The following is a 109,967-nucleotide window of genomic DNA, read 5'->3' as shown; positions in this document are numbered from 1 at the left end:
CGATCGCCGGGTGGGTGATCAGCGCGTCCGCATTGTCGGTGACGACGGTGCGGCCACGCTTGAGCGCGTCGTCGATCGAGGTTGCCGCATATTGCGCCTCCGGCCAGCAACCGAGCTTGAGCTGCGCGCGGGCACGGGCGGTGTTCAGGTCGGCGACGCCGACGAGATGCATGCCGTCGGTCTGGCGCACCTGCGACAGGAACATCAGGCCGAATTTTCCGGCCCCGATCAGGCCGATAGTAACAGGTTTGCCGGCCGCCTTGCGCTCCAGCAGCATGCGATGGAGATTCATCTGGATTTCCTTAAGCGTTCCTCGAATGACGGCGTTGTTGCAGCCGTGAAGTCCGACCGCGTTCGCCTTGTACGGAAACGTTAGGCAGCGGCGAATCCGGGGGCAATTCAGATTATCTGCCGCGACGATGTAGGCGCGCTAAACAATCGACACGGTCTGCTGCCCGCTCCAGGCCTCGCGTTCCCCGCGCAACCAGTCGAGGAAGGTGCGGGTCTTGCGATGGCGCAGATGGCCGTGCGGACAGACGATCCACTGCGTGGTCAGCGCGACCTCCGGCGGGTTTTTCACGGGGCAAACCAGGCGGCCGTCGCGCAATTCGCGCCAGGCCAGCAGTTCGCTTTCCAGCCCAATGCCGAGGCCGTCGACGGCCGCGTCGATCGCCATGTGGCTGCGGTCGAACAGCACGCGCTTCCAGCGTTCCGCAGGCTCGATGCCGGCCTCCGTGAACCAGCGCGGCCATTGCATCTGCGATTTCACCGAATGGATCAGCCGGTGCTTGAGCAGGTCTTGGGCTACGAGGCTCCCCGCAGCAAACGAGGAAGGCGAACACAGCGGAAAGAAGCGCTCCTTGCCGAGACTTTCCACGAACAGACCAGGCCAGCTGCCTTCGCCATGGCGAATCTCGAGGTCGACATTCTCCTTGCGGAAATCGGTCGGCTCATTGGTGCCGTCGAGCCGCAATTCGATGTCCGGATTGGCGTTGACGAAGCTTGCCAGTCGCGGCAGCAGCCATTTGCTCGATACGCTCGGCGCGGCGCGCACCGTCAATGTGGTGGCGGAGCGGATGCCGCGGACATGCTGCGTGACGTCGGTGACGTGCTCGATCTCGCGGCTGATCATCTCGAAATAGCGTTCGCCGGCCTCGGTCAGGGTAATGTTACGCCCCACCCGAGAGGTCAGCGCCGTGCCGAGATGCAGCTCCAGCGCCTGGATCTGCTGGCTGACCGCCGACGGGGTGACCCGCAATTCATCCGCCGCACGGGAAATGCTGCCCGCGCGCGCCACCGCGTGGAAGACGATGATGGCGCGAAACGGTATCTGCATCAGGAAACCTTTTAGGCCAGCTAAAGTGACGGCGAATATAATTCAATTGTCGCCCATGGCCAGCGATCTAGGCTTCAGGCTCAAGGCAACCCGCGGCAGACGGGTGCTGATCGAGGAAACAGGGCGGCGCGGAGCGCCGGTTCGCCCGGGGGAAGGACGCAAGGCTAAGCCCTTTCACCAGACAAGCGATTTTGAGAACACCGGCGCAGGGTTTGCGCGCGGCAACGAACACGTGCGCCGACAAGACAAGGCGCGGCACAACAGCATCAGGGGAGGACGAACGATGTCGGGTCAGCGCCACACCATCTCACGCCGCAATTTCATGGCTGCCGCTGCCGCGGCTGTACCTCTGGTCGCCATTCGCACCAGGCCGGCGCAAGCGGCCGAGTTCGAGTACAAGCTCGCCACCGGCCAATCGCTGACGCAACCGATCAACACCCGGCTCGACCAAGCCGTGAAGCGGATCAAGGAGGCGAGCGGCGGGCGCCTCGAGATCAAGTTCTTTCCGGCCTCGCAGCTCGGCTCGGACACCGATCTGTTGACCCAGATCCGCAGCGGCGGCGTCGACTTCCTCAACATCGCCGGCTCCGTGCTGTCGACCGTATCGCCTGTGGCCGGAATCGCCAATGTCGGCTTTGCCTTCTCCGACTACAGCCAGGTCTGGAATGCGATGGATGGCGATCTCGGCAGGCTGATCGCAACCCAGATCGAGAAGACCGGCGCGCTTGTCATGGCCAAACCGGCCGACAACACGTTTCGGCAGATCTCGTCGTTTACCAAGCCGATCAAGACCCCGGGCGATCTCGCCGGCTACCGGATCCGCGTGCCTGTTTCGCCGATCTTCACCTCCCTGTTCAAGTCGCTGGGTGCCAACCCGACTTCGATCAACTTCAACGAATTGTACACGGCGCTGCAGACGCATCTGGTCGATGGGCAGGAGAACGGCCTCGTCACCATCGAGGCAGGCAAGATCTATGAGGTGCAGAAGTACATCTCCGAGACCAATCACATCTGGGATCCGTTCTTCATCCTCGGCAACCGCCGTTCGGTGAAGGCGCTGCCCGACGAACTGCAGGTGATCGTCCGCAAAGAATTCGACCAGGCCGCGATGGAGCAGCGCGCCGATACCGCGAAGCTCAACACGACCCTGAAGGATCAACTGGTCGCCAAGGGCATCAGCTTCGAGGTGTCCGATAAGGAGGCCTTCCGCAAGGGATTGTCGAGCGCCGGCTTCTACAAGGAATGGCGCGGCAAGTTCGGTGAGGACAACTGGAAAACGCTCGAGGCCGCCGTCGGGGCGCTCGCATGAGCGCGGTCGTCGACATGCCCGAGGCGGTAACGCTCGGTGACGCGCGGGCGATCCGGGGACGCTGGCCGGAGCAGGTGCTGCGCTGGCTGGTGGAGATCCCGGCGGCGATCGCCGTGGTCGCCGAGGTGATCATCCTGTTCGCCGGCATCGTCGCACGCGGGGTCTTCCATCGGCCGATCGTCTGGTCGGACGAGCTCGCCTCGATCCTGTTCCTCTGGCTCGCCATGCTCGGCAGCGCCATCGCGGTGCAGCGCTCGGCGCATATGCGCCTGACTTTCTTCACCTCCCATTTGTCGCCACGCGCGGAGGCCTGGGCCTCGACGCTCGCAGCCGGCTCCGTCGCGCTGTTCCTGGCGATCATCCTGCATCCGGCGCTGGACTATGTGGAAGATCAGGCGTTCGTGGAGACGCCGGCGCTCGGCTGGTCGGGCGTGGTCCGCGCCGCGGCGATTCCGGTCGGCTGCATCGTCGCGCTGGCCAGCATCTGCCTCACGCTGGTCAAGCGATCGGCGAAGGACCTGTTGGCCGTTGGAATGCTGTTTGCCGCGATCGCCGGAGCACTCTATTTCGCCGGGCCTTGGCTGAAGTCGCTCGGCAACTGGAACCTGCTGATCTTCTTCGTCGGGCTGCTCGGCTGCGCCGTGATGGCGGGCGTGCCGATCGCCTTTTCCTTTTGCCTTGCGACCGTCGCTTTCCTGCTGACCACGACGCGCACCCCGTTGCTGGTCGTGGTCGGGCGGATCGACGAAGGCATGAGCTCGCTGATCCTGCTCGCAGTGCCGCTGTTCGTGCTGCTGGGCCAATTGGTCGAGCAGACCGGCATGGCGCGGGTCATGGTCGCCTTCCTCGCCTCAGTGCTCGGCCATGTCCGAGGCGGGCTGTCCTATGTGATGCTCGGCGCCATGCTACTGGTCTCGGGCATCTCCGGCTCCAAGACCGCCGACATGGCGGCGATCGCACCGGTGCTGTTCCCCGAGATGCGCAAGCGCGGCATGAAGGATGGGGAATTGGTGTCGTTGCTCGCGGCATCGGGCGCGATGAGCGAGACCATTCCGCCATCGATCGTGCTGATCGCGATCGCCTCCGTCACCGGCGTGTCGATCGCGGCTCTCTTCACCGCCGGCATCCTGCCGGGGATCGTGCTGGCGATCGTGCTTGCTTTCGTTGCGCGCTATCGGGCGGGCGCGGAGGAGAATGGCGCCGCCAAGGTCGCTCGCGCGCCGCTATCCGTGGTCGCAAGAACGTTCTGGGTGGCGCTGCCGGCGCTCGCCCTGCCGTTCCTGATCCGCAGCGCCGTGGTCGAGGGCGTTGCGACCGCGACCGAAGTCTCGACGATCGGCATCGCCTACTGCCTCGTGCTCGGCCTGATCATCTATCGCGGCAGTCTGACATGGAAGAATGTGCTGCCGATGCTGGTCCAGACCGCATCGCTCTCCGGCTCGATCTTGTTCATCGTGGGCGCCGCGAGCGCGATGGCCTGGGCGTTGGCGCAATCCGGCTTCTCGCATGATCTCGCCGCGCGCATGGCGGGCGTACCAGGCGGCGCCTACGGCTTCCTGCTGATCTCGGTGCTGGCTTTCATCGTGCTTGGCAGCGTGCTGGAGGGCATCCCGGCCATCGTGCTGTTCGGCCCCCTGCTTTTTCCAGTGGCGGCGCAGTTCGGCATCCACGAGGTGCACTATGCGATGGTGGTGATCCTCGCCATGGGCCTCGGCCTGTTCGCGCCGCCGTTCGGCCTTTGCTACTACGCCGCCTGCATCATCGGCAACGTGCCGCCGGATGCCGGCATGCGCCGGATCTGGATCTATCTCGCCTGGCTGTTCCTGGGCCTGTTGCTGATCACTTTCGTACCCTGGATATCCCTAGCATTTCTATGAGATTGGCACGCCCCCTTCAGGTCGAAAGCTGCTTCTCCGCGATCGACAGCCATTCGGCCTGCGCCTTGCGCAGATATTTCGGCGCGCGCCGCATCTGGATCAGGAGCTCGTCGAAGACCATGCGCGCTTCGCGCGGTACGGCCGACCATCTGCAGCAGCATGCCGTAACGCACCCGCGCTTCGGCACCGGGAAGTAGCCGGCAAGTGCGTGATATTCCTCGAGCGCTTCGTCGATGCGGCCACTCTCCGCGAGCGCGCGGGCGTAGAGCAGATGCGTGTCGGCGGAATCGAAGTCCGGCCATTGCTTCTGGAGATCGTCCAGCGTCGCGACGAGGGTCAGTCGTCTCAAACGCGATGCAAGTTCATGAAATCGCAGCCGAATGCCGCTATTACTTGGCGTCGTCCGCCAGCATCTTCCGGTACTTCTCGACGTCACGCGTCACGAGCTTTTGCAGCACCTCCGGCGTGTGCTCGTCGGGGTCGGGCGCAACGGTCGAGAGGTCGGCGAAGCGCTTCTTCACCGCGTCGGTTTCCACCGCCGTGCGCGCGGCGGCATTGAGCTTGGCGATGACGGCCGGTGGGGTGCCCTTGGGCGCGAACAGGCCGTTCCAGCCCTGCGCCTCGAACTCGGGCAGGCCGGCTTCGGCCGACGTCGGCAGATCCGGCAGCGTCGCGAGCCGCACGGTCGAGCCGACCACGACGCCCTTCACCAGCTTCTCGTTGATCGCCTGCGAGACGGACGCCGCCGCATCGCAGACGCCGTCGATCTGACTGCCGACCGCATCGGTCAGCGCGGGCGCGGCGCCGCGATAGCCGACCAGCGTCGCGTCGATCCCGGCGGCGGTGACGAAGCTCTTGCAGATCAAATAGTTCGACGAGCCGACGCCGGCATGGCCGAGATTGATCTTGCCCGGATTGGCCTTGGCATAGGCGATGAACTCCTTCAGGTCCTTCGCCGGAAAATCCTTGCGCACGGCGACGATGCCGAACGTCTTCGCCACCATGGCGATCGGCACGAACGAGTCCGGCGTGAACGGCAGTTTTGGATAGATGGTGTAGGTCGCGGCATTGGTGCCGGCATTGCCGATCGCGATGGTGTAGCCGTCAGGCTCGGCACGAGAGGCGCGTGCCAGCGCGGTCGAACCGCCGGCGCCGGCGACGTTCTCGATCACGATGGTCTGGCCGAGCGCGATGCCCATCTGCTCGGCGACGGTCCGCGCGATCACGTCCGAGGTGCCGCCGGCCGCGAACGGCACGATCATGGTAACAGGACGCTTGGGATAATCCTGCGCGAACGCAGCGGTCGCGAACGACAACGCCGCGAGCGCGGCGAGCGACCGCTTCAGCACGAACGAAATCACGCGGCTTTTTCCAGTTGCTGGACGAGGCCGGCGAACAGGCCGCGGCCGTCGGTGCAGCCCATGATGTCTTCGACGTGGTTTTCCGGATGCGGCATCATGCCGAGCACGTTGCCCTTGTCGTTGACGATGCCGGCGATGGAATGCGCCGCGCCGTTGATGTTGCTGTTATCGTCAACGACACCGTCGGCCGAGCAGTAGCGATAGAGCACCCGCCCCTCACCTTCGAGCCGCTTGATGGTCTCTTCGTCCGCCTCGTAATTGCCCTCGCCGTGGGCGACCGGCACGCGGATCACCTGCCCGGCATTGTAGCCGCGGGTGAACGGCGTGTCGGAACGCTCGACCCGCAGATGCACGTCGTGGCAGATGAATTTCAGCCGCGCATTGCGCATCAGGACGCCCGGCAACAGGCCCGACTCGCAGAGGATCTGGAAACCGTTGCAGACGCCGAGCACGAGGCCGCCCTTGGCCGCATAGTCGCGCACCGCGTCCATCACCGGCGCCCGTGCCGCAATCGCGCCACAGCGCAAGTAATCGCCGTAGGAGAAGCCGCCCGGCACCACCACGAGGTCGGTGCCCGCAGGCAGCGAGGTCTCGGCGTGCCACACCATTGCGGGCTCGCTGCCGGAGATCAGCCTCAAGGCACGCGCCATGTCGCGCTCGCGATTGATTCCGGGAAAGACGAGGATGGCGGCTTTCATGGCTTAAGTTCCGACGGTGGCTGGAATCGGGGTGGCACGGAGGGGCCAATTCGCCAAGAGACATAACCATTTGACGGGGATTTTACCAGTGCTAGCCTCGGCAAAGGGCCTTGTACACAGGCTCTGGTCGCACGCAGTCTGACCGCTCGATTTGCCCGGGATTGAAGCCATGAATATCCCGTCGCTGCCCGCATCCCCCTCCGAGCCGGTGCCCACCGAGGGCGTCGTCGCTGCCGGCGCTTATGTCGACGGCCGGCGCGTCGCCAATATCGCCATCAGCGAGGCCTCGAGCTGGCGGGCCAAGCCCGGCCATGTGGTCTGGATCGGCCTGCACGAGCCGGACATGGCGCTGCTCCGCGCGGTGCAGAAGCAGTTCGATTTGCACGATCTCGCGATCGAGGACGCCAACCACGCCCATCAGCGGCCCAAGATCGAGCAGTACGGCGAGGCTCTGTTCATCGTCGCGCGCACCGCGCAACTGGTCGAAGGCCGGATCGCCTTCGGCGAGACGCACATTTTCGTTGGCGATGGCTATCTGGTCTCGGTGCGCCACGGTGCTTCGACCTCCTACACACCGGTGCGCGAACGCTGCGAAAGCTGCCCGCGGGCGCTCGCCCGCGGCGAGGACTACATCCTCTATGCCATTCTCGATTTCATCGTGGACAACTATTCCCCCGTGCTCGAAAGCATTCACGAAGAGATCGAGGAGATCGAGGACGACGTGCTCGCGCACGCGATCACCAAAGCGCAGATCGAGCGGCTCTATATGCTGCGCCGCGACCTCCTGCGGCTCCGCAACGCAATCGGACCGCTGGTGGAGGTCTGCCGCCGGCTGGAGCATGACGAGCTGTCGATGGTGCGGCAGGCCATGCAGCCACTCTTCCGCGACGTCACCGACCACGTCCGCAACATCCAGGAGCGGATCGATTCCATGCGCGAGGTGCTGGCCTTCGCCTTCGAGGCGAGCCTGCTGGTCGGCCAGGCCCAGGAAACGGCGGTGTCCAAGAAGCTCGCTTCCTGGCTCGCGATCATCGCGATCCCGACCGCGCTCGCCGGCATCTACGGCATGAACTTCAAGCACATGCCGGAGCTGGAATGGGAGTACGGCTATTACATGCTGCTCGGCGTGATGCTGACGGCGTGCGGCGCGCTGTACTGGCGATTCCGTCGTGCAGGGTGGCTGTAAGCCGCCCGCGCGTTAGACGATCTCGACCCGATAATTCTCGATCACGGTATTCGCCAGCAGCTTGTCGGCGGCTTCCTTCAGCACGGCTTCCGCCTTGGTCTTGTCGGCGCCGGCGAGCTCGATGTCGAACACCTTGCCCTGGCGGACGCTGGCGACGCCGTCGACGCCGAGCGACTTCAGCGCGCCTTCGATGGCCTTGCCTTGCGGATCGAGGATGCCCGTCTTCAGGGTAACGGTGACACGTGCCTTCACGTCAAAGATCCTCTCTCAGCTCTTCACCAACACCGGGCCGGAGCCCTGCGGACGCTCGTTCTCCATGAGGATGCCGAGGCGCTTTGCGACTTCGGTATAGGCCTCGAGCAGGCCACCGAGATCCCTGCGGAAGCGGTCCTTGTCGAGCTTCTCGTTCGACTTGATGTCCCACAGACGGCAGGAGTCCGGCGAGATCTCGTCGGCGACGATGATCCGCATCATCTCGTTCTCGAACAGGCGGCCGCACTCCATCTTGAAATCGACGAGACGGATGCCGATGCCGAGGAAGAGGCCGGTGAGGAAGTCGTTGACGCGGATGGCGAGCGCCATGATGTCATCGATCTCCTGCGGCGTCGCCCAGCCGAAGGCGGTGATGTGCTCTTCCGACACCATGGGGTCGTTGAGCTGGTCATTCTTGTAGTAGAATTCGATGATCGAACGGGGCAGCTGGGTGCCCTCCTCGATGCCGAGGCGCTGCGACAGCGAGCCGGCGGCAACGTTCCGCACCACCACCTCCAGCGGCACGATCTCGACCTCGCGAATCAACTGCTCGCGCATGTTGAGGCGGCGGATGAAATGGGTCGGCACCCCGATGTCATTGAGGTGCTGAAACAGGTACTCCGAGATCCGGTTGTTGAGGACGCCCTTGCCCTCGATCACCTGATGCTTTTTCGCATTGAATGCGGTGGCGTCGTCCTTGAAGTGCTGGATCAGGGTACCGGGCTCCGGGCCTTCATAGAGAACCTTTGCCTTGCCTTCATAAATGCGACGCCGACGGCTCATTGGGATGTACCGTGTTTTGTTGAAATCCATGAATTTGGTGTGCTCCGGTTGACTAGGATTAGGACCCACAGCGGAGCTGCCGTGAACGGCTGGGAACCCGTCTCGAATCCTTGGAAACAGAACGGGAACCAAGCCTTAGGCAACCTATCCGATTGGCTGTCCAAGCACAATCGATCCGGCCGTCCGGCACCAACTTATACCGTCTTGCCTGCGGCTTAACGGCCCGTTGTTTTGCCTATTTCTGCTCTCTATGTAGGCATGCAGCCGGGTCGCCGCAACCGAAGGCCCCCGCTCCATTCAGAGGGATTTGGAACAAAGCATGAGCGAGTTCGACAAGCGCGAGGAAGGTTTCGAGAAGAAGTTCGCCCTCGACGAGGAGCAGAAATTCAAGGCGGAGGCCCGCCGCAACCGGCTGCTCGGCCTGTGGGCGGCCGAACAGCTCGGCATCACCGGTGACGCCGCCACCGCCTATGCCAAGGAGGTGGTCGCGGCCGATTTCGAGGAGGCCGGCGATGGCGACGTCCTGCGCAAGGTCATGGCCGATTTCGCCGCCAAGAAGGTCGCCGTCACCGAGCAGGCGATTCGCGCCAAGATGAGCGAGCTGATCGCGGTGGCGGCCGCCGAGGTGAAGGCGGGGAAATAACTGATTCAGGCGAGGCGCCGGCGCGCAATACCCTTGCGCGCCGCCGACCGCTTTCTGGCGTCCCGCGTGGTCGAGACATCCGGCCCGGCATAGTTGCGGCGGATGGTCTCGAGCAGGCGATCGGCGGCCGCGCTCAGAAAGCCGCCACGACGCGTGACAAGGACGATGTCCTGGTTCGCGGCAAGATCGCCCACGGCGATCGTCGCGATCGAGGCCGCACGCAGCTCCTCCGCGACGTGGCTTCCCGCCAGGAGTGCAAGGCCAAAGCTCGATTCCACGAGCCGCTTCTGCGCGGTGAGGCTATCCACTGCCGTCCACTCGATTTCGCCAAGTCCCCTGCGTCAGAAACAGCGCGAACACGTGAGCCGCGGCGATCTCGCGACGCCCGCGAGTCTCCGGGAATGCGATCCAGCGCTCGCCGCGCAGCTCGGCGAGGCGCTTCACGCGCTTTCCGGCCAGAGGATGGTCGGGCGCACAGACGACCTGCAACGCCTCGCTCAGCACCTGCTCGCAGGCGAGATCGCCGGAGCGGTCGGTGTTGTAGCGCAGGCCGATCGTGGCCTCGCCGCGCCGGATGAGATCGCTGACCTCCGCGCTGGTCGCTGTCTGCAGCGCCAGCGTGACGGCGGGATTTTCCCTGGCAAACCGCTTCATGATGGTCGAGAGGCGGCCATCGGCCAGCGTGCCTGTGACGGCCAGCGAAACCGGCCCCGAATTCTGCTTGGTCAACGCCCGTATGGCCTGTTCGGCGTCCTGCGCCGCGGCAACCGCGCGCTTGGCATAGGGGATCAGCACGCGCCCGGCATCGCTGAGCCGGGTGCGGCCTGCCACCCGTTCGAACAGGGGCACGCCGAGCTCCTGCTCCAAGAGGGCGATACGGCGCGAAATCGCCGGCTGCGAACGGTGCAGGAATTTTGCGGCATTCGAGATCCCGCCCCTGCGATGCACCGCCAGGAAGGTGTTGAGGGCGTCACTATCCATCGCGACCTCATGCAAAAAACTGATGATCTCCGAAGAAATAACAAATTTGGCGGATGACGGAAATGCTCCTAAGGCTGCTTGCACGAACAACACGGAGACGAGCCATGACGAGCCAGCTGGACAAGGCGACGGCGTTTCGCGCGCTGCACGAGCGGCCCGGAGCCTTCATCATTCCCAATCCGTGGGACGCCGGTACGGCCAAGCTGCTCGCGGCGATGGGCTTCGAGGCCCTGGCGACCACGAGCCTCGGGGTGGCCAACATGCTCGGCAGCGGCGGCGTCAGTCTCGACGTCATCCTCGCCAACGCGCGCGCGATCGTCGAAGCCACCGACTTGCCGGTCAGCGTCGACCTCGAGAATTGCGGCGCAGATGAGCCGAAGCGTGCCGCCCAAGCGATTCAGCGCGCCGCCGAGGCTGGCGCGGTCGGGGGTTCGATCGAGGATTTCAGCGGCGACCGCGATCGCCCGATCTACGACTTTTCTCACGCCGTCGAGCGCGTCCAGGCCGCGGTCGAAATGGCGCGCGCGCTGCCGATTCCGTTCACGCTGACCGCGCGGGCCGAGAACTTCCTGCATGGCCGCAAGGACATCGACGACACAATTCGCCGCCTGCAGGCCTTCGAGGCCGCGGGCGCCGATGTCCTGTATGCGCCGGGCCTCTACGATCTCGCCACGATCCGGACCGTCGTCGCCTCGCTCGGCAAGCCGTTCAACCACGTGATGGGCTTTGCCGACCCGACGCTGACGGCTGCGCAATTGTCTGCCGCCGGCGTCAAGCGCATCAGCGTCGGCGGGGCCATGTCGCGCTACGCGCTCGCCGCGTTCCTGAACTGCGCGCGCGAGATGAAGGACAAGGGATCCTTCACCTATGTTCGCGACATGGCGGCGGTCGGCGAGCTGCGCGCCGCCTTCGCCGCGGTCACCCCTCCTTAAAGCCGTACTCCGGCACGTTGCCGCTGGCGCCGTAATATTTGTACGGCAGGAACTTGCCGCTCATGGTGATCTTGACGCGGTCGCCCTTCGGATTGGCGACGCGCTCGATGCCCATATCGAAGTCGATCGCCGACATGATGCCGTCGCCGAACTCTTCCTCGATCAGCGCCTTCCAGGCCGGGCCGTTCACCATCACCATCTCGTAGAAGCGGTAGATCAGCGGATCGGTCGGCGGCATCGGCGTACCGGTGCCGCGCATCGGCACTTCGTTCAGCATGGCAACTTCCGCCTTCGACAGGCCGAACAGCTCGCCGGCATTGGCGGCCTGCGGCTTGGTCAATTTCATCTGACCGAGGATCGCGCCAACGATCAGCACCTCGGAATAGCCGCCGATCTTGTCGCAGATGTGCTTCCAGCTCCAGCCCTTCTCGCGCTTGATGTCGAGCAGCTTCTCGGTGAGGTCTTCGCGTTTCATGTCAGGGTCTCCTCTTCAAAAGCATGATCCGGAAAAGTGTGAAGCGGTTTTCCGCAGATCATGCGTCTATAAAATCACGCAGTCAGTCCGGGGCTGGGCCCGGCTATCCATGGCTGTCGTTGCTCTTCGCCATTCGACGCGATCGTCAGTCCGGGCTTGCCGATCTGAACCACCGGCACGTTGCGCGGATCGTGACTGGGCGTCTCGGCGGCAAAGGTCTTGCTGCGCGTCACCAGGAAATCGATGATGTGGTTGCGCAACGCGTAGTACAGCGGATGGCGGTGCAGATCGGTGCGGCCGCGATCCCTCGGCAGCGGGTTCTCGACGACTTCGGCGAGCACCGCCCCTGGACCGTTGGTCATCAGAAAAATCTTGTCGGCGAGGTAGATCGCCTCGTCCACATCATGGGTGATCATGAACGCGGTCTGCCCAGTCTCGAGGCAAATGCGCCGCACCTCGTCCTGGAGCGTGCCGCGTGTCAGCGCGTCGAGCGCCGAGAACGGCTCGTCCATCAGCATCATCTTCGGCGTGATCGAGAGCGCGCGGGCGATGCCGACGCGCTGCTTCATGCCGCCCGACAGCTCGGAGGGATGCTTGTGCTCGGAGCCGGTGAGGCCGACGAGATCGATGAAACTCTGCGCGTGCGCCCTGACCTTGGCGCGATCCCAGCTCCGCCATTTCGAGCTGACGGCATAGGCGACGTTGCCGAGCACGGTGCGCCAGGGCAAAAGCGCGTGGCTCTGGAAGATCACGGCGCGATCGAGGCTGGTGCCGGAAATCGCCTGCCCGTCGACGATGACGGCGCCTTCGCTCGGCGCATCGAGGCCGGCAAGGATGTTGAGCACTGTGGTTTTGCCGCAGCCGGAATGGCCGATCACGCAACAGAAATCGCCGCGGGCCATCGACAGCCACAGATTCTCGAACACGGTCGTCGTTGCGGCGCCCGCGCCCGGATAGCGCTTCGCGATGCCTTCGATGGAGATGAATTTATCGGTCACTGCCCTACTCCGGAAACGTAACCATGCGCGTGAATCGCGCCAGGATCTGGTCAAGCAGCATGCCGACGATCCCGATCAGGAGGATCGCGATGATGACATTGGTGATCGACAGGTTGTTCCACTCGTTCCAGACGAAATAGCCGATGCCGGTGCCGCCGACGAGCATTTCGGCGGCGACGATCACGAGCCAGGCAATGCCGATCGAGATGCGCATCCCGGTCAAGATCGTCGGCGCCGCCGCCGGCAGGATCACGGTGAAGGCGCGCCTGACGGTGCCGACCTCCAGCGTGCGCGCGACGTTGATCCACTCCCTACGCACCCCGGCAACGCCGAAGACGGTGTTGAGCAGCATCGGCCAGATCGAGCAGATGAAGATGACGAAGATCGCCGAGACCGAGGAATCCTTGATGGTGTAGAGCGCGAGCGGCATCCAGGCCAGCGGTGAGATCGGCTTGAGCACCTGGATAAAGGGATCGAGTGCCTTGCTGAGCAGCGGCGACATGCCGATGAGGAAGCCGAGCGGGATGGCGACCATCACCGCCAGCAGATAGCCGGTGCCAACGCGCGTGATCGAATAGGCAAGCTGGATGCCGAGCCCCTTGTCGTTCGGCCCGTTGTCATAGAACGGCTGCCTCAGGTGCTCCCAGAGCTTTGCGCCGACATCGAGCGGCCCGGGCATCGCGGATTTGCCCTGCGTCGCGGTCAGGCCCATCAGCTTGGCGTATTCCGGGCTCATCGTCGTCGTTGCGCCGGTCGAGCGCGTGGCGAGATGCCAGATGCCGAGGAATGCGGCGAGTAGCGCTATGGAGACGAGGCCGGCGCGGAGGCGGAGGGAGGAGTTCATCGCGCGAGACCTCTCCACATGTCGTCCCGGCGAAGGCCGGGACCCATACCGCGGAATCTATCGATCGCGATCGGCAGCGGTACCGAACGACGAGTCTTCGCCAAACATCTCCCTGGGGTTATGGGTCCCGGCCTTCGCCGGGACGACGGTAGCGAGAGAAGTTTACTCACGACGCCTTCCTGATCTTGAAGCTGGCCAAATAGTCCTCCGGCTTGGCCGGATCGAATGTCTTGCCCATCACCGCGAACGACTTGTAGCTGCTCGTGGGCGGGGACAGCCCCATCTCGGTCATCAGCTTCTTCGTATCGGTCGCCAGGTACACCTGCTCGGCGACCGTCTTATAATCGACGTCGCCCTTGATCTGGCCCCAGCGCTTCATCTGCGTCAGCATCCACACCGCAAAGGACTGCCAAGGGAACGGATCGAAATCGACCCGCTTGGCGTCGGTCTTCACCCCGCCGAGGCCGTCGGCGTAGGTGCCGGTCAAAACTTGCTCCAGCACCGTGACCGGCGCGTTGATGTAGTTCGCCGGCGCGATCGCCTCCGCGATCTGCTTGCGGTTCTCCGCCTTCGACGCATAGGCCGTCGCATCGACGATGGCCCGCGTCAGTGCCGCAAAGCTGTTCGGCGCCGTCGTGATGAACTCGCGGCTCGCAGCAAAGCTGCAGCAGGGATGGCCGTCCCAGATCTCCTTGGACAAGAGATGCATGAAACCGACGCCGTCATAGATCGCGCGCTGGCAGATGTTGTCGGGCGCGAGGAAGCCGTCGATGTTGTCGGCGCGCAAATTCGCGACCATCTCTGGCGGCGGTACCGAGCGGAGCTGCACGTCGGTATCGGGGTCGAGACCGGCTTCCGCGAGATAATAGCGCAGCAAATAGTTGTGCATGGAATAGTCGAAGGGAATGGCGAACTTCAGCCCCTTCCAGTCCTTGGGATCGCGCCTGTCCTTGTGCTTGGCCGCCAGCACGATGCCCTGCCCGTTGATGTTCTCGATCGCCGGCACGGCAAAGGGAATGGCGTTCGCACCGAGCCCCAGCGAGATCGCGATCGGCATCGGCGCCAGCATGTGTGCCGCGTCGTATTCCTTGTTGATGGTCTTGTCGCGGATCACAGCCCAGCCGGCGGTCTTGACCACTTCGACGTTGAGGCCGTGCTTGGCATAGAAACCGAGCGGGGCCGCCATGATGATCGGCGTCGCGCAGGTGATCGGGATGAAGCCGACCTTGAGGTCCTTCTTCTCGGGCGCGCCAGTCTCGGCAAACACCTCGGTTGCGGTCTGAAGCGGGAAGAACTGCGACAGCGCGGCCAGCGCCGTCGAGGCCCCGACCGATTTCAGAAACGCGCGCCGCGCCATATCTTGCGGAAACATCGCGCGCATCACCGCGGAGGCAACGACGCCCGCGTAACGCGTCTCCTCGCTGCAGCGCAGGGCCGCGCTCGCCTGCTCGTGCTCCGCCGCCGATCGGTGCTGGCCACAGACACAACCGGCTCGAAGGTTTCGATCGGGATCAAACGGATTGTCGAATGTGGACATCGGACCTCCTGCGCGTCATTGCAGAAGGAATTACGCAAGGAGCATGCCATCGCCGGATCGCGAGGCAGTGCGTTGATGACGCAGCACTTTCCGTCGCGCTTGGTCGCTACGAAAAGTCGTGATAAACGAAAATTCGTAATCAAATGACGAGATTTCGTAATGGCAATGACGCCAATGCCCGGCCGCGACGATGCGGCCGAAACCATCGATCCGCGCACCGCGGCGTTTGAGTCCTCAGTGGAAGCGACGCTGCTGGTCGATCCCTCCCGCGATCAGATCATCGACGCCAATCCGGCGGCCTGCACCCTGCTCGGCTACGACCGCACGCTGTTGCGGCAGACCAGAGCCAGCACCCTCCACGTCGGCCAGCTCCCGGCGCTGACCGTGTTCACCCAGGCCGTGCTGCACAAGGGCGCCTACTGGACCACGGCGCTCACCCCGCGCCATGCCGCCGGGCAAAATCTCAGGCTCGAATATGCCGGCTGCATCCTGCCCCATGACGGCCGCACGCTGGTGCTGCTCACCCTCACCGATCTCGAAGCGCGCCGTCGGCGCAACGTCGACGCCGCTGCCGAAGACCACATGCGCGGCGGCATCTCGACCTGGCAACGGGTCGAACGCGTATTCCAGGACATCGAGCGCGAGAACCAGCTGATCCTGCGCGCGGCCGGCGAAGGCATCTATGGCGTCAACGCCGAGGGCAAGACCACCTTCGTCAACCCGGCGGCGGAGCGGATGCTCGGCTGGACCGCCGAGGAGCTGGTCGGCAAGGAAATCCATCCGATCGTGCACCATACCCACCATGATGGCCGGCACTATCACAACCACGACTGCCCGATCTATGCGGCGTTCCGCGACGGTGCCGTGCATCAGGTCGACGGCGAGGTGTTTTGGCGCAAGGACGGCTCGCCGGCCTGGGTCGAATACACCTCCACTCCGATCCGCGACCGCGGCGTGGTGGTCGGCGCGGTCGTGGTGTTTCGCGATGTCAGCCAGCGCCGCGAGGCCGACGAGAAGCTGCATGCCGCGCTTGCCGAGGTCGACCGCCTGCGCGAGCGTCTCGAGCTCGAAAACGCCTATCTCCAGGAAGAAATCCGCATCGAGACCAATCCCCGCGGCATCATCGGCCAGAGCGAGGCGATCCAGAAGACGCTGCGCCAGGTCAAGCTGGTGGCCCCGACCACCGCGGCGGTGATGATCACCGGGGCATCAGGCACCGGCAAGGAGCTGATCGCCCGCGCCATCCACGAAGCCTCGGGTCGCAGCGACCGGCCGCTGATCCGCGTCAACTGCGCCGCGATCCCGCGCGAATTGTTCGAGAGCGAGTTCTTCGGTCACGTCCGCGGCGCCTTCACCGGCGCAACGCGCGACCGCATCGGCCGATTCGAGCTTGCCGACGGCGGCACGTTGTTTCTGGACGAGGTCGGCGAGATCCCGCTCGAACTCCAGGGCAAGCTGCTGCGCGTCTTGCAGGAAGGCAATTTCGAACGCGTCGGCCAGGAGCGCACGCGCGCGGTCGACGTGCGCGTCATTGCGGCGACCAATCGCGATCTCAAGCAGGAGGTGCAACGCGGACGCTTTCGCGAGGACCTCTATTTCCGTCTCAACGTATTCCCGATCGAGACCGTCCCCTTGCGCGAGCGACGCGAGGACATTCCGCTGCTCGCCCAGCATTTCCTGACGCGTGAGAGCAAGGCGTTGAAGTCGAACCTGCGTCTGTCCGAAGGCGATGCGCGGCGGCTGACCCGCTACGACTGGCCCGGCAATGTCCGCGAATTGCAGAACGTGATCGAGCGCGCCGCAATTCTGTCTCAGAACGGGCGGCTGCGCATCGATCTGCCCGACCCCTCCGGCACGCAAGCTCCGAGCGGCGCTGCACGCCCGAAAGCCGATGTGCGCCCCGCAGTCATGACGTCATCGGAAATGCGCGATCACGAGCGCGCCAACATTTTGGCGGCGCTCGAAGCCTGCGCAGGGAAAGTCTTCGGCCCCGGCGGCGCGGCCGAGATGCTCGATATCAAGCCGACCACGCTGGCCTCGCGGATCAAGGCGCTTGGTATTGCGCCTCGTCCGCGGGCGGGTCTCAACGGCTAGAATTTGGCGAGGCACGGTCGCGCGCCTCGGTTCACCTCTCCCGTAGGGAGAGGTCGGATCGCATCGAGAGATGCGATCCGGGTGAGGGCTTACGGTCTCACCAAACGCAACGCCCCCTCACCCGGATTGCGCTGGACGATGCTTCGCATCGCCAGGAGCAATCCGACCTCTCCCCGTCGGGGAGAGGTGGACCGAGCCCTACGGCAGCGGCACGCTATCACGCCGCCTTGGTCGTGACACCCGTCGCAACCGGCAATCCCTGCTCGATGGGCAGCGACGGATCGCGCGACCATTCGTTCCAGGAGCCAAAGTACATCCGCACGTCCTTCACGCCGGCGTTCTTCAGCGCCAGGAACGTGTTCGAGGCCCGCGCGCCCTTGAAGCAGTAGAGATAAACCGGCGTCGTCTGCGAGATGCCGACAGTGGCGCATTCGGCCAGAATCTCGTCCTTGGACTTGAAGCGCGGGCCCTCGGCGGTCGGCTTCATCATGCGGTACCATTCCAGCCACACCGCGCCGGGAATGCGGCCCTTGCGCGGGCAGAAATCTTTGCCGTATGGGGACGAGCTGTCGCCGATCCACTCATCGACGTCGCGCACGTCGAGGATGGCGATGCCGGGCTTGCCGACGGCCCCAAGCATGGTCTTGGCGTCGATCAGGATCTCGCCCGCCTCGGGCACGATCGTGAACGAGGCCTTCGCCGGCGTCGGCACGTCCTTGGTGACCGGCAATCCGGCTGCTGCCCAGGCATCGAAACCGCCATGCAGCACCTTCACCTTGGGATAGCCGAGCATGGTGAGGAGATAGTAGCCGCGGCAGGACTGGCCGAAACCGGAGTTCATCGACTGCTCATAGACCACCGCTGTCTCCGTTCCGGAGAGACCGGCGGCACCAAAGGCGTCGGCAAATTTGGACTTGAGCTCGTTGATGCCCTCGGGCGTCGAGGTCGCAAGATAGGTGAAGATGTCGTGCACATTCACGGCATTGGGGAGGTGCCCGGCGCCGTAGGCGTCGGGATTGCGGGTGTCGATGACGACACAGGGCTCGGTCTTCAAGAGATCGGCAAGTTCGCTGGCAGAGATCAGAACGTCCGTCATTGGCAGCCTCTCCGTTGAGGTTGATGGTGGTCTTAACAGTCGTCTTGGCAGTCGTCTTGGCAGTGGTCTTCGTGTGGACTCGTGAAGATCAGGAATCGGCGAGCATCTTGCGTAATTGCTTGGTGGCAGGCGTGACGATCGCGACGAAATAGGCCTCGCGCAGTCGCCGCTGCGCGCGGTGGCTTTTGAGATAACCGCGCGCGCCACAATGCAGCATCGCCGAATGCGCCGCCGCGACGCTGGCGTCGCCGGCACGAAGCCTGAGTGCGATCACCTTGCGCCAGTAGGTCTCCTCCTCGTTGTAGGGATCACGCGCCAGCGCCATCGTTTCGGTCTCGAGCTCGGCGGCGAGATCACGAAAATGCACCGGCTGCTGCGGCAGATAGCGGTTGATATGGCCAAGGGGGCTGTCGACTTCGTCCATGATGTTGATGCAGTCCCTGATCACGCCGAGCGCCATGCCGGCCTGGAGCAGGATGAAGCCGGCGCGGATCTTCCTGACGAAGGGACCGGCGGGATCGGCCAGGATCAGCTCGTCCGGCACGAAGACGTCGCGGAACTGGACGCCATAAGTGCCGGTGCCGTCCATGGCGAGGAACGGCTTGCACGGCGTCAGCGTGATCGCTGGGTCCGAGCAATCGGCCAGAAACATCACCGTGCCAGGCTCGCCTTTTGCGATGCCCTGATCGTCCTCGCGTTCGAAGATCGTGCCGAAATAATGGTCGGGACCGAGATTGGAGACCCAGGGCAGCGCGCCTCGCACGATGTAGCCGCCGTCGACCTTGCGCCCCCTCAGCTTGAGCTTCTCGATGCCGAAGAAGCTCTTCATTGGGTTGGAGAGGCCGGTGCCGCCGAGCACCCGCCCGGTGGAGAAAGCGTCGCCGAAGCGTTTTGCCAGCTTCAGATTTGTTGAGTTCGCGGCGTACCAGACCAGCGTGTTCTGGCACCAGGCCATGAAGGCGGTGGCGCCGCAGACCTCGCCGATAGCAGCCATCGCCTGGATCGCGCAGCGCAGATCCGCGGGGCCTTCGTGCGGGACGTGACTGCCCCAGGCGCCGACCGCGCCGAACTTGCGCAGCGCCTCGGCCGGATAGACCGTGCCGGCATCGATGCCGGCAGCGAGCGGCGCGAGCTGCTCCCGCGCGATCCGCGCCACCTCTCCTGCAATGGACGGTGCGGGATGATCCAAAACGTCGACCCGCGATAAAGCCAGTGAACCCATGATCGTCTCCCGCACCCCAGTTGCTGATTGCTGTCTTCTAAATGCCAACCTCGAGATTGACCGGACGGGTGAAGGTGTTGGCGACCGGCGACCACTTCTTCACATGGGCGACCAGAGCGTTGATCTCGTCCGGCGCGATGCCCTCGCACTCCATGTCGACCTTGACGCGGACGTCAGTGAAGCCGACCGGCTTGTCGGAGGTGTCGCCGGTGCCCCAGACCGCAGTGATGTTGAGGTCGCCCTCGAGCTCCAGCTCGAGCTTGTTGACGATCCAGCCGCGATGCACGGCGTTGGCGTGCAGACCGACGGCGAGGCAGGAGCCGAGCGCGGCGAGCGAGGCTTCCGACGGATTGGGCGCGGTATCGTCGCCCAGAAGCCCCGGGGGCTCGTCGACGATGTAGGGCGGCAAATTGCGGATGTAATTGGCGTGGCGGAATTTTCCCTCCGCGACCGTCTTGCACTTCAAGGTCTTGACGACCTTCGGATTGGCCTTGCCGCTCGCGATCAGTTGCTCGAGGCCATTCTTGTCGATGGGCGCGAGGCACCCCGTCAGCACTGTCTTCTGAACGACGGCAGTCATCATTTTCTCCCCTGGCAGAAGTGGAAATCGGCAGGATACCGAACGGTCTGTTTCCTTGCATGGAGCGTGCCACAGCAAGCCGAAAACAAAACGCGAAGCATTGGAGCCGCTTAGGTGTCCCTGCCTGCGGATTGATCAGCCGCAGCTTGCTTAAAGGCGAAGCAGATGCGCTTGCGCATGCGAATCTTTTCGGCGCCGAACAGATGCGGCTTGCTGATGCGGCGCAGCTGCGGGTAAGTTCGAGTCCATGGCTAAGACGTCATCGAAGAAAAAATCGAATTCGCCGTACGCCGGTGCTGGCGCAGGCGACGACGAGTCCGCGCGCGGGCGTTTGCTGAGCGCCGCGACCCATCTGTTCTGCAAGAACGGCATCAATGCCACCGGCATCGATGCGATCATCGAGGAAGCCGGCACCGCGAAGACCACGCTCTATAAATTGTTCGGCTCCAAGACCAACCTCGTCAACGCGGTGCTGGAGAGCGAAGGCAAGCAGTGGCGCGAATGGTTCATTGGCGCGATGGAGCAAGGCGGCGGCGACCCGCTGGCGAAACTGACGCGCATCTTCCCCGCGCTGAAGAGCTGGTTCGCCGAAGAACGCTTCTACGGCTGCCCCTTCATCAACGCCGTCGGCGAGCACGACAAGGATCAGAAGCTGTTCCGCAACATCGCGTTGAAGCACAAGAAAATCGTGCTCGGCCACATCGAGAAGCTCGCCAGCGAGCTGGGCTCCAGCGAGCCCACCGTGCTCGCGCACCAACTCGGGCTCATCATCGACGGCGCCATCGTCGCAGCCATGATCTCGCGCGATCCAGGCGTCGCGGATACGGCCGCGCTCGCGGCAAGTCCCCTGCTCAGCCAGTCGAAGACGAAGAAGAAACGCGGAGCGGAGCAGCTCGAGGCGGTGTGATCGGTCTCATCCGTAGCCCGCATGAGCGCAGCGACATGCGGGAACACCGTCCCGGATATCGCTCCGCTCATCCGGGCTACGAAGATTCAGGGGGTGGGCAAAGGCGCGCAGCGCCGTGCCCACGACTTCTGTCTCAACATTGCCAATCGACATCGGTGGGCACGCTTCGCTGTGCCTGACAACCGTCAGCGGCTCGCTCGCAGCGCGCCAAGCTCAATGTCGGCGGCCTGCTTCTCGATAAACGTCTTCGGGCAATCGGCTGCAGCCTGCTCGAACAGCTTCAAGGCCTCTTCTTTCGAGCCGCTCTGCAGTGCGCGCTCAGCAATATAGAAATTCGCCTCGCAGACCTGCGCCTTCTTCTTCGTGGGGTCGGCATCGTCCGCCGCGCTGAGCACTTGCTCCGGCGTCATTGTGCCAAGAAAGAGATTGACGATCGGCGCGGGCCATTTCGCCGCGTCCAGCTGCTTTGCAGCCTCGCTCAGCTGGCTCGGTTGGTCACTGCGCCTTGCAACAATTTCGCGCCATACGACCGGATAGGCATCCTTTGGATTGAGCAGGATCGCCTGATCCAGGTCGGCCAACGATTTGGTGAATGAAGCACTCTGCCAATAGACCCTCGCGCGATGAAAGTAGGCGCGCGCATCCTTGGCATCGAGTTGCACGACTTGATCGTAGTCCGCGATCGCACGGCTGAAGTCCCCCTTGGTTTTGTACGCGTTGCCGCGAGACGATATTGCATCCTTGTCCTTGGGATTGAGGCGGATCGCCTCATCATAGTCTGCGATAGCGCGGTCAAGGTCCCCTTTTGCGTAGTAGGCCACACCGCGGGCGCGGAGCGCAGGTCCATCCCCCGCAGCGAGTACAATTGACTCACCAACGACGGATGCAGAAATGGGGTCGGCGCCCTGACCTTGAATCTGAGGCTGCCGATCGCCAGGGAATCCTTGATCCTGATGTGCCAGCTGGATTGCCTGGTTGTAATCGGCAATCGCGTGATCATAATCGCCTTTTCGAGCGTAGGTGACGCCCCGACAGCCGTAGGCAGATCGGCTTTGTGGATTCAACTCGATGATCCGGTCATAGTCGGCGATAGCGCGGTCGAGTTCGCCCAGCTGAGAAAAGGATTCGGCTCGGAAGTAGTAGAAATACTCGTTCCTTGGCTTGATAAGCATTGTTTGATCGAGTTCGGCCAATGCACGCTCTCTGTTGCCCTTGGCGAAGTAAACCCGGCCGCGGCACAATTGACCGCCGCCGGTTTGGGGGCTGATCTCGACCGCTCGATCACAGTCGGCCATGGCCCGATCCGGATCCCCCTTGCGGACGTAAGCGAGGCCCCGTTCGACATGCGCTATGACATTGTCCGGATGGATCAGGAGGGCCTGATCATAGTCGGTGATGGCGCGGACGAAGTCGCGTCTCGCCGAATAGACGTGAGCACGTCCGAGATATGCGTAGGTATTCTTCGGATCAAGCTCGATCACCTTGGCATAGTCTGGCAGCGCGGCCTCGGGCTCTCGCTTTTGGAGAAACGCAGAAGCTCTCGCGATACGGGCGTTCAGATTGGCCGGATCGCGCTCGATGATCTGGTTGTAGTCCGCGATCGCAAGATCGATCTCGCCCTTCTGGCGGTAGAACATGGCGCGGCGGAAGTACGCCATGATCACGCCTTGCTGCATGCCCGTCGCCGCCTGAATGATGGCGGAGCAGCCCGCGATGCGGTCATCAACGCTGAAATTTCCGACCGCGTTGCACTTGGCGGTCAAGGGCATTTCCGCGCGAGCGCCTGATATTTCGAGCAAGGCCGTCAGCGCCAAAACACTGAAGCTTGCTACCGCACAAATGAGTGCGCGGCCGATCATTCCCAACATACAGTCCCCAACTCAATTCCCGAGGACTGTCATAGCAACCGATGGCGAGTTTGCACAGCCCTCGGTTGCGTCGTTGGCAAATGGAGCTCCAGCTGGCCGAAAGCTTGGAGCAGGCTAGTGCCGTAGGGTGGGCAAAGGCGCGCAGCGCCGTGCCCACAAATTCTGTCTCAACATTGCCGATCGACATGGTGGGCACGCTACGCTTTGCCCACCCTACAAGACCGATGCGCGACGAGACCTACGCGCTCTGCGCCATCATCCCGGCAAGCCGCACCAGCTCCGTCTCCAGATCGCGCTCCACATCCGCCGCGCGGATCTCCAGCACACGATAATCCCGCGCTTCGAGCCACACACGCCGCGACGCACGGTCGGCGGCGATGGTCTCGCCCTCGCCCGGGTTGACCAGCTCGATCGCGATCCGGTGCGGGAATGAGACGAAATCCGGGATATGCCGCCCCACCGGGGTCTGGCGCTTGAACTGGCCGGCGAAACGACGATCACGGGTCAGGGCATGCCAGAGCAGGCGCTCGGCATCGGTCGGATTGCGGCGGAGCAGGCGGGCGAGGCCGCGCACGGTCGAGCCGCTGTCGGGCACGCCGCCGCCCTGCCCGTGCTCAGCCAAGAGCGCGCGCAGGCGCGTGGCCTGCTCGCCGTCCAGCACGCCGCCCTTGGCCGGGCCCTTGCGCCCTTCCGCGATCGCCATCACCACGCCGTGGAGCGTGTGCATATCCTGCTTGGTCGGCTCCATCCGGCTGAAGATGTTGCGCAGGTTGACCAGCATGGTGTCGCGCTTCTCGGCGGGGCGCAGGAATTCGACCTTGTCGAGCTCGCGCACGAGGTTGTCGAAGAAGGCCTGCATCTGGTGCTGCGAAGCGCGCTCGGACCGCTCCGGCATGGCGTGCGGCAGCTCGCCGGATGTGGCTCGTTTGAACCATTCATAGCCGACCAGCAGCACGGCCTGCGCGAGGTTGAGCGAGGCAAAGCCCGGATTGACCGGGAAGGTGATGATACGGTTGGAGAGCCCGACCTCCTCGTTGGTCAGGCCCCAGCGCTCGCGGCCGAACAGGATACCGGCCTTGCCCCCGGTGGCGATGTGCCCCGAGATCTCGGCGACGGCGGCTTCCGGCCCGACCACCGGCTTGGCCTGGTCGTGCGCGCGGGCGGTGGCGGCGAACAACAGGTCGAGATCGGCGACCGCCTGCTCGACCGTCTCGAACAATTCGACCTTTTCCAGAATCTGATCGGCGCCGGCGGCGGCGCGCTGGGCCGCGATGTTGGGCCAGCCGTCGCGGGGATTGACGATGCGAAGCCGGCTCAGGGCAAAATTGCCCATGGCGCGCGCGGCCATGCCGATGTTTTCCCCGAGCTGCGGCTCGACCAGGATCACGATGGGACCATCGAGAGAAAGCCCCGCCTTGCTCTTGTCAGTCCCCGACATCTCGCTTCGCTTTCACGCTGTCTCTCAAGGCCTTGCAGAGGCCACTTCAGGAGTTGATTCAAGCCGGCCCACCGGGCGGGCCGCCCCGTCCGCCTGTCGTTTGCCTGTCCTGACAAAATTCTCAAGGGAAATAACGGGTTGGATTCGACTTTTGAATCTCGCCTGGAACATGACCCGGGTCCGGCCGAGGGCGGGCTGCCGCTGCCCGTCTGCGCAAGCTGGATGAGCTAAAAGTGCATAATCCCTTGGCTTTCGCCCGCCGCGCGGCGGTGCTAAGAGGCGCCGGATATTCCCATGGCGCACCACAAGCGCCGTTCCCAAGAGGCTTCCCCGATCATGGCAAAAATCAAGGTATCCAATCCCGTCGTCGAACTCGATGGCGACGAGATGACCCGGATCATCTGGCAGTACATCAAGGACAAGCTGATCACTCCGTTCCTGGATGTCGAGCTGCTCTATTTCGACCTGGGCATGGAGCACCGCGACCACACCAACGATCAGGTCACCATCGACGCCGCCGAGGCCATCAAGAAGGTCGGCGTCGGCGTCAAGTGCGCCACCATCACCCCGGATGAAGCCCGGGTGAAGGAGTTCAACCTCAAGCAGATGTGGAAGTCGCCGAACGGCACCATCCGCAACATCCTCGGCGGCTGCATCTTCCGCGAGCCGATCATCTGCAAGAACGTGCCGCGCCTCGTTCCCGGCTGGACCAAGCCGATCATCATCGGCCGCCACGCCTATGGCGACCAGTACCGCGCCACCGATTTCAAGTTCCCCGGCAAGGGCACCCTGTCGATGAAGTTCGTCGGCGAGGACGGCACCGTGATCGAGAAGGAAGTGTTCAAGGCCCCCGATGCCGGCGTCGCGATGGGAATGTACAATCTCGACGACTCCATCATCGACTTCGCCCGCGCCTCCTTCAATTACGGCCTGCTGCGCGGCTATCCGGTCTATCTGTCGACCAAGAACACGATCCTGAAGGTCTATGACGGCCGCTTCAAGGACATCTTCCAGGACATCTTCGACCGCGAGTTCAAGAAGGAGTTCGACGCCAAGGGCCTGACCTACGAGCACCGCCTGATCGACGACATGGTGGCCTCGGCGCTGAAATGGTCCGGCGGCTATGTCTGGGCCTGTAAGAACTACGACGGCGACGTGCAGTCCGACACGGTCGCGCAGGGCTACGGCTCGCTCGGCCTGATGACTTCGGTGCTGCTCACCCCCGACGGCAAGACGGTGGAAGCCGAGGCTGCCCACGGCACGGTGACCCGCCACTACCGCGAGCACCAGAAGGGCAAGGAGACCTCGACCAACTCGATCGCGTCGATCTTCGCCTGGACCCGTGGCCTGTCGCATCGCGCCAAGCTCGACAACAATGCCGAGCTCGCCAAGTTCGCGAACACGCTGGAGAAGGTCTGCGTCGACACCGTCGAGGCCGGCTACATGACCAAGGATCTCGCGCTCCTGGTCGGCGCCGACCAGCGCTGGCTCTCGACCACCGGCTTCCTCGACAAGGTCGCTGAGAACCTGACAAAGGCGCTGGCGGCGTAAGCTGCCAACTCCACGCGTCATTGCGAGCGTAGCGAAGCAATCCAGAATCCCTCCGGGGAAACAGTCTGGATTGCTTCGTCGCATCAGCGCAAAATTGCTCTGCAATTTTGTCGCGAGCTCCTCGCAATGACGAGAGTTCTCATCCGGGGAAGTGCCATGCCGACATCGAAGAGCCTTGCATTCGCGGCCTTCGCGCTGGCCAGCACGCCCGCATTCGCCGCCGACCCGCTCCCCGAGGCCATCGCCGCGCCGGGCGAGAGCGTTGTGCTCAGCGTGCACGCCGAGGGCGCGCAGGTCTATGAGTGCAAGGCCGGCACTGACGGTAAGCACGCCTGGACCTTCCGCGAGCCGATCGCGACGCTTCTCTCGGATGGCAAGACCATCGGCCGCCACTATGCCGGCCCGAACTGGAAGCACGCCGACGGCAGCGCCGTGGTCGGCAAGGCCATCGGCAATGCGCCCGGCGCAACGGCGAGCGATATCCCCTGGCTGAAGCTGGAAGTGACCGCTCACCGCGGCAGCGGCGTGCTGACGCCCGTGACCACGGTCCAGCGCATCAACACCCGTGGCGGCAAGCTCGACGGCGCTTGCGACAGGGCTGGCGAGTTCAGGAGCGTGCCCTACTCCGCCGAGTATGTTTTCCTGAAGAAGGGCTAACCCGCGGCGGACCTCGTCAGCGCGCCTTGCCCCCATCTTCCTTCTCCGCCTGCGCCAGCTCCGCCGCAGCGAGATCGCCGGTGTCGGCGAGCCTCGCTTTCGCAGTGTTGTGGACGTGGGCGGCCAGCGTCGGCATGCGCGCGATCAGCGCGTGGAAATCCTGGGCGTCGAGCACGAGCAGCCGGGTCTTGCGCGTCGCCGTCACCGTGCCGCTGCGTTTTGTTTTGTGCAAGAGCGCGATCTCGCCAAAGAAGGTGCCGTCCGCAAGCCGCACCTGCTGGCTCGGCAGCGCGATCTCGACCTCGCCGGCGGTGATGAAATACATCGAGGAGGCGACATCGCCCCGCCGCACCAGGATCTCGCCCTGTTCGATGGTGCGTGCCCTGAGCAGCCGCATGATGTCGGCGATCTCGGCCGCCGACAAATGCGAGAATAGCGGCACCCGCGCCAGCATGCCCCAGGTGACGATGAAATCGCGCCGCTTCACCTCTTCGGCAAAGGCGGTGGAGATGATCGCGACCGGCAGCGCGATCATGGCGAAGCCGCTGACGATGGCGAAGGTGGAGACGAACTTGCCGAGCGGCGTCACCGGCACGACATCGCCATAGCCGACGGTGCCGAGCGTCACGATCGCCCACCACATCGCCTGCGGGATGGTGCCGAGCTTCTCCGGCTGCACGTCGCGCTCGATGGCGTAGAGCAGCGAAGCAAAGGTCAAGACCACGCCGATCAGGATGACGATGCAGCCGATCAGCGCGCGCCGCTCGGCATGCACGGCCGCAAGCAGCGAGCGCATCGCCGGCGAATAGCGGATCAGCTTGAAGAACGGCAGTACGCCGAGAGCTGCCAGCGTCGCATGCCGGCCCGTGGCCAGCACGATCGCTGCGGGGAGGAACGCCATGAGGTCGATGATGCCGAGCGCGGAGAAGGCGTAGCCGAGCCGGTCGGACAGCGCGGACGCCTTGCGCTGCGTGTGGCCGGCCACGGTCCACAGCCGCGCCGCATATTCCAGCGCGAACACGATCACGGACAGGATGGTGATGCCTGCGAACAGCGTGCCGAATTGCGCGTCCAGCTCAGGCACCGAGGCGAGGATCATCGCCGCCACGTTGATCACGATGACGCCGATGATCGCCTGGATGAAGCGCGACCCGACCGAGTAGGCCAGCGGATCGTGCTCCAGCAATTCGAAGAGGCGATCCCTCAAATCGGGATCGCGAAGCCCACGTCCTCGCGGAACGGGGGACATAGGGCTTTAAGCGCCTGCCATCGCTTTTTCGATCGCCGAGAGCGCCGCGGCCGCATTGGCGCCGTCAGGGCCGCCGGCCTGCGCCATGTCGGGCCGGCCGCCGCCGCCCTTGCCGCCGAGCGCTTCGGAGGCGATGCGGACGAGGTTCACGGCGTTGAAGCGCGCGGTGAGATCCTGCGTGACGCCGACCACGACGCCGGCCTTGCCGTCCTCGGTGACGCCGACGATGGCGACGACGCCGGAGCCGATCTGCTTCTTGCCGTCGTCGGCGAGGCTCTTGAGATCCTTCATCTCAATGCCCTCGACCGCGCGCGCCATCAGCTTGACGCCGCCGGCTTCGCGCACGCCTGCCGCCGCGCCGTTACTGGACGACGCGCCGCCGCCCATCGCCAGCTTCTTGCGCGCGTCGGAGAGCTCGCGCTCGAGCTTCTTGCGCTCCTCCATCAGTGCTGTGATGCGCGCCGGCACGTCGTCGATGGACGTGCGCAGCTCGTTCGCCGCGGTCTTCGCCAGCGCCATGGTGTCATTGGCGTGCTTGCGCGCATAATTGCCGGTGAGCGCCTCGATGCGGCGCACGCCGGAGGCGACCGCGCTCTCGCTCGTGAGCGTGATCAGGCCGATGTCGCCGGTGCGCCTCACATGGGTGCCGCCGCAGAGCTCGACCGACCAGCCGAGCGCGTTGGCGCCGCGCTCGCGCGCGGTCCTGCCCATGGAAACGACGCGGACCTCGTCGCCATATTTCTCGCCGAACAGGGCGCGCGCGCCGGCCTCACGGGCTTCATCGACACCCATGATACGCGTGGTGACCTCGTCGTTCTCCAGCACCACGTCGTTGGCGATGTCCTCGATGCGGGACAGCTCCTCCGCCGTGATCGGCTTCGGATGCACGAAGTCGAAGCGCAGGCGGTCGGGCGCGACCAGCGAGCCGCGCTGGGCGATGTGATCGCCGAGCACCTGACGCAGCGCCTCGTGAATGAGATGCGTCGCCGAGTGATGGGCGCGGATCGAGGAGCGACGCCCATGATCGACCTCGAGCTGCAGCGCGGTGCCGAGCTTCACTTCGCCGCTCTCGACCGTGCCGATGTGGACGAAGAGATCGCCGAGCTTCTTCTGCGTGTCGGTGATGCGGACCTTGATGCCGCCCTCCCCGAGCAGCACGCCGGTGTCGCCGACCTGGCCGCCGGATTCCGCGTAGAACGGAGTCTGGTTCAGCACCAGCGCACCGGTCTCGCCGGCCTTGAGGCTGTCCGCCTCCTTGCCGTCCTTGACCAGCGCGGAAACCACGCCTTCGGCGCTTTCGGTCTCGTAGCCCAGGAATTCGGTTGCACCCAGCTTCTCGCGCAGCGGGAACCAGATCGCCTCGGAAGCCGCTTCGCCCGAGCCCTTCCACGACTCGCGCGCCTTGGCTTTTTGGCGCTCCATCGCATCGGAGAAGGCCGCCTGGTCGACGCCGATGCCGCGCGACTTCAGCGCGTCCTGCGTCAGGTCCAGCGGGAAGCCGTAGGTGTCGTAGAGTGTGAAGGCGACGTCGCCATCGAACATGTCGCCCTTCTTCAAGGACGCGCTCTTTTCGTCGAGGATGGCGAGGCCGCGCGCGAGAGTCTTGCGGAAGCGGGTCTCTTCCAGCCGCAGCGTTTCCTCGATCAGATTCTCCGCGCGCATCAGCTCGGGGTAAGCCTGGCCCATCTCGCGCACCAGCGCCCAGACCAGCCGGTGCATCAGCGGCTCTTTCGCGCCAAGCAGCTGCGCATGGCGCATCGCGCGGCGCATGATCCGGCGCAGCACATAGCCGCGGCCCTCGTTCGAGGGCAGCACGCCGTCGGCGACGAGGAAGGCGGAGGAGCGCAAATGGTCGGCGATGACGCGGAACGACGCCACTGTCTGCTCGCTCGGCCCGGCGCCGAGCGCGGAGGCCGTCGCATCGATCAGATTGCGGAACAGGTCGGTCTCGAACACGCTCTCGACGCCCTGGAGGATGCAGGCCATGCGCTCCAGGCCCATGCCGGTGTCGATCGAGGGACGCGGCAAGCCTACGCGCTCCTCCTTCGTCACCTGCTCGTACTGCATGAACACGAGATTCCAGAATTCGAGGAAGCGGTCGCCATCCTCTTCCGGAGAGCCTGGAGGCCCGCCCCAGATGTGCTCGCCGCGGTCGATGAAGATCTCCGAGCACGGGCCGCACGGGCCGGTGTCGCCCATCGCCCAGAAATTGTCCGAGGTCGGGATTCGGATGATGCGGTCATCGGAGAAGCCGGCGATCTTCTTCCACAGGCCGGCCGCCTCGTCGTCGGTGTGATAGACGGTGACGAGCAGCTTGTCCTTCTTCAGCCCGAACTCGGCAGTGATCAGCTTCCAGGCGAGCTCGATCGCGCGCTCCTTGAAATAGTCGCCGAACGAGAAGTTGCCGAGCATCTCGAAGAAGGTGAGATGGCGCGCGGTGTAGCCGACATTGTCGAGATCGTTGTGCTTGCCGCCGGCGCGCACGCATTTCTGCGACGTGGTGGCGCGCTGATAGAGCCGCTTCTCGACGCCGGTGAAGACGTTCTTGAATTGCACCATGCCGGCATTGGTGAACATCAGCGTCGGGTCGTTGCGCGGCACCAGTGGCGAGGACGGCACGATCTCGTGGCCGTTCTCGGCAAAGAAGTTCAGAAAGGTCGACCTGATCTCGTTGACGCCGCTCATGTTCATCCAATCGAGTGTGCCTGGACCCGCGCTTCCCGCCATAAAAACCGGACGTTAAGGCTGATATCTGCGGGCCAAAGCGCTTTTAGACAAGGCCAGCTTCGCTGTCCAGAAACTGTGCAAGCAGATCAGTGGGTTGCCGCAGGCGCGCAATCCCGTAGCAATCCCGGTTGAAAGGCGAAGCCGCCGCGTTGACAGGCTTGGCCGCCCTGTGGTCTTTACCTATCTATATCGTACGGCCACGTCGGGAGAGACCGGCACTGGTGCCGGCGCCGAAGGAGCAACCGCCCCGGAAACTCTCAGGCAAAAGGACCGCGTGGCTTTGACGACATCTGGAAAGAGGCGCCGACGGGCAATTACCTTTTAAAAGGGGGTGGCCCGGACCAGCGTCCGCCGACGGGATAATACTCTCAGGCACAGCGACAGATGGGGCTTCGACTGGTTGCTCCCGGGGAATCGTCCCCGGGGAACCGCCGAGGGCCCCTGTGATGCTTCCACCCGACGACCACGCCCCCCTCAGACGAACGCCCCTTTACGACCTTCATGTGTCGCTTGGCGGCAAGATGGTGCCGTTCGCGGGCTATGACATGCCCGTGCAATACCCCGCGGGCGTCCTGAAGGAACATCTCCATACCCGCGCCTCTGCCGGCCTGTTCGACGTCTCCCACATGGGCCAGATCGCACTTCGGCCAAAGTCCGGCAGGGTCGAGGACGCCGCCCGCGCGCTGGAGCGGCTGGTGCCGCAGGATATCGTGGCGATTGCACCAGGACGGCAGCGCTACGCCCAGTTCACCAATGCGGATGGCGGCATCCTCGACGATCTGATGGTCGCCAATTTCGGCGATCACCTGTTCCTGGTCGTCAATGCCGCCTGCAAGGACGCGGACGAGGCGCATCTGCGCGCGCATCTCTCCGGCGACTGTGTCGTCGATTCGCTTGCCGACCGCGCGCTGATCGCGCTCCAGGGCCCGAAGGCGGAATCGGCGCTGGCGAAAATGTGTGCAGTGGCGCCCTCCATGACATTCATGGACGCCGGTCCTCACGAGGTCGCCGGCCTGCCCTGTTTCGTCTCGCGCTCGGGCTATACCGGCGAGGACGGGTTCGAGATTTCCGTTCCCGCTGGCGATGCCGAGCGTCTCGCCAAGACGCTGCTCGAAAACCCCGACGTGATGCCGATCGGCCTTGGCGCCCGCGACAGCTTGCGGCTGGAAGCCGGCCTCTGCCTCTACGGCCACGACATCGACACCACCACCACGCCCGTCGAGGCCGCGCTGGAATGGTCGGTGCAGAAGAGCCGCCGCACTGGCGGCGCGCGCGCCGGCGGCTTCCCCGGCGCCGAGAAGATTCTCGCTCATTTCAACCACGGTGCGTCCCGCCGCCGGGTCGGCCTGCGCGCCGAAGGGCGCGCGCCGGTGCGCGAGGGCGCGCTGCTGTTTGCGGATGCGACGGTGGGCGAGCCGATCGGCAAGGTCACATCGGGCGGCTTCGGCCCGAGCCTGAATGCACCGGTGGCGATGGGCTATGTGCCCACGAGCCAGAGCGCGCTCGGCACCAAGCTGTTCGCCGAGGTGCGCGGCCAGCGCCTGCCCCTGCAGGTCGCCGCCATGCCCTTCGTCAAAAACACCTACAAACGCTGAGGATTCGACAATGACCACGATGCTGTACACCTCCGACCATGAATGGCTCGCCATCGAGGGCGACGTCGCCACCGTCGGGATCACCGACTACGCGCAGCAGCAGCTCGGCGACGTCGTGTTCGTCGAACTGCCCAAGCTCGGCCGCGTGCTGAAGAAGGCGGAAGCTGCCGCCGTCGTGGAATCCGTCAAGGCCGCCTCCGACGTCTATGCCCCGGTCTCGGGCGAAGTGCTCGAGATCAATCCCGCACTCGCCGCCGAGCCGGCGCTGGTGAACTCGGATGCGCAAGGCGCCGCCTGGTTCTTCAAGATCAAGATCGCCGACAAAAGCGAGCTCGGCGGCCTCATGGATGAAGCTGCGTACAAGGCACATACGGCGTGAGATGAAGCGAACTGTAACCTCATTCTCGATGTCATCGTCCGCGAAGGCGGACGATCCAGTACGCCGCGGCTTCTCGGGTCAAGCACGAACGGCCGCGTTTACTGGATGCCCCGCCCCAGTGCGCAAGCGCGCACAAGGCGGGCATGACAGCGAAATTTAAAGCGAGGACCCAATGATGACCGCGCACCGCAAATCCAATGGCGAGGCCGCCGCCAGCTTCGTTCGCCGCCACATCGGCCCCTCGGCAGGCGACATCACCGCGATGCTCGAGGCCGTCAGCGCCAAGAGCGTCGACGCGCTGATGGCGGAGACGCTGCCGGCCTCGATCCGGCAGGCCGCCCCGCTCGATCTCGGCAAGCCGCTGAGTGAAACCGAGGCGATTGCGCATATGGCCGAGCTGGCGCGGCAGAACCAGGTCTTCACCTCGCTGATCGGCCAAGGCTATTCCGGCACGATCCTGCCCGCTGTGATCCAGCGCAACATCCTCGAAAATCCGGCCTGGTACACGGCGTATACGCCCTATCAGCCCGAGATCAGCCAGGGCCGCCTGGAAGCGCTGCTCAACTTCCAGACCATGATCTGCGATCTCACCGGTCTCGACGTCGCCAACGCTTCGCTGCTGGATGAGGCGACGGCGGCGGCCGAGGCCATGGCGCTCGCCGAGCGGCACTCGCAGGTGAAGGCAAAGGCGTTCTTCGTCGACAAGGACGTGCATCCGCAGACGCTCGCGGTGATGCGCACCCGCGCCGAGCCGCTGGGCTGGAGCCTGATCGTCGGCGACCCCCTCACCGATCTCGACAAGAGTGACGTGCTTGGTGCGCTGCTGCAATATCCGGGCTCTTCGGGCGCGGTGCGGAACTTGCGGCCCGCGATTGCGGCGCTGAACGCCAAGGGCGCACTGGCGATCGTTGCCGCTGATCTGCTGGCACTGACGCTGCTGGCCTCGCCCGGCGAGCTGGGTGCCGACATCGCGATCGGCTCGGCGCAGCGCTTTGGCGTTCCCATGGGCTATGGCGGACCGCACGCGGCCTATATGGCGGTGCGCGATGCGCTGAAGCGCTTGCTGCCCGGCCGCATCGTCGGCCTCTCCGTGGATTCGCGTGGGATGCCTGCCTATCGCCTCGCGCTGCAGACCCGCGAGCAGCACATCCGCCGCGAGAAGGCGACCTCCAACATCTGCACCGCGCAGGTGTTGCTAGCCGTGATCGCCTCGATGTATGCGGTCTATCACGGCCCCGAGGGCCTGACGCAGATCGCACGCAACGTCCACCGCCGCGCCGCGGTGCTCGCCGCGGGCCTGCGCAAGCTCGGCTTTGCGCTCCAGTCGGACAGCTTCTTCGACACGCTCAGCGTCGATGCCGGCGCCAAGCGCGTCGAGATCGTCGCGCGCGCCGCTGCCGAGAAGATCAATCTTGGAATCGGTGATAGCGGCTTGCGCATCGCGCTCGACGAGACCACGACGCCCGCGACGGTGGAAGCGGTCTGGCGCGCCTTCGGCGGCACACTCGCCTACGCCGAGATCGACGCCGAGACGCGCGAGGCGCTGCCGGACGAGTTGAAGCGCACCACCGCGTTCCTCACCCATCCGGTGTTCCACGCGCATCGCTCGGAGACCGAGATGCTGCGCTACATGCGCAAGCTCAGTGATCGCGACCTCGCGCTCGACCGCGCCATGATTCCGCTCGGCTCCTGCACTATGAAGCTGAATGCGACCACCGAGATGATGCCGCTGACTTGGCCGGAGTTTGCGACGCTGCATCCGTTCGCTCCGCGCGAGCAGGCCGCCGGCTATCACGCGCTGTTCGCGCGACTGGAAAAGTGGCTGTGCGACATCACCGGCTATGACGCGATCTCGCTGCAGCCGAACTCGGGCGCGCAGGGCGAATACGCCGGGCTGCTCGCAATCCGTGGCTATCACGCGTCGCGCGGACAGAGCCAGCGCAAGATCTGCCTGATCCCCTCCTCCGCCCATGGCACCAACCCGGCTTCGGCCGCGATGGTCGGCATGGACGTGGTGGTGGTCGCCTGCGAGAAGAATGGCGACGTCGACGTCAATGATCTCCGCGCCAAGGCGGAGAAGCATTCCAACGATCTCGCCGCGGTCATGATCACCTATCCCTCGACCCACGGCGTGTTCGAGGAGCATATCCGTGAGATCTGCGACATCGTGCACGGCCATGGCGGCCAAGTGTACCTCGACGGCGCCAACCTCAACGCACAGGTCGGCCTTAGCAGGCCCGGCGAATACGGCGCCGACGTCAGCCACCTCAATTTGCACAAGACCTTCTGCATCCCGCATGGCGGCGGCGGCCCCGGCATGGGCCCGATCGGCGTTAGAGCGCATCTCGCCCCGTTCCTCCCCGGCCATCCCGCAACAAAGGCGGACGCCCCGGTCGGTCCCGTGTCGGCCGCGCCGTTCGGCTCGGCCTCGATCCTCACCATCTCCTACATCTACATCTTGATGATGGGCGGTGAAGGATTGAAGCGTGCGACCGAAATCGCGATCCTCAACGCGAACTACATTGCGGCCCGTCTCGACCCGCATTTCGCGGTGCTCTACAAGAATGCGAAGGGCCGCGTTGCGCATGAATGCATCGTCGACCCCCGTCCGCTGAAGACGACGAGCGGCGTCACCGTTGATGACATCGCCAAGCGCCTGATCGACTACGGCTTCCATGCGCCCACCATGAGCTTCCCGGTGCCGGGAACTCTGATGATCGAACCGACCGAGTCGGAATCGAAGGCCGAGCTGGACCGGTTCTGCGACGCCATGATCGCGATCCGGAAAGAAATCGCCGAGGTCGAAGCCGGCCGCTTCAAGATCGAGGCCTCGCCCTTGCGCCACGCTCCGCACACCGTGCACGACATCGCGGATGATGCGTGGAATCGTGCCTACACCCGCGCCGAAGGCTGCTTCCCCGACGGCGTCTCGCGTACCGACAAATATTGGAGCCCGGTCGGCCGTGTCGACAATGTCTATGGCGATCGTAACCTGGTGTGCTCCTGCCCGCCGGTGAGCGATTACGCCGAAGCCGCGGAGTAAGACGCGACGGAGGTCTCGTAGGGTGGGCAAAGCGGCTTGTCCGCCGTAGCTCGAAGAGCGAAGGCGGAAGCGTGCCCACCACCTTGCCTTTATTGAAATATGGTGGGCACGGCGCTTGCGCGCCTTTGCCCACCCTACGGCACTGAACGCGACCTCTAAGGCCCAACCAACAATCGGCTTTCGCGATCCCAACGCCAGAGACGTTCATTGGTCAGTTCAGTACCGCCCCACCAACGTTTGATCGTGTTGTGACGCCACATGTCGTCTTCGCGCGCGAGAAGTGAACGCCCGAGTTCAGTCAGCGTGACTTTCCACTCACTCTTGCCGAAATAGCGGGCCTCGTTGTCGAACGCCGGATCGCCCAACAAGACCGGCGGCGCCGAATGTTCCGCCAGTTCGAGCAAGGCATAGCGCGCGTCGTTTCCGTCGAATACATCGCGAAGGCACCTGGCATCGCAGACGCGCCTCGGGTCGGTGTGCCCTTCGTTCACAAAATCCAGCAGATCCATTTCAGTTGCACCGAGTCCCGTCACGCTGTCCGGAAGCTCTTCAAGCATCGCAATGAGCGCCGATCGAAGTCTCGGCAGGACCATCAGATCCGTCATCAGCAGATCGAAACAGGGTGCCGGCGTCGACGCCCGATAGGCCCGCCAGGCGCGGCTTGCCGTCATCAAATGATTGTCGACCACCTTGAAGGCCGGCAGCTTCCATTTTGCGACCGATTGCGGAGCATAGTTCGCAACAATGTCATCCGTATGCACCAAGCTCAGCTTCGTCGTGATCTCCTTGTAGGGGCGAAGAAGGTCGAGCAGCCAGACGAGCACAAGCTGATCATTGGGCAGGGGATCGACCCATACTTCGATTGAGTCGAACTTCGCACACAGCTCGAAGAAACCGATATCGCGCGTGCCGAAACCTTCCAGCGAGCCGCGACAAACGTCGTCGAGCCAATGATCGCCTGGATTACGGTGCTTTTCCGATCGCCGCTCCAGCCCCATCAAAAGTTGCTCCTCGGAAGGTAATTTCCCCGAGACGAAGCGTAGACAGAATCCGAGCGCGATGTTCGCAGCACCCGATTGGCGAAGCGTGTTTGCCGCAAGATCGTTCGTGGCCAGGATCAGATGTGACACGGTCGCCTCTCAAATTGATACGTAATACAGGGGCACTTTTGAGCAACACGCACGCGTTACACCGGCGCAACCAACAAGCGGGTTTGCGAATCCCAGCGCCACAATCGTTCATTGGTGAGAAGCGTACCGCCCCACCAGCGCCGAATCGGGTTGTCGCGGCGGAAATCCTCGCCTGCCAGCACCGCCTTCCCCAGATCTGTAAGCGACAAGCGGGATTGCTTGTATCGTGCGTGACGGAGAGCATCGTCATGCATGTCGAGCGAGAATGGCCCCTCGTCCAGCCCGGACACAGCCGGCACTGGACATCGCGCGAGCCCATCAAGCAGCGCGCCCACTTCCCAGTAGTCGAATATGCGACGCTCGTTGGGCTTCTGATGGCCTGGGAAGACATCGAAGGGCTGCACGTTGCCTGGTGCGATCAACTCAAGAATCCGCATCTCAGTGGCTCCGAGACCAGTGGCAACGCTCGGAAGCTCTTCGAGCAGGTCAACGGCGCCCCACTCAAGCTGCGGAAGCAAACTCAAATCCGTTTTGAGAAGGCCGAACCAGTCCTGCGGCGTCGGCGCACGATAAGCCCGCCACGCACGAGCTGCCAGTTCAAGGTGATCAGGCGTGAGCTCAACAATCGGCGGGTTCAGCTTGGCAAGCCGCTCCAGATCGACACAACCAACGGCAATGTCCAGCTGACGCATCACGAGTTTGGAAACCGCCGCTCTTTCATTGCCGCAATGGTCGAGCAGCCAGAGCAGAATCAATTGCGCATTCGGCTCTGGCCCCATCCACAATTCGGCCGAGTCGCATTCCGATAGCAGTTCGATCAGTCCACGGTCTTTCACTCCCGACCCTTCGAGACGCCAGGACGGCGTGTCGTCCAACCAATGAAGACCGCAAGGCTGCGTCGTGCGCGGCGCAAAGAAAGCACCCAATTCCTCCTCGGATGGCAGCGGCCCCCAGATGAGCCGACGCTCGATCGCGATGACGAGATCGGCAAGATCCGCGCGTAGCAGAGCGCCGGCAGCGGACGAGTCTGTTGTCACGATGAGCCGCGTCATGCTCGCAGCCTCACGGCTTCGCCAAGCCAGGGCCGTAGCGCCACAGCCGATCGTTGGTCAGATGCGTGCCGCCCCACCAGCGATCAATCGGATTGTATCGGCTAAAATCTTCCTGATGGGCCAGGACAGCTTTACCGAACTCGGTCAGCGAAAGGCGGCTGCGTAGATAGACTTCATGCCGAGCCCTCAAATTCTTAAGGTCGATTGTGCGCAGTTCGTCGCCCAAACCGGCCACTGCTGGCCTCGGGCCGAGCGCGAGCCCCTCAAGCAACGAGCCCAACTCAAATTCTCCGAACACGAACGTGCGCCGATGCGAGCGCAGGTGAAACAACCCATTCGGGTTCGCAAATCCTCTGGAAAGAAGCTCCAGAAATCGCATCTCCGTCGCACCAAGCCCTGTCGAAGGTGACGGCAGTTCTGCCACCAGATTGAGCAAAGCCGGCCGCAGCATCAACAAAGCGCTCAGATCGCTGTGAAGAAGATCGATGCATGGCTCCGGCGTCGGTGCACGATAGGCCTGCCATGTCATTCTGGCAGTTTCAAACTCCCTTGAGGTGACCGCGAAGGCTGGAATATGCGATGCGGACTTTCCCAATTCTTCGCCCCTCATCATGATCAGATCATCCGTCACCAAGCGCAGTTTGAGCTTTCGCGCCGGCCAGGCATGAGAGCTGAGGTAATCCAGCAACCAAATCAGCTGCAGCTGATCTACCGGACTCGGGTCGAACCAGAGTTCGATCACGTCGTACAGTTCGCAAAGATCGACAAAGGACAGATCTTTTTGGTCCCTGACGGCGTGAGGCCAATGGATGCCCCAATCTGACCAGTGGTCACCTCGCGGAAGAGCCTCCGAACGCGCCGCAAAATAGGCGGCAAGCATTTCGGGTGAAGGCAAGGGTCCCCACTGAAAGCGAAAAGCGAACATTACGACGATGTCGGCCAGCTCCGATTTCCCGAGACCGAAGCCGGACGAACTGGTCAGGATCAGCCGCTTCATCGCACCACCTGATCAACGCAACACCAAACGAAACGGGCACCGAAGACGTCGGCAACTCAACGTCCTCAGCGCCCGCTCCTCGCGAAAACTCTACTGCTTTAAGGCTTACTCCGCCGGCTCCTCGCCGTCGGCGTCGCGCTCCGGTGTGCCGGCGAGAATCTGCTCGGCGATCAGGCCGGAGTTCTGGCGGATCGAGGTCTCGATCTTGGCGGTGATGTCGGGGTTGGCCTTCAGGAAAGCTTTCGAGTTCTCGCGGCCCTGGCCGAGGCGCTGGCTGTCATAGGAGAACCAGGCGCCGGACTTCTCGACGATGCCGGCCTTGACGCCGAGATCGAGGATCTCGCCCATCTTGGAGACGCCCTCGCCATACATGATATCGAACTCGACCTGCTTGAAGGGCGGCGCCAGCTTGTTCTTCACCACCTTCACGCGCGTGGTGTTGCCGACGACCTCGTCGCGCTCTTTGATCGCGCCGATGCGGCGGATGTCGAGGCGGACGGAGGCGTAGAATTTCAGCGCGTTGCCGCCGGTCGTGGTCTCGGGCGAGCCGTACATCACACCGATCTTCATGCGGATCTGGTTGATGAAGATCACCATGGTGTTGGACTTGTTGATCGAGGCCGTGAGCTTGCGCAGCGCCTGGCTCATCAGGCGGGCTTGCAGACCTGGCAGCGCATCGCCCATCTCGCCCTCGAGCTCGGCCTTCGGCACCAGCGCCGCAACCGAATCGACCACCAGCACGTCGACCGCGCCGGAGCGCACCAAGGTGTCGCAGATTTCCAGCGCCTGCTCGCCGGTGTCGGGCTGCGAGATCAGCAACTCGTCGATGTTGACGCCGAGCTTGCGGGCATAGACCGGGTCGAGCGCGTGCTCGGCATCGATGAAGGCGCAGATGCCGCCCTTCTTCTGCGCTTCCGCCACCGTATGCAGCGCCAGCGTGGTCTTGCCCGACGATTCCGGCCCGTAGATCTCGACAATGCGTCCCTTGGGCAGGCCGCCGATGCCGAGCGCGATATCGAGCCCGAGCGAGCCCGAGGACACCGCCTCGATGTCCATGGAGCGGTCGCTCTTGCCGAGCTTCATCACCGATCCCTTGCCGAACTGGCGCTCGATCTGAGAGAGCGCGGCAGCCAGGGCTTTACTCTTGTCCATGGAAGATCCTTCGACGATACGCAGGGCAGTGGCGGACATTGGGTCGTGCTCCTTATGGCGAGGATTCGCTAGGGGGACAAACGATTGAGAGGGCGTGCCGGCGATAAAAGTAATGTACCCTATTTGTTCCAGGTTCGCAATATGTTCTTTGCGGCTGTCCCAATCCCCTGCTCGTGCCTGAATCGAAAAGGGGCCGCCCTTCAGCGACCCCTTTGCCGGTTGCAATCTCGTTTCGGGATGAAATCCAGCCCCGGCGGGAGGCACCGTACCGGTGTCCAGATGCCAAGTGGATTCCGGGCAACTACTGTTCGTAGCACTGTCCTAATTTGCGTTTCGCTGGATCTCTTGCGCTTGAGCGCTACACTATGTAACGCTAATATATGTAGCGTTATCTTTCGTACCCTTGAATCCAGGAGGCGTGATGAAATCGGTTCTCAAGATCGTTGTAGCGCTGGCCATCTTCGTCGGCTCGGCCTCGACGCAAGCGCAGACATCGAACACTCCGATCTCATCGGGCGCTCCGAAAGTCGGTGCAAAAATTACGAAGAAATCGCAATTGCACGACGGCTGCCACAGCCGGCACGCGCAGATGCTTGGTAAGCCCTGCCACTAAAGCGCGATGACGAAGAATCGTCATCGCGCTTTAGTCTATTGTTTGAGCATGATCTCCGCGCAAACGCGTTCGGCGTTTGTCGCGAGGAAAAATCGCACACTTTGCGCTAATGGGATCTTCGTCCGAAGCTGACGCGCATCAAAGACGCACGGGCCTTGGCGCCGTCATAAATCCTTAATCCTGAGGCACCGAACCTTTTCGCGGTCTGTGGCCTTCTTCGGGATGGGACCGCAACTCTGGGGACCCCTGTCATGACTGAAGACACACACCACGGCGCCATCAGGCGCAACCACCTCCTGGAGGCCGCGCAGGAGGAGATGATCAAGTTCGAGCGCAAGGAGAACGAGTTTCGCAAGAAGGACCGTGACGAGCGCGCCGCCGAGCTGCGGTTGCCTCTCGGCGAGATCAAGGTTCACTAAAGCCCACGACGGCGAGCGGCAGCGCCTGGGCACACGTTGCAGAACCTGACCGCCGCGAGCGGCCGCTGTTGACCTCGCGGGAATCCAGCATCGCGCTCCGGGATGCGCTTGGCTTAGCATCCCGCACGATTATGGTATCTAAATACTTCCAGTAAGCCATTGATGGAAAGACGAAATCACCCCACAGCCTACTGTGCATGGGGTTGTTTTCCACCTTTTTGAAAGATTGGTGCCCATTCACCATCGGCGAAGCGCGCCGGCGCGGACCCCGACCGCCTCCCCCATACCTGCGCTGACGCCTTGCTACAGCAACGCCAGCAGGACGAGGCCGATCACCAGCACGACGAAGCCAGCCGCCGTCGCGGCGGCGAAAGACCGCTCTACGTTATCCATGATGCCACCCCGTTGCCGCCGCGCCACGTTTCCCCCATGGCTGCGCCGGACGGTGTGGAATCTTGCCGACCCGTGTGTCGCCAGTTGTGCGGACGGATGTCGAAATTGGGACGGGCGCGAGGCCAGTCTGCGGCCCGCGCGATCGCGACTAGCACAGACACCGTCAGGCGCGTGTAAGCCTGATCGCCTAGTCTCGACGTGTCCGGTGGACCAACACCGGGTCTCCATACCCAGCCGACGACCCCGCTCCCCGCGAGCGGGGTTTTCTGTTTGCGGGCATGGACGAAAGCGGCGCGACGAACGTGACGCCGGCCCCCGCTCCGCTTTGGCCCCCTGTCAGGCTGACGTAAGTCGAACCAGTTAGGGTCTCTTGGCTATGGTGTTGCAGCCCAGCACCTCAGCCTCCAACAACTCTTTGCCCCGCTTGGCTCTCCCCAGGCGGGGTTTTTTCATGGCTGCTTGCTGGTTCGCAGCTCCCGCTCCTCCCGCGTCAGCCGCAGCGAGACGGCGCGGATCGCGGGCGCAGCCAGCAGCACGATCGGCAGCATCGCGGCCCAAGCGATCAGCCACGACACCATCCAGTGCCCGAGGAAGACCCTCGCGCTGCCTGCGGGAAGGCTGGCGATGCCTGCCGCGATCAGTGAGGTCAGCCCGGACTGGATGATGCCGAAGACGAAATGAGAATAGCGGCGGGGAATGCCGAGCATGAGGCGCCCATGGTTGCTTGCCGTCATCGGGCCAAGCAAGGCCCATGCCGTCGCGCGCGGATTGCTCCGTGGTTCTCCGACCATGAACAGAGTTCCGGGGCGGCGCGCAAGCGGCGCCGAATCCGACCTCGTTTGCTTCGGAGTGCGCGCCCTCGCGGTTTCCGTCAACGGTCCGCGACTTATCGACAGATTTCACTTGTCGCGGGCATATGATGACGCCCAACATGTTACGGGCATGGAAGGTGAATCGTGGGAGGTGACCATGAATCACAGGGGCGTCGAGTTCACCGTCGCCAAGACGGCAGTTCCCGGAATCTGGCAGTGGCAGTTCCGAATCGGCGACCAAATCAAGACCGGCAGAACTGAGACGAAGATCGACCTCTTGGCGATCCGGCGGGTGCAGTTGCGCATCGACCGAGAACTGAAGGCCATCGAGCGCAAGACGGCCTGAGCAAGACGGCCTGAACCGGCCGGTCTGGGTGAGATCAGCGGCCGGCGCGGCGCCCCGCAGGGTATATCCCGTAGCCGCCCGGAATTGATCTGACCGGGGTTTGGGATTGCACTGCGCGCCCGTGGCCTTGGGGTTGGGCCGTCACGCGTTGATCGGTGCCAGCCATGCCGCTCTACTTCTTTCGAATCCGGAACGGCCGTTATTCCGGCTGCGCGGACCAGGCGAGCGAATTTGCCGATCGCGATTCGGCCTGGAAGGAGATGACCAGCGTCTGCGCTGACATGGCCGCCGGCATCGCCCGCAAGCTCCAGCAAAATTCCGAATGGCACATGGAGCTGCTGGACGAGGCGAAAGAGCCCGTATTCCGGATCCGCATCGTCGCAGAGACGATCGAAAAGGTGAGCCCCTAAAGCGCGATGCGATTAGGATGAATCGCCATCGCGCTTTACGCTCTTGTTTGAGCATGATCTTTTGTTTGAGCATGATCTTTCCGGAAAACCGCTGCACACTTTTCCGGATCATGCTCTAATCCGCGCTGGGCAGCCGCCGCATGGTGAATTCGATGTCGCCGCCGGGCAATTCGCGCCAGGTCTCGACCGCGCTCATATAGCCGGCCTTGGGGTAGCGGGCGAAGAAGGCCTCCGCCCTTGCCCGTGCCGCTGCGCGCGGCAGCGTGAAGGTCTCGCGCAGATAGCCGTCGCCGGTCGGATGGCCCGGCTTGCCGCCCATCTTGCGCCGGCGTGCCATCCGTTCGGCGAGATCCCGCGGACGATCGGCCATGTCCCGTCCTCCTCTACGCAATACTCTACTCTCTTGCGAGATGTAGGAGGCCGGCAGGGCAAAGAGGAGTCCCGGCCGGAGGCGTCACCGCCCCCGAGCGGCGGCAGGTTAATTGGCGGCCGTGCCGGATTTCTTCTTCGGCGCGCTGGTCGCGGCCGAGGCCTTCGGCGCCGCCGACTGCTTCGGCGGATCGGCGCGCATGCCGCCCCAGGGATCGTTGGACGCCTTGGAGTCCGGAATCTTCTTCAGCGTTTCCTTGTAGGCCTTTTCACGCTCGGCGTCCGCGGCCTTCTCCTCGGGGGTCTTGCCCGGGCCTTCCTGCAGCAAATTGAGATTGGGCATTTGCGCATAGGCCGGTCCCGCCAGCACGGCCAGCACCGCGGCCAAACGGAAAAGCTTCATCATCCACTCCTTGATCATCCATGAAGCGCGGATCGCCCGCGCCTTGTCATCCTTGTCGCGGCCGACCGCGACCTCAGGGCCGCTAGAGCCGGTCCGATCTGCACGATTTCGGCGCATGCAGCCAGTCGTCCCAGATCGGGCCGCATTTGGTGCACCCGTTCAGCGCAAGGCCGAGCGCAGCCAGACAAAAGACCAGGACACATCGACGCAACATCATCCACCCGTACCCAAGCGAGCCATCATATCGGGCGAAGTCGGGCATTTTCAAGCCGAAGAGACCGGCGCCAGACCGGGTGACTTTGCCGCGCCGATGCGCGCAGAATGAGGCGAAACTTCCGGCCATCATGGAGGGAACGACAGCAATGCAAACGCAGCCAGACGCCGAGTTCGGCATCACTGACGCCAAACGCATCCTCGGCGAGGTCTTTGCGCCCTGGGTCCAGGATCTCGACCTCTCGGTCGAGCGCATCGAGCACGCACAGCCGGCGAATGCGCCGGACTGGCAGCCGGGTGCCCTGCTGCGCATGCCGTTTTCGGAACGGCTGTGCCGGAACGGCGGCGTGGTCTGCGGCCAGGCGCTGATGGCGCTCGCCGACACCGCGATGGTAATCGCGATCCTCGCCGCCAACCGCGGCTATCGTCCGATGACCACGGTCGACCAGACCACGCATTTCATGCGCGCAGCCTCCTCGTCGGACGTGCTGGCGGACGCGCGCGTGGTGCGGCTCGGGCGCACCATGAGCTTTGGCCGCGTCACGCTGCTCTCGGCCTCCGACAACAAGCCGATTGCGATGGTGTCGAGCGCGTTCGCGATGCTGCCTGGGTGATCGTGCTCCGAAAAGAAGAGAGCCGCGGAAGCACAAGGCGCGCCGCGGCTCTCGACGAATCCCATGTCGAGACAGGAAACGCTACTTGCCGAGCACCTCGTCGGCCGCGGTCACGATGCTGACGTTCGGATTTTTTCCGCAATAGGCGCCGAACTTCTTGGCGTTCTCGATGAACACGTCGGTGTCGATGATCGCGTTGTCCTCGTCGCCCTTGTACCAGCCGTCCATCCAGGTCAGTACGACTTGGATGTTGTCTTCGCCGCTCTCGAGGAATTGCTTGCAGCTCATGGTCGAGAGGTCCCACTTGACGGCGTGGGCGGGCATGGACGACAGCGAGAGCGCTGCAGCGAACAGAATCGAAAGCATGGTCTTCATCAGTATCTCCATCGGCGCGTAGCGCCATAAAAGGCTTGTCAGGAAAGTCGGCGGAGAGATTGTCCGCGTCAACGTGGTAAACGAAGTCTGAAGCGCTGCGCAAGTAGCGCCAGTATTGAGTTGAGTTCAAGGTAATTTCTATGCGCTATTTCACAATGGTCATTGTGGATGAACGCGAATGATTGAGAGGCGTGAAACGCAGCGTCACCGTGTTTTCAAGGGGGGCAGGATCACCTTTGAAAATAGCGGAATCGCATGCACGGTGAGAAACATATCGACCGGCGGCGCTGCCGTCGATCTCGACGGTCCCACAACGCTGCCGCAGAGCTTCAAGTTATCGATTTCGTGCGACAATTTCGTGCGGACTTGCCGCCCCGTGTGGCGCAGCGACAAACGCGTCGGCCTTGCTTTCGTGCAATAGCGCGCGCGATGTGAACGATCGTTCGCATCGCATCCACAACACGATCATGATCGCGTGATACGACGGCGACGACGCCAGCGCAGGCTTGCGATCACAAGCGCGACGACAACGAGCGCGATCACTGAGGACGCCGCAAGAAATCGTCCGCCGGGACGATCGATGGTGCGTGACCATAGCGAGGGCGCCTCGCCCGGCCTCGCCAGGCGAAACGCAACGACGCTGTCGCCGATCGAAGTGCCTGCCTCGGAGTGGCCGCCGGCGCCGATCGCGACATATTGCTCGCCCTGCCAGAGATAGGTCATGGGATTGGCGACGCCCGGGACCGGCAACCGGCCCTGCCACAGCTCCCTGCCGCTCCGCGCATCGAAGGCGCGCAAATACGCGTCCATCGCTCCGGTGAAGACGAGCCCGCCTGCGGTGACCGCGAGCCCGTTGACGAGCGGCGCGCCCCACGGCAGCGGCACGCCGAGCGGTGCAAGATCCTCGGTGGTGCCGACCGTCGAACGCCACAGGATTTTTCCGGCCTTCAGATCGACCGCGACCATCTCGCCCCAGGGCGGCTTGTTGCAGAGCAAGCCGAGCGGCGACATGACCACTGCGCGTGTCATCGCGAACGGCGTACCACGCTGCTGGCCGAAATCATGACCGGGCGGCGGATTGAACCCGACAGCTTCCGCGCGCGGGATCAGCTTCACGCGATGCACGGCGCGGCTGGTGTTGGCGTAGAGGATCTGGCTGACCGGATCGAAGGCCGCACTGCCCCAGTTCACCCCGCCACCGGTGAACGGAAACAACAGCGTGCCCTGCCTCGAAGGCGGCGTGAACAGGCCCTCATTGTGCGCCTCGGCGAACTGTCGCTCGCAGGACGAGCGACGCAGCGCAGGCAATAGCGCGAGCGCATCATCGGTCGAGATCGTCTGCGACGTCAGCGCGGGCACGTGCGTCGGGAACGGCTGGGTCGGCGACAATCTTTCCCCTTCCGCGCCGTCCTGCGGCACGGCGCGCTCCTCGACGGGCCACACCGGCTTGCCGGTGTCGCGATCGAGCACGAAGACAAAACCCTGCTTGGTCGGCTGGATCACGACGTCGCGCTGGCCCTCACCCGTGTCGAGGCGCGCCAGCGTCGGTTGCGCCGCTAGATCGTAGTCCCAGACGTCGTGATGCACGATCTGAAAGGCCCATACGAGTTCGCCGGTCTCGATGTGCAGCGCGACCACCGAATTGGCGTGCTCATTGTTGCCCGGCCGCTTGCCGCCCCAGAAATCCGGCGAGGGCGACGACGTCGGCAGGAACACGAATCCGCGCGTGTCATCGACCGACATCGGCGCCCAGACATTGGCGTGACCGGCTTCGATGCCGTCGCGCTTGAGCGGCTCGAAGGTCCAGCGTGGCTGGCCGCTGCGCGCATCGAACGCTCGCACCACGCCGCTCGGCGCGTCGACACGGCGGTTGTCGCCGATCGCAGATCCGACCACGACGACACCGCGGCCGACCGCCGGCGGCGAGGTGATCTGGAATTCGCCTGGCCATTCCAGGGCCATTCCGATATCGAGCTTGATCTCCCCGCCATTGCCAAAACCGGCACAGGGAACGCCTGTCTTCGCATCGAGCGCGATCAGGCGGACGTCGTTCGTGCCCATGAAGATGCGCGCGCGGCAGGCGGCATGCGGCGGTGCCGTGTCGTCGACCCAATAGGTGACGCCGCGGCAGACATAGCGATTGGCGGGGCGCTGGTTGATCGCGATCTTCGGATCGTAGCGCCATTTCTGCGCGCCCGTGCCGGGATCGAGCGCGATGACCTCGTTGAAGGGCGTGCAGAAGATCAGGCTGCCTTCGACGAACAGCGGCGTTGCCTGGAATTTGGTTCGCCGCATCAGCTCGGGCGAGCGTGCCGTGAGATCGCCGGTGTGATATTCGAAGGCGCGGACGAGCTGGCCGACATTGCCCGGCGAGATCTCCTGCAGTGGCGAGAAGCGCGAACCGCCGGGATCGCCGCCCCAGCTCTCCCAGGCGAAGCATGGCGGTACGGTAAGCAACAGGAGCGTAACGAATGCGGCCGCAATGCGCAGGTGGATCCGCACCGCCCGCCTCGTTCTATTTCGACTTCTTGGCAGGTTCGCTGGGGCGGGCCCCGCCCCACGGATCGTACTTTTCCTTGGGCTCGGGAATGCGCTCGAGCGCAGCCTTGTAGGCCTTTTCGTCGACCTTGGGCTTGTTGTCCGCCTTGGCGTCGTTGCCATGGCGCTTGCCGCCGGCGCCCATCTGCGCCTGAGCCACGCTTTCCGCCAGCGCCAGCACCGCGGCCGCTATCACCAAAATCCTCATGAATGCAACCCCCCTCGCCTGGGGTACAAACTAGCCTGCAATCCCGTAATAGCAAATGCCGCGGGTTCCAAGACTTCAGCAAATCTTGATCGGGCGGGACTTCGCCCGATCGCATTCGTGCCTATGTGTTGGCGCGCAGGGGGACCTTCAAGTATGTTGCGGATCATTGCTCATGCGGCGCTTCTCGCCGGCGCGCTCGCACTCGGTGCCTGCGGCTTTGCCGACAGCCGCGCGCCGGTGCCCGAGTTCATGCGCATGAAGGAAGCCGAGCAACCGCCACCCGAGCCGGCCCCCGACGTCAAGCGCGTGGTGCGCGAGCAGATCGACGTGGTCTTCTTGAACACGTCCTATCCGCGTGAGGTGCACGTAGCCCCGCCCCATCGCGAGGTGCGAGGACCGGGCTGGACGGCCTGCGTCCGCGCACAGCTCACCTCCGCGACTGGTACGTCGCTGGGCGCCCAGACCTACATCGTGACCATCACCGGTGGAAGGGTCGTCGACCGCCGGCGTGCGGAAGCCGACGACATCTGCGGGACCGAGACTTACCAGCCGATTTAGGAACAAATCGCTCTAACGAAGCTGCGGTTCCGGGGAAAAACCAGCATCGCCGACGGGAACGAACACCGCCTCCCTTTCTTGTTACCGCCGAGGGCAGTTTCGAGGAGGACATGATGAGGACGTTGACTGTTGCGCTGTTGGCGGGCGTCGGTGCTTTGGCAGCCGCATCGAGTGCGAAGGCTTCCGACATCTACACGAGCAGCGAGTACACCAATCCGGATCTCGTCCAGCAGGTACGACTTGTCTGCGACGACGCCGGCCGCTGCTATCGCACGCGCGGCGGTTCGCGTGTGATCGTGCGAGATTCCTATGACTACATGCCGCGCGAACGCTATTATGAACGTCGGATCTACCATCGCGATTGGGATGACGGCCCGCGCGCCGGCGTCGGCATTCGCGCACCCGGCGTCAGCGTTGGCGTCGGTGTCGACGATCGCTGGTAATCGATGAAGTCTTGATGGCCGGGACCGGACGAGACAACTCGCCCGGTCCCGTTCGCATGATCGTATCGAATGACCGCAACTAGGCGACAACCGATTGTTGCTGAAACTGCTCGTAGGCCGCGATCGCGTCCGCAGCATACATCAACGACGGGCCGCCGCCCATATAGACCGCCATGCCGAGCGTCTCCTCGACCTCCTGGCGCGTCGCGCCGAGCTTGACGAGCGCTTCGGTGTGAAAGCCGATGCAGCCGTCGCAATGCGCAGCGACGCCAAGCGCCAGCGCGATCAGCTCCTTCGTCTTCTTGTCGAGCGCGCCGTCGTGCGTCGCCGCCTGGGCAAGTGCGGCAAATCCCTTCATGGTCTCGGGAATGTCGCTCCGGAGCTTGCGCATGTTGGCCGAGATTTGCCGGGTGATCTCGGGATAATTCTTGTCCATGATTTACTCTCCGGGTTACTTCAGGTTTCGAGCGGATCGGCAGGCGTGACGAAGCGCGTCAGCGACGGCAAGCGGGCGATGAAGCGCGCCAGCACCATGCCGGCACTCATCGCCGCGACAAAGATCACGGCGGACACCGATCCAAAACCGAGCGCGGTCAGCGCCGGTCCCGGACAGAAGCCTGCCAATCCCCAGCCGATGCCGAAGATCGCGGGACCTGCGATGATCCTGGGATCGATGTCCCTTCGCGTGGGAAGATAAAACCGTTCAGCGAAGAACGGACGCGCACGCCTCAGGACGCGGTTGAAGCCGATGAAGGTCACCGCGACCGCACCGGCCATCACGAAGGCAAGGCTCGCATCCCACGTTCCCGCCGAAATGCCGCCGATGTCGAGGAAGTTCAGAACCTTGGCCGGGTTCGACATGCCAGACACGATGAGGCCGAGACCGAAGATCAGGCCGACGACGAATTGAACCAGGATAGCCATCGGCGTCAGTTCCAGTGCCGCATCACGAAGACCGTCGCAACGCCGGTCGCCATGAAAGTGATGGTCGCAACCAGTGAGCGCGCTGAGAGCCGCGACAGGCCGCAGACGCCATGGCCGGAGGTGCAGCCACTGCCCCACACCGAACCAAAACCGGTAAGCAACCCGCCGACGATCAAAACGGCCGGCCCGGCCGCGATCGTCTGCGCCGGTAGACTTCCGGTGACGAACAGCACCAGCACGGGTGCGGCGACGAGACCGGCGACGAAGGCGAGCCGGCCGGCGAACTCGCCGTCCTCGTAAGGCGGAAACAGCCGTGCCGCGATGCCGCTGACGCCGGCGATACGTCCGTTCGCCCACATCAGCAGAACGGCGGACAACCCGATCAGTGCACCGCCGACGAGGGAGGCGATCGGCGTAAATGATGTCGAAACCATCAGACCCTCCGCAGCGAGAGCACCTTTCAGGAACCCCGCACCAACGATTTAGTACTTTCTTATTTTCGGATATACTAATATATATGGCCTCCATGAGGCGCAAGCCCCGGAATCAAGAATTGCTCGCTCTGGAGGAGAAGGCCGAGGAGGCCTCCCGCCTCCTCGCCGCCATGGGCAACCCAAAACGGCTCCTGGTTCTCTGCAATATGCTGGATGGCGAAAAGTCCGTCGGCGAGCTCGCCGACATCGCGGGCCTGTCGTCGGCGGCACTATCCCAGCATCTCGGAAAGATGCGCGCATTGAGCCTGGTCAAACCCAGACGGGAGGGTCAGACGATATACTACAGCATCGCGAGCCAGGAGGTCCGCTCGGTGCTGGAGACTCTGTACCGCCTCTTCTGCGCACCGGAATAGGTCTTCGCTGGCAATAACGCCGGGAGCGCGGCATGACCGACGATACTTTCATCGAGGGACCTCTCTACGAGAAGCGCAAGAAGGTCTATCCGCAGTCGGTCCGCGGGCCCTTCCGCCGCATCAAATGGGCGATCCTCTGCGTCACGCTCGGCACCTATTATCTGCTGCCGTTCGTACGCTGGAATCGCGGCCCCGGCCTGCCGGATCAGGCCGTGCTGATCGACTTCCCGCATCGCCGCTTCTATTTTTTCTTCATCGAGCTGTGGCCGCAGGAGGTGTACTACTTCACCGGTCTGCTGATCATCGCGGCGATGACGCTGTTCCTGATGAACGCGGTCGCAGGCCGGCTGTGGTGCGGCTACATGTGTCCGCAGACGGTTTGGACCGATCTGTTCTACGCAGTGGAGCGCTGGGTCGAGGGCGACCGGCGCGAGCGCATGCTGGGCGACAAGCGCGGCTGGACATTCGATCACATCCGAAAAGTTGCCCTGAAGCACTTCCTCTGGATCATGATCGCCTGGTGGACCGGCGGCGCCTGGGTGCTCTATTTCGCCGGTGCGCCGACGCTGGTGAAGGAGCTCGCGACGTTGCAGGCTCCATTCATCGCCTATCTCTGGATCGGCATCCTGACTGCCACGACCTACCTCTTCGCAGGCCACGCCCGCGAGCAGATGTGCATCTACATGTGCCCGTGGCCCCGCATCCAGGCGGCGCTGACCGACGAATGGGCGCTCAACGTCACCTATCGCCGCGACCGCGGCGAGCCGCGCATGTCGGTGAAGAAGGCGGAAGTCGCCCGCGCCCATGGCGACGTCGCCGGCGACTGTGTCGACTGCCACCAGTGCATCAATGTCTGCCCGACAGGCGTGGATATCCGCCATGGAATCCAGCTCGGCTGCATCCAGTGCGGCCTGTGCATCGATGCCTGCGACAACGTCATGCGCGAGATCGGTCGGCCCGCCGGCCTGATCGGCTACGACACCGACATCAACATGCAGCGCCGGCGCGACGGCAAGCCGCCGATCTATCGCATCATCCGCCCGCGCACGCTGATCTACGGGGCAGCAATCGCAATCGTCGGCAGCATCATGCTCTACGCACTCGCGACGCGCGCGACCATGGACGTCAACGTGCTGCACGAGCGCAATCCCCTCTTCGTCCAGCTCTCGGATGGCGGGGTGCGCAACGACTATATCGTGCGCATCCTCAACAAGGGCGCAGAACGATCGTTTGTGCTCGAGACCTCGGGACTGCCCGGCGCGACCATTCGCGTCGCCGGCATCGAGGCCGGACCGGACGGCAAGCCGGTCGTCGCGGTCGGCCAGGATCAAACCCGCGAGGTGCGCTTATCCGTGCAGGTCGGCCCGGCACATTTGCCGCAGACGTCCCGCGACATCGACATCACGATCACGGACACTGCCGGGGGCGGACGGGCAAGCGCCCGCGACCATTTCGTCCCGGGTGACCAGTAGCAAGCCTCCGGCGACTCGCCGCCTCTCGGGATGTTCAACGAGACGTTAACACTACTGCTCGAATTGAGGCAGCGTCCCAACGGTATTTTCCAATCTTTGCGCTAAGCATCGCCGTAACGCGGCCTTGGCCCGCGTGAACGGGGACAGGACGTGGTCGACATCGCGCAGCAGGCAGCGGCCAATCCGGCATCGGCAAGGGATGCCGCGCGCGCGCGCGTTCCGCTCACCTCCATCGACCCCGGTCAATGGCGTGCCCTCGCGCAACGCACGATCGAGCCGAACGGCTATTACCTGCCGGGCTGGGAGCTTGCCGTCAGCGCGACCGCGCGCGGCCGCACCGGGGCCTCAGCGCTTGCTGCATTCGACGCATCTTCGATGCGCCTGATCGGGCTGATGCCGGTGATCTCGCTCTGGCGCGCCTGGAAGATTCCCCTGCCCGCGCTGGTGAGCGCGCATCCCTATGGCACGCTGTGCAGCCCGCTGATCGACCGCGACGCCCCGATCGAGGCCGCCACGCGTCTGTTGCAGCAGGCGCGCGAGGTCGGAGCCCATGCGCTCGTGCTGAATGACGTTGCGCTCGACGGCGCTGCGATGACCGCTCTCAACCAGGTTCTGAATCGTGATGGCCTGAAGCCGAGAATCCTCAGCTCCTATATCCGCGCCAGCCTCGATGCGACGCAAGACGGCGAGACGCTGTTGCGCGACGCGCTTGGCGCCAAAAAGCTCAAGGAGTTGCGCCGCCTGCGCCATCGCCTGGAGGAACATGGGCCCGTCGCGTTCGAGGTCGCGCGAGGGCGCAACGAGATCAGACCGGCGCTCGAAACATTCCTGCAACTCGAGGCCAGCGGCTGGAAGGGCGAGCGCGGCACCGCGCTGATCCAGCATGCGGGCGATGCGACCTTCATCCGCCGCGCCGTCGCGGCGCTGGCGGAAACCGCGCAGTGCGAGATCGTCAAGCTTCGTGCCGGCATGACGCCGGTCGCCGCCGGAATCGTGCTGCGGCACCAGGACCGCGCCTTCTTCTTCAAGCTCGGCATCGACGAGCGCTTTGCGAAATATTCGCCGGGCGTGCAGCTCACGCTCGACCTCACCCGCCACCTCTGCGCCGATCCCGCCATCGCTAGCGCGGATTCGATGGCGAGTGCCGATCACCCCATGATCAATCCGATCTGGCGGGGACGCTTCGCTATCGGTGACGTGCTGATCCCGCTGCGGCGGAATGATCCGGTCGTCGCGCTCATTCATGCTGCGCTGACCGGCCTCAACGTCGCGCATCAGGCCGCGCGACGCGTGGTCCATCGGCTCCGCAAATAAGCGAAAGACTACTCCGCCGCCTGCGCGTTGATCTCCGCCGAGACCTGGCGGATCGCGCGGGCGAGCAAGTTGGGATCCTGCGCGCCGGAGACGGCGTATTTCTGTGCGAACACATAGGTCGGCACGCCGGAGATGCCTTTCTCGGCGGCCTCCTGCGCGTCCGCCGACACGCGTGCGACGTCCTCGTCGGTGGCAAGGCGCTTGCGCACATCGTCGGCATCGAGGCCGATGTCAGCGGCTGCCTGCACCAGCACGTTCACGTCGGTGAGATCGCCGCCGTCGCGGAAATAGAGCTCCATCAGGCGCTGCTTCATCTCGGGCGCCTTGCCGATCGCCTCGGCCCAGAGGATCAGGCGATGGCAGTCGGTCGTGTTGGGCTGACGCGCCACCATCTCGGGCCGGTAGACGAGGCCCTCCTCGCTCGCAGCTGCGACGACGCGCCCGGCAATGCCTTTGTAGGCTTCGACCGAGCCGAACTTCTTGGTGAGATAATCCTCACGGCTGATGCCCTCGCGCGGCACCCAGGGATTGAGGAAGAACGGGCGAAAATTGAGCTTGACCGGAACATCGGGCACGAGCGCCAACGCGCTCTCGATCCGGTGCTTGCCGATATAGCACCAGGGGCACACCACGTCGGAGACGACATCGATCTGGAGCGGTTTCAGCGTGCTCATGGGCGGCGCCTCCTTCGGGCGATGCGGGTTTGACCCAAGATAAGCCGAACCTGTCCCGAGGCAAGGGCGCCAGATGAGAGCGCTAGGTCATGGCTGCCGCCATCTGCTTCAGCCGCTCCGCGGTACGCTCATCGGCCGGAAAGAACGTCTCCAGCGCCAGCTCCGACAACGTAATGTCCACGGGCGTGCCGAACACCATGGTGGTAGAGAAGAAACTTAGTATCTCTCCGTCATGACGCAGCTTGAAGGGAATGGCGACATTATCGCTCGACAGCGGGGCCGCGCGCGCAGGGATAGGATAGCCCTTCAGGTCGTTATAGAGCTTGATCAACTCAGGGTCGGCCGTCGCCTCGCATTGCCGGTGCAGCCGCTCGAGCAGATGCCCGCACCATTCCGCGAGATTGACCGTGCGCGGCGCCAGCGCCTCCGGATGGAACGCGAGCCGCAGCACGTTGAAGGGCTGGCCGAGCAGGTGCTGCGGGATGCCGTCGAGCACCGGCGCCACCATGCGATTGGCCGAGACCAGGTTCCAATGCCGGTCCACCGCCAGGGCCGGATTGGGCTCATGCGCTCTGAGGACGAGGTCGATCGCCTGGCGGGCTGATTTCAAGGCAGGATCCTCCAGGGTGCGCTGCGGGAAGGCCGGCGCATAGCCGGCCGCGACCAGCAGCACGTTGCGTTCACGTAAGGGCACGTCGAGACGTTCGGCGAGCCTGAGCACCATGTCGCGCGAGGGCGCAGCGCGGCCGGTCTCGACGAAGCTCAAGTGCCGCGCCGAGACCTCGGCCTCGCCGGCGAGATCGAGCTGGCTCATGCGACGGCGCTGCCGCCATTCGCGCAAATGGTCGCCGATATGGACCGGCTGGCTGCGTTCGGCGCGTGCCGTGGATGCATGTGCGTTCATGATCGAAAACCTAGCATGCGGATTTCGGCCCTTCCATTACCCGCGAGGTAATCGAATTGGGGCGCGGACGCGCGCATCTTCGGTTGCAACAGGAGATGACCATGATCGCGCTGCTGCTTTACCGAACCATCGCGGACCACGTCTTGCCCTGGGCCATGGCCTTCGCAACCCGGATGCTGGCGCGCAGCCTCAATATGCCGGAGCCGCTGGTGCATTCGACCGGCGACTACGTCGTCGCGCAGGTCATCGCCTTCGAGCACGGCGTCGGCAGAAGCCTCTGCCCGTTCCGCCTCGCCCGCCTGCTCCGCGCCTGGTGGCGCGGATTGCGGTGATTTCCCCCGACCTCAACCAAGGAGAACCACGATGATCGAAGCATCCACCTTTCTGCGCCGTGCACTGCTCGCCGATGCCGTCTTCAGCGGCGTCGCCGCGCTCGGTTTCACCTTCGGTGCAGGCGCGTTCGCCCCGTTGTTCAATCTGCCGGAAGCGCTGGTGCGTGAGACCGGCCTGTTCCTGATCGCCTACACCGCGCTGGTCGGCTGGCTCGCCGCGCGTGCATCCGTGTCCAAGGCGCTGGTGCTGCTGGTCGTGGTCGGCAACGCGGCCTGGACAGCCGGCAGCATCGCGCTGCTGCTTTCGGGCGCGGTGTCGCCGAATCTCGCGGGCGAGCTGATGGTCGTGGCCCAGGCGATTGCGACCGGCGTGTTCGCCGAGCTACAATATGTGGGGCTGCGGAGGAGCGCGAGTGCGGTGGCGGCGTGAGGCCGCATACATGCTGTCATGCCCCGGCTTGACCGGGCGCCCCAGTATTCCAGAGACAGTAAATGGATACGGAGACGCCGCGGCGTACTGGATGCCCTAAGCCGGGGCATGACAGCTGAGTTAAGGGCTCAAGCTCAGGCCCGCGCGCGGCCGTTCGCTTTGCCGATGGCGTGGCCGTTGAGCTTCTTCTTTTTGGCGGCCTTGCTTTTCGGACTCTTGGCGCCCGCCTTCGTGGCCTTGCGCTCGGCTCGCGCCTTCACCTTGGCGCGTTCGGCCCGCGCCTCGGCGCGCAGCTTCTTGCGCTTTCTCTCGCAGGAATCGCACTTGCAGCCGATCGGCTTCAGATAGGCTTTGAAATAGTCGGTGCCGTAGTCGTAGTTGATCTCGTCGCCCGGCTCGATGTTCTTGATGGCGCGGATGAAGACCTTGCGCTCGCGCGGGCGAACATCGGACTCGGCGTTGGGCCGGCAGGAATGATTGATGTAGCGGGCGAAGTTCTTGCGCACCGATCCGTCGATGGTCCAGCGGCCATTGAGCTCGAACAGATATTTGTTCTCGATCTCGTCGTGCGCCGGAATCCGCGAGTCCAGGATCGGCCCGAAATAGCGGATGATCCGGGTTCCCTTCTTGATCGGCTTGGTGGCGAAAAGGCCGAGCCCGGTCTTGGAGCGGCCGACGCGATAAGGTTTGTTCGAAGAGATGGCTGGCATGATCAAGAGAAAAAGGACGAACGAGGCTGGATGACCCAAGCGAAGCCGCTCTTCTAGAACGATTCCGCGCCGCTGTCAGGTGCCTGATGGCGCTTTTGAGCCTTGCCCACAATCAAGGCGTCTGATGCTACGAAGTTCCAGCTGCGTCGAGCCGCCATCATGATCCCATCCTCATCGCGATGACGATTCATCCTAATCTCATCGCGATTTAGGCTCTTCTCCGGCTCAACAGCCCGCTACACCGGAAGTTTGGTGGTCACGGGCGCCGTCAGCATCGCCTCGAGCAGCCGTTCGGCCGTCGTGCCCTCGGGCAGCCGCTCCAAAATATCCTTGAGCCGCCCGTCGAGCAGCAGCGTGGTGAAGCCGTGCACCATCGACCAGGCGCGGGCGATCGCCGCGCCCTGGTTCAACGTCAGCGCGTCTTCGCTGATCTGCTCCTGCCGCATCATGCCGATCGCATTGGCAAGCCCGGCGAAGGAGGCCTCGGCGGCCTCGTGCAGCGAGGGCCTCGAATAATCGAGCCGTTCGGTGCGGAACATGATGCCGTACATGCCGGGATGGGCCTGCGCATAGGCGACATAGGCCTTCGGCCGCGCCAGCGCGCGCTCGAGCGGCGTGGTGGCAGCATCGCAGGACGAGGCCATCGCGGCGTTGAACTGGCGGAAGCCCACGGCCGCAAGCTCGCTGAGCAGCCCGGTGAGATCGCCGAAATGATGCGTCGGCGCAGCATGCGAGACGCCCGCCTCGCGCGCCACCGCCCGCAATGTCAGGCCGGCAAGCCCGTCGCGCTCCAGCACCCGTTCGGCAGCCTGGAGCAACGCCTCGCGCAAGGCGCCGTGGTGATAGGGTGTCTCGGTCTTCGCGCTCGCCGCGCGGCGCGCCGGACGGGATGCAGCCGTCGACGTCATTTTTCTGGGGGCACGCGAGCTTCGCGCAGTTTCGCTCTTGGTGTCGGTCTTGGCCATTTGCAAGCTATATGACGCAATATTGACAGTGTAAAGATTTCACTTGACGGACGCCGCCATTGGTTCTATTCGATCTTTACGATGTAAAGATCAGGAGGGATACGCCGTGCAGCAGGACGCCGTCACCGAGCGCCGCAACAACATCGCGCCGATCCCGTTCGAGGCCGATGCGCCATTCCTCAACATCATCGGCGAACTGCCGCGCGAGCTGAACGGCACGCTCTATCGCAACGGCCCCAATCCGCAGTTCTCTTCGCCCGGCGCGCATTGGTTCGTGGGCGACGGCATGCTGCACGCCTTCCACCTCGAGAACGGACGCGCCAGCTACCGCAATCGCTGGGTCCGCACCCCGAAATGGCTGGCCGAGCACGACGCCGGCCGCGCCTTGTTCGGCGGCTTCGGCCGCAAGCTGCCCGATGCCCCGGCTGATCTCACCGATGGCGGCGTCGCCAACACCAACATCATCTTCCATGCCGGCAAGCTGCTGGCGCTGGAAGAAGCGCATCTGCCGACCGAGATCGAGCCTGGCACGCTGGCAACGCGCGGCTATCACAACTACCAGGGCCGCGTCGCCGGCAGTTTCACCGCGCATCCGAAGATCGATCCCATCACAGGCGAACTGGTGTTCTTCGGCTACAATGCCGCCGGACCGTTGACGCCTGCCCTCTCCTACGGATCGATCGATGCGTCCGGAAAGGTGACGCGCTTCGAGCGTTTCGAGGCGCCCTATGCCAGCATGGTGCATGACTTCATCGTCACCGCGAACCATGTGCTGTTTCCGATCCTTCCCATCACCGGCAGCATGGAGCGCGCGATGAGTGGACGGCCGCCCTATGCCTGGGAGCCGGACAAAGGCGCCTATGTCGGCGTGATGAAGCGCAACGGCACGGCAAAGGACATCGTCTGGTTTCGAGCTGAGGCCTGCTACGTCTTCCACGTCATGAATGCGTGGGAAGACGATCACCGCATCATCGCCGACGTCATGCAGTTCGAGGAGGCGCCGCTGTTTCCGCATCCCGACGGCCGACCGACGGATCCGGAGAAGTCGCGCGCCCGTCCCTGCCGTTGGACGTTCGATCTCTCGGGCAAAACCGACCGCTTCCAGCAGACTTATCTCGACGATCTCACCGGCGAATTTCCCCGCATCGACGATCGCCGCGCCGGGCTGAGGAGCCGCCACGGCTGGTACGCCTGCGCCAATCCGAGGCTGCCGATGTTCGGCGCGCTCTCAGGCATCGTCCATGTCGACGGCAACGGCAAACGGCTCGGCCATTATCTGCTGCCGGCCGGCGACACCATCTCCGAGCCGGTGTTCGTCGAGAGGTCGAAGGATGCCGCCGAGGGCGACGGTTGGCTGCTCGCGGTGGTCTGGCGCGCGCGGGAGAACCGCAGCGACCTCGCCGTGTTCAACGCCACCGATGTCGAGGCCGGTCCCGTCGCGCTGGTACAGCTCGCCCACCGCGTGCCCGACGGCTTTCACGGCAATTGGGTGGGGGCGTAGCTCTCACCTCGTCATTCCGGGGCGCGCGTTAGCGCGAGCCCGGAATCCATTTCGCCGCGTGTTCTGCCGCTCAATGGATTCCGACGGTTCGCGTCGCCCCGGAATGACAGCGCGGATGTGTCACCCAAGAGATTCCACTTGCACATGCCCTCGATCACCGCGGACTGCCTCGCCGTCCTCGCCCTGGTCTGCGCCGCATTCACATTGCAGACAATCCGGCTGCGGCGAAGCAGCCTTACCTTCTTCAACGGCGGCATCTTGCTCACCATCGGCCTTTTGATCGCCTCCGCGGTGCCGATCCTGTCGCGCCTGCCCTGGGCGGAATTGGCCGATGAGGCCTCCGACCAAGCCGTTGCAGCACTTCATCTTTTAGAGGTCGCTTACGTCATTTTGACATTGTAAAGATTTCACTTGACCCGCGATCACGCCCGGCTTACTTATCTTGACATTGTAAAGATTTGACCCGACCGAGGCGGCTCATGGCGATTTTCCTGATCCTCGCGCCCTACGGCGCCTTCGCGTTGCTGATGCTGGTGACCTCCGCCACGATCAGCGTGTTTGCGGCCGCTGCAATCTGCCTCGCCACGGTCGCAATCGATGTCGTGCGCGGCCGCTCGGTGAAGATCCTGGCCACGGGCTCGGCGATCGTGTTCGCCGCAATCGGCCTCTATCTCGCGCTGCTCGATCCCGCGCTCGGCACGCTCGGCGTCAAGCTGTCGGTCGATCTCGGCATCTTCATCATCTCGCTCGGCTCGATGCTGGTCCGCCGTCCCTTCACGCTGCAATATGCGCTTGAATCGGTCCCGGCCGAAACCGCGGCGATGCCCGGCTTCCTCCGCGCCAATTACGTCATAACCGGCGCCTGGACCGCAGCCGCGCTGTTGATGGCAGCCGCCAATCTCGTGCTACTCTACGTCCCCGGGCTGCCGCTCTGGTCGAGCCTTGCGGTCGCCTTCGCCGCCCGCAACAGCGCGATGTACTTCACAAAGTGGTATCCCGAGTATCGCGAGATCAAGTACGGTGCGCCCGCCCGCGCATTGCCCAACGCTCGCTGAACAGGATCGACGATGAAGAGCGTATTCGCCCGCCTCGCCTCCGACTTCCTTTCCGCCATCGTCTTCCTGGTCATCTACCTCATCACCGACAACGTCGTCCTGGCGACGTCGGTGGCGATTGCCGGTGCAATCGCGCAGGTGATCTATGCCCGCGTCAAGGGACGAGAGCTCAACTACATGACCTATGCGAGCCTCGCGCTCGTGGTCGTGCTGGGCGCGATCACGCTCTTGACCAATGATCCCCGCTTCATGCTGGCAAAGCCCGCGGTCGCGCATTTCGCGATCGGACTCATCATGCTCAAGCGCGGCTGGATGCTGCGCTACATGCCGCCGATCGTCGTCGAGACCGTTCCGGAATATGTGACGGCTGCGGGCTATGCCTGGGCGGTGCTGATGTTCGTGATCGGCGTCGGCGTGATCGCCGTCGCATCGACCGGCGATCTGAAGCTGTGGGCGTTATACCTCACAGTGGTCGCAGGCGGTGCCAAGATCCTGGCCTTTGCCGTGCAGTACGTCGTTCTGCGCCTCATCGTCACCAGCCGCCGGCGCGCTGCTGCCCGCGCCTAAAGCGCGATGTGACCGCGCTTTAGGTTGTTGTTTGAGCATGATCTTTTCGGAAAACCGCTACACACTTTTCCGGATCATGTTCTATGCCTCCAATGCAGCGTTAGGCAGGAGCTGGGAGTTGGGTTATAGGCTCGCCCAGGACTGGCCGCGGATCGTCGCGACCCGCCGGGATTTTGGGAGACAGGAATGGCCGTTGACGGCAACTGGAATCTGACCATGACGACGCCGATGGGCGAGCGCCAGGCGACGCTGAGCCTGAAGGCCGCGGGCGGCGCGCTCACGGGCACGCAAGGCGCGGAAGGTAATACCGCCGAGATTTTCGACGGCACCGTCAGCGGCGACAGCGTCTCCTGGAAAGTCTCGATCACCAACCCGATGCCGCTCACGCTCGAATTTACCGGCACCGTCTCCGGCGACCGCATCAGCGGCGAGATGGGCATCGGCCCGATGGGCAGCTTCCCGTTCACGGGCGCGCGGGCATAAGGCCGCGCAGCAATCATGCGCCTGCTCCGTCTCATCGCGGCGACGATCCTGTGTGTCGCGACACAAGCAGCGCGCGCGGACGACACCGAACCGGCGTGGCGCGCAAGCGCGCTCGCCCTGGTGCCGGCGGGTTATGTCGCCGGCACGGCGTACCGCACCGAAGCCTCGACCGGTTACCTCGCCGTCTATCCGGCGACGTCGAATGACCCGAAGTCGCCGGCTAGCGTGTTCGCTGCGCGCCAGACCCTTGTGGTCGCGCTTACGCCGGACGAGAAGCGCGGGGTATCGGCCGAATTGAAGCCGCGCGTCGAGGCCGATGCGGTCGATGACGACGGCGATTATGCAAAGCTCCACGCCGAGCTGGCGGGCAAGCGCGCGACCCTGCCCGAGGGCACCGAGCCCTGCGATCTCGGCGCCTGGTCCATCGACAAGGATCCGAACGGTCTCAACGTGCGGGCCGAGCCATCAGTGAAGGCGCGCGTGCTCGGCACCCTGCCGCCACCGTATCGACTAAAGCTTGGCGGCAGCGAGAACACGCCCGAGGGCGGCTGGCTCACCGAATTCCGCATCGTCGGTTTCAAGGATGGTTGGTTTCTGATCGAAGGCGCGAAGCCGCCGGGCAAGGATTACGAGGACGAGAAAAAATATCCGCGCAATGCGCCAAAGCCCTATGCCGGACGCGGCTGGGTCGCGGCCAACAAGGTCGGCACGAATTTCGCCAACGGTTACACGCGCGCGGGCGGGCTGTTCCAGGCTCCCTTTGTCGACGCCAAATGGATGCCGGCGCGGCGCGAGCTCGGCGGCCCGATTGACGGTGACGGCGGCCCGAAGCGCCTGCTCGCCTGCAGCGGATATTGGGGTCTCGTCGAGAGCCACGACGGTGTGCGCGGCTGGTGGCGTTCGCTCTGCTCCAACCAGGTCACGAATTGTAGTTGAAGCTTCCGCATCGTCATGGCCGGGCTCGTCCGGCCATCCACGTCTTGTTCGCCGTACCAAGAACGTGGATGCCCGGGACAAGCCCGGGCATGACGATCTTTCGTAAAGCACAGGTGCGATCACCCGCACGCAAGTGCGGATGAAGCAGCTAGCCCAGATTCAACTCCTTGAAGAAATCGTTGCCCTTGTCGTCGATGATGATGAACGCCGGAAAGTCGACGACTTCGATGCGCCAGATCGCTTCCATGCCGAGCTCGGGATATTCGAGCACCTCGACCTTCTTGATGCAGTGCTCAGCAAGGTTCGCCGCAGCGCCGCCGATCGAGCCGAGATAGAAGCCGCCATACTTCTTGCAGGCCTCGCGCACGGCAGGCGCCCGGTTGCCCTTGGCGACCATCACCATCGAGCCGCCGGCAGCCTGGAACTGGTCGACGAAGGAATCCATGCGCCCCGCGGTGGTCGGACCGAACGCGCCGGAGGCGTAGCCGTCGGGCGTCTTGGCCGGGCCGGCATAGTAGACCGGATGGTTCTTGAAATAGTCCGGCAGCGGCTCGCCCTTCTCCAACCGCTCGCGCAGCTTGGCATGGGCGGAGTCGCGCGCGACGATCATGGTGCCGGTCATCGAAACCCGGGTCTTGATTGGGTATTTCGAGAAGGTGGCCAGAATGTCCTTCATCGGCTGGTTGAGGTCGATCTTGACGACCTCACCGCCGAGCGACTGCTCCACCTGCGGCAGATATTGCGCCGGGTTGTGCTCGAGCTCCTCGAGATAAATGCCGTCCCTCGTGATCTTGCCGAGCACCTGGCGGTCGGCCGAACAGGACACGCCAAGCCCGATCGGCAGCGAGGCGCCATGGCGCGGCATGCGGATCACGCGGACGTCGTGGCAGAAATACTTTCCGCCGAACTGCGCGCCGACACCGAGCGACTGCGTCATCTTGTGGATTTCCTTCTCCATCTCGACGTCGCGGAAGGCGTTGCCGTCGGGCGAGCCGTGCGTCGGCAGCGCATCGAGATAGCGCGCCGAGGCGAGCTTCACTGTCTTCATGCACAGCTCGGCCGAGGTGCCGCCGATCACGATGGCGAGGTGATAGGGCGGGCACGCCGCGGTGCCGAGGGTGAGGATCTTTTCCTTCAGGAACGCGAGCAGCCGGTCCTTGGTCAGCACCGAGGGCGTGGCCTGGAACAGAAAGCTCTTGTTGGCGGAGCCGCCGCCCTTCGCCATGAACATGAACTTGTAGGCGTCATCGCCCTCGGCGTAGATCTCGCACTGCGCCGGCATGTTGTTGGCGGTGTTCTTCTCCTCGTACATCGAGAGCGGCGCGACCTGCGAGTAACGCAGATTGCGGCGCAGATAGGCATCGCGCGCGCCCTCCGACAGCGCCGCCTCGTCGTCACCATCGGTGATGACGTTGCAGCCCTTCTTGCCCATGATGATCGCGGTGCCGGTGTCCTGACACATCGGCAACACGCCGCCGGCGGCGATGTTGGCGTTCTTCAAAAAGTCGAGCGCAACGAACTTGTCGTTCGGGCTCGCCTCGCCGTCCTCGAGGATCGCGCGGAGCTGCTTCAGATGGCCAGGCCGCAGATAGTGATTGATGTCACCGAAAGCCGCCTCCGACAGCGCCCGCAGCGCCTCGCGCGACACCACCAGCATGTCCTTGCCCAGGACCTTCTCGACCCTGACGCCCTCGGACGAAATCTTCTTGTAGGGCGTCTCGTCCTTGCCCAGCGGGAACAGCGGAGTGTGCTTGTAGGGCGGAACGGGTTTTGACTGGTCGGGAAAGGCGGTGGGAGCGTTCATGGGGGTCGATCTCGGGGTTTTGGGGCCTCGCGCGGGCCGTCGGCGTAGAAGCGTTCTAAGCCTATTTCCGGCAGAAAAGAAAGGGACCGGTGCGCATGGGAGAGGGTGGCTAGGGCTGGGGAAGGCATTGGCACAGCACGTGGAAAGGCCCGTTCCCACCCTTGCGCTTCGCGTCCGCCGACGCTTGAATGCGCGCCCTAAGGGGCTTTTCATCATGACATTGAACTCGAACGTCCGCGGCGCGATCCTGGTCGCCGCCGCCATCACCGGCCTTGTGGCCCTCACCTCCCCCGCGCGTGCCGACCGCTGCGACGATAGCGCCAAGGAGCTGGCGAACCAGATCGAGCGGCTCAAGGTGAATTTCCGGGCTGCCAACATCGTCTATTTGACACACCCGGCGGCCAAGGAGCTGTCCGTCGGCTGCCGTGGCGACAAATATTCCATCGAGCTCTATGCCAAGGGCGATCGCAAGCCCAAGCCCGAGTTCTATGCGCTGGTGGGGTCGATGGCGGCGATCGTCTTCACCGTGACGAAGGACGACACCACGTCGGGCGCAACACGTTGCCTGAAGCGTATGGGCCTCCTGCGCGGTGACAAGATCAACATGCGTTATCGGCGGCTCAACATGGAATGCACCCGCACCAAGACGGATGCGTCCATCGCGATCACGCGCGGCAAGGACGAATAGACGCGGGGCTCCCCCCGCTCTTGCTGCGGACACAGTGCTCATGTTGCGCGACGCAGCCGGCCACGTACTCCGTCATTGCGAGCGCAGCGAAGCAATCCAGGATCTTTCCCGGAGACAGACTGGATTGCTTCGTCGCATCAGCGCAAAATTGCTACGCAATTTTGTCGCGAGCTCCTCGCAATGACGGTGGAGAGAGCCGCGATTCTCTTAAGACTTGCACGCGCGGAAGCTAAAGGCAGCCCAATCCCACCTCACCCATTCCCTCGTATTTTAGCGATTGCCTTGAAGGAAACTTCGCTCCTTGCGGGGCAGGCTCAGTTGTTTCCATGTGTGAGGATTTGCGGATGAAGGTTTCCACCGTTGCGCCGCCACCGATCGCGATCGTGGTTCCGAGCTATGACACGACCAAGCAGCAGGACGATCAGGCCAAGGTCAACGACGACGATCCGACCTATAAGCCGCAGCCGCCCGCGCCGCTGCCGCCGGGTCAGGGCACGCGGATCGATCAGCTCGCCTGATCAGGCTTGCCAAAGCTGAAGCGCCCGATCCGGTCGATCGGGCCTTTTGCGCATCCGGCCGCATCTTTGCCGGATAGCAGGACCAAGATCGTGCGCGGTCATCCCGGGACCCTGCGCATGATCGCACGCCTCCTGTTGCAGAACACGATCTTCGTCGTCGGCATGGGCGTGTTGCTGTTCGCGTCCGCCGGAACGCTGCACTGGCCTTCGGCCTGGGTCCTCCTCGCCACCTCCGCCCTGCTCGGTCCGCTCTGCGGCTGGTGGCTCTACCGGATCGATCCGGCTCTACTCGCCGAACGTCTGCGGCCGGTCCTGCAACGGGATCAGCCCGCCGCCGACAAAATGTTCATGACGGTCTTTGTCGTGGCGATGCTGGCCTGCCTGGTCGCGATGGGCCTCGACCGGCGCATTCAATCCTCCGAGATGCCGATTGCGTTCCAAATCCTCGGCCTCGTGCTGTTCCTGGCCTCGACACTGTTCACGATGTGGGTCTTCCGCGAGAACTCGTTTGCCGCGCCCGTGGTGAAGCTCCAGGCCGAGCGCGCACAGCACGTGATCTCGACCGGTCCCCACGCCTATGTCCGGCATCCCATGTACAGCGGCATGGTTCTGTTCTTCACCGGCGTACCGTTGTTGCTTGGGTCGTGGTGGGGACTTGCGATGATACCGCTATTCATCGCCTTGTTCGCGGTCCGCATCCCTATCGAGGAGCGCACCTTGCGCGAGGGCCTGCCAGGCTATGCCGACTATGCGGCGCGGGTGCGCTACCGCCTGGTGCCAGGTCTCTGGTGAGGGCAGATCACTCTGCCGTCCGCACCAGCTAAGCATCCAGCTCGCGATAGCGGCGGAAGATGCCCTGCTCGTTGAAGGCAATGCGGCGGTCGCTGTCGAGATAGGCCTTGATGTTGGGCCGTGCGGCGATGCGGTCGTGCAGGCCGAGGAGGCCCGGGATATCTGTCTCGAACGCCTTCATGCGCTTGGGGAACGCATAGCGCAGCCCCGCGACGATCTGGAACAGCGAGAGATCGACATAGGTCAGTCTGCGGCCCGTGACATAGGCGCCGCCACTCTCGGTGAGAAGCTGCTCGAAATAGCCGAGATATTTCGGCACGCGCTCGCTCCAGAAATCGGCGGTGCGCTTCTTCGCCGGCGGCTTCTGATCTTCGTAGTAGAGCGAGGGCCCGAGCGGATGATGGGTGTCGTGGATCTCGACGACGAGGTCGGTGATGGTGAGCTGAAGCTGGTGCACCCAGAGCCTGCCGCCTTCGGTCTTCGGCGCGAGGCCATGGCGGGCGCCGAGATACAGCAGGATGTTGGCGGTCTGGCCGATGACGAGCTTGCCCGCTTTCAGGAATGGCGGGGCAAAGGGCGGCGTGCCCTCATGCGCGTCCATCATCTTCATCATCGCAGCTGTCCCGCGCGGTCCGCGCGCGACATCGACGTAGGCGGCGCCCGCTTCCTCCAGCGCCAGCCGCACATATTCGCCGCGGCCCTGGATCTCGGGCCAGTAATAGAGCTCGTATTTCATGGGAGGAGTCCGTGAGCGTTGCGGGCGACGGGACCAATGTAACACGTAGCCGAAAGTTCCGTCGGAGTGGTGCGGGACAGCCGCATCACATACACCGTCATTGCGAGCGCAGCGAAGCAATCCAGACTGTCTCCGCGGAGGGATTCTGGATTGCTTCGTCGCTTCAGCGCAAAATTGCTTCGCAATTTTGTCGCTACGCTCCTCGCAATGACGGAAGAGACAGCTCGCGTCTCAATTCGCCGCGAAACAATACAGCAGGCCGTCGCCGCCGGTGCTCTTTAGATCGGCCTGCGAGCAGCCACCGTCGGGACCGCGCGAGGGGTGAGAGCTGTTCCAAGATTTCGAGGGCTCGTCGTCGCGCAGACCTCGTCGATCGAGATGGCCGACCATCGCGGCGCCCTGCGTGCTCGATGTCCAGTTCTTGCAGGTGCGATCGTCCGGACCGGCAAAAGCGGTGCCGTCTGGTTGCGATCCCGTGAGCACGTCATGCCGGTTTGGCTGGTCGCCAACACCATTGATCCCCTCGCCCTTCTCGCTGAGCGCGGTCTGCTTGGTGAGGTTGTTGGCCGCGCCGTGCAGGTCGGCAACATCCTTGGCGATCACCGCGCCCTTGGCGTTCTGCCACGGTCCCTTGCCGATGCGGTCCCGGGCGTTGACCGCCGGCTTGCCGTCGGCTGCCTGTGTCGAGAGATAGGCGCGCCAGGTCTTGGTGCCGGCGCCTGCGGCTTGTGCAAGCTTTTGGCATTGCGCGTCGGCTCCCTCGAGGCCGCCGAGATCGGCACCCTTGCCGGGGCCGTTGGACGTCACGAAGAACGTCATGTCGGCCGATTGCGCCTGCGCCGACGGCGCCGCGAGCAAGGCCATTGCGAGCGCGAGGCCTGAAATCGTCACGGATCTCTCGGTGCGGATCATATTGTCCTCCGGTTGTACTTGTCGTTGGCCGCCTGATTTCAACCCGACGCACGCCCGCTTATTCCGATGCGGGGCGCCCAAAAGAAGAGGCGTCCAAAAGAAAAAGGCGCCGTGCGGGAGCACGACGCCTTGGTTCCTCGTGTCGCGAGCGATCAGTTGGTCTGCTGGATCGCCGACAATTCCCAGCCGGTACTCGGCCGGCGGGCGAACGTCCAGATCTCGGTCGCCTCGCCCGGCTGCTCGCTACCGGCCACGACTGCGCCGGTGTTGCGGTCGATCGTCTTGTCGATGAGCGCGAAGCGCAGCGCCACCGTGGCGTAGTCCGTCTCGCCTTCGCGCCAGGCTTCCGCGAGGTCGCCCTGCAACAGCTTGACGTTGGTCACCTTGTTGACGACGTTGCGCGCGCGGTTCTGGCCGAGATCCTGCTCGAAATAGGAGACCATCTCCGGCGTCGCGAGCGTGTGCAGCTTGGCCACGTCCTCGTTCGACCAGGCGGTCTGGATTTCGCCGAGCAGGCGCTCGAACGCCTCATAGTCGTCAGGCTTGATCTCGAGCGGCGCGCTGTTGGCGCCGAAGCCGAAGCCACCAAGACCGCTGCGATAGTTCGGCTGCGGTCCCTGGCCTGCGCCCGCATTAGCATTGGCATAGGCCGGCTGCGACGTGTGGCGGCGCTGCCACCAGGACATCGCCAGCCGCACCACGAGCACCACCAGCGCGATCTGGATGATCAGGCCCAGGATCGAGGACAGTCCGCCAAGGCCGCCGAACAGGCCGCCGCCGAACAGCATGCCGAGCAGGCCGGCGCCGAGGAAGCCGGCCGCAAGGCCGCCCAGGAAGCCGCCGCCGCGGCCGAACAGGCCGCCGCGCGCCGGCGCGGTCGCGGCCGAATTCATGCCTGCGCCCGGCTGGGTGTAGGTGCGGTTGAACTGCGAGGTGGAGCCCGGCGCAGTCGTGGTCGACGGCGGCGCCGAATAGGTGCGCGAGCCGCGCGAACCCGACGAGAAGCCGCCGCCGACGCGGGCGTCAGCGGAGGAGATCGCCAGTGCGGTCGGCAGCGCAAGCGCCAGCACGACGGCAATGGTCTTGAAGAGACTGCGGGAGCGTTGCGAGAAAGTCATGTGCGTTTCCCAAATCCCCGGCATGGGGACGTGCGCTTAAGATGGGCAGACTTCCCGAAAAGTGAAGCCGGTTTCGGAACCTATTGCTGCGGCCCTCAGTCGCGGGGATGTGGCAAAAACCCATATTTGGCGGGGGTTTGGCCGCATTTGGCGGGGGTTGGCCGGGCGGGGAACCGAGGTCGCGGGATACCGGCGCTTTTGCGACGGGATTTCCGCTTTTTCCTCGTCATTGCGAGCGCAGCTCTCCCACCACGTCATTGCGAGGAGCCCTTGCGACGAAGCAATCCAGGCTCTTTCCACGGAGACGGCCTGGATTGCTTCGCAGAGCCTGTCATCGGGCCGCGCTTTGCGCGGACCCGGTGGCTCGCAATGACGGGATTGAAACAGTCGCGCGCATACACTCCCGATGTCGTCCTGGCGAAAGCCAGGACCCATTACCCCGAGAGGCAATTTGGCGAAGGCTGGTCGTTCGGGATTGGCAGCGTGCGCAACCGAGAGATCACGCGGTATGGGTCCTGGCTTTCGCCAGGACGACGGCGGAGGTTGTCGCGCGTCAGTGCAATCTCTCGGGCACAACGCTCACCCCGCCTTCGTCATCGTCTCCTTCACCGCCGCCACGAGTTGGCTGAGCGTGAACGGTTTTGGCAGGAAGTCGAATTGCTGGCCCTCGGGGAGGCTCTTCTCGAACGCGTCCTCGGCGTAGCCGGAAACGAAGATGAACTTGATGTCCGGGTTCTTCTCCCGCATCGCCTTGAGCAGCGTCGGGCCGTCCATCTCCGGCATCACCACGTCTGAGACGACGAGATCGATCGCGCCGCTCTCCTCCTCCAGCACCTCCATGGCCTCGACGCCGTTCTCGGCCTCGACCACGGTGTAGCCGCGCGAGCGCAGGCCACGCGCGTTCAGGGCGCGCAGGCCCTCCTCGTCCTCGACCAAGAGGATGGTGCCCTGCCCGGTGAGATCGGTGCGCGGCTTGGCCTCCGCCGCCGGTGCGGCTTCCTTCGCGGCGCCATTGGCCGCGCTGACAACTGCTGCGGGCTGCTCGACCTGCACCTCCGGCTCGGCATGATGGCGCGGCAGGAAGATATGGAACGAGGTGCCCTGCCCCGGCTCGGAATCGACGTAGATGAAACCGCCGGTCTGCTTGACGATGCCGTAGACGGTGGAAAGCCCGAGCCCGGTACCCTTGCCCACCTCTTTCGTCGAGAAGAACGGCTCGAAGATCTTGTCGCGGATGTCGGCGGGGATGCCGGTGCCGGTGTCGGCGACCTCGATCCGGACATAGTCGGCGGCCGGCATGCCCTTGTAGGCGAGCTTGCCCGCATCTTCGGTGCCGACGTTTGCGGTGCGGATGATCAGCTTGCCACCATCAGGCATGGCGTCGCGCGCGTTCACGGCGAGATTGACGATCACCTGCTCGAACTGGGAGACGTCGACCTTCACCGGCCAGAGATCGCGGCCGTGGACGAGGTCGAGCTTGACCTTCTCGCCGATCAGCCGGCGCAGCAGCATGGTGAGATCGCTCAAGGCATCGCCGAGATCGAGCACCTGCGGCCGCAGCGTCTGCCTACGCGAGAACGCCAGCAGCTGCCGCACCAGCGTCGCGGCGCGCGTCGCGTTCTGCTTGATCTGCATGATGTCCTGGAACGAAGGATCGGTCGGCTTGTGCGCGTTCAGCAGGAAGTCGTTCGCCATCATGATGGCGGAGAGCACGTTGTTGAAGTCGTGGGCGATGCCGCCGGCGAGCTGGCCGACCGTCTCCATCTTCTGCGACTGGTTGATCTGGTTCTCCAGCGCGCGCCGCTCGGTGGTCTCGAGCATGTGCACGATGGCGGCTTCCGCCTCGTTCTCGGCCGCATCGACCGGCGTGACGAAGAACTGGCCCCAGCGCTCCTTGGTCCCTTCCAGCGCCACCTCGACCGGCGCGATGTCGGCCCGGCCTTCGGCGGCCTGGTTGATGGCCGCGATCAAAAGGTGCCGGTCGCGCGAATTGACCGCGCGGAAGATCGACTTGGAGGCGCTGTCGAGCCCGAGCGCCTGCCCGAGCTTGGCGTAGCGCGCATTCGCGCGCACGACGTTGCCGCCGCGATCCACGGTCGCGATCGCCATCGGCGTGTGGTCGAAGAAGCGCATGAAGCGCACCTCGGCGGCGCGGTCGGGATCGCTGCGCTCGTCGCGGGCGCGGCTGATCACGAGCGTGCGCGACGGCCCCGGCGCGCCGTCGGCACCGAAGGCGAGCTTGTGATAGAGCCGCACCGGCATGGTCTTGCCCGTGCGCATGCGCAGGTCGATGTCGAAGACCTCGGTCTTCACCTCGCCCGGCACCGCCACGATCGAGGTCAGCAGCGAGGCGCCGTCGCCGGAGACGATGTCGGTGAGCTTCAATCCACCCGAGCCGATCTCGGCGAGGTCGTAGTCCAGCCAGTTCGCCAGCGTCGCGTTGACATAGGCGAGCTCGCCGGCCGGATTGACCGAGAAGAAGCCGCAAGGCGCGTGATCGAGATATTCGATCGCGTGCTGGAGCTCCTGGAACACGTCTTCCTGGCGCTCGCGGTCGCGGGTGATATCGGCGATCGACCACACCGCATATTTCGCCTCGCGCTTGCCGGTACCGAGCGGACGCACCCGCATGCGCAGCCAGCGGCCCTGGTTGCCATCCTGGCCGGAGATGCGCACCTCCTCCTGCTGCCGCTTGCCCTCGCGTGCGGCTTTGAGCAGGCGGAACACGGCTTCGGAGACGTCGGGATTACCGATGAAGACGCGCTCGACGGGACGCACGTCCTGGGGACCGGTGGCGCCGGTCAGCGTCAGATAGGCCGCGTTGGAATAGACCACATGCCCGCGCGCATCGGTGACCGCGAGCCCGTCGAACGCGTGATCGGAGATGCGGGCAATGATGGGATCGTCGAGGTTACGGTCGGCGAAGCGGATGATGCCGGCGGCGAAGGCGAACAGGTTGAACAAGCCGACCATCGCCAGCACGGCGAGGATGCCGAGGATATAGGGCTGCGCCTGCGCGCGCCCGAGCGTCATCAGCCCGACGGCGACCGCGACGAGGCCGGCGGCCACCAGCAGCACCAGCGCGATGCTGCCCGAGCGCGGCGACGGCTCATGCGCCGCAACGGGCTCGCGTGTGAGGTCGTGGTCGGTCTCAACAGTCATTTCACGCTGGCGCAGCCTGTCGGCAGAGAATCAACGCGCTCCGGGGCGCACGGGGTCCTCCCTGCCTGAATCGGACCCAAAGGTGCAAGGGCAGCAGGAGCGAAAGGTACGCTGATTCCCAGATTACGGCCATTTCCGGTACTTTTCCGGCATTTTATCCCCGCCCGGCGCCGAATCCGCGCTTCAGCCGCATGACGTAGCCGATGACTTCGGCGACCGCATGGTAGTGCTCGGTCGGGATTTCCTGGTCGATGTCGACGGTGGCGTAGAGCGCGCGGGCGAGCGGCACGTTCTCGACGATCGGGATGTCGTGCTCGCGCGCGATCTCCCGGATCTTGAAGGCGAGGTTGTCGACACCTTTGGCGACGCAGATCGGCGCCGACATGCCGCGCTCGTAGGACAGCGCGACCGAATAGTGGGTCGGGTTGGTGATGATCACGGAGGCCTTGGGAACCGCCGCCATCATGCGCTTCTTGGCGCGCTGCTGCCGGAGTTGCCTGATCTTGCCCTTGATGTGCGGATCGCCTTCGGACTGCTTGAACTCTTCCTTGATCTCCTGGAGCGACATCTTCTGCCGCTGGAACCAGCTGCGGTACTGGAAGAAATAGTCGGCGATGGCGACGATCGCGAGCGCCGCCACCACCGCGCCGAGCAGATGGATGGTCATGCTGGTGGTGGCACCCAGCATCGCGGCCGGATCGAGCTTGACCATCGCCTCCATGCGATGCCGCTCCGGCCACAGGATCATGGTCATGACCACGCTGAGCGCGATCAGCTTGCCGAGGCCTTTCAGGAAGTTCGCCGCCGCCTGCTTGCCGAAGATGCGCTTGAAGCCGGCGCCGGGCGAAATCTTGCTGAATTTGGGTTTCAGGGATTCGGCCGACCACACCAGACGGTGCTGGAGCATGTTGCCGGCAATTGCCGCCAGCACCAGCATCAAGAGGGGCACGCCGATTGCCGTGAGCACGGCGAACTCGATCTGCTGCATCAGCGCGAGCAGAGCCTTGCCGTCCGTCTTGATCATCCACGAATTGGCGAGCAGGTTGCGCATCGGCGTCAGCAGCCCGCTGCCGACCGAGCCCGAGAAGGTCGAGACCACCAGCGTGCCGCCCGCCATCATGAACCAGGTGTTGATCTCCTGGCTCTTGGCGACGTCGCCGCGTTCGAGCGCATCGTCGAGGCGCTTTTGCGTCGGGTCTTCTGTTTGACTCTCGGGATCGTTGTCTTCCGCCATCGATCACCTATTTGAGCGGCATCATCTGGTGCATGACACCGATGAAATAGTCGAGAAACGTACCCATCATCGCCGTGAGCACCACGGCGAGGACCAAAAAGCCCGCGAAGATCGAGAGCGGCACGCCGACGAAATAGACCTGCATCTGCGGCATCAGCCGCGCCAGCACACCTAACCCGATGTTGAAGACGAGGCCGAACACCAGAAACGGTCCGGAGAGTTGCAAGCCCAGGCGGAACGCGGCTGCAAAGGCCCGCGTTGCCAGCGAGGCGATGTCGCCGCTCGAGACGGTCTCGCCCGGCGAGAAGATCTTGTAACTGTCGTTCAGCGCCGCGATCACCAGATGGTGGCTGTCGGTGGCAAACAACAAGGTCACGCCCAGCATGGTCAGGAAATTGCCGACGAGCACGCCCTGCTGTCCCTGCGTCGGATCGACCGAGGTGACGAAGCCGAGCCCCATCTGCTGCGCGATCACGGAGCCGGCGACTTGCAGGGCCGAGAGCGTCACACGGGCGGTTGCGCCCAGCACGATGCCGATCGCGATCTCATGCAGCATCAGGACCAGGAGCGGCGCGAGCGAGCCCATGTCGACCTGATAGGCATTGCGGTGCAGGGGCAGGATGATCAGCGTGAGCAGCAGCGCGATCGACAGCTTGATCCGCGTCGGGATGTTGGTCTCACCCAGGCCCGGCAGCAGCATCACCATCGCACCGACCCGGGCGAAGGCGAGCATGAAGGAAGCGGCGAGCGCCGGCAGCAGCGAGACGTCGATGCGCATAGTTTACGCATCTTGCCTCAGCCGCCGATGATTCGCGACGAGATCCGCAGCATGTGGGCGTGGAGCGAGTCGGCCATGAACGGCAGCGCCAATAGCATCGTGGCGAAGATGGCCAGGATCTTCGGCACGTAGATCAGCGTCTGCTCCTGAATCTGAGTCAGCGCCTGGAACAGCGACACGATGACGCCGACCACGAGGCCGACCACCATCAGCGGCGACGACACGATCACGATGGTCCAGATCGCATCGCGCGCGACGTCGAGGGTTTCGGGTCCGGTCATTGCAAACTTCCTTTATTCCTTCATCCCAGCCAGCCCGGCGAGGAACAAGCGCCCTCTCCCCCCGTCATTGCGAGCGCAGCGAAGCAATCCAGACTGGCGCCTGCGGAAAGACTCTGGATTGCTTCGCGGAGCCTGTCATCGGGCCGCGCTTCGCGCGGACCCGTTGGCTCGCAATGACGATTGGGGCGAGCGCCATTCCCTCATCAGATCGGCATCTTCATGATGTCTTCATAGGCCGCGATCACGCGATCGCGGACCGAGACCAGCGTGGACACCGCAACGTCGGTGTCGGCGACCGCCGTCACCACGTCCATCACGTTGGCCTTGCCGGCGGCCATCGCCACCGTCTGCGCGTCGGACTTGCGGCCGGACTCCATGACGCTGCCGACAGCGTCTTTCAGCAGCGAAGCGAAGGATTGTCCGCTGGGCTCGCTGCCCTTGCCGGCGCCGCTGTTCTCCAGCACGCGGGCAAGGCTGGCATAAGCATTGGCGGCGATTGACGGTGATGCCATGGCTCAGATGTCCTGTTCAGCTCTTGAGGATGTCGAGCGTGCGCTGGATCATCCGGCGCGTCGCACTGATGATGTTGAGATTGGCCTCGTAGGACCGCTGCGCATCGCGCATGTCGGTCATCTCGACCACCGAGTTCACGTTGGGATATTTGACGTTGCCGCTCGCATCCGCGGCCGGATTATTCGGCTCGTATTTGACGCGGAAGCTGGACTGGTCGGGCTTGATCCTGCCGAGCGTGACGACCTGCGCCTCGAGCGTGCGGTCGAGCGCGGAAGAAAAGGTCGGCACCTTGCGCCGATAGGGATCGCCGCCTGATGTCTGCGAGGTCGAATCCGCGTTTGCGATGTTCTCCGAGATCACCCGCATGCGCCCGGCCTGGGCCCGCAGGCCGGAGGTCGCGATCGCCATCGAGCGGGCAAAATCGCTGCTGTCATTCGCCATGATGGGGCTCCTCTAGGTCTAGCCCTTGCCGATCGCGATCTTGAGCAGATGCAGGCTCTTCGAATAGAGCGAGGTCGCCGCCGCGTAGTCCATCTGGTTGCTGGCCGCCTTCATCATCTCCTCTTCGAGATTGACGGCGTTGCCCGCAGGGCGGGTCTCAAAACCCGCATTCTTGTTCTGGTCGAATGCGGAGGCCGCGCCTGACGGCGTCATGTGAGAGGCGCTGGTACGGGCAAGGGCCAGAGGCCCCATCGACCCCGTGACGGTGCCGGTCTTGTCGAGCTTCGGCTCGACTAGGTCGCGCGGCCGGAATTTGGGGGTGTCGGAGTTGGAGACGTTCTCGGACAGCACGCGCTGGCGCTCCTGGTGCCACTGCATCTTGGTCCGAAGCGCCGACAGCACCGGGAGGTCGTTGATGGACATCGTTGCGGCTCCTTCCGCCCCTTCCGGACCTTGAGGTCCGTAGCTAGGCAGAATTTGCCGCCTGTATGGTTAACAGCTGGTTAAAGATGTCACGGGCATCTGTTCCCCGATGGCACACGAAATGCGCGCTTCGTGATTCGACCCTGCCAAAAGTGGCATTAACCCAACCGTTTGGCGGCGCGTACTCGGGCCAAGAAGTCGTTTTGGATCGAGCGATTCATAGGTTATTAAGAGTTGGGGACGGCAAAACTTGCCGTGGAACATTAAGAGATCGCAGTTTGGGGCATCGTAGGCCGGTGGTTGGCGCGTCTGACCACGGGCACGAGAAAAGCGCCATTTGTCGGGGACAAGTATGCAAGGCAGCCCTATCACCTTCATCGTCGCGTTCATTGTCGTTCTGGCGTTGATCGGCGTCGCTGCGTGGCTGGTTCGCCGATTCGCCGGCAGCCGGCTGGGCGCCAACACCCAGCGCGGCAGGATGCCCCGGCTCGCCGTGATCGATGCCGCCGCCGTCGACGGCCGGCGGCGCCTGGTGCTGGTCCGGCGTGACAATGTCGAGCATCTCCTCATGATCGGCGGCCCGACAGACATCGTCGTCGAGCCCAACATCGTTCGCGCCGCGTCCGGCCGCGACCAGCTTCCGCAGCGTCCCAGCGCCGCGGAACCGCCGCCGCGCCTCGCCCCCATGCCCGATTCCGGCGGCTGGGCCGACGACGCGCCGCGACCCGAGCTGCTGGATCATCCCGAGCCACACATGCCCGAGCCGCCGCCGCGGCCCACGCGCCCGTCCTTCGCCGATGAAGTGCGCCGGCCTGCGCCCGCTTTGGCCGAACGCCGCAGCGAGCCGCCGCTTGCCGGCTTTCCGCCCGAACCGATCGCGCCGCGGCCCGAGCGTGAGCCGCGCCCCGAGCCGCTGCCGCCGCGCATTGCCCGCAACGAGCCGCCGCTGATGCCGCGTCCGCCGCGCCAGAGCGAGCCGCCGAAGATGCCGCCGGTGCGCGCCGAGCGCGCAGCAGCGCCGCCGCCTCCCCCCATTCCCCAGGCTCCGCCTGTTCCGCCACCGGCACCGGCCGCTGTCCCCTCGAGCGCCGAGCAGAATCTCGCCGAAATGGCTCAGCGGCTCGAAGCTGCCCTGCGCCGCCCGGCCGGCGAAACGGTCGCGCCTCCGGTTGCGCCGGAGCCGCCGGCCGCTCCCCCGCGCGCGGGGCGCAGCGAGCCGCCGGCGCCACCATCCCCGCCCGCAAAGCCCGCCGCGGAAAAAACCAGCTTTGAAAATCTCGAAGACGAGATGGCCTCGCTGCTCGGCCGTCCAAAGCCGTCTTCGTGAGGTTGCCGGCCCTCCCGCGTAGAGTTCTTTTCCTTTCTGTCCTGGTCGGCGCGGCCTCGCTCGCGAGCCTTGCGCATGCGCAGGACATCAGCATCAATCTCGGCGGCGGCGCTGGCGGTGGCGGCGTTACCGAGCGCGCGATCCAGCTCATCGCCCTGCTCACGATCCTGTCGATCGCGCCGTCGATCCTGATCATGATGACGTCGTTCACGCGCATCGTGGTCGTGCTGTCGCTGCTGCGCACCGCGATGGGCACGGCGACCGCGCCGCCGAACTCGGTGATCATTGCGCTCGCGATGTTCCTCACCTTCTTCGTGATGGGTCCGGTCCTGCAGAAATCCTACGACGAGGGCATCCGCCCGCTCGTCGCCAACCAGGTCAGTGTCGAGGACGCACTTCAGCGCGCCTCGGTGCCCTTGCGCGGCTTCATGCAGAAGAACGTGCGCGAGAAGGACCTCAAGCTGTTCCTGGATCTCTCCGGCGAACAGCCGCCGGCCACGCCCGACGATCTCGCACTGCGCATCCTCGTCCCCGCCTTCATGATCTCCGAGCTGAAGCGCGCCTTCGAGATCGGCTTCCTGCTGTTTCTCCCCTTCCTGATCATCGACCTCGTCGTCGCTTCCGTGCTGATGTCGATGGGCATGATGATGCTGCCCCCGGCAACCATCTCGCTGCCGTTCAAGCTGATCTTCTTCGTCCTGGTCGACGGCTGGTCGCTGGTGGCGGGGAGCCTGGTGCAGAGCTACGGGGGATGAGGCCGATGCATCCGCAGTCATGCCCCGCGAAGAGGCATCCTCTGCGCTCCCAGCGATAGCCTCCGGCCCCTCCCCGTCATTGCGAGGAGCCCTTGCGACGAAGCAATCCAGGCTGCCGCCGCGGAAAAATTCTGGATTGCTTCGCTGCGCTCGCAATGACGGGAATGCTGCGGCAGATCGCGTCACGGGAACGGATAGTGCTAGCCGCTAGATCAGCGTGTCGTAAAGATCCTTCCAGTCGGGATTGGCGCTCTCAATCAGCGCCAACTTGTCCGCCCGGCTGCCGCCCTTGATCTGCTTCTCGCGCGTGATGGCGTCAATCATGGTCGCGTGCAGCTCGTACCAGACAAGCAGCTTGCAACCGTATTTCGCCGAGAATCCCTTGACCAGCCCTTCACGATGCTCGAAGGCGCGACGGGGTGGATTGGATGTGACCCCGGTGTAGATCGTCCCGTTGCGGCGATTGGCAAACATGTACACGCATGGCTGCTTCATGATCGTGCTCGGCTGAGGAGAGGTGTTACATAGCACAACCGAACAACCATTGCGAGTAGCGACGACCGTTCCTTCGGGAAAAGCAGTGGCCCACCCACCCCGTCATTGCGAGGAGCTCTTGCGACGAAGCAATCCAGGCTGCGGCTGCGGAAAGACTCTGGATTGCTTCGCTGCGCTCGCAATGACGAGAATGGGGTGGCGACCTTCCGACACAACATCGCTCGCAATGGCGAAGACTGCGGCGCCGTTCCGGGCCGCGCTTCGCGAGGCAGCAGAGCCCTATCGCGTCATCTTGATCTGCCGCACGACCGGGATCGTGGGCAGCGAGCCGGTGTGATCGGACTCGTCCTTGGCCTGCGGCGCGCTAGGTGCGCGGGCGGTGGCGTCGGGGAAGCGCTGCTTCATCTCGCGCAGGAAGCCGTCGAGCGTATCGACGCTGGCAGCCAGCTTGGCGATCTCGGCGAATTCAGCGCTGGAGGCCGCCGCCGGCTTGCTTGCGATGTCGAAGGCGAGACGGTCGGCGCTCTCGCTCATCAGCGGCGCGTATTTCTCGCGGAAGCGTGACAGGCCGATCGAATCGTCGGCGAGCGCGTAGCCGACTGCGGCGCGGATGATATCGCTCTTCTCGACGGCATTGAGCGGCTTGAAGTCGCGGAAGCGCTCGCCGTAATAGAGCTCGATCTGCTCGGCGGATTCGCGCCAGCGCCGCGCCGCCCAGAAGATGTCGGAGCGCAGGCGGAGCACTTCGCGCCCGGAGACGTTGGAAACGATATCGAGCGCGAGATCGTGACGGCCGACGTCGCTCTGCGCCCGCCCTTCCAGGAGCAGGCGCTGCTGCCTGAGCTCCCCGGAGAGGTCGCTGATGCGGCTCGCGCGCAGCGCGGTGATCGCCATATCGGGCTTGCGGTTGGCGAGATAGATCATGGCAAGGCGCGCGGCGACCTGGGCGCGGGCGGCGCCTTCGAGGCGGTGATCGACCTGGTATTGCAGGAGCTCGGCGGCCTGGTCGAGCAGATCGATCGAGGCGAGACGGTCGGCGAGACGGCGGATCAGCTCGTCGCCGCGGCGGCCGATCGGCGTGAGCTCGCGGAACTCGTAGAACATCCCGAGCGCCTCGACCGGCGGCAGCTCGTCGCCCTTGGGCCCTAAGAAGATCTGCGTGAACAGATCGGAGGCGAGATCCTGCGCCTGGCGCGAGGCTTCTGCGTTCGGCTGCAGCTTCGTCGCGGTGCGCGCCGCCGTGAGCGCGTCCCGGTAGCGCCCGTTCTCGGCATAGAGCTGCGACAGCATCTGGAGCGTCTTGACCTCGATCGCATCGCCGCGCCAGGTCATCGACAGCGTCTCGAGCTCGCGCAGCGCTTCTTCCTTGCCGATCTCGTCGCGCTTCTGACGCAACGCGACCTCGAGCTGCTTGGCCTCGGCCGCAGCCGGCCGGTCGTTCGAGGCGACCGCGAATTTGTAGTCGTCGAGCGCATCCTTGTCGTGGCCGAGCGCCTCGGCGAGCCGGCCGCGCAGCACGGCGAAGCCGGGCGCAGCCTCGGGCGAGACGCCGACCACCTCGAGCTCGCTGCGACGCTTGGAGGCGCCGGCATAGTCCTTCACCTCGAGGGAGGCGCGCATCGCGTCCATCGTCACGATGCGCTGGATGTCGAGCGGCAGCGAGGCGATGGCGAACTCGACGTTCTTGAATTTCTCGCGCGCGTCCGCCCATTTGCCCTGGCGCGCATAGGCGAGCGCCTTCCAGAGCTGGGAATCGTGGCTGTTGCCGATCACGGGATTGGCGAGGTCCTTCAAGCCCTGCGCCGGCCGGCCGATCAGGATGTTCGCGATCGCATGCATGATCAGCGCGCCGCTTTCCTCCTTGTTGAGGGGATCGCTCAGCATCACGTCCGTCACGGCCTTGGCCTCGTGATACATGGCGCGCGACATGTAGAACTGCGCGAGGTCGAGCCGCGGCAACGAACGCAGCGCGGGGTCGACCGCCGAGATCGCCGTCATCAGATCGCTCTGGCGCGTCCAGAAATTCTCCGACTGGCCCTTGCGCCAGCCTTCGGGGCTGAAGATCGGCCGCACCGCGGTCGGGGCCCGCTCGGCCGAGATGTCGACCGGCGACAGCGTCAGCCCGCCCTTCTTGCCGAGAATGACCTTGTCGGCGCCGACTTCGACGCCGACCTCGTCGGAGTTCGGCCGGATCGCGATGCCGTGCGCGGATTCCAGCAGCGAGAGATCGACGAGGTCCTGCCGCTTGATGAAGCCGCGCACCGGCCGCTGCGCGGTGACGACATAGAGCGTGTCGCCGGCATCGGGATCGGTGAGCTTGTGCAGAACGCCCGGATTGGCGAAGGGGATCGCAATGTTGGCGAGCGCAGGATCGGTGATGTTGCGCGACATCATCAGCGGCAGCGGCGTCGCCTGGATCTTGTCGGCGAGCGTCAGCAGCCAGTTGGTCTCCTTGCCGACCTCCTCGCTCGTCAGCGAGTAGACCAGCGGACGGGTGAGGCGGATGCGAACCGCCTGCCCCCTGTCGAGCGGCACGCGACCGACCTCGCCGATCATCGCGCCGCCCTTGGTGCGGATCGCCTCGACATCGATCGGCCTCAGTGTATCGAACACCAGCCAGACCGTGTCGCCGCGGCGGAACGCCGCCGCAGGCGTTGCGACCTGAAGCGGGAACGTCACGCGCAGGCCGTCGCTGTCGCGGCGCGCATCGACGCTGGCAACACCGGACTGCACCGCCGCCGGCACCGACGCAGGAGCAGTCTTGGGAGCTTCCTTGGCAGCTTCCTTGACCGGCTCTTTCGCAGCTTCCTTCACGGCCTCTTGCGGTGCTTCAGGGGCGGCTTCGGCAACGGGCGGCGCCGCCTTGGAGGCTTCCATGGGTGCTGCGGGAGCGTGCGCAGCCTCAGTCACCGGCGCCGGCTTCGGCGCTTCGACGACCGGCATCGCTGCGGGCGCTTCCGGCTTCACCTCGGGCTTGACGTCGGGCTTCACCTCTATCCTGGCTTCGCGTGCGATTGTCTCGGACGTCAGCGCCGCGATCTCGCGATGCGCGTCCTTCGGCTTCTCGGCCGCCGGCTTTTCAGGCGCAGGCGCAGGCCCGTGACCTGCGGGCCTGAGCTGCGCGATCGCCGCCTCGGGCGTCGCCGCCGCCCTGCCCCTGTCCGGCTGGAAGGCGATATCGACGACGTAGTTCTTCTCGTCGCGGAACGAATGCACGTCGGAATCGCCGATCAGCGCGATCTCGACACTGGTCTGGTCGATGTCGCCTTTCTGCTTGATCGAGGCGACGTTCGGCGGCGCGGCGACGACCGCGTCCGCCAGATCGAAATTGAGGTTGGCATTGAACGCGAGCGTGAGCTTCTGCTCATTGAGCACGGAGGACACGCCGACGCCGTCGGGCATCTCGAACACGAAGCGGACGAAGGTCGGCTGTACCGAGGCGCGGACGCGGATCTGCGGGCGCTTCTTGGCCTCGGCGGCGGCGCGCTGCGCACGCAGCGCACGTTCGGCCACACGCGCGCGCTCGGCCAGTTCCTTGACTACTTCCATCGGCAGGCTCGGCGGCGGCCCCTTCCACCCCTCCGGCAAAAGGTCGATGAAGGTGCGCTCGCCGGCATTCATGGTGTTGATGGTGACCCGGCGCGCTAGCGATAGGCGGATGGCGCCGCCATCGGGATCGCGCCGAGCGGAATTGACATAGTCGGGCGCGCCTTCCGGAACGCGGTCGACGGGTACGTCGACGGGCCGGTCGAAACGGATCACGAGAATGGAGCCGGCCGTGGTCACCTCGGAGGGAACGTCTTCGCCGAGCTTGATCACGAGACGGGCAAAACCGCCGCCTGCGGAAAAGCTCGCCTCGCCCCTGACGGGATCGGCCGCCCGGGCAGGCGCAGCGAAGCCGATCAGCAGGCAGGCCGCGAGCACGGGCACCTTGCGGACATGACGCGACAATTGCCGCGCCAGGGCGCGGGCTCGCGTCAACAATCCAGCGGCAGCCTCTCGCGCCATTGGCGGCATTTCTTCCGGTCCGACAATCCATGCCGGCAATGGCGCCGGCCGGTGCCGTCGACTGTAGGTCTCGCCAATTAAGGACTTGTTAATGCTATATCTTGATTTGCTCTGGGGGCAGCACGCGGTGCCGGATCGAGCGTGGGCAGGTCCGCCAGCTTTGGATTTGAGAGGCAGGCGGTTAAGGAGTTGTTAACACCTGCACAACAGCGCTGCCGCGATTGGTCAATCGTTCGACGGCACTCCATAGCGGGCAAAGTCCTCGCGGATTCCAGCGTCGATTCGTCTTGCCGCCGAAATATCGCTATCGCCGCCGGCTCTGTCACCGAGCTTGAGCCTGGCAACCCCGCGGCCGTAGAGCGCGCTCGCAAGCTTGGGCGCGAACCGCAGCGCTGAGTTGTAGTCATCAATAGCGGCGGAGAGTTGCCCCATTTTCAGATTTATCAGAGCTCGCGAATCGTATGTTGCGGCGTTGTTTGCTTCCGATCGAAGCGCCCTGTCGCAATCGTCCAGCGCAGCCTGCAAAGCGCCGAGGACGGCTCGGGCCCAACAGCGTCCGCTCCACACCGCCTCCAGATTCGGATCAAGGCGAATTGCCTCGTCATAGTCCTGTGCTGCACGCTCGTACGCATTCCTCTTCAGGTAGGCTGCCGCACGGTTGGCAAAAGCAGCGCCATAGTTTGGGTTGAGCTTGAGCGCCTCCTCAAAAGCGCCAAGGGCCAGGTCGTGCGCACCTTTCCTCAGATAAACCACGCCGAGGTTGTTGAAAGCTTTGGCATAATTTGGATTGAGCCTGGTCGCCTCGACGAAGTCCTTGATCGCGCGTTCGTAGTCGATTTTGGCGCTATAGGCATTGCCCCTGTTGTTGTGGGCGATAGCGAAGCCGTTCGCAGTCCCTTCGCCCGCATCGATAAACGCCGTGCAGCCATCGATCCGAGCTTCGGGCGACACGCGATCTGAGCCGTTACACAGTTCAACATTCTTGAGGGAGCTGCCCTTCTCCGGCTTCTGCGCCAAGGCCGACGAGCTGGACAGCACGACGATGAGAATGAGCATCACGGCCTTGATGACACTGGTTCTCGCGGTCATTTTCACAGCAGGCGTCCAACTCCGAGAGCGAACGAAGCGCTAATCCCAGTCTTCTCTGCCCGGCTGCGTTGCAGCCGGCATCACGGCGGCTTCAGGCCAACAAAGTTTTCAGCATCCCCGACAGATGTTGAGCCTGCGGTTGCTGCTTCGATCGGACTCGGGCTGCGCCGACGACGGCGACTTCTTCACGAGCTTACTTTTGCTGCCCTCTTCGATCAGGGTCGAAAACTTGACCGACCCATCATCCGAAATCTCGATATGCGGCGTCGTGCCTCGAATCCCTAGCGTGGCGACCGGAGTCTCGACCTTCATGTCGCCGGTCTTTGCGACACTGCCAGCGACAAAAGTGAACGTCCCCTTGGCGAGATTGAACAGGCTCGCATTGGACTTGCCGTCCGGCTCATACACATAGTGATCCAACACCATGCGGGCGTTGCTCGATAGATTGAACGAGGTGCCGTCGGTAAAGTTGATGCCGACTCGGCCGTCGGCTCCGGTCCGCACCACGTCACCGAGATATACGGGATCACCCGCGTTGGCCCGACCGGGCTCACCCGACACATTCGCCTGAACGATCACTGCGCCCGCATGTTCAATCGTGACCGAGCCTGTGGCCGCCACCACCTTGCCAATGGGTTTGGATGACGAGTCAGCGACGGCGGGCTTGGCGGAATCGATTTGCGCTCGAGCCGCACTCGGCAAGAAACTGGCAAGCGCCAAAACGAAGCTGGTCACCAATGCGGCTGTCGTAGGTCTGCACATGATCCCCCCTTTCTGAGAAGGATCTGTCGCTATCGTTGGCCCATTTTTGAACCGCGAAGCGCAGCTGCAATAAAATATAATTGTTGTTTAATTTGCTCGACCGGCCTAATTTATCCTCAACGTTAAGTAAACACCACATATTAAATACGTCTCGTTTGTCAATTTAATCACATTGGCGGGAGGGGACACGGCGGGAATGGCGGTACGCGTCGCTGTACCCCGCGCAATGCGTCTCTCTCTCTAAAGCAGACTTGATTGTTTCGGCGGGCAAGCCTTCGGGCTGCCAGCGCCCAGGATATTTTGTCCATTGGCGAGGGCGCCCCGAGCAAGACCCTGGCAGCACGCCGAGCCTGAATCGATCACCCAGGCGAGGTCGAACCATGTCAGTTGCGTCCGACATCCAGGTCGGTAACGGGGCCGCCACGTCCCTGCCCGTCCAGATCATCGGCCACATTCATACGGTGATCGGTTGCGGTACGCTCACGCGAGCGAGCGGCGTCGCCACACAGGCCGTAGCTGGTGCGCCTGTTTACAGGGCCGACGTGATCGAAACCGATGCCGACGGACAGATCACACTTCGCTTCATCGACGGTACTCTTTTCAACATCTCCGGCGGCACTCACGTCGCGCTGAGCGACTTCGTCTTCGAAGTCGAAGGCATGTCACATGCAGCGTTGTTCGACGTGACCCGAGGGAGCTTCAGTTTCGTACTGGGCCGGCTGGCAGAAGCCGGGTCTCTCCGGCTGAATACGCCGATTGCAGGCATTCGCACCCGAGGCCATGCGGGCGGTTTCGGGATGCTGACGCTTGCAGCACTGACTTTCTCGGCCGCGCAAAATGCCGAGGCCGCGGATCCGGATGTCACCGTCCTGGATGACGACTCCATCACCTACAAGGATCTTGCGCACGGCGCATTTGAGCTCGTGACCAAGGAACCGATCCCACGACACATCATCGTCGAAGATCCTGGTGAGACGATCATCCTCAAAAAAGTAGGATCCAGCATCAGTGTCAACCAGGTCACGAACACTGCCGCTCGGATGGACGAGTTGCGTGCCGAGCAACAGGACGTGCTTGCCAATCTAGCACAAGGGCAAGGGCCGCATGGCTCGAGCACGCCTCCGTTCGTCAAATCCCAGCTGCTGCAGCCGATCAACTTCGTTCCGCCTGACGCGCCGGAGCTGCAGACGTTGCCGACTGTGTTGCCATTCGCCATTATCGAGCCTCTGGGACGTCTACCGCCGACGCTCAGCACCGGAGCCGGGCCCGCTGAACTCGACACGGTGGTGTTTGACACCTTCACTGCGACGACAGGGACTTTCAGTGCCAGTAGCACCAACGGCAGCGGCCAGCTGATCTTCGGCGTTATCGGGGCGAGCGCCGGCAATACGGTCCTGAATGGAGTGACCTACGATCTCTCGAAGACAAGCCCCTACGGGACACTCTACGTCAACAGCACGAGCGGCGCCTATACGTTCGTGCCTGATGACGCCGCAATCAACGCGCTGAAGGCGCCCACGACCGACGGCTTTGTTATCACGGTCTCCGATGGAGACACCACCGTCAATCAGACCTTCACAATCACCATTAACGGTGTCAACGACGCCGCAATCATCTCCGGCACCACGACCGGATCGACGATCGAGGCTGGCGGCATCGCCAATGGAACGCCAGGCACGCCAATTGCGACCGGCACCCTCACCGACACCGACGTCGATGATCCGCCTAATACGTTCACGACGGTGGGCTCGCCAACAACGAGCGCCGGTGGCTATGGCACCTTCACGATGACGGCGGCCGGCGTGTGGACCTACACCTTGGACAACGGCAACGCCGCGGTGCAGGCGCTCAATGCCGGCGACACACTCATCGACAGCTTTACGGTGACCACGATCGGAGGCACCGCCCAGGTGGTGACGATCACCATCCACGGAGCCAGTGACGCGGCGGTCATCTCCGGCGCGACGACCGGCGCAGTGATCGAGGCTGGCGGCATCGCCAATGCAAACCCCGGCACGCCCACCGCGACCGGCACGCTCACCGACACCGATGTCGACACGACCGCAAATGCTTTCACGGCGGTCGGCTCGCCGAGCGCCGCCGGCTACGGCACCTTCACCATGACGGCAGCGGGCCTGTGGACCTACACCCTCGACAACGCCAACGCTGCAGTGCAGGCGCTCAATTCCGGCCAGACACTGACCGACACGTTCACAGTGACCACGCTGGACGGAACCGCCCAAGTGGTGACGGTCACCATCCATGGCAGCAACGATGCTGCCGTCATTTCCGGCACCACGGCCGGCTCGGTGACCGAGGCCGGAGGCGTTGCCAACGCGACACTAGGCGCGCCGAGCGCAACGGGCACGCTGGTTGCTGCCGACGTCGACAATGCGTCCAATACCTTCACAACCGTGAGTTCGCCCAAGGCAAGCACGAGTGGCTATGGCACCTTTACAATAACCGCCGCCGGCGTGTGGACCTACACGCTCGACAACGCCAACGGCGCGGTGCAGGCGCTCAATGTCGGCGGCACGCTCACTGACAGTTTCACTGTCACAACCCTCGACGGCACGCCGCAGGTGGTGACGATCATCATCAACGGCACCAACGACGCGGCCATCATTTCGGGCACGACAACCGGCTCAGTGATCGAGGCAGGAACTTCCTCGCCCGGCGCTCCCGTCGCGACCGGCACGCTCACCGATACAGACGTCGACAACGCGCCGAACACTTTCACCGCGGTCTCTTCGCCTACTGCGAGCGACGACGGATACGGCACCTTCACCATGACGGCAGCCGGCGTATGGACTTACACGCTCGACAACAACAATAGCGTGGTTCAGGCGCTCGATGTCGGCGACACGTTGACCGACACTTTCACGGTAACTGCCATCGATGGCACGACCCAGGCGGTGACCATCGCCATCCATGGCGCCAGTGACGCGGACCCCAACGATTTTGATAACCTGGCGACCGGATCCGTCGTGATCTCCGATCCCCCCAACGTGTATGGAACGCCGGGGAGCGAAACCATCGCGGGCGGCGGCGACACAGGTCAGATCATCTATGCGGGAGCCGGCAGTGATACCGTCAATGGCACCGGCAAAGCGGACGTCCTCTATGGCGGCTCCGGCAATGACACGATCAAAGGCAACGATGGGGATGACGTCATCTACGGGGGCTCGGGCAACGATACAATCAACGGCAACAACGGCAGCGACACCATAATCGGTGGATTTGGTGCGGACCAACTCACCGGCAGCAATGGCAACGACCGCTTCGCTTATTTGTTCGTAGCCGATTCCAACGCAAGCCAGTTCGACACCATCACCGACTTCGCCTCGGGGGCCGACAAGATCGACTTGACCGCTCTTGGCGCGCTTGGGTTCGTCATCTTGGCCTTGAGCTCAACCAGCACAGCCGTGCCGGCACATACCATCGCCTGGCTCTATGACAGCGCGGCGAATGAAACCATCGTGTACGTCAATCCAACGGACCAGACCTTGCACATCGGCGATTCCGGTCTGCTCGAAGTCCATTTGCAGGGAATTGCAACCATCGACGCGTCGGACTTCATCCTGGCGCCGGCTGCGGCACCTGTGATGGCGGCCGCCAGCGAACTGCTCGACCTCACCGCAACCGCGCAGAGTGACGCGACCGCCGTGACGACGACCACTTCCGAGGTCTCCTCCGATTCCGGGAGCGGCGACGGCACGATCTCCGCCGATGGGAGTTCCACAATCCAGTCAAGCGAGGCGACCTACAGCCTGAATTGGAACTGGGACCAGACCGAAGGGACCCAATATTCCAGCCTCTCCAGTTCAGACGACGTGCAAACGTACGCGACCGAAACGCCCCGCAGTGATGCGATAGCTGCATCAAGCAGCGGACCGTCTACGATCTTGCAGCACATGGCCGCACCGACGGAGGTCAGCTTTGTCTTCAACCACTTGGCGGCGCCCGACACGACGGCTGGCAAAGATGGCGCGATTTCCGGAAGCGGCCAGATGCCTGACATCGCCATCGCCGCGCTGAATTTTGCCCACAACGCCGCCGAACTGCACGCCGGGCACGGGCTTGCGCTGGGGCGCGATGCTGGGAATCACGGCGTCTCGCCCCCGGGAAACGCCGCCCAGGCGGCTGGTCATCCCAGCGATGACACGGCAAAGACGACGCTCAACCCCGGCCTACTGAAGTCATCGACGGCTGGCGCCAACCATTCGCCCTCAAGCGAGGCGGCCGAGCAGCACGAACCGCCCCATGGAGCGTCCGGGCTAAAGCCCGCCAATCCGCAGCAGTTCGGCGACTCGTTCCAGTTCAAGGATGACGCTTCGCGGGGTTCACAGCACGGCGCGGGGCTGGATCATCTCTCAGACCTCGCCGGTCATCACGACCACGCTGGGACATTCCACGGGTCCGAGCCGGCGTCCGTGCCTGAAACATCCTCACCTGATGTTGATCCAGCTTACGGAGCAGGTACAGTTCAGGGCCATGTGCTACACGATCTGATCGTGTGACGCCCGCAAGCCGGTGGCGTCTTCAGTGTCGATTGCTTCAGTGTCGATTGCCGGCTCCATCCAGCGCGGAGGAGCTCTCTTGACCGAGAGAAGATTCATCATCGTTGCTGTCGTCGCCCTCGGGCGGCGCTGCATGCTGATGGCTTAGCGCGGATGTCCAGGCGGACGTCATCGCCGCTAGGAGCAGCCGGTTGACGGCCTCGATTACGCGCTCTGCTGCGGACGAGCAGTTCATGGCCTCCTCCTCCTGCGCTGCTGATTGCGAATGGCCGAAGCCTACGACGGCCCCTTGGGCGCCACTGTCCGCCACTTCACACCTGCGCGCGTCAAGTCACCGCAGTCTCAGAAGATGCCGCCTGCCGCAGCTGCACCCGCAACGGGAGCTTGATGTGCTGCCTTGACGAGTTGCTGAGCACGCGCACTCACAACCTTCGAGGCGTTGCGCTTCGCACGCGACTCTGAATCAGATGTGATCTCGGCGATACGAATCGATTGGTTAGCTCTGGGGGTAATCAATGAGCGGAGAAGCCGGTTGCATTGTGTGTAGCAGGGCAAGAGCGGTCGTAGCGATCGTTCCGATCGCCAGAGGATATGCCCTGAAAGTATATGAATGCTCCTGTTGCCATAGCACGCTGCAGCTCGTGACTCGCGTCACAAAGGCCGCGCTGATCAAGCAGCAGCTCAAGACTCTTCCTCGCGTTGAGAAGAAGTTGCGCCCGCCTGTTCGCAGGGCGCAACAGGCGTTCGCGAACTAGACACGCAAGGCGTCTCAATTCGGCTTTTGCGTCGGCTTGCCGTCGATCTTGGGCAGATCGCCGGCCGAGGCAGACTGATCCCCGCCGCCATTGGCGCGGCGGGCCATCTCGACTGTCAGCCGCTCGGCGGCCTCCGGCGACATCAGCCCGAGGATGTCCGCCATCTTCCGCGGCGCGATGGCCGAGGCGATCTCGATCAGCACGCCCATCTCGAGCCGGTCGAACACCCGCGCGGCATCCTTCGGCTTCATGCCTTCATACATGGTGACGAGGCCCTTCATGCGCTGGGCTTCGGCCGCCTTCTGCTCGGCCTGGGTCGCGGAGATGCGGGTTTCCACCGCCTTCATCTCCTCGACCTTGTTCTCGATGCGCTTCTCGGCCGATTTGAGCAGGCTCTCGCGGATGTCGATCTCGCGCTGGCGGGCCTCGATCTCCTGTCGGCGTGCCTGCAACCGCTCGAGGATCGCGCGCTCGGAGGCCGAGACCTGCGGCTGGGCCTCGTCCATCTTGACCACGGTGCCTTCGGGCTTGGTCTCGGGAGCAGCCGGTTTCGGCGCCTCCTTCGGCGCGCCATGGGTCGATCCGGTGATGTCGGGGTCCTCGCGACCGGTCGGGAAGTTCAGATTCTCCTGCGCCCAGGATTTCTTGGCCTGGTTCGGCTTGTAGTCGAACACATAGCCGCCATTGATCACGAGGCCCGCGACCTTCAGCGTGGCGAGACCTGCGACGGCCACCAGGACGACCGGGATGACGCGGATGTTACGAAAGGACTTCATACCCTGACTTCATGCGGCAATGCCGTTGGATCGTCGGCGCTCGGAGAAAGCTTCGGCCGCCGCCGCCACCGCCTTCGCCGACGAAGGCTTGGCCGCGGGCGCAGCAACCATTTCCGGATTGGTGACGGGGCGCGCGGCGATCGCGATCTTGGACAGGCGCCGCACCACGTTGTCGGCTTCGCCGAGCTGCTTGTAGAGCTGGTCGGACATCTGGGTTGCCGCCGCAAGCTGGCTGCCGAGGTTCTCGTTGACGTCGCGCACGGCGAGCTTCAGCCCGCCGATCGCGCGCTCGGCGATCTCGGTCGCGGTGATCAGCTCGCCGATCACCGCCTTCAGCGAATGCTCGTCCGCCTTCAGCCGCGTCAGGCGCTTGTTGAGCATGACGCAATAGACGATCGTCAGCATCAGCAGGATAGCCACCAGTGACTCGATCGCCATTCCCAGGGAGTGGTTCATGGGGCCTCCATCATCTTGTTCTGCTCGTCCACCTTCTCGAACATCGCAAGTGTCGTACTTGGCTTGCGCAGGGGTTTCGTCACGCGGATCGCGACCCGGTCGCCGACCCGGCCCATCCGCCCTTCGGTCAGCGTGACGCTGCCGCAGCGCACCGACACGTTGGCATCCGCGCGCATCTCGAGCGGCAGCGTGTCGCCGACCTTGAGCCGCATCAGCTGCTTGAGCGGAATGTCGGCCTCGTAGAGCACGGCATCGACGGCGATCTCGGCCTGCACGATCTCGGTGGCGAAATGCCCCTCCCAGACCGGGTCGCGGCCGAACTTTTCGCCCATGAACATCTGGAGCAGGACGCCCCGGATCGGTTCGATGGTCGCATAAGGCAGCAGCAGCTCGATGTTGCCGCCGCGATCCTCCATGTCGATGCGCAGGCGCACCAGGATCGCGGCGTTGGCGGGCCGGCTGATCGCGGCGAAACGCGGATTGGTCTCGAGCCGGTCGATCGTGAAGGTCACCGGGGACAGCGGCCGGAACGCCTGCTCGGCGTCGGCCAGCACCACCTCGACCAGCCGCTTGACCAGCTCGGTCTCGATCGTGGTGTAGGGCCGCCCCTCGATGCGGAGCTGGCTGGTGCCGCGGCGACCGCCGAGCAGCACGTCGATCATCGAGTAGATCAGGTTGGAATCGACCGTCGCCATGCCGAAGTTTTCCCACTCCTCGGCCTTGAACACCGAGAGCACGGCCGGCAGCGGGATCGAGTTCATGTAGTCGCCGAAGCGGACCGAGGTGATGCGGTCGAGCGAGACTTCGACGTTGTCGGAGGTGAAATTGCGCAAGCTCGTCGTCAACAGCCGTACCAGGCGGTCGAAGACGATTTCGAGCATCGGCAGACGCTCGTAGGAGACCATCGCCGAATCGATGATCGCGCGAATGCCGGAATGGTCGTCGAGCGTGACATCGCCGACGGTGAAGCCGAGGAGATTGTCGATCTCCTCCTGCGACAGCACCCGCTCGCCGGAGTTCTTGCCGGTGCCGAGATCGCGGCTGCCGTCCTCGACCATGGCCGCCCATTGCAGGGCCATGGTCTCGGATAATTCGTTCTCGGCGGCAGCCTTCGCGGCCTCCGCAGGATCCTCGGAATCGAGCGAGGCCTCCCATTGGGCGGCAATCGCATCCTGGTCCATCTGTTCGTTGCCGGCCATGGTGCTAGCTCATCACCCTCACTGCACCACGACTTCCTTGAACAGCACCGCGCTGACCTGGATCGGGGCGACCGCCGCGTTGACGCGCTTGGTCAGCTCCTCCTTGAGGCGGAAGATGCCGGCGGAACCGTTGAGGTCGGAGGGGCGCAGTTCGCGCACATAAGTCTGGAAGAGGTCGGTGACGCGCGGCATCGTCGGCTTGATCGCCTCGATCTGCTTCTCTTCCTTGAGCTCCAGCACGATCTTCAGCCGCAGATATTGCACCCGCTCGCCGGGCGCGCCGGCGAGATTGACCATCATATCGGGGACGTCGACGAAAGCCGGCGGCTTCGGCGGCGGCGCCGCCTCGGCGTGGTGCTCGTCATCGCCGTGACGGAAGAAGAAGAACCAGGTCGCAGCACCGCCGCCGAGGATGGCGAGTAGGCCGATGGCCATGATGATGAGCTTGAGCTTGTTCTTCGGCGGAGCGGCTTCCGCGCCCTCGGCGGCTGCACCGCCTTCCGCTTCGTTCTCTGCCATGGTCGCCGCGCCCGGATCTCTCAAAGGGGTCGATAGAGCGAAGCCTCAGACAGTGACGCGATACAAATGCCCCCGGCGCAAATGCGCTCCTCTTCATGGCAAACGCTACGGTAATAATGGTTAACGGAATCTTTCGATTGGGCCTCCGCTAGGAAAAATCTGCCGGGCAAACATGGCTAACAGAACCTTTCTGCCGCCCTCCCGCGTCCCTCAAAATTTGTCAAACAATTGAAATTACACATTTTTTCGAGTTGGCACGGCTTTCGCTGAGAAAGGGCCGAGACCGAACGGTTTGGGAGAACCAGACGGTCTCGTTCACGGGGTCCGCCAAGGCGCTTGGGAGAGCGAGGTGGCAGATCTCACTCAGGGGAGATTTCCGATGCAGAACGCGCTTCTGATCGGCTTGTCACGGCAAATGACGTTGGAACGGCAGATGGATGTCATCGCCAACAACGTCGCCAATGCCAATACCAACGGCTTCAAGGCCGACCATTCGCTGTTCGAGGAGTTCCTCAACTCGAACGCGCGCGAGGACAATTTCATCGGCTCCGACCGCCGGGTCTCCTATGTGCAGGACCGCGGCACCTTCCGCGACGTCGGCCAGGGGCCGATGGAGCCAACCAATAACCCACTCGATATGGCGATCGATGGCAACGCCTATTTCGCGGTGCAGGCCAATGGCGGCGAGCGCTACACCCGCGACGGCAAATTCTCGCTCAACAGCACCGGCCAGCTCGTCACCTCCGACGGCAACCTCGTGCTCGGCACCGCCGGCCCGATCACCTTCCAGCCAACCGACCACGACATCAACGTCGCAGCCGACGGCACCATCACGGTGCTCGAGGGCACGGCGAAGACCGACTCGATCCGCGGCAAGATCCGGATGGCCTCGTTCGACGATCCGACTAAGCTGACCAAGCTCGGCGCCAACCTCTATGACGTGGGCTCTGCCGTCCCGCAGGCCGACACCAAGTCCAGCGTGCGCCAGGGCTACGTCGAGAAGTCGAACGTCAACGCCGTCGGCGAGATGAGCCGCATGGTCGAAGTCATGCGCAGCTACACCGCCATCGCCAACCTGCTCCAGCAGCAGAGCGACCTCCACAAATCGGCGATCGAGAAGCTCGCCGACGTTCCGGCCTGATTGAGGGAGAACTGACATGCAGGCGCTTCACACCGCAGCGACCGGAATGGCGGCACAGGAACTCAACGTTCAGGTGATCTCCAACAACATCGCCAACCTGCGCACCACCGGCTTCAAGAAGCAGACCGCGGCGTTCCAGGACCTGATCTACGAGCACGTCCGCCGCGTCGGCGCGCAGTCGTCCGACCAGGGCACGATCCTGCCGGTGGGCGTCGACATCGGCGGCGGCGTCAAGACCGTCGGCACGCCGCGCAGCATGACGCAAGGCACGCTGTCGCAGACCGGCAACGATCTCGACCTCGCGGTCTCGGGCGAAGGCTTCTTCAAGATCCTGATGCCCGACGGCACCTACCAGTACACCCGCGACGGCACCTTCCAGATGGACAATCAGGGCCGCATCGTTACCGCGCAGGGCAATCCGGTGCAGCCGACGATTACGATCCCGAACAACGCCTCGGGCCTGACCGTCAACGTCCAGGGCCAGGTCTCGGTGACCCTGCCGGGCTCGTCGACCTCGACCATCCTCGGCCAGATCGGCCTGACCCGCTTCATCAACAAGGCGGGCCTCCAGCCCGTCGGCAGCAATCAGTTCACCGAGACGCCCTCCTCCGGCCCGCCCCAGGACGGCACCGCGACGGCCGAAGGTTACGGCAACATCACGCAAGGAAGCCTCGAGCAGGCCAATGTCGACGTCGTCTCGGAGATGAGCGACCTGATCGCGGCCCAGCGCGCCTACGAGATGAACGCCAAGGTGATCAGCGCAGCCGACCAGATGATGCAATCGACCACGGCGCTGTTCCGCTGAGGTGATGACGATGATCCGGACCACCCTCGCCACGATCTCCGCTCTTCTCGCGCTGGCGCTGCCAGCAGCGGCGGCCGACGATTTCATCGCAGCGCCGACGCTGCGCGCGAGCGTCAGCGTGACCTCGGACGTGGTGCGGGTCGGCGATCTCATCGACAACGCAGGATCGGCCGCGCTGATCCCGGTCTACCGCTCGCCCGATCTCGGCACCACCGGCACGCTGACGGTCGCGCAGGTGTTGTCGGTGCTCCGCGCCAAACAGGTGATCGGCGTGATGACCGGCGACATCAAGGAGGTCCAGGTCACCCGCCTCGCCCGCACGCTCGCCAGCAAGGACCTCGAAGCCGCGGTCGCCTCGACGCTCGAGCGCCGCTTCGGCCTTGGCGACGCCGCCAACATCACGGTCACGTTCGACCGCGGCATCTCCGATATGCGGCTGGACGCCTCCAACACTGGTGCGCTCCAGCCGGTCTCAACCCGCTATGACGCCCGGAGCGGCCGTTTCGACGTCGCCTTCGAGATCAACAACGACACCAATCCGGCGCCGACCAAGCTCCGCTTCACCGGCACCGCGATCGAGACGGTAGAAGTGGCCGTGCTGACGCGCGACATCGACCGCACCGAGCTCCTGAAATCCTCCGACGTCTCGCTGGAGCGGCGGCCGAAGGCCGAGGTCACCGGCGAGCCCGCTTCGCGCGATCGTACCGTCGGCATGCAGCTGCGCCGGCCCATGCGCGCGGGCATGCCGATCCGTGTCGCCGACATCGTCAAGCCTGACTTCGTGGTGCGCGATCAGACCGTCACCATCATCTACCAGGTGCCCGGTCTCTATCTCACCACGCGCGGCAAGGCGATCGAGAGCGGTGCCGAGGGCGACACCGTCAGCGTGCTCAATCCGCAATCCAAGCGCACGCTGACCGGCGTCGTCACCGGTCGCGGCCAGGTCACGGTCCAGGGCGCAAGCCAGTCCGCACCGATGGCGCCCGCGGTCGAGCAGACCTCGTCGCTCAAGCGTGACGATGTGCCGGCGGCCGCAGCCCTCGCGCAGAGCCTGATCCAGGCGCCGGCTCCCGCCCAGATCGCACAAGCCCAGATTCCGCAAGTTCGCGTCTCGCAAGCTCCAGCCAAGTCAGAGTAAGTCATGTCTCCGTTCAGTTCGGCTTCCCGCCTTCGTCGCATCGCGATCTCTGCCCTGCTGCTGGCGACCTGCGCGCTCGCAACCGGCTGCTCCTCGATCGACCGCCTGTCGCAGATCGGCGAGCAACCGAAGCTGTCCGCGATCGACAATCCGACGACGCAGCCCGGCTACAAGCCGGTGCAGATGCCGATGCCGAAGCCGGAAGTCGCCTCCTACAATCCGAACTCGCTGTGGCGCAACGGCAGCCGCGCCTTCTTCAAGGACCAGCGCGCCCGCCAGGTCGGCGACCTCCTGACCGTGACCGTGAACATCACGGACAAGGCCAATCTTTCCAACGAGACCCAGCGCAGCCGGACCAGCAAAGAAGACTCAGGGATTACGGACTTCATCGGCAGCCAGACAGTCACGCAGCCGCTCAAGGTTCTCCCCGGACGTCTCCTCACTACTGACTCGACGTCCTCGGCCGACGGCAAGGGCTCGGTCAACCGCCAGGAAGCGTTGCAGACCAACGTCGCCGCGGTTGTGACGCAGGTGCTGCCGAACGGCAACCTCGTGGTCGAGGGCAAGCAGGAGATCCGTGTCAACTACGAGATCCGCGAGCTCGTGGTCGCCGGCATCGTCCGCCCCGAAGACATCCAGAGCGACAACACCATCGATTCAAGCAAGATCGCGCAGGCCCGCATCGCCTATGGCGGCCGCGGCCAGATCACGGACGTGCAACAGCCGCGCTACGGCCAGCAGGTCATGGACGTGCTGCTGCCCTTCTAAGCCTGTTTAAGAGCTCCCACATCGTGTTCGCGAACCTAGGCGCGAACGACGATGTACGACGCGGCCCTCGCTAGCTCCCCTGGCGAGGGCCGCATGTATTTTGCGAAAGGCGGCTGCGAGCCCATGGCTTCACGGCCAGTTGGTGCACTCAAGCGCGGCCTCAGCCTCGGTCATTGCTGTCGATGTGGCAACGGGGCCGCGCAAAGCGCGGCCCCGTGACAGGCTCCGCGAAGCAATCCAGACTGTCGCCGCGGAAAGACTCTCAGTTGCTCAAGCAGCAGCTTGCCGCGACGAGCCGCGCCGCGGCTTCTGACGCACGACCAAATCGACCTTGTAGTCCAGCCGATCCAGGCAGCGCACCAGACGTTCGATCGAGAACTTGCCGACACGCCCGGTGACAAGGCTGGAAACGTCGGGCTGCTTCAGACCCAACAAAGTTGCGGCCTTTGCCTGAGTGAATTTCCGACGCTTGAGGATATCGCGAATTTCACGAACGAGCTTGGCCTTGAGCAGTTCCTCCTCGGGATTGGCAAAGCCGAGATCAGCAAACACATTATCGCTGCCGACCGTGATGTTCTTGTCATCGCTCATTTGCGGTCTTCCTTGACGTAATTCTCATGGTAGTGAGCCTCGGCGAGCTTCAAACGCGCCCTGATGAGGTCGATGTGATGCTTGGGCGTTTCGCTTCCCCTCTTCCACTTCTTCTGAAAAGCATGAAGAACATAGATCCTGCCGGCAAAGCGAACCGTGTAGACCGCCCTGAAGGTGTCGCCGTCGAAGTCATCGACCACTTCAAGCACGCTCCTCCCACCAAATCCTTTCAACGCCTTGACGTGCGGATGCTCCGAACCGTTCTGCGCATCGTCGATCGCAAATCCCATGACGCGGCGAACCTCGTCCGGAAATGCCCGCAGATCGTGCAGGGACGAGCCAATCCAAATTGTCGGCTTACGGCCGGTCATTTCCCGCTCCGTCACTTATAGCAGTTTTGCTATCGAAACTCAAACCGCCCCTCCGTAATTTTATAATTCAGAATTTTCGGATTTTTAAAAATTCCTATTGACTCGCTCCGGCCGCCTCATTATGTTCCCGTTCTGTTCCATTCCACAAGAGGGCGATCGTCACGAAACGCGGGATGGAATGCGGTGGCCGCGACGGCGTCGGCGCGCAATGTTGGTTGCAGGGCGGGAATTCCGTGAGCAGCCGCGTGGGCGATACGACACGACGCTGACAGCGTTTTCGCGCAGGTCTCGATGGTGAGCGCACGCCAGCCATCGAGGGTCCGGCGAGACGGCCTCCGCGGAAAGACCCTGGATTGCTTCGTCGCAAGAGCTCCTCGCAATGACGGAGAATGCCGAAGCGCTATCGCCCCCTCACGTAAACTCCGCCTCCACCGTCCCGAGCCCGTCCAGCTCCATCCGCACTTTGTCGCCGGCTTTCAGCCAGAGCGTCTTCACCAGGCTGCCGGTGAGCACGAGTTGCCCCGCGTGCAGGCTCTTGCCTTCGGCGGCGAGGTGGTTGCCGAGCCAGGCGAGCGCGTTGTGGGGGTGACCGAGCACGTCGGCGCCGGTGCCTTGGCTCACCTCCTCGTCGTTGACGATGGCGCGGCCTTTCACTGCCATCAGATCCGGCACCGACGAGCGCGGAACCAGCGGTCCCAGCACGCAGCCGGCGGCGAAGAAATCGTCTGCGATCAGGGTCGGCGCGCCCATCGTCTCCCACTTCACGTAGCGATCGTCGACGATCTCGATCGCGGGATGGTAGGCTTCGACGGCCTCGCCGACCCATTCGGCCGTGAACGGCGCCTCGCCGGCGGCAAGGTCGCGCTTCAGCCGCACCGCGATCTCGCATTCGACGCCGACGCGGACATAGTTGGAGGCGGCGAGCTTCGCGCCGCTCTCATGGACGCCGTTCTGGAACACGCCGCCGCCGCAGGGATGCGGGATTCCGATGTAGTCCTGCATCACCTGGCTGGTGCAACCGATCTTGTAGCCGACGAGTGGCCCGACATGGGGCAGCAGGAGATCGTGCAGGGCACGCTGGACCTGATAGCCCTCGGCTTCATCGGCCGGAGGACGCTTCAGCGGCGCGAGCGGCGCATGGTTGCGGCGCGCCAGCGCGATCGCCTTTGCGGCTTCGAGAATCCTGTCCATCGGCGCCGCCTCCCACGCTACGCATTCGAGGGCGACACTTCAGCATCCCCGCTCCGGCCTGACAAGCGCGGGCGGCGGTCAGACTACGGCTCCTCGCCCGCGTTTAAGGAAATATTGAATTGGTCTGGGCCTTATGGGGCGCGCGCCTTGCGGGCCTCCGCGACCGGCGCCCGAAGCGCGATTACAGCGATGCTTGATGCTGCTGGATCAACGCCTCAACATCCGAGTCGATCTCGTTGATGCGACTCGCAAAACCTCCCGCACCTGAAGTGAAGGCTGTTTCTCATCCGAACTCACGTGAGCCCCGAGGAATCGAGTCTAGAGCGTTGATCGCGATTCACTTTTCGCGATTGCACCCGCGCATTGAAGCGCGCGGCTTTCAAGCGACAGGCAAAACGCCGATCACGACGCCCAAAGGCGCCTTGCGTCCAAAAACAAAGAGCCGCAACTCTGCGGCTCGGGCTCTATTCGTCGCGATAGACCTTCTCGCGCTTCTCGTGGCGCTCCTGCGCTTCCACCGAGAGCGTCGCGATGGGCCGGGCCTCGAGCCGCTTCAACGAGATCGGCTCGCCGGTTTCCTCGCAATAGCCATAGGTGTTGTCCTCGATGCGCTGAAGCGCGGCGTCGATCTTGGCGATCAACTTGCGCTGGCGGTCGCGGGCGCGGAGTTCGATGGCACGGTCGGTTTCGGACGAAGCCCGATCGGCGAGATCGGGGTGGTTCACGTTCTCCTCCTGCAGGGCTTGCAGGGTGAGCTTGGACTCTTTGAGGATCTCATCCTTCCAGGCAAGGAGCTTCAGACGGAAGTACTCCTTCTGCCGGTCGTTCATGAAAGGCTCTTTGTCGGTCGGTCGGTAGTTTTTCAACTTTTCCAAGGGCGGCCTATCTGTCTAAGCAACGACTCGCAAACGGAACGGGGTCCGTTGAGCGGGGCCTTATATAGCGGCCTCCTATGACAGACAATATTTCCCTGATCGCTCGGGGGCCACCCCCAAGTCCTTGCACAAGAACGTTTATCCGCAAAGACCCGGGGGCGGCTGCCGGCTCAGTAACCGACCGTGAAACGCTGCCTCAGATGGGCCGGCCGCTCGATCTCGTCGGCGAGCGCAATGGCGTAGTCGGCGAAGGTGATCCAGCTCTTGCCGTTCGCATCTGCGAGAAGCTGGTCGGTCCCGAGCCGGAACTTCCCCGTCCGCTCGCCCTCGACGAACAGCGCCGACGGCGAAATGAAGGTCCAGTTCAGGTCCTTTTCCTGTCGCAACAGGTCCAGGAAGGCGGAACCCTTCTCGGCCTCGGCCTTGTACTGGGCGGGAAAGCCGGGAGTCGTCACCAGCTTCACGCCCGGTGCGACCTCCAGGCTGCCAGCGCCACCGACGACGAGGTAACGGCTCACCTTGAAGTCTTTCGCCGCGCCGATCAGCTTGAGCGGATCGCTGGCCAGGAAGTGCACGGAACTCACGGCGACGTCGTGCCCTGCCCACAGCTTGGCGAGGCCGGCCTGATCGAGCACATCGCCCTTGGTGGGCGTGACGTTCGGCAGGGCCGCGATCTTTTCCGCGTTGCGGGCAATGGCGGTGACGCTATGGCCGCGACGGGACAGTTCCTTGGTGATTTCCGACCCGGCCCGGCCCGAGGCGCCGGCGACTGCTATTTTCATGGAAGGCTCCTTTGCTTCTATAGTAACTAGCGGTTACTAGATATCGCAAAGAATGCTGGTGTTAAGAGAGCACTTTGTGCTTACCTGATAACGCTGGAGTAACCGGCGTGCCTTCGCAATCGACCAGAACGGAATCCGAGGACCCGACGATGAAACCCGACGTCTATGCAGCGAACTGTCCGACGCGCCAGATCCTCGATCGCGTCGGCGACAAATGGGCGGTGCTGATTCTCTTGCTGCTGCGCGAGGAGCCGATGCGCTTCAATCAATTGCGCCGCACGATCGAGGGCATTTCACAGAAGATGCTGAGTCAGGTTCTCAAATCGCTCGAACGCGACGGCCTGATCAGGCGCCGCGCCATCGCGACCGTGCCTGTCACGGTGGAATATTCGATCACGCAGCTCGGGCTGACGCTGGCGGCGGCGGTCGATCCCCTGCGCGATTGGGCCGAGCAGAACTTGAAGGACGTGCTCGCCGCCCAGCGCCGCTACGACGCACAGCAGAAGGAGGAAGCGGCATAAGGTGCGGGTGAAGTGACGCGCGGTCGCCCCAACCTCCGCTGTCATGCCCTGGCTTGACCGGGGCATCCAGTACGCCGCGGCCCCTCGATTCAAAAACGACTGCCTCTGGAACTGGGGCGCCCGGTCAGGCCGGGCGACGACGAGAAAATTTTCGAAGTCGCTGAAAGCGAATGCCCGTCTTACCCCTGCCCGGCCTTGGCGAGCTCCACCTCGACGCGCAACTCGATCTCTGAGAGCACGGAATCAAGTCCGGGATCGCCCGACGACGATTTGAGGTTCGCCGCAGCGTCGCGCAGCCGCATCACGGTCGACGCGTCAAGATTGCCGGACAGGAGTCCCATCTTGAGATCGTCGAGCACGTCGAGTGCGGTCCTGCCGCGGGCGACTGAGCGCTTGCGGCGCTCGACCGGATCCTCCTCGACGCCTTGCAGTGCAAGCAACGCATCAATGTTGGCGGCGGCTTTCGGCGCGGCAGCACTCCGCGTCTCCTGCGCCGACGAGGTGTCGGGCAGGACGAAGGTGCCGGAGCCCGTCCGCCTGGCCTGGCTGGCCGGAGCTCCAAGCGTGGTGCCGTTCGGTCCGTAGATGCGCATCGCAGCAATCCGGGTGATCGATGCCTCACCTTCGCCGTTTTATGGTTAACGGCGCGTAAACGGCCCGGCAAAATCTGCCGACAGGCGGCAGTTTCGCTCCTCAGGGCGAACGCCGGCTGACACCGGTCGAAACAGATTTATTCAACCTATTCAGCCACCTACCCTCGCTGCTCGGGGTTGGCACGGCGCTCGCAAGGAAAGCGCCGGACCAGCTCGTCATGGGAGTGTCGCAGCCGGTCCTTCGATTTGAGGAGCCTTTTTAGGAGCCTTGGGGAGCAGAGGATGCCAGGCGTTCGTTGGGTGAGGATTGTTGGGGTGGCCTGTGCCGCGCTGTCAGCGCTGGCGCTCTCGGTCACGCCTGCAAGCGCGACATCGCGCATCAAGGACCTCGCCAACATCGAGGGCGTGCGGCAGAACCAGCTCATCGGCTACGGCCTCGTCGTCGGCCTCAACGGCACCGGCGACACGCTCAACAACATCCCCTTCACCAAGCAGTCGCTGCAGGCGATGCTCGAGCGCATGGGCGTCAACATCCGCGGCGCCACCATCCGCACCGGCAACGTCGCCGCCGTGATGGTGACGGGCAACCTGCCAGCGTTCGCCACCCAGGGCACGCGCATGGATGTCACCGTCTCGGCGCTCGGCGATGCCAAGAACCTGCAGGGCGGGACCCTGCTCGTGACGCCCCTGTTGGGTGCCGACGGCAACGTCTATGCTGTCGCGCAAGGCTCGCTCGCGATCTCCGGCTTCCAGGCCGAGGGCGAAGCGGCGAAAATCGTGCGCGGCGTGCCGACCGTGGGGCGCATTGCCAACGGCGCCATCATCGAGCGCGAGATCGAGTTCGCGCTCAATCGTCTGCCAAACGTGCGCCTGGCGCTGCGCAACGCCGACTTCACCACCGCCAAGCGCATCGCGGCCGCCGTCAACGACTATCTCGGCGTCAAGACCGCCGAGCCGATCGATCCCTCGACGGTGCAGCTGTCGATCCCGCCGGAGTTCAAGGGCAACGTCGTCGCCTTTCTCACCGAGATCGAGCAGCTCCAGGTCGATCCCGATCTCGCCGCCAAGATCATCATCGACGAGCGGAGCGGCATCATCGTGATGGGCCGCGACGTCCGCGTCGCCACGGTCGCGGTTGCGCAAGGCAACCTCACCGTCACGATCTCCGAGAGCCCGCAGGTGAGCCAGCCCAACCCGTTGTCGCGGGGGCGGACCGTGGTCGCGCCACGCAGCGCCGTCACTGTCACCGAGGACGGCAAGAAGCTGGCCGTGGTCAAGGACGGCGTGTCGCTCCAGCAACTCGTCGACGGCCTCAACGGCCTCGGCATCGGTCCCCGCGACATGATCAGCATCCTGCAGGCGATCAAGGCCGCCGGCGCGATCGAAGCCGACATCGAGGTGATGTGATGCAGACCGGCACGATCAACACCCCGCGCGTCGCCACCTCTTCGGCCTTCTCGGTCGAGAGCCGCAACGGCCGGCCGGACTTCGAGCTCGCGAGCGCCCTGCAAAAGGTCTCGCCGCAGCAGCAGGCCAAGGCGCAGAAGACCGCCACCGATTTCGAGGCGATGTTCCTCAACAGCATGTTCTCGCAGATGACCTCCGGCCTGAAGGGCGAAGGCCCGTTCGGCGACACGCCCGGCACCGGGGTGTGGCGCTCGATGCTGACGGAGCAATATTCCAAGAACTTCGCCAAGGCCGGCGGCGTCGGCATCGCCAACGAAGTCTACCGCACCCTGATCATGCAGCAGGCGAAAACGATCCGCACGGCATAAGGTCAAACGAGATGAACCATTCCAACGCCGCACGTCAGCCGATGCAAGCGCAGCGTACGAACACCGCGCCCGGCAGCGCCGAGGCCCGCAAGCTCGCCGAGAACCTGATGGATGCGATGAGCGCCCTGCTCGGACTGATCGAGCGCGAGACCGAGCTCGTCCGCGCTGGCAACGTCCGCGAGGCGATGATGCTCGAGGGCAAGAAGCAGGAGCTGTCGCGAAACTATGTCGGCGCCGTCAGCCAGTTGAAGGCGAACCAGGCCCAGCTCGCGAAATCCGCGCCCGAGCTGCTCTCGACGCTGCATCGCCATCACGATGCGTTCCGCGCGATGCTTCAGGTCAACCTCACCGTGCTCGCCACCGCACACGCCGTGTCCGAGAGCGTCGTGCGCGGCGTCAATGCCGAGATCCAAAAGCGCAACGTGCCGAACACCTATACCGCCGCGGGTCGTCGCGCAGCTCCCGGTCCGCGCCACATCACGCCGCTCGCGGTCAGTCGCTCGCTCTGAGCGCACAAGAATAGGCGACAATTTTATGAAAAACCGCACGGCGATGTGGTCGCGCGGTTAGGCACGTTTCCTTACCAGGTCTTCAGGCCTGGTGTTCCATGCTTGCGCGATTAGAGGGGTTGGGATTTGACTCAAGTAAGGCAACCAGGAGGCTGCCATGAGTACAGATTTCAGCATCCGGCCGGTGGGGATCCCGGCCCCCGTGCAGATCGTAACGACGTCCAACGCGGCGGCGAACGAGGCTGTGCAAACTGATTTGCCGGTCAGCCAGACGGTCGCCGCGAGCGATACGGGCGCGCCCGTGCGCAATGATTTGCCGAACCACGAGAACGTCTCGCGCCAGGTCGTGTTCGACCAGGCCGCCGCATCCTTCGTCTTCCAGGTCGTCAACGAGAGGACCGACGCGGTGGTCAACCAGTTCCCCGACGAAGCGATGCTGCGCCGGCGGGCCTATTTCCATGCGCTTGATCTGAAGTCCGAACCCTCGCGTCCGCTCAGCACTGACCGCAGCGCCTGACGATCAGGCGTCGAGCGGCGTAACGGCATTATCGAGATAGATCAGCAGCCGCTGATGTTGAGAGGTATCGCTGCGCTGAGAGCTTCCGTCACGGCCGCCCGGACAGACCAGCAGCGATATTGCGGTTGATCTCGATCAGCGGACGGAAGTGATCGAACTGCGGACTCATCTGCAGCGCGGCGGTCTGGCTCAGCACGAACACGCTGATGTTGGCGATCTTCTGCCGGACGTCGATCGGCTGCGGATTGTTGTCGCGCATCGCCTCGCTCAAGAAAATGGTCCAGAGCTTGCGGTTGAACATCAGAGCCTGCATGGTCTGCTCGCTGAGCGGATCGGCGTTGTTCACCGCATCCTGGAGCTTGTTCGCGGCCTTGAGCAGGGTCTGCGCTTCGATGTCGCGAGGAGATGCTGTGGTCGTTGCAACACGCGCGTAGGCCGAGGCAGCGGAATTCGACATCAATCACACCCTGGAGGTTACCTAGCGCGTTGAACGCGCTTAAGGATTTCTTTCCCAACCCTAGGCAGCACCGCTTAAGATTTGCTTACGTGTGTGCTTGGAAGCACTCCGGAGAATTACGGGTCACAGAGCTCTTCGTCAGCGCAACGTTAGATGCACGCACACACGGTGTAAACTCGCCCATGTGACGCGTGTCGATCTGAGCTAATCTTGTCTTAGCGATCTCCCTCAAATGAACGGCGGAGCATTAGCCCCGCCGCGAAAACTCGAATGGCGAACCTGCATCGCAAAATTAGCGGAGCAGCTGGAGCACGCTCTGCTGCGACTGGTTGGCCAGCGACAGCGCGGAGACCGCGATCGACTGTCGGGTCGACAGCGCCTGGCTGTTGGCCGCTTCCTCGTTGGTGTCGGCGAGCGTCAGGTTGGACGAGCCGGTCTGCAGCACGTTGATCAGGTTCTTGGAGAAGTCCTGACGCACCTGCACGATCGAGAGATTCGAACCGAGCGAGGAGCCTTCGGAGCGAAGCGTGCTCGAGGCGGCGTTCAAGCTGGCCAACACCTTGTTGGTGGCGCCGTTGTCGATGAAGTCGACGCCGTTGACGAGATTGCTGAGGCCGAGGCCCGCCGCATTGAACACCACGCCGTTGATGCTGAGCGTGGAGCTGCCGGTCTCGTTGAAGACGAGCTTCAGCGTGTCGCCGTTGAGCAGGTTGACGCCATTGAAAGAGGAGTCCTGCGACGTCGTGTCGATCTGGGCCAGGATGTTGTTGAACTGGTTGACCAGGTTGGAGCGCGCGGTCTGCGCGACGGGATCCTGGACCGGCGGCTGCGCGGTGGTGAAGGCCAGAACACCGGTGATCGTGCCACCGACTGCGCCGCCGGCGGTCGTCGAACCCAGCGTCGAGGAGGCGTATTCGTTGACGGTGGTCACCGTGAGCACGCCATTGGCATCGATCGTCGCCGTGAGGTGGTTGGCCTGAAGCTGGGCGTTGAGCTGGTCCAGCGTCTTCACGGTGCCGTTGGTGCCGTCGCCGAAGGTGACGTTCACCGGGGTGCCGCCGTTGAACGAGGTGAAGGTCAGCGTCTTGCCGCTGATGCCGCCGACGCCGGAGGTGCGGGCTGCGGTGAAGGCGGTCGCCGTTCCCGTGTTGCCGCTGAGGCCGAACGCGCTGAGCGCGTTGCCGGTACCGGTGATCGAGAGGTCGGCATTGATGCCGGTCGAGAGCGACAGCTGACCGCTGGAATTCACCGACGAGGGGATCTGACCCGACGTCGTCGAGAGGGTCGCCGCGCCATTGAAGATGCTGGCGGTCTTCACGCCGGTGGCAAGGTCGACTGCGTTGAGCAGGTCGGTCAGCGTCGCGCTCTGGATATAGACCGTCGAGTTGCCGTTGCCGTCGGTGACGATGTTGCCGCTGACGCCGCCCGACGTCACGCTCGCCGCCGATTGCGGCGTCTGCGCGTTCTTGAAGGTGATGGTGTGGCCGTCGACATTCAACGTCGAGCCGTCCTGGACCAGCGTGCCGAGCGAACCCGCGGTGGTCGACCGGGCCGCAGTGACGTTGGCATTGCCGGCGCCGGTCGCGGAGGTCAGACCGAGCTTGTTGAGGAAGTCGGCCTTGCCCGTCACGCTCAGATCGGCGCCGGTCGAGCTCTTCAACGTAACAGCGCCCGCCGTAATGGACGATGCGACCTGAAGCGTGCCGACAGGACCGGCCGAGCCGCTGACGGCGATGGTCGCCGCGCTAGCGCTGATGGTTGCAGTCTTGACGCCGCTGGCGAGGTCGATCGCAGTGAGGACGTCGTTGACGGTCGCCCCGGGCGCAGTCGGCGTTCCCTCATAAACGATTGAATTGCCGTTGCCGTCGGTGGCGATGTGTCCACTGGCGTCGAGGCCCCAGCCGGTCGGCTGCGTGCTCGGAGCGACGCCGGTGCGGAAGGTGATGGTCTTGCCGTTCACCGTGATGGTGTCGCCATCCGCGGGTGGCGCGCCGAAGCTGGTGGATGCCGTGGTGCCGACCAGCGTGGCGGTTCCGGACAGTGCGGTGGTGCCGTCGGCGGCGGTCGCTGCTGTGCCGGTGAAGGTGCCGGCGCTCGAGCCCAGCGAGGCGCCGAGCGCGGCAGTCCCCGTGACCGGGGTCACGCCGCCGGCTGCACCGGTATAGAGCACGTTGCTCTTGGCGGTCGCGCTCGCATAGGAGGTCGTGCCGCGCAGGTCGGCGGGCGTCGCGCCGGGAATCGTGGTGGAGACGTTCGACTTGGTGGAATAGCCGACCGTGGTCTGCAGCGCCTGGTTGGCGATCGATTTCGCGCTGTCGATCAGCTTCTGCAGCGAGGTGATGCCGGTGTTGGCCGCCTGCAGCACCTGCACACCGTTGTTGATGCCGTCGAGCAGGTTGCTGATGTCGCTCGCCCGGTTGTCCAGCCCCTGCGCCGTGAAGAAGTTGGTGGGATTGTCGAGCGCCGTATTGACCTTCTTGCCGGTCGACAGCCGTTCCTGCGTCGTGGCCAGCAAGTCGGCCGTCGACTGCAGCGACAACAGGTTCTGGCGAACTGACGCCGAGAGAACGATGTTGGACATTGGCGAGTCTTCCTCTTGAACCGGATACGAATCGGCCGCGCGGTCTGGAAAGCGGGCTTTGGTCCAGTTTTAGGAGGTGTCCTTTAAAGTATGGTTAACGCCGGTTTAAGCGATAGGGTTAATAGTGGGTGAACGCCCCTGCCCGCCTCCGAACGCAAAAAAGAGCGGCGGGGAAATAGCCCCGCCGCTCGATTTTATTTAGGTATTTCAGCCGCTTATTAGCGGAGCAGCTGGAGCACGCTCTGCTGCGACGTGTTGGCCAGCGACAGCGCGGAGACCGCGATCGACTGGCGGGTCGACAGCGCCTGGCTGTTGGCCGCCTCGACGTTGGTATCGGCCAGCGTCAGGTTGGACGAGCCGGTCTGCAGCACGTTGATCAGGTTCTTATTGAAGTCCTGACGGATCTGCACCACCGAGAGGTTCGAACCGAGGCTGGAGGCTTCCGAGCGCAGCGTGCTCGACGCGGCGTTCAAATTGGTCAGCACCCTGTTGGCGGCGGCGTTGTCGATGAAGTCGACGCCGACGGTCAGCGAGGCAAGACCCAGCCCCTTGGAGTTGTAGGTCACGCCGGTGATGTTCAGGCTCGACTTGCCGGTCTCGTCGAACACCAGCTTGAGCTGGTCACCGTTCAAGAGGTTGACGCCGTTGAACGAGGAGTCCTGCGAGGTGGTGTCGATCTGGTTCAGGATGTTGTTGTACTGGGACACCAGATTGGCGCGGGCCGTCTGTGCAACCGCATCCTGGACGGGAGTGGAAGCCGTCGAGAAGGTCAGCGCCGAAGTGAGGGTGCCGCCGATCGCACCGCCGGCGGCCGTCGAGCCGAGCGTCGACGACGCGTAGTCGTTGGACGCGGTGATGGTCAGCAGGCCGTTGGCGTCGATCGTCGCCGCCAGGTTGTTGGCCTGGAGCTTGGTGTTGAGCTGATCGAGCGTCTTGACGGTGCCGTTGGTGCCGTCGCCGAAGGTGACGTTGACCGCCGTGCCGCCGTTGAAGGAGGTGAAGGTCAAGGTCTTGCCGGCAATGCCGCCGATGCCGGAGGTGCGCGCCGCGGTGAAGGCGGTCGCGTTGCCGGTGTTGCCGGCGAGGCCGAGCACGTTCAGCGCATTGCCGGTGCCGGTGATCGACAGGTCGGCATTGATGCCGGTCGAGATCTTGAGCTGACCGGAGGTGTTGATCGTCGAGTTCGACTGGCCTGTCGCGGTCGCAAGTGTCGCGGTGCCGTTGGCGTTGATCGTCGCGGTCTGCACGCCGGTGGCGAGGTCGATCGCCTTCAGCACGTCGTTGACCGTGCCGCCCTGCAGATAGACCGTCGAGTTGCCGTTGCCGTCGGTGACCACCGCACCGTTCGCACCATATCCGCTCGGAACGCTCGGAGCGCCGGTCGTGCCCGGGATCGGCGCGTTCTTGAAGGTGATGACGTGACCGTCGACATTCAGCGTCGAACCATCCGTGATCTCCGCACCCAGCGAGCTCGCGCTCGTGGTCCGGTTGACGTTCACGGTGGCGTTGCCTGCACCCGTAGACGTCGTCAGGCCGAGCGCCTTGAGCAGGTCAGCCTTGCCGGTGACGCTCAGATCCGCACCCGTCGAGCTCTTCAGCGTGACGGCGCCGCCACCAACGCTCGAAGCGGTTTGGTTGACGCTAGTGGCGATCGTCGCAGCACCGGAGCTGATGGACACCGTCTTCACGCCGCTGGCCAGATCGACCGCGGTCAAGAGATCGTTGACGGTCGCAGCCGGGGTACCCGCGGTGCCGAGATAGACGGTGGTGTTGCCGTTGCCATCGGTGACGAGATTGCCGCTGACGCCCGAACCGGCCGGAACGGCGCTCGACGCCGGAGCAGCCCCCGAACGGAAGGTGATGGTCTTGCCGTTGACGGTCAGCGTATCGCCGTCGGCGGGCTGAGCGTTGCCGATCAGGCCGGTCGCGGTCGTGCCGTTGGTCGCGATCAAGGTGATGGTGCCGGTCAGGGCCGTGGTGCCGTCGCCAGCCGTTGCCGCCGTGCCCGTGAACGAGCCGAGAGTGGCGCCGAGCGTCGTGGTGCCGTTCGCCGCGGTGGTGCCGCCGGCCGTGCCATTGTACAGCACGTTGCTGCTCGCCGTGGCGCTGGCAAAGGAAGTCGTGCCGCGCAGGTCCGCCGCCGTCGCACCGGCGATCGTGGTCGAGACGTTGGACTTTGTGGAGTAGCCGACCGTGGTCTGCAGCGCCTGGTTGGCGATCGACTTCGCGCTGTCGATCAGCTTCTGCAGCGAGGTCAGGCCGGTGTTGGCGGCCTGCAGCACCTGCACGCCGTTGGCGATACTATCGAGCAGGTTGTTGATGTCGCTGGCGCGGTTGTCGAGCGACTGCGCGGTGAAATAGTTGGTGGGATTGTCGAGAGCCGAGTTGACGCTCTTGCCGGTCGACAGACGGTTCTGTGTGGTGGCGAGAAGATCGGCGGTGGACTGGAGAGAGAGCAGGTTCTGACGAACCGACGCAGAGAGAACAATACCGGACATGACTCTTACCCTTCTGGCTTACGCGTCTTCGTTCGATCGCTTCTGGATCGAGTGACGGGCAGAGGGTGCGCCGACATGGCTAACAAAGGGTGAAACGAACATCGCCCGCATAAGCGGCGGTTCACCATAAACGACTGGAGGAGCTTGCGGGGTCAGGCAATCGCTCTGAAATCATTGGCGATTCCTGGCGCTTACGCTCCATTAACCATAACCGCTGGTTACTTTTTCAGAGTGCCGCCTGCCCTCTCGAAACCTCGAGCGACGAACGAAAAAGGCGGCGGGGCCGAAGCCCCGCCGCCCGATCTTGCTTGCGATGTCGTCCGCTTGTTAGCGGAGCAGCTGGAGCACGCTCTGCTGCGACTGGTTGGCCAGCGACAGCGCGGAGACCGCGATCGACTGGCGGGTCGACAGCGCCTGGCTGTTCGCCGCCTCGACGTTGGTGTCGGCCAGGGTCAGGTTGGAGGAGCCGGTCTGCAGCACGTTGATCAGGTTCTTGTTGAAGTCCTGACGAACCTGCACGATCGTCAAGTTCGAGCCCAGAGCCGAGGCTTCCGAACGCAGCGTGCTCGACGCGGAGTTCAGGTTGGTCAGCACCTTGTTGGTGGCAGCGTTGTCGATGAAGTCGACACCGCTGGTCAGCGCGGCGAGGCCCAGACCCTTGGAGTTGTAGGTCACGCCAGTGATGCTCAAGCTCGACTTGGCGGTCTCGTCGAACACCAGCTTGAGCTGGTCGCCGTTCAAGAGGTTGACGCCGTTGAACGAAGAGTCCTGAGCGGTCGAGTCGATCTGGTTCAGGATGTTGTTGTACTGATTGACCAGGTTGGCGCGCGAAGTCTGGGCAACCGTATCCTGGACGGGGGTGGAAGCCGTCGAGAAGGTCAGTGCCGTCGTCAGCGTGCCGCCGATCGCACCACCCGCGGCGCTCGAGCCGATGGTCGAGGACGCGTAGTCGTTGGTGGTGGAGACCGTCAGCAGGCCGTTGGCGTCGATCGTCGCGGTCAGGTTGTTGGCCTGAA

At 64.0% G+C, this 109,967-nt stretch carries 115 protein-coding genes and 1 riboswitch (1 of these 116 running past the window's edge); of the genes, 47 read left to right on the top strand and 68 right to left on the bottom strand.

Features of this window, described 5'->3' with window-relative positions; translation table 11 throughout:
• Both AAE027_RS24315 and AAE027_RS24310 read right to left on the bottom strand, forming a co-directional pair.
• Nucleotides 1-292, bottom strand: partial view of an NAD(P)H-dependent oxidoreductase gene (locus AAE027_RS24315; RefSeq protein ID WP_370988891.1) — the 5' portion only. The gene continues 1,064 nt to the left of window position 1, outside the view; 292 of the gene's 1,356 nt are visible here — the first part of the coding sequence; the start codon lies at nt 290-292; the stop codon falls past the left edge of the window.
• Nucleotides 293-430: 138 nt separating this feature from the next.
• Complete coding sequence (locus AAE027_RS24310) at nt 431-1,336, bottom strand: LysR substrate-binding domain-containing protein (protein ID WP_370988890.1); 906 nt, start codon at nt 1,334-1,336, stop codon at nt 431-433.
• A 283-nt stretch (nt 1,337-1,619) separates the two neighbouring features.
• Between AAE027_RS24310 and AAE027_RS24305 the strand changes: the two genes are divergently transcribed.
• The gene (locus tag AAE027_RS24305) at nt 1,620-2,645 is read left to right on the top strand and encodes a TRAP transporter substrate-binding protein (protein WP_370988889.1); all 1,026 of its coding nucleotides are present in this window, start codon (nt 1,620-1,622) and stop codon (nt 2,643-2,645) included.
• Nucleotides 2,642-4,522 carry a TRAP transporter large permease gene (locus AAE027_RS24300; protein WP_370988888.1) on the top strand — a complete coding sequence of 627 codons (1,881 nt, stop codon included), beginning with the start codon at nt 2,642-2,644 and terminating at the stop codon, nt 4,520-4,522. The genes AAE027_RS24305 and AAE027_RS24300 overlap by 4 nt, the downstream gene beginning before the upstream one ends.
• A 16-nt stretch (nt 4,523-4,538) precedes the next feature.
• On the opposite strand, the gene AAE027_RS24295 is transcribed toward AAE027_RS24300, so the two are convergent.
• Genes AAE027_RS24295 through purQ form a run of 3 tightly spaced genes read right to left on the bottom strand, consistent with a single transcriptional unit; the run spans nt 4,539 to nt 6,581 of the window.
• Entirely contained in the window at nt 4,539-4,871 is a 333-nt protein-coding gene (locus AAE027_RS24295) for a hypothetical protein (RefSeq protein WP_370988887.1), read from the bottom strand.
• A 40-nt stretch (nt 4,872-4,911) separates the two neighbouring features.
• Nucleotides 4,912-5,883: a tripartite tricarboxylate transporter substrate binding protein BugD gene (locus tag AAE027_RS24290; RefSeq protein WP_370988886.1), complete on the bottom strand. Its 972-nt coding sequence runs from the start codon at nt 5,881-5,883 to the stop codon at nt 4,912-4,914.
• Complete coding sequence (gene purQ, locus AAE027_RS24285) at nt 5,880-6,581, bottom strand: phosphoribosylformylglycinamidine synthase subunit PurQ (RefSeq protein ID WP_370988885.1); 702 nt, start codon at nt 6,579-6,581, stop codon at nt 5,880-5,882. Before purQ ends, AAE027_RS24290 begins: the two co-directional genes overlap by 4 nt.
• Nucleotides 6,582-6,750: 169 nt before the next feature.
• Between purQ and AAE027_RS24280 the strand changes: the two genes are divergently transcribed.
• A complete protein-coding gene (locus tag AAE027_RS24280; protein ID WP_370988884.1) occupies nt 6,751-7,767 on the top strand; it encodes a magnesium and cobalt transport protein CorA in 1,017 nt (338 codons plus the stop codon).
• A gap of 12 nt (nt 7,768-7,779) precedes the next feature.
• On the opposite strand, the gene purS is transcribed toward AAE027_RS24280, so the two are convergent.
• Nucleotides 7,780-8,019, bottom strand: a complete 240-nt coding sequence (purS, locus tag AAE027_RS24275) for a phosphoribosylformylglycinamidine synthase subunit PurS (RefSeq protein ID WP_091889056.1) — start codon at nt 8,017-8,019, stop codon at nt 7,780-7,782.
• A 15-nt stretch (nt 8,020-8,034) separates the two neighbouring features.
• Nucleotides 8,035-8,802: a phosphoribosylaminoimidazolesuccinocarboxamide synthase gene (purC, locus tag AAE027_RS24270; RefSeq protein WP_173015815.1), complete on the bottom strand. Its 768-nt coding sequence runs from the start codon at nt 8,800-8,802 to the stop codon at nt 8,035-8,037.
• A gap of 319 nt (nt 8,803-9,121) precedes the next feature.
• Here purC and AAE027_RS24265 point away from each other — a divergent pair, with 319 nt between their 5' ends.
• On the top strand, nt 9,122-9,445 hold the full coding sequence (locus AAE027_RS24265; protein ID WP_128932894.1) for a DUF1476 domain-containing protein: 324 nt from the start codon (nt 9,122-9,124) through the stop codon (nt 9,443-9,445).
• A gap of 5 nt (nt 9,446-9,450) precedes the next feature.
• Here AAE027_RS24265 and AAE027_RS24260 read toward each other — a convergent pair whose 3' ends face one another.
• Entirely contained in the window at nt 9,451-9,753 is a 303-nt protein-coding gene (locus AAE027_RS24260; RefSeq protein ID WP_370988883.1) for a LysR substrate-binding domain-containing protein, read from the bottom strand.
• Nucleotides 9,746-10,426 carry a LysR family transcriptional regulator gene (locus tag AAE027_RS24255; protein ID WP_370988882.1) on the bottom strand — a complete coding sequence of 227 codons (681 nt, stop codon included), beginning with the start codon at nt 10,424-10,426 and terminating at the stop codon, nt 9,746-9,748. The genes AAE027_RS24260 and AAE027_RS24255 overlap by 8 nt, the downstream gene beginning before the upstream one ends.
• Before the next feature lie 104 nt (nt 10,427-10,530).
• Between AAE027_RS24255 and AAE027_RS24250 the strand changes: the two genes are divergently transcribed.
• The gene (locus tag AAE027_RS24250; protein ID WP_370988881.1) at nt 10,531-11,358 is read left to right on the top strand and encodes an isocitrate lyase/PEP mutase family protein; all 828 of its coding nucleotides are present in this window, start codon (nt 10,531-10,533) and stop codon (nt 11,356-11,358) included.
• Here the strand turns inward: AAE027_RS24250 and cynS are convergent.
• The 4 genes from cynS to AAE027_RS24230 all read right to left on the bottom strand — a co-directional run bounded on the left by cynS (nt 11,345) and on the right by AAE027_RS24230 (nt 15,212).
• On the bottom strand, nt 11,345-11,833 hold the full coding sequence (cynS, locus tag AAE027_RS24245; RefSeq protein ID WP_370988880.1) for a cyanase: 489 nt from the start codon (nt 11,831-11,833) through the stop codon (nt 11,345-11,347). The two genes, AAE027_RS24250 and cynS, sit on opposite strands and share 14 nt — an antisense overlap.
• A 74-nt stretch (nt 11,834-11,907) precedes the next feature.
• Nucleotides 11,908-12,831, bottom strand: a complete 924-nt coding sequence (locus AAE027_RS24240) for an ABC transporter ATP-binding protein (RefSeq protein ID WP_370988879.1) — start codon at nt 12,829-12,831, stop codon at nt 11,908-11,910.
• Nucleotides 12,832-12,835: 4 nt separating this feature from the next.
• Nucleotides 12,836-13,675: a nitrate ABC transporter permease gene (ntrB, locus tag AAE027_RS24235; RefSeq protein ID WP_370988878.1), complete on the bottom strand. Its 840-nt coding sequence runs from the start codon at nt 13,673-13,675 to the stop codon at nt 12,836-12,838.
• A 166-nt stretch (nt 13,676-13,841) separates the two neighbouring features.
• Nucleotides 13,842-15,212 (bottom strand): CmpA/NrtA family ABC transporter substrate-binding protein, encoded by a 1,371-nt coding sequence (locus AAE027_RS24230; RefSeq protein WP_370988877.1) that lies wholly within the window; start codon nt 15,210-15,212, stop codon nt 13,842-13,844.
• A gap of 159 nt (nt 15,213-15,371) precedes the next feature.
• Here AAE027_RS24230 and AAE027_RS24225 point away from each other — a divergent pair, with 159 nt between their 5' ends.
• The gene (locus AAE027_RS24225) at nt 15,372-17,306 is read left to right on the top strand and encodes a sigma 54-interacting transcriptional regulator (RefSeq protein ID WP_370988876.1); all 1,935 of its coding nucleotides are present in this window, start codon (nt 15,372-15,374) and stop codon (nt 17,304-17,306) included.
• A gap of 217 nt (nt 17,307-17,523) precedes the next feature.
• Here the strand turns inward: AAE027_RS24225 and AAE027_RS24220 are convergent, their stop codons facing one another.
• The 3 genes from AAE027_RS24220 to AAE027_RS24210 form a co-directional block, all read right to left on the bottom strand.
• Nucleotides 17,524-18,402, bottom strand: a complete 879-nt coding sequence (locus AAE027_RS24220; protein WP_370988875.1) for a sulfurtransferase — start codon at nt 18,400-18,402, stop codon at nt 17,524-17,526.
• A gap of 88 nt (nt 18,403-18,490) precedes the next feature.
• Nucleotides 18,491-19,624 carry an acyl-CoA dehydrogenase family protein gene (locus tag AAE027_RS24215; RefSeq protein ID WP_370988874.1) on the bottom strand — a complete coding sequence of 378 codons (1,134 nt, stop codon included), beginning with the start codon at nt 19,622-19,624 and terminating at the stop codon, nt 18,491-18,493.
• 37 nt (nt 19,625-19,661) lie between these two features.
• Entirely contained in the window at nt 19,662-20,204 is a 543-nt protein-coding gene (locus AAE027_RS24210; RefSeq protein WP_091889076.1) for an OsmC family protein, read from the bottom strand.
• A gap of 247 nt (nt 20,205-20,451) precedes the next feature.
• Here AAE027_RS24210 and AAE027_RS24205 point away from each other — a divergent pair, with 247 nt between their 5' ends.
• Entirely contained in the window at nt 20,452-21,111 is a 660-nt protein-coding gene (locus AAE027_RS24205; RefSeq protein WP_370988873.1) for a TetR/AcrR family transcriptional regulator, read from the top strand.
• 185 nt (nt 21,112-21,296) lie between these two features.
• Here the strand turns inward: AAE027_RS24205 and AAE027_RS24200 are convergent, their stop codons facing one another.
• Both AAE027_RS24200 and AAE027_RS24195 read right to left on the bottom strand, forming a co-directional pair.
• The gene (locus tag AAE027_RS24200; RefSeq protein ID WP_370988872.1) at nt 21,297-22,979 is read right to left on the bottom strand and encodes a tetratricopeptide repeat protein; all 1,683 of its coding nucleotides are present in this window, start codon (nt 22,977-22,979) and stop codon (nt 21,297-21,299) included.
• 238 nt (nt 22,980-23,217) lie between these two features.
• Nucleotides 23,218-24,417: a TrmJ/YjtD family RNA methyltransferase gene (locus tag AAE027_RS24195; protein WP_370988871.1), complete on the bottom strand. Its 1,200-nt coding sequence runs from the start codon at nt 24,415-24,417 to the stop codon at nt 23,218-23,220.
• A gap of 336 nt (nt 24,418-24,753) precedes the next feature.
• Here AAE027_RS24195 and AAE027_RS24190 point away from each other — a divergent pair, with 336 nt between their 5' ends.
• Together AAE027_RS24190 and AAE027_RS24185 are read left to right on the top strand one after the other, a co-directional pair.
• Nucleotides 24,754-25,968 (top strand): NADP-dependent isocitrate dehydrogenase, encoded by a 1,215-nt coding sequence (locus AAE027_RS24190; RefSeq protein WP_091889082.1) that lies wholly within the window; start codon nt 24,754-24,756, stop codon nt 25,966-25,968.
• A 156-nt stretch (nt 25,969-26,124) separates the two neighbouring features.
• Nucleotides 26,125-26,625, top strand: coding sequence for a DUF3455 domain-containing protein (locus AAE027_RS24185; RefSeq protein ID WP_370988870.1), 501 nt, complete (start codon nt 26,125-26,127; stop codon nt 26,623-26,625).
• A 16-nt stretch (nt 26,626-26,641) separates the two neighbouring features.
• Here AAE027_RS24185 and AAE027_RS24180 read toward each other — a convergent pair whose 3' ends face one another.
• Both AAE027_RS24180 and alaS read right to left on the bottom strand, forming a co-directional pair.
• Nucleotides 26,642-27,874 (bottom strand): cyclic nucleotide-gated ion channel, encoded by a 1,233-nt coding sequence (locus AAE027_RS24180; protein ID WP_370988869.1) that lies wholly within the window; start codon nt 27,872-27,874, stop codon nt 26,642-26,644.
• Between the two features lie 6 nt (nt 27,875-27,880).
• A complete protein-coding gene (gene alaS / locus AAE027_RS24175; protein ID WP_370988868.1) occupies nt 27,881-30,559 on the bottom strand; it encodes an alanine--tRNA ligase in 2,679 nt (892 codons plus the stop codon).
• Between the two features lie 235 nt (nt 30,560-30,794).
• Nucleotides 30,795-30,883: riboswitch (glycine riboswitch) on the top strand.
• Between the two features lie 164 nt (nt 30,884-31,047).
• Between alaS and gcvT the strand changes: the two genes are divergently transcribed.
• The 3 genes from gcvT to gcvP all read left to right on the top strand — a co-directional run bounded on the left by gcvT (nt 31,048) and on the right by gcvP (nt 35,618).
• Nucleotides 31,048-32,196, top strand: coding sequence for a glycine cleavage system aminomethyltransferase GcvT (gcvT, locus tag AAE027_RS24170; protein WP_370988867.1), 1,149 nt, complete (start codon nt 31,048-31,050; stop codon nt 32,194-32,196).
• Between the two features lie 10 nt (nt 32,197-32,206).
• A complete protein-coding gene (gene gcvH / locus AAE027_RS24165) occupies nt 32,207-32,575 on the top strand; it encodes a glycine cleavage system protein GcvH (protein ID WP_370988866.1) in 369 nt (122 codons plus the stop codon).
• Between the two features lie 175 nt (nt 32,576-32,750).
• Nucleotides 32,751-35,618, top strand: coding sequence for an aminomethyl-transferring glycine dehydrogenase (gcvP, locus tag AAE027_RS24160; protein ID WP_370988964.1), 2,868 nt, complete (start codon nt 32,751-32,753; stop codon nt 35,616-35,618).
• A 155-nt stretch (nt 35,619-35,773) separates the two neighbouring features.
• On the opposite strand, the gene AAE027_RS24155 is transcribed toward gcvP, so the two are convergent.
• From AAE027_RS24155 to recA, 4 genes are all read right to left on the bottom strand, one after another.
• Nucleotides 35,774-36,748, bottom strand: a complete 975-nt coding sequence (locus AAE027_RS24155; protein WP_370988865.1) for a hypothetical protein — start codon at nt 36,746-36,748, stop codon at nt 35,774-35,776.
• Nucleotides 36,749-36,804: 56 nt separating this feature from the next.
• The gene (locus AAE027_RS24150; RefSeq protein WP_370988864.1) at nt 36,805-37,800 is read right to left on the bottom strand and encodes a hypothetical protein; all 996 of its coding nucleotides are present in this window, start codon (nt 37,798-37,800) and stop codon (nt 36,805-36,807) included.
• Between the two features lie 10 nt (nt 37,801-37,810).
• Nucleotides 37,811-38,797 carry a hypothetical protein gene (locus tag AAE027_RS24145; protein ID WP_370988863.1) on the bottom strand — a complete coding sequence of 329 codons (987 nt, stop codon included), beginning with the start codon at nt 38,795-38,797 and terminating at the stop codon, nt 37,811-37,813.
• 105 nt (nt 38,798-38,902) lie between these two features.
• Complete coding sequence (gene recA / locus AAE027_RS24140) at nt 38,903-39,988, bottom strand: recombinase RecA (RefSeq protein WP_091889095.1); 1,086 nt, start codon at nt 39,986-39,988, stop codon at nt 38,903-38,905.
• Between the two features lie 382 nt (nt 39,989-40,370).
• On the opposite strand from recA, the gene AAE027_RS24135 reads away from it, so the two are divergent.
• Together AAE027_RS24135 and AAE027_RS24130 are read left to right on the top strand one after the other, a co-directional pair.
• Nucleotides 40,371-40,562, top strand: a complete 192-nt coding sequence (locus tag AAE027_RS24135) for a hypothetical protein (RefSeq protein ID WP_370988862.1) — start codon at nt 40,371-40,373, stop codon at nt 40,560-40,562.
• Between the two features lie 251 nt (nt 40,563-40,813).
• Nucleotides 40,814-40,981, top strand: coding sequence for a hypothetical protein (locus tag AAE027_RS24130; protein WP_164934493.1), 168 nt, complete (start codon nt 40,814-40,816; stop codon nt 40,979-40,981).
• A gap of 842 nt (nt 40,982-41,823) precedes the next feature.
• Here AAE027_RS24130 and AAE027_RS24125 read toward each other — a convergent pair.
• On the bottom strand, nt 41,824-42,081 hold the full coding sequence (locus AAE027_RS24125) for a DUF2798 domain-containing protein (protein WP_370988963.1): 258 nt from the start codon (nt 42,079-42,081) through the stop codon (nt 41,824-41,826).
• 262 nt (nt 42,082-42,343) lie between these two features.
• Here AAE027_RS24125 and AAE027_RS24120 point away from each other — a divergent pair, with 262 nt between their 5' ends.
• Nucleotides 42,344-42,532, top strand: coding sequence for a hypothetical protein (locus tag AAE027_RS24120; protein ID WP_091889179.1), 189 nt, complete (start codon nt 42,344-42,346; stop codon nt 42,530-42,532).
• A gap of 164 nt (nt 42,533-42,696) precedes the next feature.
• Entirely contained in the window at nt 42,697-42,942 is a 246-nt protein-coding gene (locus tag AAE027_RS24115) for a DUF6894 family protein (RefSeq protein WP_091889101.1), read from the top strand.
• 115 nt (nt 42,943-43,057) lie between these two features.
• Here the strand turns inward: AAE027_RS24115 and AAE027_RS24110 are convergent, their stop codons facing one another.
• Together AAE027_RS24110 and AAE027_RS24105 are read right to left on the bottom strand one after the other, a co-directional pair.
• Complete coding sequence (locus AAE027_RS24110) at nt 43,058-43,312, bottom strand: hypothetical protein (RefSeq protein ID WP_176945665.1); 255 nt, start codon at nt 43,310-43,312, stop codon at nt 43,058-43,060.
• A gap of 108 nt (nt 43,313-43,420) precedes the next feature.
• Complete coding sequence (locus tag AAE027_RS24105; protein WP_091889181.1) at nt 43,421-43,714, bottom strand: hypothetical protein; 294 nt, start codon at nt 43,712-43,714, stop codon at nt 43,421-43,423.
• A gap of 115 nt (nt 43,715-43,829) precedes the next feature.
• Here AAE027_RS24105 and AAE027_RS24100 point away from each other — a divergent pair, with 115 nt between their 5' ends.
• Both AAE027_RS24100 and AAE027_RS24095 read left to right on the top strand, forming a co-directional pair.
• The gene (locus AAE027_RS24100) at nt 43,830-44,039 is read left to right on the top strand and encodes a hypothetical protein (RefSeq protein ID WP_164939634.1); all 210 of its coding nucleotides are present in this window, start codon (nt 43,830-43,832) and stop codon (nt 44,037-44,039) included.
• Nucleotides 44,040-44,076: 37 nt separating this feature from the next.
• Entirely contained in the window at nt 44,077-44,541 is a 465-nt protein-coding gene (locus AAE027_RS24095; protein ID WP_370988861.1) for a PaaI family thioesterase, read from the top strand.
• Between the two features lie 81 nt (nt 44,542-44,622).
• On the opposite strand, the gene AAE027_RS24090 is transcribed toward AAE027_RS24095, so the two are convergent.
• Nucleotides 44,623-44,916 carry an HdeA family protein gene (locus AAE027_RS24090; RefSeq protein ID WP_176945666.1) on the bottom strand — a complete coding sequence of 98 codons (294 nt, stop codon included), beginning with the start codon at nt 44,914-44,916 and terminating at the stop codon, nt 44,623-44,625.
• Nucleotides 44,917-45,094: 178 nt separating this feature from the next.
• On the opposite strand from AAE027_RS24090, the gene AAE027_RS24085 reads away from it, so the two are divergent.
• Nucleotides 45,095-45,337 carry a PilZ domain-containing protein gene (locus AAE027_RS24085; RefSeq protein ID WP_370988860.1) on the top strand — a complete coding sequence of 81 codons (243 nt, stop codon included), beginning with the start codon at nt 45,095-45,097 and terminating at the stop codon, nt 45,335-45,337.
• Between the two features lie 44 nt (nt 45,338-45,381).
• Here the strand turns inward: AAE027_RS24085 and AAE027_RS24080 are convergent, their stop codons facing one another.
• Complete coding sequence (locus tag AAE027_RS24080; protein WP_370988859.1) at nt 45,382-47,418, bottom strand: pyrroloquinoline quinone-dependent dehydrogenase; 2,037 nt, start codon at nt 47,416-47,418, stop codon at nt 45,382-45,384.
• Between the two features lie 13 nt (nt 47,419-47,431).
• Complete coding sequence (locus AAE027_RS24075; RefSeq protein WP_370988858.1) at nt 47,432-47,662, bottom strand: hypothetical protein; 231 nt, start codon at nt 47,660-47,662, stop codon at nt 47,432-47,434.
• 153 nt (nt 47,663-47,815) lie between these two features.
• On the opposite strand from AAE027_RS24075, the gene AAE027_RS24070 reads away from it, so the two are divergent.
• Both AAE027_RS24070 and AAE027_RS24065 read left to right on the top strand, forming a co-directional pair.
• Nucleotides 47,816-48,220 (top strand): hypothetical protein, encoded by a 405-nt coding sequence (locus AAE027_RS24070; RefSeq protein ID WP_128932867.1) that lies wholly within the window; start codon nt 47,816-47,818, stop codon nt 48,218-48,220.
• Nucleotides 48,221-48,330: 110 nt separating this feature from the next.
• Entirely contained in the window at nt 48,331-48,663 is a 333-nt protein-coding gene (locus tag AAE027_RS24065) for a hypothetical protein (RefSeq protein ID WP_370988857.1), read from the top strand.
• A 79-nt stretch (nt 48,664-48,742) separates the two neighbouring features.
• Here AAE027_RS24065 and AAE027_RS24060 read toward each other — a convergent pair whose 3' ends face one another.
• The 3 genes from AAE027_RS24060 to AAE027_RS24050 are packed head-to-tail and all read right to left on the bottom strand — an operon-like array spanning nt 48,743 to nt 50,021.
• A complete protein-coding gene (locus AAE027_RS24060; RefSeq protein ID WP_370988856.1) occupies nt 48,743-49,099 on the bottom strand; it encodes a carboxymuconolactone decarboxylase family protein in 357 nt (118 codons plus the stop codon).
• 20 nt (nt 49,100-49,119) lie between these two features.
• The gene (locus tag AAE027_RS24055) at nt 49,120-49,587 is read right to left on the bottom strand and encodes a DUF6691 family protein (protein WP_091889119.1); all 468 of its coding nucleotides are present in this window, start codon (nt 49,585-49,587) and stop codon (nt 49,120-49,122) included.
• 5 nt (nt 49,588-49,592) lie between these two features.
• A complete protein-coding gene (locus AAE027_RS24050) occupies nt 49,593-50,021 on the bottom strand; it encodes a YeeE/YedE family protein (protein WP_370988855.1) in 429 nt (142 codons plus the stop codon).
• Nucleotides 50,022-50,113: 92 nt separating this feature from the next.
• On the opposite strand from AAE027_RS24050, the gene AAE027_RS24045 reads away from it, so the two are divergent.
• From AAE027_RS24045 to AAE027_RS24035, 3 genes are all read left to right on the top strand, one after another.
• A complete protein-coding gene (locus AAE027_RS24045; RefSeq protein ID WP_370988962.1) occupies nt 50,114-50,434 on the top strand; it encodes an ArsR/SmtB family transcription factor in 321 nt (106 codons plus the stop codon).
• A 32-nt stretch (nt 50,435-50,466) separates the two neighbouring features.
• Nucleotides 50,467-51,906, top strand: coding sequence for a cytochrome c oxidase accessory protein CcoG (gene ccoG / locus AAE027_RS24040; protein WP_370988854.1), 1,440 nt, complete (start codon nt 50,467-50,469; stop codon nt 51,904-51,906).
• 150 nt (nt 51,907-52,056) lie between these two features.
• Nucleotides 52,057-53,220: a GNAT family N-acetyltransferase gene (locus AAE027_RS24035; RefSeq protein ID WP_370988853.1), complete on the top strand. Its 1,164-nt coding sequence runs from the start codon at nt 52,057-52,059 to the stop codon at nt 53,218-53,220.
• A gap of 8 nt (nt 53,221-53,228) precedes the next feature.
• Here the strand turns inward: AAE027_RS24035 and AAE027_RS24030 are convergent, their stop codons facing one another.
• Both AAE027_RS24030 and AAE027_RS24025 read right to left on the bottom strand, forming a co-directional pair.
• Nucleotides 53,229-53,894: a DsbA family oxidoreductase gene (locus AAE027_RS24030; protein WP_370988852.1), complete on the bottom strand. Its 666-nt coding sequence runs from the start codon at nt 53,892-53,894 to the stop codon at nt 53,229-53,231.
• Between the two features lie 82 nt (nt 53,895-53,976).
• A complete protein-coding gene (locus tag AAE027_RS24025; RefSeq protein ID WP_370988851.1) occupies nt 53,977-54,798 on the bottom strand; it encodes a helix-turn-helix domain-containing protein in 822 nt (273 codons plus the stop codon).
• A gap of 101 nt (nt 54,799-54,899) precedes the next feature.
• Between AAE027_RS24025 and AAE027_RS24020 the strand changes: the two genes are divergently transcribed.
• Together AAE027_RS24020 and AAE027_RS24015 are read left to right on the top strand one after the other, a co-directional pair.
• Nucleotides 54,900-55,130 carry a hypothetical protein gene (locus AAE027_RS24020; protein ID WP_206734357.1) on the top strand — a complete coding sequence of 77 codons (231 nt, stop codon included), beginning with the start codon at nt 54,900-54,902 and terminating at the stop codon, nt 55,128-55,130.
• 31 nt (nt 55,131-55,161) lie between these two features.
• Nucleotides 55,162-55,560, top strand: a complete 399-nt coding sequence (locus AAE027_RS24015) for a hypothetical protein (RefSeq protein WP_370988850.1) — start codon at nt 55,162-55,164, stop codon at nt 55,558-55,560.
• Nucleotides 55,561-55,694: 134 nt separating this feature from the next.
• Here the strand turns inward: AAE027_RS24015 and AAE027_RS24010 are convergent, their stop codons facing one another.
• From AAE027_RS24010 to AAE027_RS24000, 3 genes are read right to left on the bottom strand one after another with little or no spacing between them, the layout of a single operon-like run.
• On the bottom strand, nt 55,695-56,270 hold the full coding sequence (locus AAE027_RS24010; RefSeq protein WP_370988849.1) for an SET domain-containing protein: 576 nt from the start codon (nt 56,268-56,270) through the stop codon (nt 55,695-55,697).
• A gap of 53 nt (nt 56,271-56,323) precedes the next feature.
• Entirely contained in the window at nt 56,324-56,461 is a 138-nt protein-coding gene (locus AAE027_RS24005) for a hypothetical protein (RefSeq protein WP_370988848.1), read from the bottom strand.
• Between the two features lie 45 nt (nt 56,462-56,506).
• Complete coding sequence (locus AAE027_RS24000) at nt 56,507-57,235, bottom strand: TetR/AcrR family transcriptional regulator (RefSeq protein WP_370988847.1); 729 nt, start codon at nt 57,233-57,235, stop codon at nt 56,507-56,509.
• Between the two features lie 106 nt (nt 57,236-57,341).
• On the opposite strand from AAE027_RS24000, the gene AAE027_RS23995 reads away from it, so the two are divergent.
• From AAE027_RS23995 to AAE027_RS23970, 6 genes are all read left to right on the top strand, one after another.
• Nucleotides 57,342-58,736 carry a carotenoid oxygenase family protein gene (locus tag AAE027_RS23995; protein ID WP_370988846.1) on the top strand — a complete coding sequence of 465 codons (1,395 nt, stop codon included), beginning with the start codon at nt 57,342-57,344 and terminating at the stop codon, nt 58,734-58,736.
• Between the two features lie 138 nt (nt 58,737-58,874).
• Nucleotides 58,875-59,138 carry a hypothetical protein gene (locus AAE027_RS23990; protein WP_370988845.1) on the top strand — a complete coding sequence of 88 codons (264 nt, stop codon included), beginning with the start codon at nt 58,875-58,877 and terminating at the stop codon, nt 59,136-59,138.
• 77 nt (nt 59,139-59,215) lie between these two features.
• Complete coding sequence (locus tag AAE027_RS23985) at nt 59,216-59,791, top strand: hypothetical protein (protein ID WP_370988844.1); 576 nt, start codon at nt 59,216-59,218, stop codon at nt 59,789-59,791.
• 12 nt (nt 59,792-59,803) lie between these two features.
• Nucleotides 59,804-60,358: an inner membrane-spanning protein YciB gene (locus AAE027_RS23980; RefSeq protein WP_091889145.1), complete on the top strand. Its 555-nt coding sequence runs from the start codon at nt 59,804-59,806 to the stop codon at nt 60,356-60,358.
• A 186-nt stretch (nt 60,359-60,544) separates the two neighbouring features.
• Nucleotides 60,545-60,841, top strand: coding sequence for a hypothetical protein (locus AAE027_RS23975; protein WP_370988843.1), 297 nt, complete (start codon nt 60,545-60,547; stop codon nt 60,839-60,841).
• 15 nt (nt 60,842-60,856) lie between these two features.
• On the top strand, nt 60,857-61,777 hold the full coding sequence (locus AAE027_RS23970) for an SH3 domain-containing protein (RefSeq protein WP_370988842.1): 921 nt from the start codon (nt 60,857-60,859) through the stop codon (nt 61,775-61,777).
• A 148-nt stretch (nt 61,778-61,925) separates the two neighbouring features.
• On the opposite strand, the gene AAE027_RS23965 is transcribed toward AAE027_RS23970, so the two are convergent.
• Nucleotides 61,926-63,581 (bottom strand): fumarate hydratase, encoded by a 1,656-nt coding sequence (locus AAE027_RS23965; protein WP_370988841.1) that lies wholly within the window; start codon nt 63,579-63,581, stop codon nt 61,926-61,928.
• Nucleotides 63,582-63,795: 214 nt separating this feature from the next.
• Here AAE027_RS23965 and AAE027_RS23960 point away from each other — a divergent pair, with 214 nt between their 5' ends.
• The 3 genes from AAE027_RS23960 (at nt 63,796) to AAE027_RS23950 (ending at nt 65,579) form a co-directional block, all read left to right on the top strand.
• The gene (locus AAE027_RS23960) at nt 63,796-64,269 is read left to right on the top strand and encodes a hypothetical protein (RefSeq protein ID WP_370988840.1); all 474 of its coding nucleotides are present in this window, start codon (nt 63,796-63,798) and stop codon (nt 64,267-64,269) included.
• A 344-nt stretch (nt 64,270-64,613) separates the two neighbouring features.
• Nucleotides 64,614-64,787 carry a hypothetical protein gene (locus tag AAE027_RS23955; RefSeq protein WP_164934497.1) on the top strand — a complete coding sequence of 58 codons (174 nt, stop codon included), beginning with the start codon at nt 64,614-64,616 and terminating at the stop codon, nt 64,785-64,787.
• Nucleotides 64,788-64,904: 117 nt separating this feature from the next.
• Nucleotides 64,905-65,579: a methyltransferase family protein gene (locus AAE027_RS23950; protein ID WP_370988839.1), complete on the top strand. Its 675-nt coding sequence runs from the start codon at nt 64,905-64,907 to the stop codon at nt 65,577-65,579.
• Between the two features lie 28 nt (nt 65,580-65,607).
• Here the strand turns inward: AAE027_RS23950 and AAE027_RS23945 are convergent, their stop codons facing one another.
• From AAE027_RS23945 to flgB, 10 genes are all read right to left on the bottom strand, one after another.
• Nucleotides 65,608-66,315 carry a glutathione S-transferase gene (locus tag AAE027_RS23945; protein ID WP_370988838.1) on the bottom strand — a complete coding sequence of 236 codons (708 nt, stop codon included), beginning with the start codon at nt 66,313-66,315 and terminating at the stop codon, nt 65,608-65,610.
• A 231-nt stretch (nt 66,316-66,546) separates the two neighbouring features.
• A complete protein-coding gene (locus tag AAE027_RS23940) occupies nt 66,547-67,227 on the bottom strand; it encodes a lectin (RefSeq protein ID WP_370988837.1) in 681 nt (226 codons plus the stop codon).
• A gap of 152 nt (nt 67,228-67,379) precedes the next feature.
• The gene (locus tag AAE027_RS23935) at nt 67,380-68,369 is read right to left on the bottom strand and encodes a Tim44 domain-containing protein (RefSeq protein WP_370988836.1); all 990 of its coding nucleotides are present in this window, start codon (nt 68,367-68,369) and stop codon (nt 67,380-67,382) included.
• 555 nt (nt 68,370-68,924) lie between these two features.
• Complete coding sequence (gene cckA, locus AAE027_RS23930) at nt 68,925-71,507, bottom strand: cell cycle histidine kinase CckA (RefSeq protein ID WP_370988835.1); 2,583 nt, start codon at nt 71,505-71,507, stop codon at nt 68,925-68,927.
• A gap of 154 nt (nt 71,508-71,661) precedes the next feature.
• Nucleotides 71,662-72,741 carry a flagellar biosynthesis protein FlhB gene (gene flhB / locus AAE027_RS23925; RefSeq protein ID WP_128932835.1) on the bottom strand — a complete coding sequence of 360 codons (1,080 nt, stop codon included), beginning with the start codon at nt 72,739-72,741 and terminating at the stop codon, nt 71,662-71,664.
• 7 nt (nt 72,742-72,748) lie between these two features.
• Complete coding sequence (gene fliR, locus AAE027_RS23920) at nt 72,749-73,519, bottom strand: flagellar biosynthetic protein FliR (protein WP_091897984.1); 771 nt, start codon at nt 73,517-73,519, stop codon at nt 72,749-72,751.
• Between the two features lie 17 nt (nt 73,520-73,536).
• Nucleotides 73,537-73,800 (bottom strand): flagellar biosynthesis protein FliQ, encoded by a 264-nt coding sequence (fliQ, locus tag AAE027_RS23915; protein ID WP_011088555.1) that lies wholly within the window; start codon nt 73,798-73,800, stop codon nt 73,537-73,539.
• A 203-nt stretch (nt 73,801-74,003) separates the two neighbouring features.
• Entirely contained in the window at nt 74,004-74,312 is a 309-nt protein-coding gene (fliE, locus tag AAE027_RS23910) for a flagellar hook-basal body complex protein FliE (protein ID WP_370988834.1), read from the bottom strand.
• 16 nt (nt 74,313-74,328) lie between these two features.
• Nucleotides 74,329-74,754, bottom strand: coding sequence for a flagellar basal body rod protein FlgC (gene flgC, locus AAE027_RS23905; protein ID WP_128932833.1), 426 nt, complete (start codon nt 74,752-74,754; stop codon nt 74,329-74,331).
• 18 nt (nt 74,755-74,772) lie between these two features.
• Entirely contained in the window at nt 74,773-75,177 is a 405-nt protein-coding gene (gene flgB / locus AAE027_RS23900) for a flagellar basal body rod protein FlgB (RefSeq protein WP_370988833.1), read from the bottom strand.
• A 352-nt stretch (nt 75,178-75,529) separates the two neighbouring features.
• On the opposite strand from flgB, the gene AAE027_RS23895 reads away from it, so the two are divergent.
• Nucleotides 75,530-76,504, top strand: a complete 975-nt coding sequence (locus AAE027_RS23895) for a flagellar biosynthetic protein FliO (protein WP_370988832.1) — start codon at nt 75,530-75,532, stop codon at nt 76,502-76,504.
• Nucleotides 76,501-77,259, top strand: a complete 759-nt coding sequence (gene fliP, locus AAE027_RS23890; protein WP_091897994.1) for a flagellar type III secretion system pore protein FliP — start codon at nt 76,501-76,503, stop codon at nt 77,257-77,259. The genes AAE027_RS23895 and fliP overlap by 4 nt, the downstream gene beginning before the upstream one ends.
• 207 nt (nt 77,260-77,466) lie before the next feature.
• Here fliP and AAE027_RS23885 read toward each other — a convergent pair whose 3' ends face one another.
• The 4 genes from AAE027_RS23885 to AAE027_RS23870 all read right to left on the bottom strand — a co-directional run bounded on the left by AAE027_RS23885 (nt 77,467) and on the right by AAE027_RS23870 (nt 83,586).
• Nucleotides 77,467-77,754: a GIY-YIG nuclease family protein gene (locus AAE027_RS23885; RefSeq protein WP_370988831.1), complete on the bottom strand. Its 288-nt coding sequence runs from the start codon at nt 77,752-77,754 to the stop codon at nt 77,467-77,469.
• A 279-nt stretch (nt 77,755-78,033) separates the two neighbouring features.
• The gene (locus AAE027_RS23880; protein ID WP_370988830.1) at nt 78,034-81,762 is read right to left on the bottom strand and encodes a tetratricopeptide repeat protein; all 3,729 of its coding nucleotides are present in this window, start codon (nt 81,760-81,762) and stop codon (nt 78,034-78,036) included.
• A gap of 225 nt (nt 81,763-81,987) precedes the next feature.
• The gene (locus AAE027_RS23875; protein WP_370988961.1) at nt 81,988-82,851 is read right to left on the bottom strand and encodes a tetratricopeptide repeat protein; all 864 of its coding nucleotides are present in this window, start codon (nt 82,849-82,851) and stop codon (nt 81,988-81,990) included.
• Nucleotides 82,852-82,959: 108 nt separating this feature from the next.
• The gene (locus tag AAE027_RS23870; protein WP_370988960.1) at nt 82,960-83,586 is read right to left on the bottom strand and encodes a FecR family protein; all 627 of its coding nucleotides are present in this window, start codon (nt 83,584-83,586) and stop codon (nt 82,960-82,962) included.
• Nucleotides 83,587-83,993: 407 nt separating this feature from the next.
• Between AAE027_RS23870 and AAE027_RS23865 the strand changes: the two genes are divergently transcribed.
• On the top strand, nt 83,994-88,133 hold the full coding sequence (locus tag AAE027_RS23865) for a VCBS domain-containing protein (RefSeq protein ID WP_370988829.1): 4,140 nt from the start codon (nt 83,994-83,996) through the stop codon (nt 88,131-88,133).
• 37 nt (nt 88,134-88,170) lie between these two features.
• Here AAE027_RS23865 and AAE027_RS23860 read toward each other — a convergent pair whose 3' ends face one another.
• The 5 genes from AAE027_RS23860 to fliL all read right to left on the bottom strand — a co-directional run bounded on the left by AAE027_RS23860 (nt 88,171) and on the right by fliL (nt 91,838).
• Nucleotides 88,171-88,368 (bottom strand): hypothetical protein, encoded by a 198-nt coding sequence (locus AAE027_RS23860; protein WP_370988828.1) that lies wholly within the window; start codon nt 88,366-88,368, stop codon nt 88,171-88,173.
• Between the two features lie 534 nt (nt 88,369-88,902).
• A complete protein-coding gene (locus tag AAE027_RS23855; RefSeq protein ID WP_370988827.1) occupies nt 88,903-89,664 on the bottom strand; it encodes a MotE family protein in 762 nt (253 codons plus the stop codon).
• 9 nt (nt 89,665-89,673) lie between these two features.
• Nucleotides 89,674-90,120 (bottom strand): DUF6468 domain-containing protein, encoded by a 447-nt coding sequence (locus AAE027_RS23850; protein ID WP_130220063.1) that lies wholly within the window; start codon nt 90,118-90,120, stop codon nt 89,674-89,676.
• Nucleotides 90,117-91,319, bottom strand: coding sequence for a flagellar motor switch protein FliM (fliM, locus tag AAE027_RS23845; protein ID WP_091898008.1), 1,203 nt, complete (start codon nt 91,317-91,319; stop codon nt 90,117-90,119). Before fliM ends, AAE027_RS23850 begins: the two co-directional genes overlap by 4 nt.
• Before the next feature lie 18 nt (nt 91,320-91,337).
• The gene (gene fliL / locus AAE027_RS23840) at nt 91,338-91,838 is read right to left on the bottom strand and encodes a flagellar basal body-associated protein FliL (RefSeq protein ID WP_370988826.1); all 501 of its coding nucleotides are present in this window, start codon (nt 91,836-91,838) and stop codon (nt 91,338-91,340) included.
• A 379-nt stretch (nt 91,839-92,217) separates the two neighbouring features.
• On the opposite strand from fliL, the gene flgF reads away from it, so the two are divergent.
• The 4 genes from flgF to flgH are packed head-to-tail and all read left to right on the top strand — an operon-like array spanning nt 92,218 to nt 95,690.
• Nucleotides 92,218-92,979, top strand: coding sequence for a flagellar basal-body rod protein FlgF (flgF, locus tag AAE027_RS23835; protein WP_370988825.1), 762 nt, complete (start codon nt 92,218-92,220; stop codon nt 92,977-92,979).
• Between the two features lie 16 nt (nt 92,980-92,995).
• A complete protein-coding gene (flgG, locus tag AAE027_RS23830) occupies nt 92,996-93,784 on the top strand; it encodes a flagellar basal-body rod protein FlgG (protein WP_091898014.1) in 789 nt (262 codons plus the stop codon).
• A 10-nt stretch (nt 93,785-93,794) separates the two neighbouring features.
• Entirely contained in the window at nt 93,795-94,922 is a 1,128-nt protein-coding gene (flgA, locus tag AAE027_RS23825) for a flagellar basal body P-ring formation chaperone FlgA (RefSeq protein WP_370988824.1), read from the top strand.
• A 3-nt stretch (nt 94,923-94,925) separates the two neighbouring features.
• Nucleotides 94,926-95,690 (top strand): flagellar basal body L-ring protein FlgH, encoded by a 765-nt coding sequence (gene flgH / locus AAE027_RS23820; protein ID WP_370988823.1) that lies wholly within the window; start codon nt 94,926-94,928, stop codon nt 95,688-95,690.
• A 270-nt stretch (nt 95,691-95,960) separates the two neighbouring features.
• On the opposite strand, the gene AAE027_RS23815 is transcribed toward flgH, so the two are convergent.
• The 5 genes from AAE027_RS23815 to AAE027_RS23795 all read right to left on the bottom strand — a co-directional run bounded on the left by AAE027_RS23815 (nt 95,961) and on the right by AAE027_RS23795 (nt 99,500).
• A complete protein-coding gene (locus AAE027_RS23815) occupies nt 95,961-96,281 on the bottom strand; it encodes a helix-turn-helix domain-containing protein (protein WP_130220059.1) in 321 nt (106 codons plus the stop codon).
• Nucleotides 96,278-96,652 (bottom strand): type II toxin-antitoxin system RelE/ParE family toxin, encoded by a 375-nt coding sequence (locus AAE027_RS23810; protein ID WP_370988822.1) that lies wholly within the window; start codon nt 96,650-96,652, stop codon nt 96,278-96,280. The genes AAE027_RS23815 and AAE027_RS23810 overlap by 4 nt, the downstream gene beginning before the upstream one ends.
• A gap of 411 nt (nt 96,653-97,063) precedes the next feature.
• A complete protein-coding gene (locus AAE027_RS23805; RefSeq protein ID WP_370988821.1) occupies nt 97,064-97,843 on the bottom strand; it encodes a 2-keto-4-pentenoate hydratase in 780 nt (259 codons plus the stop codon).
• Nucleotides 97,844-98,307: 464 nt separating this feature from the next.
• Complete coding sequence (gene dksA, locus AAE027_RS23800; RefSeq protein ID WP_085966600.1) at nt 98,308-98,673, bottom strand: RNA polymerase-binding protein DksA; 366 nt, start codon at nt 98,671-98,673, stop codon at nt 98,308-98,310.
• Between the two features lie 215 nt (nt 98,674-98,888).
• The gene (locus AAE027_RS23795; RefSeq protein WP_370988820.1) at nt 98,889-99,500 is read right to left on the bottom strand and encodes an NAD(P)-dependent oxidoreductase; all 612 of its coding nucleotides are present in this window, start codon (nt 99,498-99,500) and stop codon (nt 98,889-98,891) included.
• A 149-nt stretch (nt 99,501-99,649) separates the two neighbouring features.
• On the opposite strand from AAE027_RS23795, the gene AAE027_RS23790 reads away from it, so the two are divergent.
• On the top strand, nt 99,650-100,021 hold the full coding sequence (locus tag AAE027_RS23790; RefSeq protein ID WP_091898026.1) for a winged helix-turn-helix transcriptional regulator: 372 nt from the start codon (nt 99,650-99,652) through the stop codon (nt 100,019-100,021).
• Nucleotides 100,022-100,200: 179 nt separating this feature from the next.
• On the opposite strand, the gene AAE027_RS23785 is transcribed toward AAE027_RS23790, so the two are convergent.
• Nucleotides 100,201-100,614, bottom strand: coding sequence for a flagellar assembly protein FliX (locus AAE027_RS23785; RefSeq protein ID WP_128943256.1), 414 nt, complete (start codon nt 100,612-100,614; stop codon nt 100,201-100,203).
• Nucleotides 100,615-100,896: 282 nt separating this feature from the next.
• On the opposite strand from AAE027_RS23785, the gene AAE027_RS23780 reads away from it, so the two are divergent.
• The 4 genes from AAE027_RS23780 (at nt 100,897) to AAE027_RS23765 (ending at nt 103,415) form a co-directional block, all read left to right on the top strand.
• On the top strand, nt 100,897-102,021 hold the full coding sequence (locus AAE027_RS23780) for a flagellar basal body P-ring protein FlgI (RefSeq protein ID WP_091898030.1): 1,125 nt from the start codon (nt 100,897-100,899) through the stop codon (nt 102,019-102,021).
• The gene (gene flgJ, locus AAE027_RS23775; RefSeq protein WP_164939106.1) at nt 102,021-102,389 is read left to right on the top strand and encodes a flagellar assembly peptidoglycan hydrolase FlgJ; all 369 of its coding nucleotides are present in this window, start codon (nt 102,021-102,023) and stop codon (nt 102,387-102,389) included. Before AAE027_RS23780 ends, flgJ begins: the two co-directional genes overlap by 1 nt.
• Before the next feature lie 11 nt (nt 102,390-102,400).
• Nucleotides 102,401-102,898: a hypothetical protein gene (locus AAE027_RS23770; protein WP_370988819.1), complete on the top strand. Its 498-nt coding sequence runs from the start codon at nt 102,401-102,403 to the stop codon at nt 102,896-102,898.
• A 157-nt stretch (nt 102,899-103,055) separates the two neighbouring features.
• The gene (locus AAE027_RS23765) at nt 103,056-103,415 is read left to right on the top strand and encodes a hypothetical protein (RefSeq protein WP_091898036.1); all 360 of its coding nucleotides are present in this window, start codon (nt 103,056-103,058) and stop codon (nt 103,413-103,415) included.
• Nucleotides 103,416-103,503: 88 nt separating this feature from the next.
• On the opposite strand, the gene flaF is transcribed toward AAE027_RS23765, so the two are convergent.
• The 4 genes from flaF to AAE027_RS23745 form a co-directional block, all read right to left on the bottom strand.
• Nucleotides 103,504-103,872 (bottom strand): flagellar biosynthesis regulator FlaF, encoded by a 369-nt coding sequence (gene flaF, locus AAE027_RS23760; RefSeq protein WP_008554779.1) that lies wholly within the window; start codon nt 103,870-103,872, stop codon nt 103,504-103,506.
• A 292-nt stretch (nt 103,873-104,164) separates the two neighbouring features.
• Nucleotides 104,165-106,453, bottom strand: a complete 2,289-nt coding sequence (locus AAE027_RS23755) for a DUF1522 domain-containing protein (RefSeq protein WP_370988818.1) — start codon at nt 106,451-106,453, stop codon at nt 104,165-104,167.
• A 218-nt stretch (nt 106,454-106,671) separates the two neighbouring features.
• Nucleotides 106,672-108,951 (bottom strand): DUF1522 domain-containing protein, encoded by a 2,280-nt coding sequence (locus tag AAE027_RS23750; protein ID WP_370988817.1) that lies wholly within the window; start codon nt 108,949-108,951, stop codon nt 106,672-106,674.
• Nucleotides 108,952-109,278: 327 nt separating this feature from the next.
• The coding region (locus AAE027_RS23745; protein WP_370988816.1) for a flagellin at nt 109,279-109,967 on the bottom strand (689 nt) is incomplete at its 5' end.

The sequence above is a fragment of the Bradyrhizobium sp. DN3 genome, from assembly GCF_041357655.1.
GTDB lineage: Bacteria > Pseudomonadota > Alphaproteobacteria > Rhizobiales > Xanthobacteraceae > Bradyrhizobium.
The sequence above is the reverse complement of the archived record's forward strand: the minus strand, read 5'-3'. Positions and strand labels throughout refer to the sequence as shown.

Excerpts from the sequence above, each read along its gene's own strand:
- AAE027_RS24310 (WP_370988890.1), bottom strand. The coding sequence starts at position 1,336 with ATGCAGATACCGTTTCGCGCCATCATCGTCTTCCACGCGGTGGCGCGC.
- AAE027_RS24305 (WP_370988889.1), top strand. The coding sequence starts at position 1,620 with ATGTCGGGTCAGCGCCACACCATCTCACGCCGCAATTTCATGGCTGCC.
- AAE027_RS24300 (WP_370988888.1), top strand. The coding sequence starts at position 2,642 with ATGAGCGCGGTCGTCGACATGCCCGAGGCGGTAACGCTCGGTGACGCG.
- purQ (WP_370988885.1), bottom strand. The coding sequence starts at position 6,581 with ATGAAAGCCGCCATCCTCGTCTTTCCCGGAATCAATCGCGAGCGCGAC.
- AAE027_RS24280 (WP_370988884.1), top strand. The coding sequence starts at position 6,751 with ATGAATATCCCGTCGCTGCCCGCATCCCCCTCCGAGCCGGTGCCCACC.
- purC (WP_173015815.1), bottom strand. The coding sequence starts at position 8,802 with ATGAGCCGTCGGCGTCGCATTTATGAAGGCAAGGCAAAGGTTCTCTAT.
- AAE027_RS24265 (WP_128932894.1), top strand. The coding sequence starts at position 9,122 with ATGAGCGAGTTCGACAAGCGCGAGGAAGGTTTCGAGAAGAAGTTCGCC.
- AAE027_RS24255 (WP_370988882.1), bottom strand. The coding sequence starts at position 10,426 with ATGGATAGTGACGCCCTCAACACCTTCCTGGCGGTGCATCGCAGGGGC.
- AAE027_RS24250 (WP_370988881.1), top strand. The coding sequence starts at position 10,531 with ATGACGAGCCAGCTGGACAAGGCGACGGCGTTTCGCGCGCTGCACGAG.
- cynS (WP_370988880.1), bottom strand. The coding sequence starts at position 11,833 with ATGAAACGCGAAGACCTCACCGAGAAGCTGCTCGACATCAAGCGCGAG.
- ntrB (WP_370988878.1), bottom strand. The coding sequence starts at position 13,675 with ATGAACTCCTCCCTCCGCCTCCGCGCCGGCCTCGTCTCCATAGCGCTA.
- AAE027_RS24230 (WP_370988877.1), bottom strand. The coding sequence starts at position 15,212 with ATGTCCACATTCGACAATCCGTTTGATCCCGATCGAAACCTTCGAGCC.
- AAE027_RS24225 (WP_370988876.1), top strand. The coding sequence starts at position 15,372 with ATGGCAATGACGCCAATGCCCGGCCGCGACGATGCGGCCGAAACCATC.
- AAE027_RS24220 (WP_370988875.1), bottom strand. The coding sequence starts at position 18,402 with ATGACGGACGTTCTGATCTCTGCCAGCGAACTTGCCGATCTCTTGAAG.
- AAE027_RS24215 (WP_370988874.1), bottom strand. The coding sequence starts at position 19,624 with ATGGGTTCACTGGCTTTATCGCGGGTCGACGTTTTGGATCATCCCGCA.
- AAE027_RS24210 (WP_091889076.1), bottom strand. The coding sequence starts at position 20,204 with ATGACTGCCGTCGTTCAGAAGACAGTGCTGACGGGGTGCCTCGCGCCC.
- AAE027_RS24205 (WP_370988873.1), top strand. The coding sequence starts at position 20,452 with ATGGCTAAGACGTCATCGAAGAAAAAATCGAATTCGCCGTACGCCGGT.
- AAE027_RS24200 (WP_370988872.1), bottom strand. The coding sequence starts at position 22,979 with ATGTTGGGAATGATCGGCCGCGCACTCATTTGTGCGGTAGCAAGCTTC.
- AAE027_RS24195 (WP_370988871.1), bottom strand. The coding sequence starts at position 24,417 with ATGTCGGGGACTGACAAGAGCAAGGCGGGGCTTTCTCTCGATGGTCCC.
- AAE027_RS24190 (WP_091889082.1), top strand. The coding sequence starts at position 24,754 with ATGGCAAAAATCAAGGTATCCAATCCCGTCGTCGAACTCGATGGCGAC.
- AAE027_RS24185 (WP_370988870.1), top strand. The coding sequence starts at position 26,125 with ATGCCGACATCGAAGAGCCTTGCATTCGCGGCCTTCGCGCTGGCCAGC.
- AAE027_RS24180 (WP_370988869.1), bottom strand. The coding sequence starts at position 27,874 with ATGTCCCCCGTTCCGCGAGGACGTGGGCTTCGCGATCCCGATTTGAGG.
- alaS (WP_370988868.1), bottom strand. The coding sequence starts at position 30,559 with ATGAGCGGCGTCAACGAGATCAGGTCGACCTTTCTGAACTTCTTTGCC.
- gcvT (WP_370988867.1), top strand. The coding sequence starts at position 31,048 with ATGCTTCCACCCGACGACCACGCCCCCCTCAGACGAACGCCCCTTTAC.
- gcvH (WP_370988866.1), top strand. The coding sequence starts at position 32,207 with ATGACCACGATGCTGTACACCTCCGACCATGAATGGCTCGCCATCGAG.
- gcvP (WP_370988964.1), top strand. The coding sequence starts at position 32,751 with ATGACCGCGCACCGCAAATCCAATGGCGAGGCCGCCGCCAGCTTCGTT.
- AAE027_RS24150 (WP_370988864.1), bottom strand. The coding sequence starts at position 37,800 with ATGACGCGGCTCATCGTGACAACAGACTCGTCCGCTGCCGGCGCTCTG.
- AAE027_RS24145 (WP_370988863.1), bottom strand. The coding sequence starts at position 38,797 with ATGAAGCGGCTGATCCTGACCAGTTCGTCCGGCTTCGGTCTCGGGAAA.
- recA (WP_091889095.1), bottom strand. The coding sequence starts at position 39,988 with ATGTCCGCCACTGCCCTGCGTATCGTCGAAGGATCTTCCATGGACAAG.
- AAE027_RS24135 (WP_370988862.1), top strand. The coding sequence starts at position 40,371 with ATGAAATCGGTTCTCAAGATCGTTGTAGCGCTGGCCATCTTCGTCGGC.
- AAE027_RS24130 (WP_164934493.1), top strand. The coding sequence starts at position 40,814 with ATGACTGAAGACACACACCACGGCGCCATCAGGCGCAACCACCTCCTG.
- AAE027_RS24125 (WP_370988963.1), bottom strand. The coding sequence starts at position 42,081 with ATGCTCGGCATTCCCCGCCGCTATTCTCATTTCGTCTTCGGCATCATC.
- AAE027_RS24120 (WP_091889179.1), top strand. The coding sequence starts at position 42,344 with ATGAATCACAGGGGCGTCGAGTTCACCGTCGCCAAGACGGCAGTTCCC.
- AAE027_RS24115 (WP_091889101.1), top strand. The coding sequence starts at position 42,697 with ATGCCGCTCTACTTCTTTCGAATCCGGAACGGCCGTTATTCCGGCTGC.
- AAE027_RS24110 (WP_176945665.1), bottom strand. The coding sequence starts at position 43,312 with ATGGCCGATCGTCCGCGGGATCTCGCCGAACGGATGGCACGCCGGCGC.
- AAE027_RS24105 (WP_091889181.1), bottom strand. The coding sequence starts at position 43,714 with ATGAAGCTTTTCCGTTTGGCCGCGGTGCTGGCCGTGCTGGCGGGACCG.
- AAE027_RS24100 (WP_164939634.1), top strand. The coding sequence starts at position 43,830 with ATGCAGCCAGTCGTCCCAGATCGGGCCGCATTTGGTGCACCCGTTCAG.
- AAE027_RS24095 (WP_370988861.1), top strand. The coding sequence starts at position 44,077 with ATGCAAACGCAGCCAGACGCCGAGTTCGGCATCACTGACGCCAAACGC.
- AAE027_RS24090 (WP_176945666.1), bottom strand. The coding sequence starts at position 44,916 with ATGAAGACCATGCTTTCGATTCTGTTCGCTGCAGCGCTCTCGCTGTCG.
- AAE027_RS24085 (WP_370988860.1), top strand. The coding sequence starts at position 45,095 with ATGATTGAGAGGCGTGAAACGCAGCGTCACCGTGTTTTCAAGGGGGGC.
- AAE027_RS24075 (WP_370988858.1), bottom strand. The coding sequence starts at position 47,662 with ATGAGGATTTTGGTGATAGCGGCCGCGGTGCTGGCGCTGGCGGAAAGC.
- AAE027_RS24070 (WP_128932867.1), top strand. The coding sequence starts at position 47,816 with ATGTTGCGGATCATTGCTCATGCGGCGCTTCTCGCCGGCGCGCTCGCA.
- AAE027_RS24065 (WP_370988857.1), top strand. The coding sequence starts at position 48,331 with ATGATGAGGACGTTGACTGTTGCGCTGTTGGCGGGCGTCGGTGCTTTG.
- AAE027_RS24060 (WP_370988856.1), bottom strand. The coding sequence starts at position 49,099 with ATGGACAAGAATTATCCCGAGATCACCCGGCAAATCTCGGCCAACATG.
- AAE027_RS24055 (WP_091889119.1), bottom strand. The coding sequence starts at position 49,587 with ATGGCTATCCTGGTTCAATTCGTCGTCGGCCTGATCTTCGGTCTCGGC.
- AAE027_RS24050 (WP_370988855.1), bottom strand. The coding sequence starts at position 50,021 with ATGGTTTCGACATCATTTACGCCGATCGCCTCCCTCGTCGGCGGTGCA.
- AAE027_RS24045 (WP_370988962.1), top strand. The coding sequence starts at position 50,114 with ATGAGGCGCAAGCCCCGGAATCAAGAATTGCTCGCTCTGGAGGAGAAG.
- ccoG (WP_370988854.1), top strand. The coding sequence starts at position 50,467 with ATGACCGACGATACTTTCATCGAGGGACCTCTCTACGAGAAGCGCAAG.
- AAE027_RS24030 (WP_370988852.1), bottom strand. The coding sequence starts at position 53,894 with ATGAGCACGCTGAAACCGCTCCAGATCGATGTCGTCTCCGACGTGGTG.
- AAE027_RS24025 (WP_370988851.1), bottom strand. The coding sequence starts at position 54,798 with ATGAACGCACATGCATCCACGGCACGCGCCGAACGCAGCCAGCCGGTC.
- AAE027_RS24020 (WP_206734357.1), top strand. The coding sequence starts at position 54,900 with ATGATCGCGCTGCTGCTTTACCGAACCATCGCGGACCACGTCTTGCCC.
- AAE027_RS24015 (WP_370988850.1), top strand. The coding sequence starts at position 55,162 with ATGATCGAAGCATCCACCTTTCTGCGCCGTGCACTGCTCGCCGATGCC.
- AAE027_RS24010 (WP_370988849.1), bottom strand. The coding sequence starts at position 56,270 with ATGCCAGCCATCTCTTCGAACAAACCTTATCGCGTCGGCCGCTCCAAG.
- AAE027_RS24005 (WP_370988848.1), bottom strand. The coding sequence starts at position 56,461 with ATGAATCGTCATCGCGATGAGGATGGGATCATGATGGCGGCTCGACGC.
- AAE027_RS24000 (WP_370988847.1), bottom strand. The coding sequence starts at position 57,235 with ATGGCCAAGACCGACACCAAGAGCGAAACTGCGCGAAGCTCGCGTGCC.
- AAE027_RS23985 (WP_370988844.1), top strand. The coding sequence starts at position 59,216 with ATGGCGATTTTCCTGATCCTCGCGCCCTACGGCGCCTTCGCGTTGCTG.
- AAE027_RS23980 (WP_091889145.1), top strand. The coding sequence starts at position 59,804 with ATGAAGAGCGTATTCGCCCGCCTCGCCTCCGACTTCCTTTCCGCCATC.
- AAE027_RS23975 (WP_370988843.1), top strand. The coding sequence starts at position 60,545 with ATGGCCGTTGACGGCAACTGGAATCTGACCATGACGACGCCGATGGGC.
- AAE027_RS23970 (WP_370988842.1), top strand. The coding sequence starts at position 60,857 with ATGCGCCTGCTCCGTCTCATCGCGGCGACGATCCTGTGTGTCGCGACA.
- AAE027_RS23965 (WP_370988841.1), bottom strand. The coding sequence starts at position 63,581 with ATGAACGCTCCCACCGCCTTTCCCGACCAGTCAAAACCCGTTCCGCCC.
- AAE027_RS23960 (WP_370988840.1), top strand. The coding sequence starts at position 63,796 with ATGACATTGAACTCGAACGTCCGCGGCGCGATCCTGGTCGCCGCCGCC.
- AAE027_RS23955 (WP_164934497.1), top strand. The coding sequence starts at position 64,614 with ATGAAGGTTTCCACCGTTGCGCCGCCACCGATCGCGATCGTGGTTCCG.
- AAE027_RS23950 (WP_370988839.1), top strand. The coding sequence starts at position 64,905 with ATGATCGCACGCCTCCTGTTGCAGAACACGATCTTCGTCGTCGGCATG.
- AAE027_RS23945 (WP_370988838.1), bottom strand. The coding sequence starts at position 66,315 with ATGAAATACGAGCTCTATTACTGGCCCGAGATCCAGGGCCGCGGCGAA.
- AAE027_RS23940 (WP_370988837.1), bottom strand. The coding sequence starts at position 67,227 with ATGATCCGCACCGAGAGATCCGTGACGATTTCAGGCCTCGCGCTCGCA.
- AAE027_RS23935 (WP_370988836.1), bottom strand. The coding sequence starts at position 68,369 with ATGCCGGGGATTTGGGAAACGCACATGACTTTCTCGCAACGCTCCCGC.
- cckA (WP_370988835.1), bottom strand. The coding sequence starts at position 71,507 with ATGACTGTTGAGACCGACCACGACCTCACACGCGAGCCCGTTGCGGCG.
- flhB (WP_128932835.1), bottom strand. The coding sequence starts at position 72,741 with ATGGCGGAAGACAACGATCCCGAGAGTCAAACAGAAGACCCGACGCAA.
- fliR (WP_091897984.1), bottom strand. The coding sequence starts at position 73,519 with ATGCGCATCGACGTCTCGCTGCTGCCGGCGCTCGCCGCTTCCTTCATG.
- fliQ (WP_011088555.1), bottom strand. The coding sequence starts at position 73,800 with ATGACCGGACCCGAAACCCTCGACGTCGCGCGCGATGCGATCTGGACC.
- fliE (WP_370988834.1), bottom strand. The coding sequence starts at position 74,312 with ATGGCATCACCGTCAATCGCCGCCAATGCTTATGCCAGCCTTGCCCGC.
- flgC (WP_128932833.1), bottom strand. The coding sequence starts at position 74,754 with ATGGCGAATGACAGCAGCGATTTTGCCCGCTCGATGGCGATCGCGACC.
- flgB (WP_370988833.1), bottom strand. The coding sequence starts at position 75,177 with ATGTCCATCAACGACCTCCCGGTGCTGTCGGCGCTTCGGACCAAGATG.
- AAE027_RS23895 (WP_370988832.1), top strand. The coding sequence starts at position 75,530 with ATGCAAGGCAGCCCTATCACCTTCATCGTCGCGTTCATTGTCGTTCTG.
- AAE027_RS23885 (WP_370988831.1), bottom strand. The coding sequence starts at position 77,754 with ATGAAGCAGCCATGCGTGTACATGTTTGCCAATCGCCGCAACGGGACG.
- AAE027_RS23880 (WP_370988830.1), bottom strand. The coding sequence starts at position 81,762 with ATGGCGCGAGAGGCTGCCGCTGGATTGTTGACGCGAGCCCGCGCCCTG.
- AAE027_RS23875 (WP_370988961.1), bottom strand. The coding sequence starts at position 82,851 with ATGACCGCGAGAACCAGTGTCATCAAGGCCGTGATGCTCATTCTCATC.
- AAE027_RS23865 (WP_370988829.1), top strand. The coding sequence starts at position 83,994 with ATGTCAGTTGCGTCCGACATCCAGGTCGGTAACGGGGCCGCCACGTCC.
- AAE027_RS23860 (WP_370988828.1), bottom strand. The coding sequence starts at position 88,368 with ATGAACTGCTCGTCCGCAGCAGAGCGCGTAATCGAGGCCGTCAACCGG.
- AAE027_RS23855 (WP_370988827.1), bottom strand. The coding sequence starts at position 89,664 with ATGAAGTCCTTTCGTAACATCCGCGTCATCCCGGTCGTCCTGGTGGCC.
- AAE027_RS23850 (WP_130220063.1), bottom strand. The coding sequence starts at position 90,120 with ATGAACCACTCCCTGGGAATGGCGATCGAGTCACTGGTGGCTATCCTG.
- fliM (WP_091898008.1), bottom strand. The coding sequence starts at position 91,319 with ATGGCCGGCAACGAACAGATGGACCAGGATGCGATTGCCGCCCAATGG.
- fliL (WP_370988826.1), bottom strand. The coding sequence starts at position 91,838 with ATGGCAGAGAACGAAGCGGAAGGCGGTGCAGCCGCCGAGGGCGCGGAA.
- flgF (WP_370988825.1), top strand. The coding sequence starts at position 92,218 with ATGCAGAACGCGCTTCTGATCGGCTTGTCACGGCAAATGACGTTGGAA.
- flgG (WP_091898014.1), top strand. The coding sequence starts at position 92,996 with ATGCAGGCGCTTCACACCGCAGCGACCGGAATGGCGGCACAGGAACTC.
- flgA (WP_370988824.1), top strand. The coding sequence starts at position 93,795 with ATGATCCGGACCACCCTCGCCACGATCTCCGCTCTTCTCGCGCTGGCG.
- flgH (WP_370988823.1), top strand. The coding sequence starts at position 94,926 with ATGTCTCCGTTCAGTTCGGCTTCCCGCCTTCGTCGCATCGCGATCTCT.
- AAE027_RS23815 (WP_130220059.1), bottom strand. The coding sequence starts at position 96,281 with ATGAGCGATGACAAGAACATCACGGTCGGCAGCGATAATGTGTTTGCT.
- AAE027_RS23810 (WP_370988822.1), bottom strand. The coding sequence starts at position 96,652 with ATGACCGGCCGTAAGCCGACAATTTGGATTGGCTCGTCCCTGCACGAT.
- AAE027_RS23805 (WP_370988821.1), bottom strand. The coding sequence starts at position 97,843 with ATGGACAGGATTCTCGAAGCCGCAAAGGCGATCGCGCTGGCGCGCCGC.
- dksA (WP_085966600.1), bottom strand. The coding sequence starts at position 98,673 with ATGAACGACCGGCAGAAGGAGTACTTCCGTCTGAAGCTCCTTGCCTGG.
- AAE027_RS23795 (WP_370988820.1), bottom strand. The coding sequence starts at position 99,500 with ATGAAAATAGCAGTCGCCGGCGCCTCGGGCCGGGCCGGGTCGGAAATC.
- AAE027_RS23790 (WP_091898026.1), top strand. The coding sequence starts at position 99,650 with ATGAAACCCGACGTCTATGCAGCGAACTGTCCGACGCGCCAGATCCTC.
- AAE027_RS23785 (WP_128943256.1), bottom strand. The coding sequence starts at position 100,614 with ATGCGCATCTACGGACCGAACGGCACCACGCTTGGAGCTCCGGCCAGC.
- AAE027_RS23780 (WP_091898030.1), top strand. The coding sequence starts at position 100,897 with ATGCCAGGCGTTCGTTGGGTGAGGATTGTTGGGGTGGCCTGTGCCGCG.
- flgJ (WP_164939106.1), top strand. The coding sequence starts at position 102,021 with ATGCAGACCGGCACGATCAACACCCCGCGCGTCGCCACCTCTTCGGCC.
- AAE027_RS23770 (WP_370988819.1), top strand. The coding sequence starts at position 102,401 with ATGAACCATTCCAACGCCGCACGTCAGCCGATGCAAGCGCAGCGTACG.
- AAE027_RS23765 (WP_091898036.1), top strand. The coding sequence starts at position 103,056 with ATGAGTACAGATTTCAGCATCCGGCCGGTGGGGATCCCGGCCCCCGTG.
- flaF (WP_008554779.1), bottom strand. The coding sequence starts at position 103,872 with ATGTCGAATTCCGCTGCCTCGGCCTACGCGCGTGTTGCAACGACCACA.
- AAE027_RS23755 (WP_370988818.1), bottom strand. The coding sequence starts at position 106,453 with ATGTCCAACATCGTTCTCTCGGCGTCAGTTCGCCAGAACCTGTTGTCG.
- AAE027_RS23750 (WP_370988817.1), bottom strand. The coding sequence starts at position 108,951 with ATGTCCGGTATTGTTCTCTCTGCGTCGGTTCGTCAGAACCTGCTCTCT.